General features: G+C 71.2%; 98 protein-coding genes and 1 pseudogene (2 of these 99 cut by a window edge). 39 read left to right on the top strand and 60 right to left on the bottom strand.

Annotated elements, in window-relative coordinates:
- On the bottom strand, window positions 1-267 hold the 5' end (the start) of the coding sequence (locus tag A3CE_RS0146430; protein WP_026469524.1) for an acetaldehyde dehydrogenase (acetylating). 633 nt of this gene lie to the left of the window's left edge; the window shows 267 of its 900 coding nt (coding positions 1-267); it begins with the start codon at window positions 265-267; the stop codon falls past the left edge of the window.
- Window positions 268-479: 212 nt separating this feature from the next.
- On the opposite strand from A3CE_RS0146430, the gene A3CE_RS0146425 reads away from it, so the two are divergent.
- Window positions 480-695 (top strand): hypothetical protein, encoded by a 216-nt coding sequence (locus tag A3CE_RS0146425; RefSeq protein WP_020646972.1) that lies wholly within the window; start codon window positions 480-482, stop codon window positions 693-695.
- 44 nt (window positions 696-739) lie between these two features.
- Here the strand turns inward: A3CE_RS0146425 and A3CE_RS0146420 are convergent, their stop codons facing one another.
- The 3 genes from A3CE_RS0146420 to A3CE_RS0146410 all read right to left on the bottom strand — a co-directional run bounded on the left by A3CE_RS0146420 (window position 740) and on the right by A3CE_RS0146410 (window position 4,423).
- On the bottom strand, window positions 740-2,233 hold the full coding sequence (locus A3CE_RS0146420) for a rhamnogalacturonidase (RefSeq protein WP_020646971.1): 1,494 nt from the start codon (window positions 2,231-2,233) through the stop codon (window positions 740-742).
- 209 nt (window positions 2,234-2,442) lie between these two features.
- The gene (tuf, locus tag A3CE_RS0146415) at window positions 2,443-3,630 is read right to left on the bottom strand and encodes an elongation factor Tu (protein ID WP_020646970.1); all 1,188 of its coding nucleotides are present in this window, start codon (window positions 3,628-3,630) and stop codon (window positions 2,443-2,445) included.
- Between the two features lie 202 nt (window positions 3,631-3,832).
- On the bottom strand, window positions 3,833-4,423 hold the full coding sequence (locus A3CE_RS0146410) for a helix-turn-helix domain-containing protein (RefSeq protein WP_020646969.1): 591 nt from the start codon (window positions 4,421-4,423) through the stop codon (window positions 3,833-3,835).
- A gap of 18 nt (window positions 4,424-4,441) precedes the next feature.
- Between A3CE_RS0146410 and A3CE_RS0146405 the strand changes: the two genes are divergently transcribed.
- Entirely contained in the window at window positions 4,442-4,930 is a 489-nt protein-coding gene (locus tag A3CE_RS0146405; protein WP_020646968.1) for a GNAT family N-acetyltransferase, read from the top strand.
- On the opposite strand, the gene A3CE_RS0146400 is transcribed toward A3CE_RS0146405, so the two are convergent.
- Window positions 4,927-5,514: a helix-turn-helix domain-containing protein gene (locus A3CE_RS0146400; RefSeq protein WP_020646967.1), complete on the bottom strand. Its 588-nt coding sequence runs from the start codon at window positions 5,512-5,514 to the stop codon at window positions 4,927-4,929. The genes A3CE_RS0146405 and A3CE_RS0146400 overlap by 4 nt on opposite strands.
- Window positions 5,515-5,592: 78 nt before the next feature.
- Here A3CE_RS0146400 and A3CE_RS0146395 point away from each other — a divergent pair, with 78 nt between their 5' ends.
- Window positions 5,593-6,531: an NAD(P)/FAD-dependent oxidoreductase gene (locus A3CE_RS0146395; RefSeq protein ID WP_020646966.1), complete on the top strand. Its 939-nt coding sequence runs from the start codon at window positions 5,593-5,595 to the stop codon at window positions 6,529-6,531.
- A gap of 39 nt (window positions 6,532-6,570) precedes the next feature.
- On the top strand, window positions 6,571-7,026 hold the full coding sequence (locus tag A3CE_RS0146390; RefSeq protein ID WP_020646965.1) for a group II truncated hemoglobin: 456 nt from the start codon (window positions 6,571-6,573) through the stop codon (window positions 7,024-7,026).
- A gap of 215 nt (window positions 7,027-7,241) precedes the next feature.
- Here A3CE_RS0146390 and A3CE_RS0146385 read toward each other — a convergent pair whose 3' ends face one another.
- From A3CE_RS0146385 to A3CE_RS57105, 3 genes are read right to left on the bottom strand one after another with little or no spacing between them, the layout of a single operon-like run.
- A complete protein-coding gene (locus A3CE_RS0146385) occupies window positions 7,242-8,147 on the bottom strand; it encodes an NAD-dependent protein deacetylase (RefSeq protein WP_020646964.1) in 906 nt (301 codons plus the stop codon).
- Window positions 8,147-9,049, bottom strand: a complete 903-nt coding sequence (locus A3CE_RS0146380; RefSeq protein WP_020646963.1) for a bifunctional helix-turn-helix transcriptional regulator/GNAT family N-acetyltransferase — start codon at window positions 9,047-9,049, stop codon at window positions 8,147-8,149. Before A3CE_RS0146380 ends, A3CE_RS0146385 begins: the two co-directional genes overlap by 1 nt.
- A gap of 13 nt (window positions 9,050-9,062) precedes the next feature.
- Window positions 9,063-9,989 carry a DUF3800 domain-containing protein gene (locus A3CE_RS57105; protein ID WP_125592416.1) on the bottom strand — a complete coding sequence of 309 codons (927 nt, stop codon included), beginning with the start codon at window positions 9,987-9,989 and terminating at the stop codon, window positions 9,063-9,065.
- Between the two features lie 103 nt (window positions 9,990-10,092).
- Between A3CE_RS57105 and A3CE_RS0146370 the strand changes: the two genes are divergently transcribed.
- Both A3CE_RS0146370 and A3CE_RS0146365 read left to right on the top strand, forming a co-directional pair.
- The gene (locus tag A3CE_RS0146370; RefSeq protein WP_020646961.1) at window positions 10,093-11,115 is read left to right on the top strand and encodes an alpha/beta hydrolase-fold protein; all 1,023 of its coding nucleotides are present in this window, start codon (window positions 10,093-10,095) and stop codon (window positions 11,113-11,115) included.
- Window positions 11,116-11,213: 98 nt separating this feature from the next.
- Entirely contained in the window at window positions 11,214-12,077 is an 864-nt protein-coding gene (locus tag A3CE_RS0146365) for an alpha/beta fold hydrolase (RefSeq protein WP_026469523.1), read from the top strand.
- Here the strand turns inward: A3CE_RS0146365 and A3CE_RS0146360 are convergent.
- The 4 genes from A3CE_RS0146360 to A3CE_RS0146340 form a co-directional block, all read right to left on the bottom strand.
- Entirely contained in the window at window positions 12,038-12,376 is a 339-nt protein-coding gene (locus tag A3CE_RS0146360; RefSeq protein ID WP_020646959.1) for a DoxX family protein, read from the bottom strand. The genes A3CE_RS0146365 and A3CE_RS0146360 overlap by 40 nt on opposite strands.
- Window positions 12,377-12,627: 251 nt before the next feature.
- On the bottom strand, window positions 12,628-13,047 hold the full coding sequence (locus A3CE_RS0146350) for a DUF6292 family protein (RefSeq protein WP_020646957.1): 420 nt from the start codon (window positions 13,045-13,047) through the stop codon (window positions 12,628-12,630).
- Window positions 13,048-13,323: 276 nt separating this feature from the next.
- Window positions 13,324-14,244 (bottom strand): non-homologous end-joining DNA ligase, encoded by a 921-nt coding sequence (ligD, locus tag A3CE_RS0146345; protein ID WP_020646956.1) that lies wholly within the window; start codon window positions 14,242-14,244, stop codon window positions 13,324-13,326.
- A gap of 9 nt (window positions 14,245-14,253) precedes the next feature.
- Entirely contained in the window at window positions 14,254-15,000 is a 747-nt protein-coding gene (locus tag A3CE_RS0146340; RefSeq protein ID WP_020646955.1) for a GAF and ANTAR domain-containing protein, read from the bottom strand.
- 105 nt (window positions 15,001-15,105) lie between these two features.
- Here A3CE_RS0146340 and A3CE_RS0146335 point away from each other — a divergent pair, with 105 nt between their 5' ends.
- Both A3CE_RS0146335 and A3CE_RS0146330 read left to right on the top strand, forming a co-directional pair.
- Entirely contained in the window at window positions 15,106-15,858 is a 753-nt protein-coding gene (locus tag A3CE_RS0146335; protein ID WP_020646954.1) for a GAF and ANTAR domain-containing protein, read from the top strand.
- Window positions 15,859-15,863: 5 nt separating this feature from the next.
- Window positions 15,864-17,270 (top strand): PP2C family protein-serine/threonine phosphatase, encoded by a 1,407-nt coding sequence (locus A3CE_RS0146330; RefSeq protein WP_020646953.1) that lies wholly within the window; start codon window positions 15,864-15,866, stop codon window positions 17,268-17,270.
- A 200-nt stretch (window positions 17,271-17,470) separates the two neighbouring features.
- Here the strand turns inward: A3CE_RS0146330 and A3CE_RS0146325 are convergent, their stop codons facing one another.
- The 7 genes and pseudogenes from A3CE_RS0146325 to A3CE_RS60035 all read right to left on the bottom strand — a co-directional run.
- Window positions 17,471-17,866 (bottom strand): STAS domain-containing protein, encoded by a 396-nt coding sequence (locus A3CE_RS0146325; RefSeq protein ID WP_020646952.1) that lies wholly within the window; start codon window positions 17,864-17,866, stop codon window positions 17,471-17,473.
- Between the two features lie 97 nt (window positions 17,867-17,963).
- Window positions 17,964-18,746 (bottom strand): ANTAR domain-containing protein, encoded by a 783-nt coding sequence (locus A3CE_RS0146320; RefSeq protein WP_020646951.1) that lies wholly within the window; start codon window positions 18,744-18,746, stop codon window positions 17,964-17,966.
- Entirely contained in the window at window positions 18,743-19,168 is a 426-nt protein-coding gene (locus A3CE_RS60040) for a DNA polymerase ligase N-terminal domain-containing protein (protein ID WP_245589727.1), read from the bottom strand. Before A3CE_RS60040 ends, A3CE_RS0146320 begins: the two co-directional genes overlap by 4 nt.
- Window positions 19,169-19,283: 115 nt before the next feature.
- Window positions 19,284-19,421 carry a hypothetical protein gene (locus A3CE_RS57605; protein ID WP_020646950.1) on the bottom strand — a complete coding sequence of 46 codons (138 nt, stop codon included), beginning with the start codon at window positions 19,419-19,421 and terminating at the stop codon, window positions 19,284-19,286.
- A 5-nt stretch (window positions 19,422-19,426) separates the two neighbouring features.
- Complete coding sequence (locus tag A3CE_RS0146310; protein WP_020646949.1) at window positions 19,427-19,981, bottom strand: hemerythrin domain-containing protein; 555 nt, start codon at window positions 19,979-19,981, stop codon at window positions 19,427-19,429.
- 151 nt (window positions 19,982-20,132) lie between these two features.
- Window positions 20,133-20,321, bottom strand: coding sequence for an ANTAR domain-containing protein (locus A3CE_RS0146300; RefSeq protein ID WP_020646947.1), 189 nt, complete (start codon window positions 20,319-20,321; stop codon window positions 20,133-20,135).
- Between the two features lie 99 nt (window positions 20,322-20,420).
- A pseudogene (locus tag A3CE_RS60035) lies at window positions 20,421-20,711 on the bottom strand (alpha-amylase family glycosyl hydrolase); the annotation flags it as partial.
- Window positions 20,712-20,751: 40 nt separating this feature from the next.
- On the opposite strand from A3CE_RS60035, the gene A3CE_RS0146295 reads away from it, so the two are divergent.
- Window positions 20,752-21,555 (top strand): class I SAM-dependent methyltransferase, encoded by an 804-nt coding sequence (locus A3CE_RS0146295; RefSeq protein WP_020646946.1) that lies wholly within the window; start codon window positions 20,752-20,754, stop codon window positions 21,553-21,555.
- Between the two features lie 18 nt (window positions 21,556-21,573).
- On the opposite strand, the gene A3CE_RS0146290 is transcribed toward A3CE_RS0146295, so the two are convergent.
- Genes A3CE_RS0146290 through A3CE_RS0146270 form a run of 5 tightly spaced genes read right to left on the bottom strand, consistent with a single transcriptional unit; the run spans window position 21,574 to window position 27,261 of the window.
- Window positions 21,574-21,951 (bottom strand): hypothetical protein, encoded by a 378-nt coding sequence (locus A3CE_RS0146290; protein WP_020646945.1) that lies wholly within the window; start codon window positions 21,949-21,951, stop codon window positions 21,574-21,576.
- 8 nt (window positions 21,952-21,959) lie between these two features.
- Window positions 21,960-25,049, bottom strand: a complete 3,090-nt coding sequence (locus A3CE_RS59485) for a WXG100 family type VII secretion target (RefSeq protein WP_020646944.1) — start codon at window positions 25,047-25,049, stop codon at window positions 21,960-21,962.
- Window positions 25,049-25,366 carry a hypothetical protein gene (locus A3CE_RS0146280; RefSeq protein WP_020646943.1) on the bottom strand — a complete coding sequence of 106 codons (318 nt, stop codon included), beginning with the start codon at window positions 25,364-25,366 and terminating at the stop codon, window positions 25,049-25,051. The genes A3CE_RS59485 and A3CE_RS0146280 overlap by 1 nt, the downstream gene beginning before the upstream one ends.
- A 1-nt stretch (window position 25,367) precedes the next feature.
- Window positions 25,368-25,625 (bottom strand): acyl carrier protein, encoded by a 258-nt coding sequence (locus A3CE_RS0146275; RefSeq protein ID WP_026469521.1) that lies wholly within the window; start codon window positions 25,623-25,625, stop codon window positions 25,368-25,370.
- Entirely contained in the window at window positions 25,618-27,261 is a 1,644-nt protein-coding gene (locus A3CE_RS0146270) for a fatty acyl-AMP ligase (RefSeq protein ID WP_043791476.1), read from the bottom strand. Before A3CE_RS0146270 ends, A3CE_RS0146275 begins: the two co-directional genes overlap by 8 nt.
- A gap of 91 nt (window positions 27,262-27,352) precedes the next feature.
- On the opposite strand from A3CE_RS0146270, the gene A3CE_RS52910 reads away from it, so the two are divergent.
- Window positions 27,353-27,832, top strand: coding sequence for a DUF2087 domain-containing protein (locus A3CE_RS52910; RefSeq protein ID WP_020646940.1), 480 nt, complete (start codon window positions 27,353-27,355; stop codon window positions 27,830-27,832).
- Here the strand turns inward: A3CE_RS52910 and A3CE_RS0146260 are convergent.
- Window positions 27,796-28,764, bottom strand: a complete 969-nt coding sequence (locus A3CE_RS0146260; RefSeq protein ID WP_020646939.1) for a sigma-70 family RNA polymerase sigma factor — start codon at window positions 28,762-28,764, stop codon at window positions 27,796-27,798. The two genes, A3CE_RS52910 and A3CE_RS0146260, sit on opposite strands and share 37 nt — an antisense overlap.
- Window positions 28,765-28,849: 85 nt before the next feature.
- On the bottom strand, window positions 28,850-29,368 hold the full coding sequence (locus A3CE_RS0146255) for a bifunctional nuclease family protein (RefSeq protein ID WP_020646938.1): 519 nt from the start codon (window positions 29,366-29,368) through the stop codon (window positions 28,850-28,852).
- A gap of 145 nt (window positions 29,369-29,513) precedes the next feature.
- Here A3CE_RS0146255 and A3CE_RS0146250 point away from each other — a divergent pair, with 145 nt between their 5' ends.
- The gene (locus A3CE_RS0146250; RefSeq protein ID WP_020646937.1) at window positions 29,514-29,987 is read left to right on the top strand and encodes an SRPBCC family protein; all 474 of its coding nucleotides are present in this window, start codon (window positions 29,514-29,516) and stop codon (window positions 29,985-29,987) included.
- Between the two features lie 48 nt (window positions 29,988-30,035).
- Here the strand turns inward: A3CE_RS0146250 and pdxR are convergent, their stop codons facing one another.
- Window positions 30,036-31,457 (bottom strand): MocR-like pyridoxine biosynthesis transcription factor PdxR, encoded by a 1,422-nt coding sequence (gene pdxR / locus A3CE_RS0146245; protein ID WP_020646936.1) that lies wholly within the window; start codon window positions 31,455-31,457, stop codon window positions 30,036-30,038.
- 81 nt (window positions 31,458-31,538) lie between these two features.
- Here pdxR and A3CE_RS0146240 point away from each other — a divergent pair, with 81 nt between their 5' ends.
- The gene (locus tag A3CE_RS0146240; RefSeq protein ID WP_020646935.1) at window positions 31,539-32,747 is read left to right on the top strand and encodes an MFS transporter; all 1,209 of its coding nucleotides are present in this window, start codon (window positions 31,539-31,541) and stop codon (window positions 32,745-32,747) included.
- Window positions 32,748-32,866: 119 nt separating this feature from the next.
- Here the strand turns inward: A3CE_RS0146240 and A3CE_RS0146235 are convergent, their stop codons facing one another.
- From A3CE_RS0146235 to A3CE_RS0146225, 3 genes are all read right to left on the bottom strand, one after another.
- Window positions 32,867-33,682 (bottom strand): hypothetical protein, encoded by an 816-nt coding sequence (locus tag A3CE_RS0146235; protein WP_245589726.1) that lies wholly within the window; start codon window positions 33,680-33,682, stop codon window positions 32,867-32,869.
- 66 nt (window positions 33,683-33,748) lie between these two features.
- A complete protein-coding gene (locus tag A3CE_RS0146230) occupies window positions 33,749-35,257 on the bottom strand; it encodes a CehA/McbA family metallohydrolase (RefSeq protein ID WP_020646933.1) in 1,509 nt (502 codons plus the stop codon).
- Window positions 35,258-35,346: 89 nt separating this feature from the next.
- Entirely contained in the window at window positions 35,347-35,664 is a 318-nt protein-coding gene (locus tag A3CE_RS0146225) for a hypothetical protein (protein WP_020646932.1), read from the bottom strand.
- Window positions 35,665-35,988: 324 nt separating this feature from the next.
- Here A3CE_RS0146225 and A3CE_RS0146220 point away from each other — a divergent pair, with 324 nt between their 5' ends.
- The 5 genes from A3CE_RS0146220 to A3CE_RS0146200 all read left to right on the top strand — a co-directional run bounded on the left by A3CE_RS0146220 (window position 35,989) and on the right by A3CE_RS0146200 (window position 47,690).
- Window positions 35,989-37,623 (top strand): DUF6345 domain-containing protein, encoded by a 1,635-nt coding sequence (locus A3CE_RS0146220; RefSeq protein ID WP_020646931.1) that lies wholly within the window; start codon window positions 35,989-35,991, stop codon window positions 37,621-37,623.
- Window positions 37,624-37,812: 189 nt separating this feature from the next.
- Entirely contained in the window at window positions 37,813-40,047 is a 2,235-nt protein-coding gene (locus A3CE_RS53850; protein ID WP_020646930.1) for a right-handed parallel beta-helix repeat-containing protein, read from the top strand.
- 98 nt (window positions 40,048-40,145) lie between these two features.
- Entirely contained in the window at window positions 40,146-40,385 is a 240-nt protein-coding gene (locus tag A3CE_RS0146210) for a hypothetical protein (protein WP_020646929.1), read from the top strand.
- Between the two features lie 257 nt (window positions 40,386-40,642).
- Complete coding sequence (locus A3CE_RS0146205) at window positions 40,643-46,159, top strand: ATP-binding protein (protein ID WP_020646928.1); 5,517 nt, start codon at window positions 40,643-40,645, stop codon at window positions 46,157-46,159.
- A gap of 211 nt (window positions 46,160-46,370) precedes the next feature.
- A complete protein-coding gene (locus A3CE_RS0146200) occupies window positions 46,371-47,690 on the top strand; it encodes a M14 family zinc carboxypeptidase (RefSeq protein WP_026469519.1) in 1,320 nt (439 codons plus the stop codon).
- A gap of 1 nt (window position 47,691) precedes the next feature.
- Here A3CE_RS0146200 and A3CE_RS0146195 read toward each other — a convergent pair whose 3' ends face one another.
- The gene (locus A3CE_RS0146195; RefSeq protein ID WP_020646926.1) at window positions 47,692-48,729 is read right to left on the bottom strand and encodes a class I SAM-dependent methyltransferase; all 1,038 of its coding nucleotides are present in this window, start codon (window positions 48,727-48,729) and stop codon (window positions 47,692-47,694) included.
- A gap of 111 nt (window positions 48,730-48,840) precedes the next feature.
- Window positions 48,841-49,656, bottom strand: coding sequence for a PadR family transcriptional regulator (locus A3CE_RS0146190; RefSeq protein ID WP_020646925.1), 816 nt, complete (start codon window positions 49,654-49,656; stop codon window positions 48,841-48,843).
- A gap of 163 nt (window positions 49,657-49,819) precedes the next feature.
- Between A3CE_RS0146190 and A3CE_RS0146185 the strand changes: the two genes are divergently transcribed.
- Entirely contained in the window at window positions 49,820-52,648 is a 2,829-nt protein-coding gene (locus A3CE_RS0146185) for a PQQ-dependent sugar dehydrogenase (RefSeq protein WP_020646924.1), read from the top strand.
- A 59-nt stretch (window positions 52,649-52,707) separates the two neighbouring features.
- On the opposite strand, the gene A3CE_RS0146180 is transcribed toward A3CE_RS0146185, so the two are convergent.
- A complete protein-coding gene (locus A3CE_RS0146180) occupies window positions 52,708-53,610 on the bottom strand; it encodes a LysR family transcriptional regulator (RefSeq protein WP_020646923.1) in 903 nt (300 codons plus the stop codon).
- A gap of 70 nt (window positions 53,611-53,680) precedes the next feature.
- Between A3CE_RS0146180 and A3CE_RS0146175 the strand changes: the two genes are divergently transcribed.
- From A3CE_RS0146175 to A3CE_RS52895, 4 genes are all read left to right on the top strand, one after another.
- On the top strand, window positions 53,681-54,691 hold the full coding sequence (locus A3CE_RS0146175) for a YeiH family protein (RefSeq protein ID WP_020646922.1): 1,011 nt from the start codon (window positions 53,681-53,683) through the stop codon (window positions 54,689-54,691).
- A 112-nt stretch (window positions 54,692-54,803) separates the two neighbouring features.
- Complete coding sequence (locus A3CE_RS0146170; RefSeq protein ID WP_026469518.1) at window positions 54,804-56,297, top strand: sialidase family protein; 1,494 nt, start codon at window positions 54,804-54,806, stop codon at window positions 56,295-56,297.
- 791 nt (window positions 56,298-57,088) lie between these two features.
- Window positions 57,089-57,349, top strand: coding sequence for a hypothetical protein (locus A3CE_RS55770; RefSeq protein ID WP_125591408.1), 261 nt, complete (start codon window positions 57,089-57,091; stop codon window positions 57,347-57,349).
- Between the two features lie 3 nt (window positions 57,350-57,352).
- A complete protein-coding gene (locus tag A3CE_RS52895; protein ID WP_020646920.1) occupies window positions 57,353-59,011 on the top strand; it encodes a M16 family metallopeptidase in 1,659 nt (552 codons plus the stop codon).
- 191 nt (window positions 59,012-59,202) lie between these two features.
- On the opposite strand, the gene A3CE_RS57095 is transcribed toward A3CE_RS52895, so the two are convergent.
- The 10 genes from A3CE_RS57095 to A3CE_RS0146130 form a co-directional block, all read right to left on the bottom strand.
- Entirely contained in the window at window positions 59,203-59,607 is a 405-nt protein-coding gene (locus A3CE_RS57095; protein WP_125591405.1) for a hypothetical protein, read from the bottom strand.
- Between the two features lie 149 nt (window positions 59,608-59,756).
- Complete coding sequence (locus tag A3CE_RS55765) at window positions 59,757-60,104, bottom strand: hypothetical protein (protein WP_245589725.1); 348 nt, start codon at window positions 60,102-60,104, stop codon at window positions 59,757-59,759.
- A 188-nt stretch (window positions 60,105-60,292) separates the two neighbouring features.
- Window positions 60,293-60,817: a hypothetical protein gene (locus tag A3CE_RS57090; RefSeq protein ID WP_125591403.1), complete on the bottom strand. Its 525-nt coding sequence runs from the start codon at window positions 60,815-60,817 to the stop codon at window positions 60,293-60,295.
- 10 nt (window positions 60,818-60,827) lie between these two features.
- Window positions 60,828-62,246 (bottom strand): polymorphic toxin-type HINT domain-containing protein, encoded by a 1,419-nt coding sequence (locus tag A3CE_RS0146155; protein ID WP_026469517.1) that lies wholly within the window; start codon window positions 62,244-62,246, stop codon window positions 60,828-60,830.
- A gap of 26 nt (window positions 62,247-62,272) precedes the next feature.
- On the bottom strand, window positions 62,273-62,824 hold the full coding sequence (locus A3CE_RS57085) for a hypothetical protein (protein WP_125591398.1): 552 nt from the start codon (window positions 62,822-62,824) through the stop codon (window positions 62,273-62,275).
- A gap of 23 nt (window positions 62,825-62,847) precedes the next feature.
- Window positions 62,848-73,638: a LamG-like jellyroll fold domain-containing protein gene (locus tag A3CE_RS52890; RefSeq protein WP_125591396.1), complete on the bottom strand. Its 10,791-nt coding sequence runs from the start codon at window positions 73,636-73,638 to the stop codon at window positions 62,848-62,850.
- A gap of 155 nt (window positions 73,639-73,793) precedes the next feature.
- On the bottom strand, window positions 73,794-74,300 hold the full coding sequence (locus A3CE_RS52885; RefSeq protein WP_157376801.1) for a type 1 periplasmic-binding domain-containing protein: 507 nt from the start codon (window positions 74,298-74,300) through the stop codon (window positions 73,794-73,796).
- 83 nt (window positions 74,301-74,383) lie between these two features.
- Window positions 74,384-75,679 carry an MFS transporter gene (locus tag A3CE_RS0146140; protein ID WP_020646917.1) on the bottom strand — a complete coding sequence of 432 codons (1,296 nt, stop codon included), beginning with the start codon at window positions 75,677-75,679 and terminating at the stop codon, window positions 74,384-74,386.
- A 79-nt stretch (window positions 75,680-75,758) separates the two neighbouring features.
- Window positions 75,759-76,265: a flavodoxin domain-containing protein gene (locus A3CE_RS0146135; RefSeq protein WP_020646916.1), complete on the bottom strand. Its 507-nt coding sequence runs from the start codon at window positions 76,263-76,265 to the stop codon at window positions 75,759-75,761.
- 100 nt (window positions 76,266-76,365) lie between these two features.
- Window positions 76,366-77,520, bottom strand: coding sequence for a nitric oxide synthase oxygenase (locus tag A3CE_RS0146130; protein ID WP_245589724.1), 1,155 nt, complete (start codon window positions 77,518-77,520; stop codon window positions 76,366-76,368).
- Between the two features lie 392 nt (window positions 77,521-77,912).
- Here A3CE_RS0146130 and A3CE_RS0146125 point away from each other — a divergent pair, with 392 nt between their 5' ends.
- Together A3CE_RS0146125 and A3CE_RS0146120 are read left to right on the top strand one after the other, a co-directional pair.
- Window positions 77,913-78,926 (top strand): CobW family GTP-binding protein, encoded by a 1,014-nt coding sequence (locus A3CE_RS0146125; RefSeq protein WP_026469516.1) that lies wholly within the window; start codon window positions 77,913-77,915, stop codon window positions 78,924-78,926.
- Window positions 78,927-78,995: 69 nt separating this feature from the next.
- Complete coding sequence (locus A3CE_RS0146120; protein ID WP_020646913.1) at window positions 78,996-79,250, top strand: hypothetical protein; 255 nt, start codon at window positions 78,996-78,998, stop codon at window positions 79,248-79,250.
- On the opposite strand, the gene A3CE_RS0146115 is transcribed toward A3CE_RS0146120, so the two are convergent.
- A complete protein-coding gene (locus A3CE_RS0146115; RefSeq protein WP_026469515.1) occupies window positions 79,247-79,819 on the bottom strand; it encodes a TetR/AcrR family transcriptional regulator in 573 nt (190 codons plus the stop codon). The genes A3CE_RS0146120 and A3CE_RS0146115 overlap by 4 nt on opposite strands.
- Before the next feature lie 91 nt (window positions 79,820-79,910).
- On the opposite strand from A3CE_RS0146115, the gene A3CE_RS0146110 reads away from it, so the two are divergent.
- Window positions 79,911-81,086 (top strand): MFS transporter, encoded by a 1,176-nt coding sequence (locus A3CE_RS0146110; protein ID WP_020646911.1) that lies wholly within the window; start codon window positions 79,911-79,913, stop codon window positions 81,084-81,086.
- Window positions 81,087-81,098: 12 nt separating this feature from the next.
- Here A3CE_RS0146110 and ligD (A3CE_RS0146105) read toward each other — a convergent pair whose 3' ends face one another.
- The gene (ligD, locus tag A3CE_RS0146105) at window positions 81,099-82,103 is read right to left on the bottom strand and encodes a non-homologous end-joining DNA ligase (protein WP_020646910.1); all 1,005 of its coding nucleotides are present in this window, start codon (window positions 82,101-82,103) and stop codon (window positions 81,099-81,101) included.
- Window positions 82,100-83,179 carry an ATP-dependent DNA ligase gene (locus A3CE_RS0146100; RefSeq protein ID WP_185839769.1) on the bottom strand — a complete coding sequence of 360 codons (1,080 nt, stop codon included), beginning with the start codon at window positions 83,177-83,179 and terminating at the stop codon, window positions 82,100-82,102. The genes ligD (A3CE_RS0146105) and A3CE_RS0146100 overlap by 4 nt, the downstream gene beginning before the upstream one ends.
- Window positions 83,180-83,250: 71 nt before the next feature.
- Here A3CE_RS0146100 and A3CE_RS0146095 point away from each other — a divergent pair, with 71 nt between their 5' ends.
- Both A3CE_RS0146095 and A3CE_RS0146090 read left to right on the top strand, forming a co-directional pair.
- The gene (locus A3CE_RS0146095) at window positions 83,251-83,757 is read left to right on the top strand and encodes a DinB family protein (RefSeq protein ID WP_020646908.1); all 507 of its coding nucleotides are present in this window, start codon (window positions 83,251-83,253) and stop codon (window positions 83,755-83,757) included.
- Entirely contained in the window at window positions 83,757-84,680 is a 924-nt protein-coding gene (locus tag A3CE_RS0146090; protein WP_020646907.1) for a prenyltransferase/squalene oxidase repeat-containing protein, read from the top strand. The genes A3CE_RS0146095 and A3CE_RS0146090 overlap by 1 nt, the downstream gene beginning before the upstream one ends.
- Here the strand turns inward: A3CE_RS0146090 and A3CE_RS0146085 are convergent.
- Complete coding sequence (locus A3CE_RS0146085) at window positions 84,677-85,837, bottom strand: DUF1015 family protein (protein ID WP_020646906.1); 1,161 nt, start codon at window positions 85,835-85,837, stop codon at window positions 84,677-84,679. The genes A3CE_RS0146090 and A3CE_RS0146085 overlap by 4 nt on opposite strands.
- Window positions 85,838-85,950: 113 nt before the next feature.
- On the opposite strand from A3CE_RS0146085, the gene A3CE_RS0146080 reads away from it, so the two are divergent.
- Window positions 85,951-87,462, top strand: a complete 1,512-nt coding sequence (locus A3CE_RS0146080; RefSeq protein WP_026469514.1) for an MDR family MFS transporter — start codon at window positions 85,951-85,953, stop codon at window positions 87,460-87,462.
- On the opposite strand, the gene A3CE_RS0146075 is transcribed toward A3CE_RS0146080, so the two are convergent.
- Together A3CE_RS0146075 and A3CE_RS0146070 are read right to left on the bottom strand one after the other, a co-directional pair.
- Window positions 87,459-88,340: a TIGR03854 family LLM class F420-dependent oxidoreductase gene (locus A3CE_RS0146075; protein WP_020646904.1), complete on the bottom strand. Its 882-nt coding sequence runs from the start codon at window positions 88,338-88,340 to the stop codon at window positions 87,459-87,461. The genes A3CE_RS0146080 and A3CE_RS0146075 overlap by 4 nt on opposite strands.
- 53 nt (window positions 88,341-88,393) lie before the next feature.
- On the bottom strand, window positions 88,394-88,831 hold the full coding sequence (locus tag A3CE_RS0146070; protein WP_020646903.1) for a MarR family winged helix-turn-helix transcriptional regulator: 438 nt from the start codon (window positions 88,829-88,831) through the stop codon (window positions 88,394-88,396).
- 86 nt (window positions 88,832-88,917) lie between these two features.
- Here A3CE_RS0146070 and A3CE_RS0146065 point away from each other — a divergent pair, with 86 nt between their 5' ends.
- A complete protein-coding gene (locus A3CE_RS0146065; RefSeq protein WP_020646902.1) occupies window positions 88,918-89,295 on the top strand; it encodes a DUF5313 domain-containing protein in 378 nt (125 codons plus the stop codon).
- Between the two features lie 31 nt (window positions 89,296-89,326).
- Window positions 89,327-90,262 (top strand): RluA family pseudouridine synthase, encoded by a 936-nt coding sequence (locus A3CE_RS0146060; protein ID WP_020646901.1) that lies wholly within the window; start codon window positions 89,327-89,329, stop codon window positions 90,260-90,262.
- 21 nt (window positions 90,263-90,283) lie between these two features.
- On the opposite strand, the gene A3CE_RS0146055 is transcribed toward A3CE_RS0146060, so the two are convergent.
- A complete protein-coding gene (locus tag A3CE_RS0146055; RefSeq protein ID WP_020646900.1) occupies window positions 90,284-90,862 on the bottom strand; it encodes a hypothetical protein in 579 nt (192 codons plus the stop codon).
- Between the two features lie 238 nt (window positions 90,863-91,100).
- Between A3CE_RS0146055 and A3CE_RS0146050 the strand changes: the two genes are divergently transcribed.
- The 3 genes from A3CE_RS0146050 to A3CE_RS0146040 all read left to right on the top strand — a co-directional run bounded on the left by A3CE_RS0146050 (window position 91,101) and on the right by A3CE_RS0146040 (window position 93,388).
- Window positions 91,101-91,676 (top strand): dihydrofolate reductase family protein, encoded by a 576-nt coding sequence (locus A3CE_RS0146050; RefSeq protein ID WP_020646899.1) that lies wholly within the window; start codon window positions 91,101-91,103, stop codon window positions 91,674-91,676.
- 85 nt (window positions 91,677-91,761) lie between these two features.
- Window positions 91,762-92,388 (top strand): alpha-ketoglutarate-dependent dioxygenase AlkB, encoded by a 627-nt coding sequence (locus A3CE_RS0146045; protein ID WP_020646898.1) that lies wholly within the window; start codon window positions 91,762-91,764, stop codon window positions 92,386-92,388.
- Window positions 92,389-92,431: 43 nt separating this feature from the next.
- A complete protein-coding gene (locus A3CE_RS0146040; protein ID WP_020646897.1) occupies window positions 92,432-93,388 on the top strand; it encodes a DUF1152 domain-containing protein in 957 nt (318 codons plus the stop codon).
- 5 nt (window positions 93,389-93,393) lie between these two features.
- Here the strand turns inward: A3CE_RS0146040 and A3CE_RS0146035 are convergent, their stop codons facing one another.
- From A3CE_RS0146035 to A3CE_RS0146025, 3 genes are read right to left on the bottom strand one after another with little or no spacing between them, the layout of a single operon-like run.
- A complete protein-coding gene (locus A3CE_RS0146035; RefSeq protein ID WP_026469512.1) occupies window positions 93,394-94,671 on the bottom strand; it encodes a cytochrome P450 in 1,278 nt (425 codons plus the stop codon).
- 53 nt (window positions 94,672-94,724) lie between these two features.
- The gene (locus A3CE_RS0146030) at window positions 94,725-95,372 is read right to left on the bottom strand and encodes a class I SAM-dependent DNA methyltransferase (protein ID WP_020646895.1); all 648 of its coding nucleotides are present in this window, start codon (window positions 95,370-95,372) and stop codon (window positions 94,725-94,727) included.
- Between the two features lie 10 nt (window positions 95,373-95,382).
- The gene (locus A3CE_RS0146025) at window positions 95,383-97,056 is read right to left on the bottom strand and encodes a peptide-N4-asparagine amidase (protein ID WP_020646894.1); all 1,674 of its coding nucleotides are present in this window, start codon (window positions 97,054-97,056) and stop codon (window positions 95,383-95,385) included.
- A 143-nt stretch (window positions 97,057-97,199) separates the two neighbouring features.
- On the opposite strand from A3CE_RS0146025, the gene A3CE_RS0146020 reads away from it, so the two are divergent.
- The gene (locus A3CE_RS0146020; RefSeq protein ID WP_020646893.1) at window positions 97,200-98,135 is read left to right on the top strand and encodes a LacI family DNA-binding transcriptional regulator; all 936 of its coding nucleotides are present in this window, start codon (window positions 97,200-97,202) and stop codon (window positions 98,133-98,135) included.
- Between the two features lie 828 nt (window positions 98,136-98,963).
- Window positions 98,964-100,910 (top strand): tetratricopeptide repeat protein, encoded by a 1,947-nt coding sequence (locus tag A3CE_RS52880; protein WP_211231880.1) that lies wholly within the window; start codon window positions 98,964-98,966, stop codon window positions 100,908-100,910.
- A gap of 4 nt (window positions 100,911-100,914) precedes the next feature.
- Here the strand turns inward: A3CE_RS52880 and A3CE_RS53840 are convergent, their stop codons facing one another.
- Complete coding sequence (locus tag A3CE_RS53840; protein WP_020646891.1) at window positions 100,915-102,588, bottom strand: CDP-glycerol glycerophosphotransferase family protein; 1,674 nt, start codon at window positions 102,586-102,588, stop codon at window positions 100,915-100,917.
- Window positions 102,589-102,783: 195 nt separating this feature from the next.
- Here A3CE_RS53840 and A3CE_RS52870 point away from each other — a divergent pair, with 195 nt between their 5' ends.
- The 3 genes from A3CE_RS52870 (at window position 102,784) to A3CE_RS0145995 (ending at window position 105,472) form a co-directional block, all read left to right on the top strand.
- The gene (locus tag A3CE_RS52870) at window positions 102,784-103,620 is read left to right on the top strand and encodes a helix-turn-helix domain-containing protein (protein ID WP_051183841.1); all 837 of its coding nucleotides are present in this window, start codon (window positions 102,784-102,786) and stop codon (window positions 103,618-103,620) included.
- A 148-nt stretch (window positions 103,621-103,768) separates the two neighbouring features.
- Window positions 103,769-104,023 (top strand): DUF397 domain-containing protein, encoded by a 255-nt coding sequence (locus A3CE_RS55760; protein WP_312024823.1) that lies wholly within the window; start codon window positions 103,769-103,771, stop codon window positions 104,021-104,023.
- A 240-nt stretch (window positions 104,024-104,263) separates the two neighbouring features.
- Window positions 104,264-105,472, top strand: a complete 1,209-nt coding sequence (locus A3CE_RS0145995; RefSeq protein ID WP_026469511.1) for an MFS transporter — start codon at window positions 104,264-104,266, stop codon at window positions 105,470-105,472.
- A gap of 51 nt (window positions 105,473-105,523) precedes the next feature.
- On the opposite strand, the gene A3CE_RS0145990 is transcribed toward A3CE_RS0145995, so the two are convergent.
- The 4 genes from A3CE_RS0145990 to A3CE_RS0145975 all read right to left on the bottom strand — a co-directional run bounded on the left by A3CE_RS0145990 (window position 105,524) and on the right by A3CE_RS0145975 (window position 111,155).
- The gene (locus A3CE_RS0145990; protein WP_020646887.1) at window positions 105,524-106,414 is read right to left on the bottom strand and encodes an ROK family protein; all 891 of its coding nucleotides are present in this window, start codon (window positions 106,412-106,414) and stop codon (window positions 105,524-105,526) included.
- A complete protein-coding gene (locus A3CE_RS0145985; protein WP_020646886.1) occupies window positions 106,411-109,242 on the bottom strand; it encodes a glycosyl hydrolase 2 galactose-binding domain-containing protein in 2,832 nt (943 codons plus the stop codon). Before A3CE_RS0145985 ends, A3CE_RS0145990 begins: the two co-directional genes overlap by 4 nt.
- Window positions 109,239-110,666, bottom strand: a complete 1,428-nt coding sequence (locus A3CE_RS0145980; protein WP_026469510.1) for an APC family permease — start codon at window positions 110,664-110,666, stop codon at window positions 109,239-109,241. Before A3CE_RS0145980 ends, A3CE_RS0145985 begins: the two co-directional genes overlap by 4 nt.
- Window positions 110,667-110,924: 258 nt before the next feature.
- A complete protein-coding gene (locus A3CE_RS0145975; protein ID WP_020646884.1) occupies window positions 110,925-111,155 on the bottom strand; it encodes a hypothetical protein in 231 nt (76 codons plus the stop codon).
- A gap of 260 nt (window positions 111,156-111,415) precedes the next feature.
- On the opposite strand from A3CE_RS0145975, the gene A3CE_RS0145970 reads away from it, so the two are divergent.
- Window positions 111,416-111,970 carry a snapalysin family zinc-dependent metalloprotease gene (locus A3CE_RS0145970; RefSeq protein WP_020646883.1) on the top strand — a complete coding sequence of 185 codons (555 nt, stop codon included), beginning with the start codon at window positions 111,416-111,418 and terminating at the stop codon, window positions 111,968-111,970.
- A gap of 74 nt (window positions 111,971-112,044) precedes the next feature.
- On the opposite strand, the gene A3CE_RS0145965 is transcribed toward A3CE_RS0145970, so the two are convergent.
- Window positions 112,045-114,264 carry a beta-L-arabinofuranosidase domain-containing protein gene (locus A3CE_RS0145965; RefSeq protein WP_245589722.1) on the bottom strand — a complete coding sequence of 740 codons (2,220 nt, stop codon included), beginning with the start codon at window positions 114,262-114,264 and terminating at the stop codon, window positions 112,045-112,047.
- A 56-nt stretch (window positions 114,265-114,320) separates the two neighbouring features.
- Window positions 114,321-115,343, bottom strand: the 3' portion of a protein-coding gene (locus A3CE_RS0145960) for an RICIN domain-containing protein (protein ID WP_043791472.1). The gene runs 1,659 nt beyond the window's last position; the window shows 1,023 of its 2,682 coding nt (coding positions 1,660-2,682); the start codon falls outside the window, past its right edge — the gene reads right to left on this strand; it ends in the stop codon at window positions 114,321-114,323.

Raw genomic sequence — 115,343 nt, 5'->3', positions numbered from 1 at the left:
CGCCTCCTCGTACCGCGGCGCGTTCGCGGCGTGCGCCTTCGCCGACGTCGCTTCGAACACCAGCTCCGGCAGGGGATCCTGGCGCAGCAGCCAGTCGACGCCTTCCGCGGAGGCCGGGATGCCCTGGGCGCGGGCGCGTTCGAGACCGTCGGACTCGACCACGCCGACCACGTAACCGACTTCGAGTACTTCACTGCGTCGCAGCTTCGCCAGCAAATCGGTGCCGATGTTGCCGGGGCCGACGATCGCCGCCATCACGGGAGCCATGTCCCGACCGTCGCACCACGGCCACGGCTCACGACAGTCAGGCGTTCCGTTCACCGGAACGCGCGGTCCGGCACCCGGCGACCGGCGCCGGAGGGCGCCGGCCGGCAGGGTCGCGACAGCTTGATCGCCGGGCGGGGTCATGGCGGATTCCGCCGGTTTGATCGACTTCCGATCGGGGAAATTCCGGAATACACCCGATCGAGGAGGTTGCGATGGCCGAACGGCGTTGGCACTTCATCCCGACGACGGCTTCGCTGTGCTGGCTCTACCTTGGCGTGGGGGCGATCCTGCTCGTCTCGAGCATCCTCACCCTGATCGGCACGGAAGGCCGGGCACCCGTCCTGACGGTGATCGCGGCGGTGGCGGCGGCCGGCCTGATCGCCGTCTCGGCGGTCGGTCTGGCCCGGCCGAAACTGCGCGGCCGCTGACCGGCCGGGCCCCACCGCGGCGCCGGGGCCCGACCGGAATTCCCTTACAGCTCCTGGTGGTCCGCGTGTTCCACCCGAGCCTCCGCCACCGGGCGGCCGTCGCTGACCCGGAAGTCGTCCACGCCGTCGAGCACGAAGGCCGGCGTCTCCGCCACCTTGTCCGCGCGGCAGTGGTGGACGTCCGCGTCGGCCACGTCCCGCAGGACGAACGCCGGGCGCGTGTCCGGCTTGCCGAACCGCACGGCCACGTTGTCCCAGCTGATCCCGCGCGCGTGGCGCACGAAGAAGCCGTACGCCGGGAGCGTGCCGAACATCGACGGCTCCGGGTACGCGGTTTCCAGCTCCGGCGGGTTCTGCACGGCGTCGCCCGGGGTGAGCCCGCCGGCCAGGTGGTGGCGGATGTTGCTGAGCTTCACGTCCTCGATCGGGTGGTCCGGGATCCCGGCGAGACACGACGGGTAGCGCGGGTCCGCGTCGATCGTCGTGACGTCGCTGATGCTCACCCGGCGCAGGAACCCGACCGGGATCCCCGCCGGCCCCCGCATCCGCGCGCCCAGCCGCAGGAACAGCGGCATCTGGACGTTGCGCATCGTCAGGTTGCTGATCGTGACGTCCTCGAGCCAGCCGCCGTCGACCGTCTCCAGCGCCAGGCCGCGGCAGTGCTCGAAGACCACGTTGGAGATCGCGATGTTGCGGAAACCGCCGTTGGATTCGGTGCCGAACTTGACGCGGCCGGTGCGGCCGTACGACGCCGCCGTCTTGAAGGTCCCGCCGACGAGCGTGCCGAGGTCGTAGCCGCTGACGAAACAGTTGTCGATGGTGACGTTTTCGGTGTCGCGCACCTGGTTCAGCGCGTACGTGCTCTTGAGCACGATGGCGTCGTCGTTGGGCGAGTTCACCGTCGTGTTGGCGATCCGGACGTTCTTGCAGCAGTCGATGTTGATGCCGTCGCGGTTGGTGTCGATCACGACGCCGTCGATGCGGAAGTTGTCGACGCCGGTGGGGAGGATGCCGAAGTGGCCGCCGTTGACGATGGTGATGTCGCGGATCGCGACGTTGCGGCACAGCTTGAGCGCGATCGCCTTGTTCCCGTTGAGCGGCGCGGATTCCGCGCTGCCGCCGGCGACCAGGCCCTTGCCGTCGATCTTGCCCGGTCCCTCGATGGTGACGTTTTCCAGGTTCTCGCCCCAGATCAGGCTGTTGTGCCAGTGGCTGTGCCCGAAGTCCTGGTACGGGTTGCCCGCGCCCGGTTCGGCGGGGTCGTAGCCCTGGCCACCGGCCGGGGCGGCGCCGAGAATCGTCGCGTTCGCCGCGAGGTACAGCGCGATGTTGCTCTTGAGGTGGATCGAATAGCTCGCGTACGTCCCGGCCGGGAAGTAAACGGTCCCGCCGCGGGTGGCGGCCGCGTCGATCGCGCGGTTGATCGCGGCGGTGTCGATGGTGTGCCCGTCGCCTTTCGCGCCGAACTTCGTGACGTCGAAGAAACGGCCCGGTGCGCTCGACAGTTCTTCAGCTTCGGCCGCCTGAGATCCGACCAATGGCAGTACCGAACCGGCAGCACCCGCTGCTCCCCAGGCCACGACACGGCGGCGGCTCAACGCTCTTCCCACTCCAGCTCCCTACCTCGCAACGGCAAAAGCACCTCGGGGTGCTTCCGACGGCGGATCGGGAATGCGTCTTCAGCTAAGAGCAAATGATCGGATGAGTCAAGCTCGTCCCCGCCCGCAGGCGGGGACGAGCCCGATCTTCAGTCCAGCACTTCCCGGACGGTGCCCGCGGCGACCGTCAGCCGGCCTTCGCGCATGGCGAACCCGAGGCCCGGGCTCATCGCGACCGGCTGCCCCAGCTCCACCGTCAGCGAAGCCGCCTCACCCGGCCGGACGACCGTGACGCCTTCGGCGAGGGCGACCACCCCGACGACGTCACTGGTGCGGAAGTGGAACTGCGGCCGGTAGTTCGCCGCGAACGGCGTCCGCCTGCCGCCCTCGGCGGCCGACAGCACGTGGACGTCCGCGCGGAACCGCGTGTGCGGCCGGACGCTGCCCGGCAGGCAGACGACCTGGCCGCGCCGGACCTCGCCGCGCTTCACCCCGCGCAGCAGCACCGCGGCGTTGTCGCCCGCCTCGGCGCGCTCCATCGGCTTGCCGAACGTCTCGAGCCCGGTGGCCACACTGGTCACCGCCGGGCCGAGCCCGATCACCTCGACCGCGTCGCCGACGGCGAGGGTGCCCTGCTCCACCGCGCCGGTCACGACGGTGCCGCGGCCGGTGATGGTGAGGACGTTCTCGATCGGCATCAGGAACGGCAGGTCGAGCCGCCGCGGCGGGATCGGCACGTGCTCGTCGACGGCCGCGAGCAGGTCCAGGACCCGTTGCGTCCACAGCGGGTCGCCCTCGAGGGCACGCAGGCCGGAGACCCGGACCACGGGCACGGCGTCACCGTCGAACCCGTAGCGCGTCAACAGCTCGCGGACCTCGAGCTCGACCAGGTCGAGCAGGTCCTCGTCGTCGGCGAGGTCGGCCTTGTTGAGCGCGACGACGAGGTGCTCGACGCCGATCCGGCGCGCCAGCACGACGTGCTCACGGGTCTGCGGCATCGCGCCGTCCTGTGCCGAAACCACGAGCACCGCGCCGTCCAGCTGGGCCGCGCCGGTGATCATGTTCTTGACGTAGTCGGCGTGCCCCGGCATGTCGACGTGCGCGTAGTGCCGGGTCGGCGTCTCGTACTCGACGTGCGCGATGTTGATGGTGATGCCGCGCTCGATCTCCTCCGGCGCGCGGTCGATGCGGTCGAAGGCGACGTAGCGGTTGGTCCCGCCCTGCTCGGCCAGGACCTTGGTGATCGCGGCGGTGAGGGTGGTCTTGCCGTGGTCGACGTGCCCCATCGTGCCGATGTTCAGGTGCGGCTTGGTCCGCACGTACTGCTGCTTGGTCATGAGTTTTCCCTGCGCTGGAGAACAGAATGCGCGAAACCGGGCGGAGCGCGTCGACCCTCCCCCGGCGGTTTCGCGCCCAGGGCGGGGGAAATCGGGGAAGGGTCAGCTTCGAGCGCCGGTCAGCCGTGCCGACAGGGCGCTCGGCAGGGACAGTCCTGCGAGCGTCGCGCTATCGGTCACGGGGAACATGACGGGAAGGATGTCACGGCTCCCGCGCCGGTGTCATCCGGTTTTCGCGCGGCCGCATGATCAACGCCGCGACGTGGTACGCGCACGGGTCTTCGGTGCGGTTCGCGTAGGAATGCTCGACGTCGGCGGGGAAGTAGAGGGAATCGCCCGCCGCCAGGACGTATTCCGTCTCTCCGACGCCCAGGCACAGCGTGCCCGACTCGACCGCGACGAACTCGTGGGAACCCGGGGCGTACGCGGGAAACGTGCCCGCGTCGCAGCCCGGCGGCAGGGTCGTGCGGATCCATTCGAAGTTGACGCCGGGGACCACCGGGGTCAGCACCGTGCGGTGCCAGCCGCCCGGTTCGGCGACGTGGTCCTGATCGGCGGCGCGGCGGACGATGACGCGGTCGGTCTCGAGGTCGGCCAGCAGCCGCGAGAGGGACAGCCCGAGGCCGTCGGCGATCCGGGACAGCACCACGACCGTGGGCGTTTTCTCGCCTCGCTCGATGGCCGACAGCATGCTGACGCTGACGCCGGCGTCCTTGGCCAGCGCGCTCAACGCGAGCCCGCGGCCGGTGCGCAGGTCGTGCAGGTGGCGGCCGAGCGACACCGGATCGATCATTCCTCTATAATAGCTGCCATGTCCACTATAGCGGAAGCGACGGAGGCCGACGGCGAAGGCATTGCCGCCGTCTTCGCGCCGTACGTGACCGATTCCGTCGTCACCTTCGAGACCACACCGCCGACCGCGGACCAGTGGCGCGCGAAGATCCGCGAGAGCGCGTGGCCGTTCCTCGTCCTCGCGGACGAAGGCGAGATCCTCGGCTACGCGCTCGCAGCACCGTGGCGGCCGAAGCCGGCGTACCGGTACTCGGTGGAGACGACGATCTACCTCGCGCCCACCGCCACCGGCCGCGGCCACGGGCGGCGCCTCCTCGACGAGCTGGTGAAGCGGTGCGGGGACGCCGGGGCGCGGCAGGCGATCGCGGTCATCGTCGACTCCGGCAGCCCGGCATCCCGAAACCTGCACCGAGCGGCCGGCTTCACCGACGCCGGTGTGCTGCGCCGCGTCGGCTTCAAGCACGACCGCCGGCTCGACACCCTGCTGATGCAACGCGAACTGGGCTAACGGGACTTCGCCCGCAGGTGCAGCCGCTCCCCCTGTTTGCCGAACAGGCTGAGGATCTCCGCGGGCCGGCCGTCGACCGCGCCGAACCAGTGCGGGAGGCGGGTGTCGAACTCCGCCGCCTCTCCCGGGCCCAGCGTCATGTCCCGGTCGGCCAGGACCAGGCGCAACCGGCCCGACAGGACGTACAGCCACTCGTAGCCCTCGTGGACCTGCGGGTCGGGTTCGCCCGTCTCCGGTTCCAGGATCATCTTGAACGCCTGGGGCGCGCCCGGCTGGCGGGTCAGCGGCAGCACCGTCATCGCCGCGCCGTTGTGGCGGGGGATGCGGCGGGCGGTCAGGCGGACCCGGGGGTCGCCGACCTCCGGGGCGCCGACCAGCTCGTCCAGGGGCACCTGGTGGGCCTGGGCGATCGGCAGCAGCAGCTCCAGGCTCGGCTTCCGCTGCCCGGACTCCAGCCGCGACAGCGTGCTCTTCGAAATGCCCGTCGCCTCGGACAGGTCGGCCAGTGTGACCCGCCGCTGCGTGCGGACCCGCTTGAGCCGGGGGCCGACCTCGGCCAGGGCCTGGGTGATCGCGTCCGTCATGTCCTCCAGGAAACCCGCTCGTCCCGGAAACGGCAACATTTGTTGTCGGAATCGCCAAGCCCGGTCCATCGTGGCGGCATGACCGAAAACAGCTATGACGTCCTGGTGGTGGGTGGCGGCGCGGCCGGGCTCAGCGCCGCCCTGATGCTGGGCCGGGCTCGGCGACGCGTCCTGGTCGTCGACGCCCGCGCGCCGCGCAACGCCCCCGCGCCGCACATGCACGGCTTCCTCTCCCGCGACGGCCTGCCGCCGTCCGAACTGCTCGAAATCGGCCGCGAAGAACTCCGCGGCTACGGCGTGGAGCTCGTCGAAGACCACGTGACCCGGCTCGAACCGGGGTTCGCCGCCCGCCTGGCGAGCGGCCGCGAGCTGACCGCCCGGCGTGTCCTGGTCGCCACCGGCGTCCACGACGACCTGCCGGACCTCCCCGGCCTGCGGGAGAGCTGGGGCACCGACGCGATGACCTGCCCCTACTGCCACGGCTACGAGGTCCGTGACCAGCCGCTCGGCGTGCTCGGCACCGAACCCGTGAGCGTCGAGCACGCGCTGCTGGTCCGCCAGTGGTCACCGGACATCGTCTACTTCGCGCACACCGAACCACTGTCCGAAGAGGACCGTGAACGGCTCGACGCGCGCGGAATCCGCGTCGTCGACGGCGTCGTCACCGCCGTGCGGCGCGAAGGCGGCCACCTCACCGGCGTCGAACTCGGGGCCCGGTTCGTGCCGCGGACGGCGCTGTTCCTGCGCACCCGGACCGTGCCTCACGACGAGCTGCTGCGCGGGCTCGGCTATGTCGAAGGCGACGTCGACCTGTCCGGGAAGACCGGTGTACCGGGCGTGTGGGCGGCCGGGAACGTCGTCGACGCGCGGGCGACCGTGATCATCGCCGCGGCCCAGGGCGCGGCCGCCGCGGGCGCACTCAACCACGACCTCGTCACCGAAGACGTCCAGCGGGCGGTCGACGGCTTCGCCGGCTTCTCCCCCACGGCGGAACGCGCGGCCGCCGGGGCACGCTGACCCCTGGCGTCCGGTGGCCCCGCGTGCGACGCTCGCCGGATGCGTCCGACGCTGTACGAATTCGCCGGCGGCGACCCCGCGTTCCGCGCGCTGGCCGCCGCCCACCACGAGCGCTGCCTGGCCGACCCGGAGCTGAACCACCCGTTCTCCCACCCGGACCAGCACCCGCAGCACGTCGACCGGCTCGGCTGGTACTGGGCGGAGGTCATGGGCGGGCCGCCGCGGTTCTCCCGCGAGTGCGGCGACCACTCTGCGATGCTCAGGATGCACGCCGGCAACGGCGACATCAGCGACCTCGGCCGCCGGTTCGTTGCCTGCTTCGTCCAGGCCGCGGACGACGCCGGCCTGCCCGCCGATCCCGAGTTCCGCGCCGCGCTGCGGGCCTACATGGAGTGGGCGGTGGCCGAGGTGCTCACCTACCCGGGTACGGCCGACGGCGTCCCCGCAGGGCTGGCCATGCCCCGCTGGTCGTGGGATGGGTTACAGGCGGTGTAACGCTCCGGGCGGCCGCCGCGTCTTGCAGGCGACGACCGGCTGTGGAGGTCCGTCGCCAGAGCCGGTCCGGACGGGTTCCCCCCACTCGCCCGGACCGGCTCGTCCATCAGAATTCTTTCGGGGGTCCGGGTGGCGGAGCCCCCGGCCCGGGGCCAAGCCCCGGTTGTCACAGCGGCCGAACCGCGTGAGCGCCGCGGCGGGCGGGGCCGCGGCGCTCACGCGGTTCGGCCGCGATCCTCGCTGAGCCCGCAGCCCAGCCGGGCGGCCAGCTCGGTCAGCGCTCGCCCCAGCGGCAGGTCGACCCGCAGCGACGCGTAGCGGTCGCCGCGGGTCTCGCCGTGGTTGACGATCGCCACCGGCTTGCCCGCGTTCGCGGCGTGCCGGACGAACCGCAGCCCGGACATCACCGTCAGGGACGAGCCCAGCACCAGCAATGCGGCCGCGTCGTCGACCAGCCGGTAGCACTGCTCGACGCGGGGCCGCGGCACGTTCTCGCCGAAGAACACGACGTCCGGCTTGAGCACGCCTTCGCACGCCTCGCACGGCACCGGCCGGAACCCGAGCACGACGTCCTCGGGCAGCTCGACGTCACCGTCCGGGTTGATCCGGCTCGCCGTGCCCTCGAAGCCGGGGTTCGCCGCCCGCAGCCGCCGTTCCAGGTCCGCGCGCGGGCTGGTGCGGCGGCAGTCCAGGCAGATCACGCGGTCGAGGCTGCCGTGCAGCTCGACCGCGTCCGCGGTGCCCGCCGCCCGGTGCAGGCCGTCGACGTTCTGCGTGATGACGCCGCCGACGAAACCCCCGTCGCGCAGGGCGGTCACCGCGTGGTGGCCGTCGTTGGGGCCGGCGCGGGCGATGGTGCGCCAGCCGAGGTGGCTGCGCGCCCAGTACCGCTGCCGTCCCGCGGCGCTGGTGACGAACTCGTCGTAGGTCATCGGCGTGTGCCGGCGCAGGCTGCCGGCTTCGCCGCGGTAGTCGGGGATCCCGGACTCGGTGGACAGCCCGGCGCCGCTGAGCACGGCGACCCGGCCGCGCGCGACGACACCGGTCAGCTCGTCGAGGCTGGACGTCCGCGGCAGCGGCGCGTCCGCCGACGTCCAGGAGAGAGTGGGCCGGGTGCGCACTAGGCCAGCGTACGGGGGCCGGGAAGGATCTTCTCGAACCAGTGATCGGCGTAGTGCTCGTCGTTGAACGGCGCGACCTCCCGGTACCCCGCCGCGCGGTACAGCCCGATCGCTTCGGCGAGCACGCGGTTCGTCTCCAGCCGCAGCGTCCGGACGCCTCGCCCGAGGGCGTACGCCTCCAGTTCGCCCAGCAGCCGCCGCCCGAGCCCCAGGCCGCGTGCCGCCGGCGCCACCCACATCCGTTTGACCTCGGCCGGCGCGGCGCCGCGGAACTTCAGCGCGCCGCAGCCCACCGGTTCGCCGTGCAGCTCGGCCACCAGCAGAACCCCGGCGGGCGGGGTCATCTCGGCGTCGGCCGCGGAAATGCTGAGCCGCGGGTCGAAGCCCTCGTCGAACCGCCCGGCCAGCTCGGCGAAGTAGGCCCGCAGGCAGAACCGGGCGTCCGGGTGGCCGGGCGGACGCGGGGTGACCTGGACCGCCGAAGCCGTCAGGAGCCGCTCGACCTCGGCCATCGCGGCGACGAGCCGGGTGCGCTGCCCGCCGGACAGCGGGGCGAGGATCGCGCCGGCCGCGTCGTCGGAGAGCCGGTCGAGGGTGGCGCGTTCGGCCAGCCCGGCTTCGGTCAGCCGCGCGGTCCGGACGCGGCCGTCGCCGTCGCTGGGCTCGACGCGCACCAGGCCGTCCTGCTCCAGCCCGCGCAGCAGCCGGCTCAGGTACCCGGAGTCGAGGCCGAGCCGGGCCCGCAGTTCGCGGACGTCCCGGCCCGCCTCGCCGATCTCCCACAGCACCCGGGCCTGCCCCAGCGGGCGGGCGCGGGCGAGGAAAGCGTCGTCGAGCGCGCCGATCCGCTGGGTGACGGTCCGGTTGAACCGCCGGAGGTCCTTCACCAGGCCCTGGTCCATTCTCTGACTATAGTCAGAGAATGGCCGGACGGGAGCCACCCCAGACCGACTCCGCGTCCACAAAGGACTCCAGCAGGGCGGTCAGGCGGGCGTCGCCGCGGCTGTTCAGCTCGTCGGAGGCGATCCGGCGGGCCACGCCGGCGAGGAAGTCGGCGAGCTGCACGCGGGCGTCGGACCGGGAGTCGACGAAACGCACGCCCGCCAGGCGGTGGCCGAGGGTCGCCTTGAGCTGGAGCACGCGCTCGGCCGTGAGGGCGAGCTGCTCGTCGTGCACCAGGGCGACCGGAGTGCCGTCCGCGCTCCAGTGCCGGACCGTGTGGATCACCGCCGGCACCAGCGGATCCAGCACGGGCACCAGGCCCGGATCGCTCGCCAGCCGGGCCCGGTAGGCGGCCACGCGCTCTTCGCCACCGCGGAACCGGCCGACGATCTCACCGGCTTCGCCGTGAACCCGGGCGAGTTCGCCGGCCAGCGCGAAGAACTCCCGCGGCGACGTCGTCACGCCGCGCCGGGGGTTCAGCCGCAGCACGCTGGTGAACGCGGTCAGGAAGAACTCCCAGCGGGCGGCGCCGAAGGCGGCCGGACCCGCTCGGTGGAGGGTGCGGGCCGACGCCTCCGTGCCGTCTTCGGCCAGCAGCGTGACGGCGGCCCGTACCGCGAAGAACGTCTTGTCGGTCAGGTGCACGTGGCCGCGGCCGGCGAGCGGGCCGCCGGGGTCGAGCAGCCATTCGAGGACCGCGCGGTGCTTGGCGCGGAGCAGGTGGTTGGCCTTGTACTCCTCCGCGGGCGACCCGATGCGCTCACGGATCTCGCGCACGCAGGCGGCCGCCGCGGGCAGCGGTATCCGCACGCCGGCGTGGGCGAAGACGTCCGTTTCGCCGCCGAGCAGGTTCTCGCCCTCCGAGCCCGACTCGTCGCAGGCGATCTCGACCGGGCGCACGCCCCGATCGTGCCAGACCGGGAAGGCGACGGCGAGCGGATTACGGGCCGGGACGCGGCCGTCGACGCGGCCCGCCCTCGGCGGGTCGTGGTTGACTGGCCGGATGCTGCCCTGGGACGGCGAACTCGCCGGCCGGCTCGACCGGCACACCGTGAACTCCGCGCTGCTGCGCGGCAATCCGCTCGGCGACCCGCACGAGCGGCCGCTCTGGGTGTACGTCCCACCCGGCTACGACGACGGCGACGAGCGGTACCCGGCGGTGTACGTCATCCAGGGCTACACCGGGCACCTGACGATGTGGGCCAACCGCATGCCGTTCCGGCAGCCGTTCGTGGAGACGGCCGACGCCGTCTTCGCCGGTGGCGCGCCGGGTTGTGTCGTGGTCTACGTCGACGCGTGGACCGCGTACGGCGGCTCGCAGTTCGTCGATTCGCCGGGCACCGGCCGCTACCACTCCTACCTGTGCGACGAGATCGTGCCGTGGGTCGACGAGCACTACCGGACGCTGCCGGACCGCGAATCCCGCGCGATCGCCGGGAAGTCGTCGGGCGGGTTCGGCGCGATGATCACGCCGATGCTGCGGCCGGACCTGTTCGGCGCGCTGGCGACGCACGCCGGAGACGCGCTGTACGAGCTGTGCTACGTCCCCGACTTCGGCAAGGCCACCCGCGCGCTGCGCGACTACGGCCAGGACATCCAGGCGTGGTGGGCGGACTTCCGGAGCCGTCCGGCCTTCACCCGGCCCGAGGACTCGACGCTGCTGATGCTCTTCGGCGTCTCGGCGTGCTTCTCGGCACGGGAGGACGGGACGCCGGAGCTGCCGTTCGACCCGCTGACCGGTGCGTTGCGGCCGGAACAATGGCAGCGCTGGCTGGACTGGGACCCGGTCCGGATGGTGGCGGGCCACGCCGAAGCCGTCCGGTCGCTGCGCGCGGTGTGGATCGACGCGGGCACCAGCGACGAATGGTTCCTCGACCTCGGCGCCGAGGCCTTCCGGGCGGAAGCGGTGCGGGCGGGCCTGCCGGAGGACCGGATCCAGTTCGAGCTGTTCGACGCCGGCCACGGCGGGATCGACTACCGCTACCCGCTTTCGCTGGCCTGGCTCGCGGAGCGGCTGGCCCGCTGAGCACGCCGGGTCCGACGTCATGAACGACTCGTTCCTGACGTCGGGCGAGGTGAACGAGTCGTTCACGGCGCCGGCGGCGCTTCGCTAGGCTCGGCCGGATGGTGACCGAGACCGATCTGGCCCTGCCCGGCGGGCGCACCCTGCACGTCTACGACACCGGTGGGCCGGCCCGGCTCACCGTCTTCTGGCACCACGGCTCGCCGAACACCGGCGAGCCGCCCGGGCCGTTGCTGCCACTCGCCCGGGAGCTCGGTGTGCGCTGGGTGTCCTACGACCGGCCGGGCTACCGGAACTCCACGCCGGTGCCGGGGCGGACCGTCGCGAACGCCGCCGAGTGCGTGCGCGCGGTCGCCGACGCGCTCGGCATCGGCGAGTTCGCCCTCATGGGGCACTCCGGCGGCTGTTCGCACGCCCTCGCCTGCGCCGCCCTGCTGCCGGAGCGGGCCGTCGCCGTCGCCTGCCTCGCGGCGGTCGCGCCGTTCGGCGCCGAGGGGCTCGACTGGTTCGGCGGCATGGCCGCCGCGACCGCCGCTTCGCTGCGCGCGGCCACCGAAGGCCGTGCGGCGAAAGAGAAGCACGAAGCAGCCGCGGAGTTCGATCCCGACGTCTTCACCGCCGCCGACCTCGCCACGTTGAAGGGGTCGTGGTCGTGGCTCGACGGAGTCGTCCGCGCGGCGCTCGCGGACGGGCTCGGCGGCCTGATCGACGACGACCTCGCCCACGTCGTGCCGTGGGGTGCCGACCCCGGGCGGATCACCGCGCCCGTCCTGCTGGTGCACGGCGAGCAGGACCGGATGATCCCCGCCACGCACAGCGCGTGGCTCGCCCGGCGGTGCCCGGACGCCGAGTACCGGCCGACCCCCGGCGACGGGCACCTGTCCGTGCTGAGCCACGCCGCCGGCGCCCTCACCTGGCTCGCCGGTCACAGCAGGACGAGCGAAGCGACCACCGGCGCCAGGTAGAGCACCGGGAACACCAGGTGCCCGTACGACCGCGCCCGGGCCACCGTGACGACGGCGCCGGTGAAGTACAGCACCAGCCCGATCGCCGCGGCGACCCCGATCGGCGGCACGAACAACCCGGCGACGAGGCCGGCGGCACCGGCGGCCTTGGCCGTGCCGAGCCACGGCCACCACGACCGCGGCACGCCGTACTCGGTGATCGGCTCGACGACCCACTTCGCGTGGGCGAACACCGAAACGGCCGAGAACCCGACGAAGGCCGCGGCGGCGAGAGTGACGATCAGGGAGGCGGTGGACATCGGAACTCCTCGTGGGGTTCGCGGACGCCCGGGGCCGGGGTCCGTCACCTCCACGACTCCGCGGTCCCGGCCGATGTGACAGCCCTGGAGGTGACGCCGGTCACGGGCCGGCGGCAGTGTTCCCGGCGGCAGTCCGTTCCATGACGGCGACGTCCGCCCGGTGGATGCGGCCGGGCGGAGCGTTCAGCACCGAAGGCGTCATGGCACGGCCCAAGCACGCCCCACCGGCAATTCCGGGTTCGCGAGCGCGGTCACCGGGCCGGCAGCAGCGGCAGCAGCTCCTGGTGGCGGCCGGCGCGGCGCAGCACGGGCGAACCCGGCCCGTCCGGCACCCGGGCACCGGCCCGCAGCGTGCCCAGGAACCGCACGATGACGCGCGGCTCCGGCAGGATGTCCTCCCCGCCGAGGTAGGCCAGCACGATCATCTCCTCGCCGCACGCCGCCTCGACCGCGACCGCCCAGCCGTGCACCTCGTCCCACAGCAACGCCACGTCGCGGTCGGGGAACCGGCGCAGCCGCCAGTCCACCGCCAGGTAGGCCGACACCGGGACGTCCACGTCCACGGTGCAGGACTCGAGGCCGAGGCCGAGCGCCCTGGCCACCTCGCCCAGATACGCGCGCAGGCCGCGCTGGAACCAGAACTCGAGATCGGTGTCGATCAGGCCGGACACCCGTTTCCTTTCGCCACGTTCGACAATATCGGTGACGGCCGCGATAGCATTGTCTTCCACCACGAGACGGCCGCCATGATTCGTGCGTAGACCGTACCGAGATCACCGGCGCGGGCCCACAACGAGGATCTACCCGCGCGGAGATCGTGCAGTGACCCACGGCGTCTGCACGTGCATCGATCTACTGTGGACGATCAAATCCGCTGGTGACACCGGTTTTCCGCAATTTCCGCGAAAACCGTCCGGGCGCACGGCGAAATGGCGGGTCCGGAAAGTTCAGCCGATTGCCGGAATCGCCACGCGGGACCGCTCCAACCCGGCGAAGAGATCTCCGAGCCGCTCGACGCGCTCCAGCACGTCCTCGGCGGTGAACCGCAGGTGCGTGACGTGCCGGCAGGCGCGGACCTCGTCCCACGTGACCGGAGCCGACACCGTCGGCTCGTCGCGCCCGCGAAGCGAGTACGGCGCCACCGTGGTCTTGAACGGGTTGTTCTGGCTCCAGTCGATGAACACCTTGCCCGGCCGCAGGTTCTTCGTCATCCGCGCCACGACGAGGTCCGGCGTCTCCGCGGCGAGCCGCTCGGCCAGGGCCTTCGCGTACCGCGACGGCTCACCGCCGTCGGCCGTCACCACGCCCGCGTACAGCTGCATGCCCTTCGAGCCGCTCGTCTTCGCCACCGGGGTGAGCCCATCGGCGACGAGGACGTCGTAAAGCCGTTCGGCGACCCGGCAGCAGTCGACCACCGTCGCGCCGGGGCCCGGGTCGAGGTCGAACACCAGCCGGTCCGGGGTGCTCCGCTCGTCGCCGGGGCCGACGGTCCACTGGTGGACGTGCAGTTCGAGGGCGGCGAGGTTGGCCGCCCACACGAGCTCGGGCAGGTCGTTGATCAACGGGTACGCGACGATCTCGGTGTCCTTGCCCCGGCCGCCGACGGCCAGGCGCGCGGTGCGGACCCAGTCCGGGGCGTGCCGGGAGACGTCCTTCTCGAAGAACGAGCCACCGGCGACGCCGTCGGGGAACCGCACGAACGTCATCGCCCGGTCGCGGATGTGCGGCAGCAGCACCGGCGCGATCCGCGTGTAGTAGTCGAGCACCTCGCCCTTGGTGAACCCGTGCCGCGGGTAGAGCACCTTCTCGAGGTTCGACAGCGTCAGCTGCCGCGCACCGACCCGCACCGTGATCCGGCTCCCCGCCACGAGCCCACGCTACCGCGGCACGACGTGGCCGGAGACCACCCGCTCGACGAACCGCTCCGCGACTTCGCGCAGCTTCGTGTTCTCGCGCTGCGACTGCTCGACGAGCAGGGCGAACGCGTCGTCGGCGTCGATCTGGCGGATCGCCATCAGCATGCCCTTGGCCTGGTCGATGACCGCGCGCGAGGTCAACGCCGTCCGGAGGTGCTCCGTGGTCTCCCGGGCCCGCAGGTACCGGTGGTACACGCGGAGGATGGCCTCCAACGCGGCGGTGTAGAGCTCGAGCAGCCGGCCCTCGATCTCCTCGAAGCCGTCGTCCTGCCGGCCGTAGCAGTTGACCGCACCGGAAAACTGCGCGTCGGCCACGAGCGGCGCGGCGAGGAAGCTCCCGAACCCCGCCTCCTTCGCGCCGCGGGCGAAGTCCGGCCAGTTCTCGACCGCGCCGGCTATCGACGTCCGGACGATCTTGCCGCTACGGACCGCCTCGAGACAAGGGCCGTCGCCGAGCCGGTACTGGTCACCGTCGAGGTCGCTCACCACGCCGCTCGTCGCCGACGCCGTGTGCGGCACCTCCCCGGTCACCAGCGTGACGGAAGCCTCGCCGACCCCTGGAACGGCGTGCCGGACCTGCAGGCACACGTGCCGCAGCAGGATCCGGAAGTCGTCCTCCTCCTCGAGGACGGCGGTCAAGGCCTCCAGCGCCCCGGTGACGTCGTCGAACAGCGGCGAAGCCGTAACGGTGGGTTCCGGCCGGTCCATGTCTGCTCCTCCCGCTCGCACCCGTGAAGCTGCCGGGTACCCCGTTCCCGCAGCGGCCATGTACGGACAGGTTTGCCGGTGGCCGCCGGTTGGTAACCCGCGGCCATGTCGTCCGAACAGGGGTCGTCGGAACAGGGGTCGCCGGGCGGATTGCCGCTGGACGGCGAGCTGGCCGCGGTCGCCGCGCGGATGTCCGGGCTGCTGCTGTCGCGCGAGAGCGTGGGTTCGGTGCTGGAGCTGATCGTCTCGCTCGCCGGGACGACGATCACCGCCGCGGCGGGCGTGGGGGTGACTCTCGTCGACCCCGGCGGCGAACTCACCACGACGAGTGCGTCGAGTCCTCTCGTGCGCGAGGCCGACACGCTGCAGTACCAGCTGGGTGAAGGCCCCTGCATAGCCGCGCTGGCCGAGTGCGCGCCGAAGCGGATCGACGACGTCGCTGCCGAGCGCCGCTGGCCCCGGTGGTGCGCCGCGGTCGCCGGCTCGGGGCTGCGGTCGGTGCTCACCGCGCCGATGGCCACCGAGGACGGCTGCCACGGCGCCATCAAGGTCTACGCGACGACGCCCGGCGCGTTCGGGCCCATCGACGAGCGGACGCTGGTGACGTTCGCCGGGCGCGCGGCGATCCTGGTCGCCAACACCCGCGCCTACGAACGGGCGAGCCGGTTCAGCGAGCAGTTCAAGCAGACCCTCCGCGAGCGCGACCTGATCGCGCTGGCCAAAGGGTTCCTCATGGGCCGGGACGGCGTCGACGAGGAGACCGCCTTCGACCGCCTGCTGTCGCTGGCGCGCGCCCACGGCCGCAGCCCCGCCGAGGCCGCCGCGGGCCTCCTCGCCCCGGCGCCGTCGGGCCGGTGAGCCGCATGCGTTTCCTGCCCGAGGAGGAACAGCGACGGCTGATCGTCGCCTGCTTCGCCCGGAGCGACCTGACGCTGGAACAGCTGTGGATGCGGTACTTCGCGCTCGGCGGCAGCCTGAGCCTGCTGGAGCTCGACGCCTACCTCAACGGGCTGACCGCGCTGCCCCGCGTCGACCGCGACATGCTCGCCCACGCCGTCAACGAGCGGCTCGACGAGGTGGCCGGCCCGGCCCGCGCCCCCTACAGCCACTCCGTCAGCGACGCGAAACCGTTGCACGGCCCGCTGAGGGCGCTCGTCGACCTGCTCGAAGGCGCGCACTGCGCCCCGCCGGAGCGGCTCCCCGCCGTCGTCGCCGAGGCCGGGCGCGCGCTCGACCTGACGATCGGCGTCTACCTCACCGACTACGACCAGCGCACGCTCGTGCCGCTGCGGCCGGGCGCGGCGGAGCTGGACATCGAGACGACCGTCGGCGGGGACGTGTACCGCCGCGCCGGGACCACCGTCACGCGGGAAGGCACGTTGTGGACGGTGCTGCTCGACGGCGTGGAACGGCTCGGGGTGCTGGAGATCGTCCCGGCCGACGACGCCGACCCGGACGACCCGGTGCTGCGGGAGCAGTGCCGCTGGCTGGCCGCGCTGCTCGGGCACCTCGTCACCGTCACGACCCAGTACGGCGACGGCCTGGACAGCCGGCGACGGCGACGGCACCGCGGCTCCCCCGCCGAGCTGCTGTGGCAGAGCCTGCCGCCGCTGACCGGCGCCACCGAGAGCGTCGTCGTCGGCGCGAGCATCCAGCCGGCGTACGACCTGTGCGGCACGGTGTTCGACTACGCCCTCTCGGAACAGCGGGCGCAGCTGGCGCTGCTGGACGCCGGGCCGTGCTCCGGCGGCGCGAACATCGCCGTGGTCAACGCCCTGTCCGCCTACCGCGCCGCGCGGCACGACGGCGCCCCGCTCGGCGACCAGTTCGCCGCGGCCGGCGCCGAGCCGGCCGCCCTGCCGGACGCCCCACCCGTCACCGGCGTGGTCGCCGAGCTGGACCTGGGCACCGGCGAGCTGCGCTGGCTGGGCGCCGGGCACCCCGGGCCACTGCTCGTTCGCGGCGGCGAGGTCTTCCCCGCGGCCGCCGCCGGTGGCACGCGGTCCGCGGCGACGGGCGGACCGGCCAGGGCCGCCGTGGTCCGGCTCGAACCGGGCGACCTGCTCGTCCTGCACTCCCGCGGCGCCGCCGAAAACCGGGACCGGACGGGCGAGCCGTTCGGCCGCGACCGGATCGCCCGGCACCTCGGCGACGACGCCGGCGAGCTGCCCCCGGAAATAGCCCGCAGGCTCACCCGCGCGATCCTCACCCACAGCGGCGGCGAGCTGCGGCAGGACACAGCCGTGCTGGTCGCCCGCTGGCGCTCCTGAGGTCGGCCGTCCCGGCTCCCGGCAAGTTCGTGATGGCCACCTTGAGGAACTTGAAGTTCCTCAAGGTGGCCATCACGAACTTGGGGATGCGTGCGGGCGGCACCAAGCGGAGGTCGCCTGCCAGGGGGACCCCCGAATTTCACGTTACCGCAGGGGTCCGACAGTTTCGGGCGAGCCGCCGGGCATCCCGGCCGGCCGCGTCAGCAGGCGGTGTCGTGCACCCCGGCCGACAGCAGCTCCCGCAGCGCGTCCGACAGCGACGCGAACATCGGCACCACCGCGGCCAGGCCGGTGATCCGGAACAGGCGCGCGAGGGTGCGGCTGTTCGCCACGACCCCGAACCGCCGTCCCTCGGTGCCCGCCCGTTCGGCCGCAGCGGCCAGGGCGCGGGCGCCCGCGAGGCCGATGAACTCCACCTGCGTGAGGTCCACGATCGTGGTCCCCGGTGGCGCCGCGCCCAGCTCGCGCTCGAGGATCGGCAGGGTCAGGGCGTCGATCTCGCCGGCGAAGGTCAGCACCAGGAGACCGGGGCGGTACGCCGTCCGGCGCGCCGTCAGCGGCGCGGACCGGGTGCGGACCGGGGAGGTGGGGGACACGGGTTCGGCAGGCCTTCCGCGCCGGACCGGGGCCGGCGACGCAGTGACGTGATCAAGGACGGGGTCTTGATACCCAACCATCCGATCGGGAAACGCTCTAGTGGGTGGTGAATGCCGACCAGAGCCGTTCAGCCGCGTGGCGTGCGGGCGCGCCGGGCCGGATCTCCCGGGTGCCCTCCGGCCGGTCCGCCGAGTGGCCGCCGAGGTGCTCGACGAGGGCGACGGCCAGCTCGCGGACCTTGACGTTGAACTCCTGGCTGGCCCGGCGCAGGGTCTGCCAGGCCTCTTCCGGCGAGCACCGCCGCACCGCCATGACCACGCCCTTCGCCTGCTCGATGGCGGCGCGGGACGCCAGCAGGTCCAGCATCTGGCCGGGGTCGCCCGCGGTGGCGGTCTCCGCGACCACCAGGGTCATTTCGGTGAGCTTCGCGTAGCGCCGCAGAACAGCCAGTGTTCCGTCGCCGGGCGGCCGGTCCAGCGTGACCGAAAGCACGAACGCCCCGCTGTCGTCCCAGAACCCGGGCAGCGCGACGGCGCCACGGATCGCCGCGAAGAGCCCGGCCGACTCCGGACCGGCGGCGATCACGGCGTCCAGGGTCAGCGCGGGCCAGCGCCGGTCGCCGAAGAGGTCGTCCGTCGTGACCGCCTCACCGGTCGCGTCCGCGACGGCGACCGGACCGCCGTGCGCCAGCTGGACGGGCACCAGGTACTCGGCGATCCCCGCGGTCGCCAGCACCCGCAGCGGCCGCCCACGGTGGCTGACGGTCAGGCCCGCGCCGAGGCACCCGGGCAGCTCACTGCCGATCCGCTCGAGCAGGGCCCGCAGCAATTCGGTCAGCGGTCTCCAGCGGTCCGCCGCGTTCATCAGTGTCTCGGTCACCGCACCTCCACCGGTCTTGGTGCTCTTGATTTACCGCAAGTCCCGGTGCTTCGCCTCCGTCGCCGGGCCGCTTTGTGTGACCGGCCACGCGGAAACGGCACCGGCACGGCCGTCCGGCGCAACGCGCTGACCCGACCGGGCGTCAGCCGCGGTCGAGCACGTCCTGCCGGGAGTCGAGCGCCGCGGCGTCCAGGCCGGCCAGCTTCTCGCCGATGATCTTCGACGTGCACGGCCGGCCGGCGGGCCTTCGGGTCCAGCGTGGGTCCCTTCGGCACGGCCCAGGTGACCAGCACGCCGCCGAGCTCCAGCCGGAAGTCGTAGTGCAGCCGGCGGGCCCGGTGCCGCTGCACCACGAACCGGTGCCCGTCCGGGCCGCCCACGGTCCCGCCCGCCGGCTCGGCCGTGCGGCCGAAGTCGCGCATCCTCTGGTAGCGCCCGGGCCGGGGGCTCCGCCACCCGAACCCCCGAAAGCCCTCAGTGCCCAACCGAGGCTCCGCCTCGGGCCGGGGGCTCCGCCACCCGGACCCCCCGAAGCCCTCAGGCCGGCGACGACCAGGGCGGGTTCTTCCTCGCCAGCTCTTCGTATTCGGCCACTTCCTGCGAGGTCGGGTCGAGGCCGGCCTCCTCCGCGAACTCTTCGGGGTCGACCGGCTCGCCGTCGTCCGGATCCGTCATCGCGGTCAGCTCCCCAGCGCGCCGCGGATGAGGTCGCGCGCCCGGTCCATGATCGCCGCCGGCGGGCCCAGCAGGAGGTTCGCCTTCGCGCTCTCCACGCCGGGGTGCGGCCGGGTCGGCGCCACCGCTTCGGCCAGCTTGACCGTCGCGGCCATGGCCCGCAGCCGCTCCGGCGGGCGGTGGGCCCGCAGCAGCGGGAACTCCTCGCGCTCTTCGTGCTCGGCGTGCGCGAGCACGTCGTCCCGCAGCTGCACGAGCAGGGTGTCGAACCCGTCCGCGTCGGGGCCCAGCTTCTGCAGGGTGGTCAGCAGTTCCTTGGCCCGGTGCTCCTCGCCCAGCCGGGCCTCGACGACGGGCTTCGCCGCCGGCTCCAGGTCGCGGATCTCCGGGTGCACGACCATTTCCTCCGCGGTCTCGTGCACCGCCAGCAGCCGCACGAGGTCGTGGAACAGCTCCCGCCGACGGTCGCCCTCGGCCGTGTCCAGCCCGGCGAACAGCTCGCGGATCTCCCGGTGCTGGCGCTGCAGCAGCTCGATGACGTCCTCGTGGTTCTCCGCCATGGAAAATCTCCTCCTCGATCGGTGTGGAGGAGGCTTTCCCCGTCGCGAGCGGGTTACGCGTCCCGGTTCGCCACGGTGAGCCACAGCACGCCGCCGCCCACCGAAGCGGTGTCCTCGTTCGCGGCCCGCGGGATTCCCCCGGTGACGGCCATCAGCCCGCCCTCCCGTCGACTGCGGCCACCACCTGCGCCGCGCAGCGCGCCACCGGGACGCCTCTGTCCTGCGCCATCGAAACCAGGGCCGCGTACGCGGCCGAGCGGCTCAGGCCTTGGGCCATCAGGACTTTCAGCGCCACCCCGACGACGTCGGTGGCAGCTGGCGGCGCGGTTCGCGCGGGCATCGGAAGACCTCCGGCTCGGTCGGCGGCGGAACGAACGCGACCGGATACCCCGTCGCGCCGGTTTCACACCCTCCACCGAACCCTTCTCGATGGCGCCCTTTAACTCCTCACGAGCCACACCGCGGTATCCGGCGGCACCCGGCCGCCGTCGAGCGGCCCGCCCGCCGGCAGCACCCGCGCACCGTCCGGCAGCTCGCACGGCTCGGCCGACAGGGTTCACGACGCATCCGAACCCCGGCTCGCGCATGAAGGACAAGACGTGTTCCGGCGCGGGCGGTGAGCCGGGCCCGGCGGCCGGCGCGGCCCGGAACCACGGGTGCCGGTCGGAGGTGTGGTTCGGCACGACGTCGATCAGCACCCGCAGCCCGAGCGGTGCGCTTCAGCGATCAGTTCGCGGAGTCCATGACACCCGAGTATCTACGCTGAGGGCATGGCCGACACGTGGGAATGGGACCCGTCCCTCTATTCGGGCAGCGCGGAGTTCTACCCGCGGGGCCGGGCCGCGTACCCGCCCGGGCTGGCGACGGCGTTCGCGACCGAACTCGGGCTGGACGGCTCGGGCCGCCTGCTCGACGTCGGCTGCGGACCCGGGTCGCTGACCCTGCTGCTGGCGGGGATGTTCGAGGAGGCGGTCGGGCTCGACGCGGACGCGGACATGCTCGGCGAAGCGAGCCGTCAGGCGGCGGGGATCCCGAACTGCCGGTGGGTGCACCGGCGCGCGGAGGAACTGCCCGCGGGGCTCGGCCGGTTCCGGCTGGTGACCTTCGCCCAGTCGTTCCACTGGTTCGACCGGCCCCGGGTCGCCGCGGCGGTGCGCGGGATGGTCGAATCCGGCGGGTGCTGCGCCCACGTGCACGCGAATACGCACGAAGGCGTCGAGGGATCCGTCCCGCACGACGCGATCACCGAGCTGGTGCGGGAGTACCTCGGCCCGGTGCGGCGCGCGGGACGGGGTGTCCTCCCCGCGGGCACGCCCGGCGGCGAACCGGCGATCTACCGCGGCGCGGGGTTCACCGGGCCGCGGCGGTTCGTGGTCCCGGGGTGGGTGGCCGACCGCACCGCCGACGAGGTCGTCGCCGCGGTCTTCTCGCTGTCCAGCTCGACGCCGTCCCTGTTCGGCGGCCGCCGCGCGGAGTTCGAGAGCGAGCTTCGGCAGCTGCTGCACCGGGCGAGCCCGGACGGGACCTTCACCGAGCGGCTGCCCGAAATCGCCGTCGACCTCTGGCGGCCGTGACGTCCACTGTGGACGGTTTCACCAGGGGTTGTTGTCGAACTCGTCGGTGTCCTCCGCCGCGCGGTGGCGCCGGGCGTGCCGGGGAGAGTCGTCCCTGGCCGGGCGCGCCGGTGCGAAGGGCGGAGCCTCGCCCGCGCCCGGGAACTCCACCCCGTCGTCGAAAGCCGACGGCGGTTCCGCCTGCGACCGGTCGGTGCTCCAGCCGGATTTGGTCTTGCGCTGCGCGAGCTCGCGGCGGTGCATCACGTACCGCTCGGCCGCCTGGACCTGTTTGGTCATGTACTCGTGCGACCGGGCCTTGAGCTCCTCGCCCCGTTGCTCGCGCAGCGCGCGCCGCTCGCCCTGTTCGCGGACGAGGCCGTCCAGCTCCGCCTTCATCCCGGTGATGTCGGTCATGCGTCCTCCTACCAGGTCCGGGCGGACGCCGGGTCTTCGTCGTCGTTCAGGGAGCCGATGATCCGGCGGCCCGGCTCGCCGAGGTTGTCGAACACCGCGCCGTCGATCCGGTAGGCCGAGGACCGCCGTTCGGTGTCGCCCCCGCCCCCGCCGCCGTGCGCGCCCCCGCCCATGGCGCCCATGCCCGGCATCCCGGACATCGACTGGCCACCGGGACCGGCGGTCGCGCCGGCGGGTGCGAACGCGGCCGCCGGCTGCGGCTGGGCGAGTCCGACACCGGTGTGGGCTCCGCCGGACGTCGGCGTGTCACCGAGCCCGGCGCCGGACGGGTCGAACCCCGCCGTCGACGGACCGCCGTGCCCACCACCGCCGAACCCGGCCGCGCCGGTTCCGCCGTGGTGCGACCCGGCACCGTCCGACCCGCCGTCGCCGCCGGGTGACCCGGCACCGTGGCCGCCGGGCGGGCCGTCCGTGCTGTGGTGCGCGCCGGAACCATCCGTGCCCGTGCCGAGGTCATCGAGGGTGCCGCGGTGGGTAGGTAGGTCGTCGTGCTTCGCGGGCGTGTCGCCGAGCGCGTCCGACGGCTTGTGATCCTCGCCGAGGGTGTAGGACGTCGGGGTGCCACTGCCGTCGTCGACGGTGACGACCGTCGGACCGGCCGCACCGTCCGGCCGTTCGGCGGTGATCTTCAGATCCCCGTCCTCGATGTGGATCTTGCCGTCGGGGCCGGGGTGGTGACAGCCGTCGTCATCCGTCCCTTGTGGACCGTCCGCCGACCAGTCGAGCTTGAAGTCCTTCGGGTCGCCGTGCCCCTCGCCGACCTTGATGTCCATCTTGCCGTCGTGGTCGGGCTCGGTCATCTCGAAGGTCTTGTCGCCCTGCTTGACCTTGAGGGTGTCGGGTTCGTCGCCGTCTTCGCCGAGCAGGCCGTCGGGCTTCCCGTCTTTGTCGCCGTCGAGGCCGTGGAGTGCCTCCTCGGCCTTCTTCTTGGCCTCTTCGGCCGCGCCTTCCGCGGCATGCTTGCCGTCGTCGGTGCCAGAGTCGCCGAGCCCCTCGCCCGATTCGGTCTTGATGGGATCGCCGTCGAGCGACTTCAACGCGTCCGCGGCCTTCTGCTTCGCCGCCTCCACCGCCGCCTCTTGGTCACCCGAGCCACCGGAACCCCCGCCGAGGCCGCCACCACCGGACGACGGCGTGTCACCGAGCCCCGCTCCGGCACCGGACTCGGTCTGGATCGGGGGACCGTCCAGCGACTTCAGCGCATCCGAGGCCTTCTGCTTCGCCGCTTCCGCCGCCGCGGCGGCCGAGTCCTGACCACCCGGGGAGCCGGCGCCGGAGGGCGTGTCGACGTCCGGGATCGGCGGCGGCGTACCAGCACCGGAACCCGAGCCGCCGCCGGAACCCGAGGAGCCGGACGCACCCGCGCCCGACTCGGTCTGGATCGGGGGACCGTCCAGCGACTTCAGCGCATCCGAGGCCTTCTGCTTCGCCGCTTCCGCCTCCGCTGCGGCCTTCTGCTTCGCGGCCTCCGCCGCCGCGGCATCCTGACCACCCGACGAATCGCCCGAAGAACCGGAACCGCCCGCGGAGCCCGCCCCGGACGGTGTGTCCACGTCCGGGATCGGCGGCGGAGTGCTCCCGGAACCCGAGCCGCCGCCCGAGCCACCACCAGAACCCGAGCCACCACCAGAACCCGAGCCACCACCAGAACCCGAACCTTCGGAACCCGAACCCGAGCCGGGAATCCCGGCGCCGGCACCGCCGCCCGAACCACCGGTGCCCGACCCGCTACCGGAGCCCGAACCGCCGCCGGCACCACCGCTGCCCGACCCGCCACCGGAGCCGGCACCGGAGCCGGCACCGGAACCACCAGCGCCCGAACCGCCACCGGAGCCACCGGTTCCCGCGCCGCCCGTTCCCGAGCCCCCCGGCAGCGTCACGCCCTCGAACTCGTTGCGCACCGAGCCCATGACCTTGTCGAGCGCGTCGTAAGCCTGGTCGACGAGATCCTTCGTGTCCTTGCAGGTCTTCGCGAACCCCTGGTACAGCCGGTCCCACATGTCGGGGTTGAACTGGTTCTGCACCCACTGCTTGGCCAGGTCCTGGCCGTGCTTCTTGATCTCGTCGCCGTCGCAGCAGCCCTGGTCGTTGAGCGTCTTGACGAGGTTCGTGCCGAAGTTGAGGTCCATCCAGCCCGCGATCTCGGCCAGATCCTCCTTGCTGCCGTGCTCGCCGTTGGCGACGGCGACGACCTTCTGCGCCAGCGTGTAGTCAGCCTTGCCGACCACGTCGGTGTACATGCCGATGACCGCGTCGGCCTTGCCCTTGCACAGCTGGAACACCGTGGTCGCGGTGTGCAGCGTCGCTTCGCTCGCGTTGCCGAGCGTCTGGGACAGCTTCGCCGACTTCGGCTGGATCTTCTCGTTGTAGGTGTCGGACGCCGCATTGGCGCCGGCGCCGGTCCAGGTCCGGAAGAGGGTGCCCAGCTGGGACCCGGTGTCCTGCATCGTCCGGTCCACGGTCTCCGAACCGCGCTTGAAGTGCGCGGCGTCGTCGGCGAAGTCCTTGAAGCTGATGCCCCGCTGCTCGTCGAACGGCTGACGGATGTCCTTGTCGAGATCGAGCGCGCGGGTGTTGCCCCGGCAGTCGGCCGGGATCTTCGCCAGCAGCGACCCGAACGTCTCGAACAGCTTCAGCGCGGGCGCGGCGGCGTCGAAGATCTCGTCGGACGTCTTGGTCCCGGTGCTGCCTTCCGCCGCGGGCGGCTGCGTGGCGTCGAGCTTGGTCTTGCCGTCGTCGACGGCCTTCTTTTCCTGGTCTTCGTTGTAGCTGTTCTGGTCCCCGCTCTTCTTGGCCTTGTCGTAGGCCTCGTCGACCGACTGGCCGGCGAACAGCGGGTTCGCGTTGAAGGCCCGCGCGTACTTTTCGGCTTCCTGCCGCTTCTGCTTGATGTCGTCCGGTTCCTGGTCGGCCAGGAACGGCGGCGGTGGCGGGTTCTCCCGCAGCCAGCTGCTGATCAGCGCGCTCTTCTGCCCGGCGGGGACGCTCGGGTCGTCCAGGACCGCCTTGACGTCGGACCACTTCTTCTTGTCCGCCATCAGAGCGAGCCCCCGGCGTTCGTGATCGTGCCGGCCTGGTTGTCTTCGTTGGCGCCGTAGCTCTGCCCGGCGGTGCCGATGTTGGTGCCGAGCGAGCCGAGTGTGGTGCTGTACGCGGAAACCGCGGCCCACAGCGCTTTCGCGCCCGTGGCGTACTTTTCCCCGTGCGCGGTGTGCGCCCGGCCGAACTTCTCCGCCGTCACCTGCGAGTTCTGCAGGTCCGGGTTGTCGTCCAGCAGGTGTTCCGCCAGGTCGCCGATGGTCTTGGACGCCGTCGACAACGCCTCGGTCGTCGCGGTGTACCCGCCGCCGCTCATCTCAGCGCCTCTCCTCGGATTCGCCAGTTCCCAGTGCTTCCGCGAGCACGTCGGCCACGGACGCCACGTCGGTGAACCGATCGAGCCGGTCCAGGTCGATCGTCACCCCGTAATGGATCTCCAGTGCCGCCAGCAGGCGGATCCGGCCCTTCGAGTCGATGCCCAGCTCCTCCAGGGTGGCGTCGGGCTCGACGAGAGCCGGGTCGAGCCGGAAGGTGTCGCTGACGACCTTCGTGACCTCGGCGCGGTGATCACCCACGGGCGCCACCATAACGTGCCTTGGCGGCCGACCGGGCCACCTTGCCGCTCGATGTGCGCGGAAGTCCGCCGGAAGGGACCAGATGTACCGCACGCAGCGTGAGGTCGTGTTCCCGCGACACCGCCCGCAGCACCGCCCGGGTGACCTCTTTGTCGTCGGCGTCGGCGTCGGCACCGCGCGCCCATTCGGCCACCACCACCGCGCCCTCGCCGCTTTCGTCCGCGACGCCGAACGCGGCCACGCGGTCGCGGCGGACCGCGGGGTGGGCCTCCCCGGCCGCGGCTTCGATGTCCTGCGGGTGGAAGTTGCGGCCGTCGATGACGATGAGGTCCTTGAGCCGTCCGGTGACGTAGAGGTCGCCGCGGTGCACGACGCCGAGGTCGCCGGTGCGCAGCCAGCCGCCGAGGCCGTCGAGCGTGGCGCCGAACGCGGCGGCGTCGCCGCGGCCCCAGTAGCCGGTCGCGACGTTCGGGCCGTGCACCCAGATCTCGCCGGCCGTGCCCTCGGGCTGTTCCCGCCCGTCGTGGACGATCCGGACGAGCTGCCCGACGGGACGGCCCACCGAAACGAGTTCCTGCCCGTCCGCGGCTTCGACCGCACGGCCCTGTGCGAGGGCTTCGCGGTCGAACACCGCGCCGCGCGGGCCTTCCGGCCCCGCGCTCGCGACGTACACGGTGGCTTCGGCGAGCCCGTAGGACGGCCGGTGGGCTTCGCGCCGGAACCCGTGCGGGCCGAAGACCTCCTGGAAACGCTCGACCGTCCGCGGCCGGACGGGCTCGCTGCCGTTGAGCGCGACCCGCACGTCCGAGAGGTCGAAGTCGTCGTCACCGGGACCGGCGTCGGCTGCCAGGTCGTAGGCGAAGTTCGGGGCGGCGGTGAACACCGCGGGGTGGTCTGCCAGCTGCCGCAGCCACCGCCGCGGCCGGTGGACGAACTCGGCCGGCGCCATGAACACCGACCGCCCGCCGGCGAAGACCGGCAGGCACAGCAGCTGGATCAGGCCCATGTCGTGGAAGAACGGGATCCAGCCCGCGCAGGTCGTGCCCTCGTCGACGGCGTAGGCCCGGCTCCCCTGCCAGCAGGCCGCGACGATCGCCCGGTGCGGGATGACCGCGCCGGCCGGTTCGCGGGTCGAGCCCGACGTGTACTGCAGGTACGCGGGGCTCTCGGGCGGCACCGGCACCGGATCCGCGCCCGGGCCGGTCAGCTCCTCGACCACCAGGGGGTCGCCGAACTCGCGGACCCGCGCCGCCGCGGCCGACGACGTCAGCCACACCCGCGCGCCGGAGTCGGCGAGGACGCCGGTGAGCCGCTCGGCCTGCGCGGCGTTCGCGGGTGCCATCAGCGGGACCGCGACGAGGCCGGCGGCCAGCGCGCCGAAGAACGCCAGCGGATAGGCCAGTTCCTGGCCCGCGAGGATCGCGATCCGCTCCCCCGGCTCGGCGACCCGGCGAAGGCCGCCCGCCACGTCCCGGACGCGGGCGGCGAACTCGGCCCACGTCAGCGTGTGCTCGACGCCGCGGCTGTGGTCCTGGTGGGTGAACAGCGGACGCCCGTCGTCCTCACGCGCGAACAGCCGGTCCACGATCGAGGCGCGCAGCACCTCGTCGGGCACGGTCACCGGCGGACGAGGCACGGTGGCAACCTACTGGACCGCCGGGGAACCGTGCGCCCGGTCCGCGAAACCGGGTTCACCCCGGGCAGGACGACCGGTACGGTCGGGCACCATGGCCGCACCGGAAGCGCTGGTCTCCGCCCTCGCGGACGCCGATCGCCTGCACCTGTTCGCCCGCATCTGCGCCGCGCCCGAAGGACTCCCGGCCGCCGGTGTCCCGGCCAAGCTCGCTAAGCGGCTGGCCGACGCCGGGCTGGTCACCGTGACCGAAGACCACTACCGGGCCGTGCCCGAGGTGTTCCGCGACGCGCTCGCCAAAGCGCCGGTGGACCCGCTCGACAGTTTGTTCAGCCGCGGCCGGCTCGTCACGATCCCGCACTCGGGCAAGCGACGGCAGCTGCTGCTCGCCCACCTCGCCGAGCGGTTCGAGCCCGGGCGGCTCTACACCGAGCAGGACGTCCGCGAAAAGCTGTCGATGGTCCACGACGACCACGCGACGCTGCGCCGCTACCTCATCGACGAAGGCCTGCTGCAGCGGAGCAACGACGGCGGCGCCTACGGCCGTCCGTCGGAAGCCCGCGCCGCCGGCTGAACCGCCGGGAGGTCGAACGCCGCCAGCACGGCGGGATCGGCGAACACGACGTTGTGCGCGACCCGCGACCCCGTCACGGTGAACACCTGGAGCGTGTGCAACCGGTGCACCCCGGCGTCGTCGCGGCAGTACGCCACCAGCGCGGGCTGGCCGTTGGCCGCCGTGCGCGTCATCCGCCAATCGGGTCCGCGCATGGCGAACAGGCGCTCCAGGAACCGGCCGTAGGCGTCCGGGCCGCGGAACCAGAGCGGCACCGGCGGCATCTCCATCACGACGTCGTCGGTCAGCAGCTCGACCAGGCCCGCGACGTCGGCGCGTTCGAACGCCCGCACGTACCGGTCCAGGACCGCGTCCACCGCGCTGTCGTCCGGTTCGGCCACCTCGTCGGCCGACAGGCCGACGAGCCCGGCGCGGGCGCGCTGCAGAGCGCTGTTGACGGCCGCGGGTGTCGTGTCCAGGAACCCGGCCACCTCCGCCGCACTGAACTCCAGAACGTCCCGCAGGATCAGCACCGCGCGCTGCTTCGGCGGCAGCGTCTGCATCGCCGCCAGCAAGGCCAGCCGCAGGGTGCCGCGGCGGGCCAGGCGCAGGCCGGGGTCGTCCAGCCGCGCGTCCGGGAACGGCTGCAGCCAGGGGATTTCGAACGACGGCGTCAGCGGCGCGGCCGGGTCGCCCGCCGCGCCGCCGAGCCCGGACGGCAGCGGCCGCCGAGCCCGGCTTTCCAGCGCCGTCAGGCACGCGTTGGTGGCGATCCGGTACAGCCAGGTGCGCACCGAGGCGCGGGCCGGGTCGTAGCCCGCCCACGCCTTCCAGGCGCGTACCAGGGTCTCCTGCACCAGGTCCTCGGCCTCGTGCACCGAGCCGAGCATGCGGTAGCAGTGCGCCAGCAGCTCACGCCGGTGCGGCTCGGTGCGCGCGGCGAAGTCCTGCATCGTTCTCCCTCCGGCCGTCTCGACAGGTGTACCGGCACCGCGGCCGGGATTCATCGAGGGCGGGAGAACATTTTCACCCGGTTTTCTATCCGGGGTCGCCGAAGTCCTCCGGCCGCAGGTCTTCGAGCTCGGCGCGGAACTGGGCGACCTCGGCCTCGGTGTCCAGCACGTCGGCGGCCGGCCCTTCGGTCTCCTGCTCGACTTCGAGCTGCACGGACGCGACGTCGAGCACCTCTTCGGCGACACTGATCGGCGCGCCCTGGCGTAGGCCCAGCGCGACGGCGTCGCTCGGGCGGGCCGACACGCGGGTGCCGGAGGCGAGGACGAGGTCCGCGTAGAAGATCCCGTCCCGCACCTCGGTCAGCTCGACCGCGGCGAGGCCCTGGCCGAACGCCGCGAGCACGTCGCCGAGCAGCTCGATCGTGCCCGGGCGCGGCTGCGCGATCTGCTCCCGGGCCCGGACGAGGGCCTCGGCCTCGCCGTACCCGATCATGATCGCGAGCCAGCGGCGAGCGCCCTCCGGCTCGCGAAGGAGCATCAGCGGTGCCTCACCCGGCACCGGAACGGCCATGCCCACGACCTCGATCGGGATCACGCTGACCACCGCACCCTCCGTGTCGACACTCCTCCGCGCGCGAGGTACCCAGAACGGCCCGGTCGCAACCGCGATTCCCGGGTGAGCTCTCCTCGGCTGCGGACAACCCGGGGATTCCTTGCCCCACCCGGCGCGCCACTGTCACCGTCGTGACGTGGAACCGACGATTTCCCGCAGCACCGACGTCCCGGCCGCCCCCGCCACGGTGTGGTCGTGGGTCACCGACCTGCCGCGGATGGGCGAGCTGAGCCCGGAGAACGTCGGCGGCCGCTGGCTGGACGAGACCGGCCCGGCGCTCGGGGCGCGCTTCCGCGGGCGCAACCGCAACGGCGAGCTGAGCTGGTGGACGCGGGTGCGGGTGGTCGCGTTCGAGCCGGACCGCCGGTTCGCCTTCGACGTGCGGACGCCGTTCGGCTCGCGGGTTTCCCGCTGGGAATACGTGCTGGCGCCGAGCGCGACCGGCTGCGTGGTCACCGAGAACTGGTACCGGATCGGCAGCTGGGTGGTGCGGAAGTTCATGGGCCCGCGCGTGACCGGACGAGCCGACCGGCCCGGCTACAACGTCCGGTCGATCGAACACACCCTCGCGGCGCTCAAGGCCCGCGCGGAGGCTCGCGCCGCCGCGTGAAGTCCGTGAATGGCACATCGAGGGACATAGAGTCCCTCGATGTGCCATTCACGGACTTGGGGAGGTCCAGGCGCGATCGAGCGTCGCGAGGCCGTCGTCGATGCGGTCCAGGGGGATCGAGCCGTAGCCGAGGACCAGGCCCGGCCGCGGGAAGCCGCCGCAGAGATCGGACAGCGTCTGGACCGCCGCGCCGCCGGCCGCCGCGCGGGCGGCGATCGGCTCCAGGTCGGTGCCCTCGTCCGCGAGGGCGCACAGGTGCAGGCCCGCCGCCGAGGGCACCAGCCGCAAGCGGCCGGCGAAGACGCTTTCCAGCGTCGCCGTGATCCGCTCGTGGCGCTCCGCGTACACCTTCGTCGCGCGGCGGAGGTGGCGGGCGAACAGACCCTCGTCGACGAACCGGGCCAATGCGGCCTGAGCGGGCAGATCACCGTGCCAGTCGGAGAGCTGCCGCGCGTGGCGCAGGGCGTCCCGCAGCGACGGCGGGGCGACCAGGAAACCCAGGCGCAGCGTGGGAAGCAGCGTCTTGGAGAACGACCCGACATAGGCGACCCGCCCGGCGCGGTCCAGGCTCTGCAACGGTTCCAGGGGACGGTCGGAGAACCGGAACTCGCTGTCGTAGTCGTCCTCGACGACGACGGCGTCCGCGCGTCCGGCCCACTCCAGCAGCGCCGTGCGCCGCGCCAGGGACATCGGCGTGCCGAGCGGGAACTGGTGTGACGGCGTGACGTACACCAGCTTCGTCCGCGGGGGCAGCGAGGCGACGTCGAGGCCTTCGCCGTCCACCGGAACTCCGACGACTTCGGCGCCGTGCGAAGCGAAGAGCAGCTTCGCCAGCCGGTACCCCGGCTCTTCGACGGCCACCCGGTCCCCGGGCTCGAGGAGCACGCGGCACAGCAGGTCCAGAGCCTGCTGCGCGCCCTGGGTGACGAGCACGTCGTCCGCGTCGGCGCGCACCGAACGGGAGACGCCGGCGTGGCGCGCGATCGCCGCGCGCAGGCCCGGATGCCCGCCCGGATCGGCGTAATGGGCGAACCCGGCGGCGTCCCGCAGCTCCCGCGCGAGCAGCCGCCGCCAGGTTTCCAGCGGGAATAGCGCGGCGTCGGGGATGCCGACGCGGAAGTCGTACACCGGCGCCCGCTCCGCGGCGGCGACCGGGGGCGGCAGCGACCGCCACACCGCCTTCGGCTGTGGCCCCGGCACCGAAGCGGCCTTGCGGGGCTTCGGCGCGGGAAGTTCGGCGCAGACGTACGTCCCGGCGCCGACGCGGCCGGTCAGGAAGCCGTCGGCGGTCAGGCGGTCGTAGGCGACCGCGACGGTGTTGCGCGAAACGGCCAGGCGCCGCGCCAGCTCCCGGGTCGGCGGCAGCCGCTCGCCTGCCCGCAGCCTGCCGTCCAGCACGGCGTCGCGCAGCTGCCGGTAGATCCGGACGCTGAGGTCGCCACGCCCGGCCAGGCTGACGTGGAAGTCCATCCCGCGACCCTACATTGGCCCAATGCGTTTGGTCGTAATTGGATCTGGGACAGGGCCAAGTTTCGCCCTAACGTGACCGGTATGACGGTGACTCTCGAACGCCCGGCGACCCGGCGCCCCGGCCGGCTGCTCGCCGCCGCCCAGCTGGCCGGCTCGCTCGGCGACGGCGCGTTCCTGACCTGCTCGGTGCTGTTCTTCACGCGGATCGCCGGCCTGACACCGGCGCAGGTCGGGCTCGGCCTGACGCTCGGCTGGGCGGTCGGCTCGGTCGCCGGGGTGCCGCTCGGCCACCTCGCCGACCGCCACGGCGCCCGCGGCTCGGCGGTGCTGCTGGCCTTGGCGACGGGCACGTCGGTCCTGGCCTTCGTGGCGGTCCGCTCGCCCCTGCCGTTCGTGCTGGCCGCGTGCCTCTACGGCAGCTGCCAGACCGGGCTGGCGGCTGCCCGCCAGGCCCTGCTGGCCGCGCTCGCCGATCCGGAGCGGCGGACGCGCGTCCGGGCGCACCTGCAGTCCGCGGGCAACGCCGGTCTCGCCGTCGGCGCCGGACTGGGCGGGCTGGCCCTGGCGGCCGACACGGCGTCGGCGTACCTGACGGTCTTCGCGCTCGACGCGGCGAGCTTCGTGGTGACGGCGGCACTGTTGTATGCGCTCCCGGCGGTCCCACGCGCCTCGGCACCGCGCGCCGGGGAGCCGAAACTGGCCGTGCTGCGCGACCGGCCGTACGCGCTGGTGACGGTGCTCAACGCGATCCTGTTGCTGCGCATGCCCTTGCTGAGCGTGGCGATTCCCCTGTGGATAGTCGAGCGGACGGCCGCGCCGGGCTGGACGGTGTCCGCGCTGTTCGTGCTCAACACGGTCGTGGTGGTGCTGCTGCAGGTCCGCGTCGCGGGCCGGTCGGCGAGCATCGGCTCGGCGGCGCGGATGGTCCGCCGGTCCGGCGTGCTCCTGCTCGCGTCCTGCGTCGCCTTCGCGCTTTCGGCTTTCGGCACCTCGCCGTGGACCGCTTTCGGGGTGCTGGTCGTGGGTGCGCTCGTGCAGGTACTGGGCGAAATGCTGCAGTCGGCGGGCTCCTGGGAGATCGGCTTCGCCCTCGCACCGGCGGACAAGCAGGGTCAGTACCAGGGCTTCTTCGGCACGGGGACGTCGGTGGCGCGCGCGATCGGGCCGGTGCTGCTGAGCACCGTCGTGGTCGGCTGGGGCCTGCCGGGCTGGCTGCTCATGGGCGCGGTCTTCGCGGTCGCCGGCTGGACGATGGGGCCCGCCGTCCGCTGGGCCGCCGCCACCCGCTGACCAGGCTGACCCGGCTCTCGAGCGCCCCCATGTGGCGTTCGGTGCGTCCAGCGCACCCAATGTGGCGTTCGGTGCGTCTGACGCACCCAACGCCACATCGGGGCGTTTGGGCCGGAGCGTTACTCGCTGACCTGGGCGGCGCTTGTCTGGTGCACCGAGAGGTCCGGGCCGGCCGCCGCGTCGGCTGCCCAGGCTCCGGACTCCGCCGTCCATGTCCGGCCGGCGAAGCTGACCTTGTCCACGCCCAGCGCCGCCGCCCGGCCGACCAGCCAGGTCGCATATGTCCAGCCCTGCGCCGCCGGGTGCGCGCCGCTCAGGCGAGCCGCGCCCAGTTCGCCCGTCGCCGCCGCGGCGAGGTCCGCCGGGGCGGCCAGGGTCAGGTTGCGGCAGGTCAGCGCGGCCGGGAACTGGCCGTTGAAGGCCGCGGCCATGGCGCGGGACTGCGGCTCCCACTGCGCGTAGGCGTCCGGGGCGCCGGAGCGCTGGACGGCCTGCGCCGCCTCGGTGATCGGCAGGGTCTCCCAGTCCGGGAGCTTCTCGAGCTTTTGGTAGAACTCCGTCGCCGCGTAGACGGGGTCGCGCAGCTGGGCGATCGTGCCCCAGCCCTGGCTGGGCCGCTGCTGGAACAACCCGACCGAGTCGCGGTCACCGCCCTCGAGGTTGCGCAGCTTCGACTCCTGCAACGCCGTGGCCAGCGCGATCGTGGCCGCGTGCGGGGGCAGGCCGAGCTTCGCCCCGACGGCCGAGATCGTCGCGGCGTTGTTCATCTGCTCCGGGGTGAACGTGTACGCGGACGCGTTCTGCCCGGGCAGCGCCACCGTGCACCCCGGCGTCCGCACGGACCCGCGCGACAGCACCACCGCCACGACGATCCCCGCGGTCAGCACGACGACCGCCCCCAGGAAGATGGCCACCTTCAGGCCACAACCACGCACCCTGTCTCCCGTCACCCGTTCGCCCCAGTCTGCCCAACCAGGGGACGCGGCGCACCGGGTGGGGGTTCAGTGGCCGGTGCCCAGGAAAATCGGGTTGGTCATCGCCACCATCGCGTTGGGCACCGTCGTGTTCGGACCGCCGGCCGGACGGCGGACCTCGGCCCGCACCCACCGGCTGTAGCGGGGGTAGGTCGTCCACGTGACCGTGGCCACCCCCGAGTCGCCGACGGTTTCGGTGTGCTCCGGGCCGAGCTGGTCCAGGAAGGTGACGGTGGTGCCCGGCACCCCGCTGACGGCCGCCTTCACGGTCACCGGCGTGCCGGTGCCGACGGCCAGCCGTTCGCCGATGCCCGCGCCGGCGTCGCCACCGGAGACCGTGAAGTCCAGCTGCACGGCGGCCGACTCGGCCAGCCACGAGCGGCCCGCCTTCAGCCCGGCCAGCAGCTCACGGCGGCGCAGCCGGTCGGCGAGGACGACGGTGTGCGGCAGCGCGACCCGCTGGTCGGGGTGGTGCGCGTCGGAGTCGCCGATCGCCGGGATGAACCGGCCGCCGCGCAGCAGCCCGTCCCAGTGGATGACGCTCGCCTCGTCGTCCTGGGTCCAGGGGCCATTCCAGACTTCGACCAGGTCGGCGAGCTCGTAGGCGAATTCGTAGGTGCAGCCGAAGCAGCCGGCGAACGGGTGCGCCGCGGTGACCAGGCCGCCCGCGCGGTGGACCTGGTCGGTGAAGCGCCGGAAGTCCCGTGGGTCGCCGGCCCGGTAGCGCCAGTCGATCCACGTGCCGGCGGGCAGCCCTATGGCGGGCCAGTGCCCGGAGCGGGTCGTCACCTCTTCGCCGTTGAGGATCAGCAGGTCGTCGGTGGCGTAGTCGCCCCACACGAGCTGTGAGCTGGACGTGTTGTGGTCGGTGGAGACGATGAAGTCGAGCCCGGCGGCGCGGGCGTCGGCGACGAGCTGCTCCGGTGTGCGGCGGCCGTCGGAGTGGACGGTGTGCAGGTGGCTGTCGCCGCGGTACCAGGCACGGCCGCGCTCGCGGGCCGGCGCGGTCTCGGGCGCCGGGTTCGGCTTGAACGGCGGGCCGCCGGGCCCGAAGGTGAGCGTGATGTCGACCCGGTAGTGCAGGCCCTGCGGCGCGACGGTGTACGGCCCGAGGATGACGTGCCACCGGCCGGCCTCGATCGGCCCGGCGAGGTAGCCGGGCGTCGCTTCGGACGCGCTGATCGAGAACCGGTCGCGGAAGCCGCCGGACCAGCCGCGGAAGCCGCGGGCGTTGCCCAGTTCGTGGCCCTCGGGGCCGAACATGCCGATGTCGCAGGCGTTCCCGCGGGTGCCGGCGGGCACCGCGGGCTTGTCGTAGGAGTAGACGACGTCGATCTGCCGCACGCCGCGCGGGACGTCGACGGGCAGGTAGTACCAGTCCGGCACGTCCGGTTGCAGGGTGCCGGTGACGGTCCGGGTCTGGCTGCCGGCCCCACCCGGCTGGTCGGCGAACGCGACGCCGGGCAGCATGCCCACGGCCGCCGCCACCCCGCCCGCGCGCAGCAGCGTCCGCCGGCTGAAGTCCCCAGTGCTCATGCGTACCTCCGCATCGGACGACATCCCGACGCTAGGCCGCCAACGCGAACGCGAACAAGAACCGCCGGTGAACTTTCGCCGGTTCCCGATCAGGACCGGGTACGTCTTGCCAGGATCTTCGCGAGAGCGACGACGCCGACCGCGGCGGCCAGCCCGAGCCGCGTGACGTCGACGGCGGGCACCCAGGTCACAGCGCCGTCCCGGACGACGAACGCGCCGACAGGCCGGGCGAACACCCCGAACCCGGCGCCCTCCCGCGCTGCCGCGCCGTCGCCGCCCCCACCCCCGCCACCGAAGACCGCCGCGGCCGCGATGACGACCGTGCCGTCACGCTCCACGGGTTCGCCGTAGACCACCTTGGCGGAGAACATCTCCCGCGCCACCGACGCCAACTGCCCGAGCTTCATCCGGCCATCATGGCCGCGCCCCCACGCCCGGCACGCCTCGTCCCTGGCGGAATCCGGTCGCCGTCCGCATTCTGCCGGTCCTCCCCGGTAACGTGGAAACCGGGGGCGGCGCCCATCGGCGCGCCACCCCGGCGTGACCGCGAAGTCCACTGTGGCCGGTTGCCCCTGACCGGGTCGCGCACATTTCCGGGAATGGCCCACAGAATCGGTTCAGCACTGAAAAAATTGAGCTGAAGGTGTGGCAAAAAGATGTATCAGCTCCGATTCCGCCGGTTTGACGGCTAACGTCGGATCGATTCATTCTGCTGTCGACGGGGAGGAACCATGGCTTTGCTCAAGAACGGCGCGGTCACCGCGCCACCGTCAGCGCCCGCTGCCGCGCGGGCGCTGACCTCGGGAGATCCGTTCGCCGCGACCGGGGTCGCGGCTGATCGCGGCGCCAACCGGTACGGTTTCTGCTCCATCGAGGACTTCCCGCCCGGGATCAGCGACCTCTCCTTCACCCACGAAGACGCGGGTGGTTTCTACAATTACGTCAATAAGTTCACCGCGCCGAACTTCTGGTATCGCGACGGCGGCGTGCTGTCGTGGATCTACGGCGAAGAGTACGACGACTGGCAGGGCACCTACGGCTTCGACGCCTGCGTCGCCGAGTACCACTCGGGACACGGGACGATGGACGGCAACGGCGTCTTCTCGATGCCGATGGGCGGCACCTGGGGCGGGTCGGCCTGGGTGAACTCGGCCGATATGCGACTGGGCAACGAGGTCGCGCGCTACCTGTTCTTCTCCACCTGCCTCTCGCTGCGCATCGGTGGCGGCAACAGCCCGATCCGCACGTGGGACGCGGCGAACCTGGGCCTGCGGATGATCTTCGGCTTCGAGACGACCAGCGTCGACAACCCGGACTACGGCGCGCTCTTCTTCACCAAGTGGAACGCCAACGGCCGCAAGTTCAGCAAGGCGTGGCTGGACGCGTCGTGGGAAATCGACCCCCACCAGGCGCCGTCGGTCGTCGCGTGCGGGGCGACGCAGGCCGAAGCGCAGGACCGGCTGTGGAACGAAGGGAACTTCTCCACCGCCGCCGCGTCGAAGAACTGGTGGTGGTGGACCTGGTACGACGCCGCCAAGAGCATCCGGGAGGACCGCCTGGAGCTGCCCGGCTCGCCGCAGACGGCCCGGTTCGCGCCGCAGCGGCTCTCGCCGTCCCGGCTGACCGAGCTGGCCGGACACTACGGCGTCCGGCTCGACGGCGGGCTGCCGGACGACGCGCTGGGCCCGCACGGCGTCGCACTGGGCGCCGGCCCGAGCGGCGATGGCGGCCCGCGGCTGACCATCGACCACCGCGGCGTCCGCGAGATCACGTTCGCCGAGGCCGACGGCACCGGCCGGGACGCGCCGAGCGCCGCCGAAGCGGTGCGGATCGCGCAGGACGCCGTGGAGACCTTCGGCCTGGCCGACCGCGTCGACCTGGTCGCGGACAAGGTGCGCCACCAGTACCACGCGGGCGGCACGGCCGACGAGATCGCCGACCCGCGGGTGCGCGAAACCCACGTCGTGTTCACACAGCTGGTCGACGGGCACCCGGTCGTCACGCCCGGCCTCGGCGAGGTGCGCGTCAGCATCGACGGCGGCGGCACCGTGACGACGATCGTCGACGCCACCCGCGAGGTCGAGCGGCTGGCCGGCAGCGCGCCCGCGGCGCCTTCGCCGGGACGGGAAGACACCCGCAACCCGTCCACTGTGGACGAGGCACTCGACGCGCCGGCGCAGCGCCTGCTGCGCCGGCTGTCGGCAGGCGGCCGGGTGCCCGCCGAGGTCCGCACGATCCCGGACTCGACAGCGGTCGGCTACGCGCTGCGCGGCGACGACGGCACGCACGTCGTCCGGCGAACCGTCGAAGTGGACTGCGGGGAGGGCCTCGCGAAGCGGTACGTCCTGGAGGCGCCCCTGCGCTGACGCCGAGGCGCAACGGGAGAAGGACGGGCCGGCACCCAGTCGGGGGGTGCCGGCCCGCTCGCCGATCCGCTCGCCGTCCCATCCACCGACACATTCATCCGATGTCTGAGGCGCATTTCCGCACGTAACACCACCGACTACGACAGAAGGTGCGTTGACATCTGATGTATGAGGTGTCAGCGTCGGGCCATGGACTTCGGACGGCTGAGCACGGCAGTGAGTGCGGCAGTGAGTGCGGCACTGGGCGCGGTTCTGCTGGCGGGCGTCACGCTGGCCGCTCCGGCGGGCGCGGCACCCGGCCGCACGCTGGTCGCGGCACCGGACGGCCACGGCACGGCCTGCTCGGTCCCGCACCCGTGTTCGCTGGAAAGCGCTTCCCGGCGGCTCGCCGGGGAACATGGCGACGTCACGGTGCTCCTGCGTGGCGGAACCTACCGCCTGAACCGGACTCTCGAACTGCCGCGGACGGCCGCGAAGGTCGCGTTCCGCGCCGCCCCGGGCGAGACGCCGGTGCTCACGGGCGCCCGGCGGGTCACCGGCTTCACCCGCACCGACCCCGCCCGCGGCATCTACACGGCGAGCGTTCCCAAGGGCACCGGCACACGGCAGCTGTTCGTCGACGGCGTCCGCGCCGAACGCGCCCGCACCGCGCTCGCTCCCGCGACCTTCACGGTCACCGCCACCGGCTTCAGCACCCCGGATCCATCCTTCGCCGCGCTGACGAACCAGCAGGACGTCGAAGTGGCGCAGGAGAACAAGTGGAAGCACATGCGCTGCCCGCTCGCTTCGATCACCCATGAGGGCACCGGATCGGCACTGACCGTCCAGCCCGATTGCTGGCGCAACAACAACACCGCGGTCATCAACCGGCAGTTCCCCTTCAACGGCAACGGGCTCCCCAAGCTCGACGGCGTCAGCTGGGTCGAAAACGCCTACGAGCTGCTGACCAAGCCCGGCCAGTGGTACCTCGACCGCGCGGCCGGCCGGCTCTCCTACATCCCCTTGCCGGGCCAGGACATGGCGAAGGCCGACGTCGAGCTCCCGCTGCTGGAGACGCTCGTCTCGGCGGAGGGCACGCCGGGCCACCTGACACCGGCCGACGACGACACCGCGACCTACCGGGGCGCGTGGACGACGTCGGCGGACCGGGCGCTGGGCGACTTCCAGGACGGCGTGCACGTCACAACCACCCCGGGCGCGTCGGTGAGCTACACCTTCACCGGCACCGGCCTCGACGTCCTCGCGGAGACGAACACCGACCAGGGCGCCTTCACCGCGACCGTGGACGGCCGCCCCGATCCCCGGCCGCACACCGAAGCCGGCGACGTCCGGCTCGCGCAGCAGGTCGTCTACGCGGTGAAGGACCTGCCGAAGGGCAGGCACACGGTGACGCTGACCAGCCGCACCGACCGGACCTTCCTGGTCGACGCCTTCGTCGTCACTCCGGACGTCGTGCGGCCCGCGCACGACTTGAGCTTCAGCGGCCTCACCTTCACCGGGACGACGTGGACCCTGCCGTCCCGCGACGGCTACGTCGACAACCAGGCCGGTGTCCAGTGGGCCGCGGCCGCGCCGCACGCGCCGATCCGGCCGCCCGCCGCGCTCGAGATCGACCGCGGGCGGGACATCACGATCGACCGAAGCACCTTCCGGCAGCTCGGCGGCGCCGGGATCGCCCTGGAAGACGGCACCCAGGACGCCCGCATCACCCGCACCACGATCACCGACACCTCCGCGGGCGGCATCGCGATCGGCGAGGTCGACGACTACTACCTCGCCGACCCCGCCCGCATGACGCTCGACATCACCGTCGCGGACAGCACGATCACGCGCGTCGGGCAGGACTACCACGACGCCGTCGGCATCTGGGCCGGGCACGGGCGCCGGCTCACCCTCGAGCACAACGAAATCGCCGAAACGCCGTATTCGGGCATCTCGCTCGGCTGGGGCTGGGGCTGGGCGTCACCGTGCGAGCTGCAGGCGAAGCAGGGCCTGAAGGCCTGCCGGCGCGGCACGATCTACTCCGGCGCCAACCGCATCCTCGGCAACGACATCCACGACGTGATGCGCACGCTGCTCGACGGCGGCCCGATCTACACCCTCGGCGGCCAGGACGCCGCGGCCGGATCGGTCACCGCGGGCAACTGGGTGCACACCGCGCCGCACAACAACAACATGCTCTACCACGACGAAGGCAGCTCGTGGTGGGACACCCACGACAACGTGGTGAGCAACGAGACCGGCCGCTGGGTGGGCATGTGGACGCCGACCATCCACGACATCACGATCCACCACAACTTCACCGACAACACGGTCGTGAAGAACCTCGGCACGAACGTCGTCATCAGCGACACGACCGTCGTGACCGGCGGAAACTGGCCCGACGCCGCGAAATCGGTGATGGCCGCGGCCGGGCCGCGGTGACCTTTTCACCACGACCGGGTGTGAACACGAGGTATCCGGGGCATCTCGGAAGCACACCTGTGCTCCAAGAGGGGTACTCGTTCCGAGGGGAGACCGCGATGACCTTCGACTTCGTCGGCCGTTGGCTGGGCAGGCACCGCGACCGCCCCGGGATCACGGTGGACCTCTCGTGCGGCGGCCGGGTCACGCTGCGGGAGATCGACGGGAAGTCCGTCCTGGCGATCACGACCGCACCCGGCCCCGACGGCCGCTGCAGCGTCGCGGCCGTCCCGTTGTCGGACGCCGAACGCCGCGAGCTGGGCCAGGTGCTGGACTCGGACGTCCTGCTGGCTTCTTGACGAGGCCCCCGTCACCGGATGTTCTCCCGGCCGTAGGCTGCGCGACGCCCTTTGTCGCAGACCTCGCGTGAAACGGGGCCCCGGCAGTGTGGCGCGGGTCGCTTTTTGTGGGGTTCCTACAACTCAGCCGCCCCGGCATGCGCCATGGCGGACATTGGTCTACCCCCGGGTAATCGAGCAAGGTGTAGACAGGTGCGGGCGACGTTCCAGGACAGGTACGTCGCCTTCTGCGCATGCGTACTTGGGAGGCTCAGCCGGTGTTCAGTCGTGTCGCCATCGTCAACCGCGGAGAGGCCGCGATGCGGCTGATCCACGCCGTCCGGGACCTGTCGGCGGAAACCGGGACGCGGATCGAGACGGTCGCCCTCTACACCGACGCCGACCGCACCGCCACGTTCGTCCGTGAGGCCGACCTGGCCTACGACCTCGGCCCCGCCTCGGCGCGCCCCTACCTCGACCTCGCCAAGCTCGAGCGAGCCCTCGTCGAGACGAAGGCCGACGCCGCGTGGGTCGGCTGGGGCTTCGTCGCCGAGGACCCGGCCTTCGCCGAACTGTGCGAGAAGGTCGGTGTCACCTTCGTCGGGCCGAGTGCCGACGCGATGCGCAAGCTCGGCGACAAGATCGGCGCGAAGCTGATCGCCGAAGAGGTCGGCGTGCCGGTCGCGCCGTGGAGCCGCGGTGAGGTCGCCACCCTCGAAGACGCCCTGCGCGCCGGGAGCGAGATCGGCTACCCGCTGATGCTCAAGGCGACCGCGGGCGGCGGCGGGCGCGGCATCCGCAAGGTGTCCTCGGCCGACGAGCTGGCCGACGCCTACGAGCGCACCAGCCAGGAAGCCCTGCGCGCCTTCGGCTCCGGAATCGTGTTCCTCGAGCGGCTGGTCACCGGTGCCCGGCACGTCGAGGTCCAGGTGATCTCCGACGGCGCGACGGCGTGGGCGCTCGGCGTCCGCGACTGCTCGGTGCAGCGGCGCAACCAGAAGATCATCGAAGAGTCGTCGTCGCCGGTCCTCTCGCCGGCGCAGACGGCCGAGCTCAAGACGTCGGCCGAGCGGCTCGCGGTGGCCGTCGGCTACCGCGGCGCGTGCACCGTCGAGTTCCTGTACCACCCGGGCGAGAAGCTGTTCGCCTTCCTCGAGGTCAACACCCGCCTGCAGGTCGAGCACCCGATCACCGAGATCACCACCGGTACCGACCTGGTCAAGCTGCAGCTGCACGTCGCCGGCGGTGGGAAGCTCGAAGGCGACCAGCCCGCCGAGAGCGGTCACGCCGTCGAAGCGCGGCTCAACGCCGAAGACCCCGACCGCGACTTCGCCCCCTCCCCCGGCCGCATCGCCCGGCTGGCGCTGCCCGCCGGCCCCGGCATCCGCGTCGACACCGGCGTCAGCGAGGGTGACACGATCCCGGCCGACTTCGACTCGATGATCGCCAAGATCATCGCCTACGGCCGTGACCGCGACGAGGCCCTCGGCCGGCTGCGCCGCGCGATGGCCGAGACCACCGTGATCATCGAAGGTGGCGCGACCAACAAGAGCTTCGTGCTCGACCTGCTCGACCAGCCCGAGGTGATCGACGCCAGCGCCGACACCGGCTGGATCGACCGCGTCCGCGCCGAGGGCCGCCTGGTCACCCACCGGCACTCCGCGATCGCCCTGGCCGCGGCCGCCATCGAGGCCTACCAGGACGAGGAAGAGGTCTCGGTCCAGCGGCTGCTGTCCACTGCCCACGGCGGGCGCCCGCAGGTCCAGCACGAGACCGGCCGCCCGCTCGACCTCAAGCTCCGCGGCACCGGCTACCGCGTCAGCGTGGCCCGCGCCGGCCTGACGCGGTTCCGCGTCGGCGTCTCGGCGGGCAGCTCGGACGTGCAGCACGCCGACGTCCGCATCGACCGGTTCGACGCCCACAGCGGCCAGATCCTCGTCAACGGGGAGCGCTTCCGCCTGGTGTCGGCCACGCACGGCCCGATCCACCTCGTCGAGGTCGACGGCGTCACCCACCGCATCAGCCGCGACGAGGGCGGCGTCGTCCGCTCCCCCGCGCCCGCGCTGGTCGTCGCGACCCCCCTGGCCGTCGGCGACGAGGTCGAGGCCAACGCGCCGATCCTCGTGCTGGAGAGCATGAAGATGGAGACGGTGCTGCGCGCGCCGTTCCGCGCCCGGGTCCGCGAATGCCCGGTGTCCGTCGGCAGCCAGGTCGAGACCGGCGCGCCGCTGATGCGCCTGGAACCCCTGGCCGACGACGCCGGGGAAGCGGCCGCCGAGGAAATCGAAGCCGTCGAGATCGACCTGCCCGGCGTGCCGGACGGCGTGTCCGCGGCCGAGCGCGTCGAACGCGGCCTCCAGGACCTGGGGAGCCTGCTGCTCGGCTTCGACGTCGACCCGGCCGAGCGCAAGCGGCTCGTCGCGGCCTACCTCGAGGCACGCGCCGAGCTGGGCAACCGCCCGGTCGAAGGCGAGCTCGACCTGCTCACCGTCTTCGCCGACCTGTCCGAGCTGAGCCGCAACACCCCCGGCGGCGAGTTCACCGAGCCGGGCAGCCCGGTGCACAGCCCGCGCGAGTTCTTCCACAGCTACCTGCAGAGCCTCGACGTCGAGCGCGCCGGCGTCAGCGAAGGCTTCCAGGCGAAGCTGAAGCGGGTCCTCGCGCACTACGGCGTCCCCGACCTGGAGCGGACGCCCGAGCTGGAGGCCGCGGTCTTCCGGATCTTCCTGGCGCAGCAGCGGATGGCGGCCGACGTCGCGGTCGTCTCGGAGCTGCTGCGGCAGTGGCTGGCCGGGGCGGCGCCGGCGGAGTCGCTGAGCGAGCGCGCCGGGCTCGTCCTGGAGCACCTGGTCGCGGCCACGCAGGTGCGCTTCCCCGCGGTCTCCGACCTGGCCCGGGGCGTGGTGTTCCGCTGGTTCGCCCAGCCGCTGCTGCGCCGTCACCGGGCCGAGGTCTACGCCTCGGTCCGCACCGAGCTGCGGTACCTCGACCAGCACCCGGACGCGCCGGACCGCGCCGAGCGGATCCAGGCCATGATCACCGGCTCGCAGCCCCTGGTGCGGCTGGTCGGGCAGCGGATCGGGCGGCCGGGGCGCGACCACGCGCCGCTGCTGGAAGTGCTGACCCGCCGTTACTACGGCAACCGCCGGCTGTCCGGGGTCGCCGTGCGCGACGCCGGCGGCTCCCGGTGGCTGACCGCCGAGCTGAACACCGGCGACGGCGCGCTGCCGCTGGTCACGACCGCCGTCGACATCACCACCCTGCCCGACGCGCTGCGCGCGCTCGGCGAGGTGGCCACCGAGGGCGTCGTCGCCGACCTGTACCTGCGCTGGGAGGACCAGCCGGAGGCCGGCGCGACCGCGGACCGGCTCGGCGCGCTCCTGGCCGAGCACCCGGTGCCGTCGAGCGTGCGCCGCGTCGTGTTCACCGTGGCCGGCACTGGCGGCGCCGTGATGCACCACCACTTCACGTTCGAGCGCGACGACAGTGGCTCCACCGGCTTCACGGAAGACCGGCTGATCCGCGGCCTGCACCCGCAGATCGCCCAGCGCCTGCAGCTGCAGCGGCTGCGCGAGTTCGACCTCACCCGGCTGCCCTCGGCCGACGAGGAGATCTACCTGTTCAAGGCGGTCGCGAAGACCAACCCGGCCGACGAGCGGCTGATCGCGATGGGCCAGGTCCGCGACCTGACCCCGCTGCGCGAGGCCGACGGCAGGCTGGTCGCCCTGCCCGCCCTCGAGGACGCGGTCACCGCCTGCCTCGACGCGATCCGGAACATCCAGGCGCAGCGGCCGCAGAACAAGCGGTTCGACACCAACCGGATCATGATGTACGTCTGGCCGCCGACCGAGCTGACCACCGAGGAGCTGAACGCGCTGGTCCAGCGCATCCTGCCGACGTCGGTGGGTGCCGGGCTGGAGGAGGTCCAGTTCCTGGCCCGCCGCCGCACCGACGCGGGGAAGCTGGCCGAGCTCGCCGTCCGGATCGCCTTCGACCCCGGGCACGGCGCGAAGCTGCACGTCGAGCCGCCGTCGACCGAGCCGGTCAAGCCGCTGGACGAGTACCGCCTGAAGGTGCTGCGCGCGGCCCGGCGCGGCAACGTCTACCCGTACGAGCTGACCGGCCTGCTCGCCGGGCCGGCGGGCACGTTCGCCGAGTACGACCTGGACACCGGGTCCGATGCGCCCTCGGCGGGGAAGAGTGCCTCGGGCGGCGGTGCCCTGGTCCCGGTGGACCGGCCCAAGGGCAAGAACACCGCGGCGATCGTGGCGGGCGTCGTCACGACGCCGACCGAGCTGCACCCCGAAGGCGTCACCCGGGTCGTCCTGCTCGGCGACCCGACGAAGTCGCTGGGCGCGCTGTCGGAGCCGGAGTGCTCGCGGGTCATCGCGGCGCTCGACCTGGCCGAGCGGATGCAGGTGCCGCTGGAGTGGTTCGCGCTGTCGTCGGGGGCGCGGATCTCGATGTCCTCGGGCACCGAGAACATGGACTGGGTCGCCGCCGCGCTCAAGCGGATCGTCACGTTCACCCAGGACGGCGGCGAGATCAACATCGTGGTCAACGGGATCAACGTCGGCGCCCAGCCGTACTGGAACGCCGAAGCCACGATGCTCATGCACACCAAGGGAATCCTGGTGATGACGCCGGACTCGGCGATGGTGCTCACCGGCAAGCAGGCCCTCGATTTCTCGGGTGGCGTGTCGGCCGAGGACAACTACGGCATCGGCGGCTACGACCGCGTCATGGGCCCGAACGGCCAGGCGCAGTACTGGGCGCCGAACCTGACGGCCGCGCGTGCGGTGCTGATGTCGTACTACGACCACACCTACGTCGTGCCGGGCGAGTCCGGGCCGCGCAAGGTGGGCACGAACGACCCGGTCGACCGCGACGTTTCGCCGTACCCGCACGCGATCGTCGGCAGTGACTTCACGACCGTGGGCCAGATCTTCTCGGCCGAGCACAACCCGGACCGCAAGAAGCCGTTCGACATCCGCACGGTGATGCGCGCGCTGTCGGACCAGGACCACCCGGTGCTGGAGCGCTGGGCGGGCATGGCCGACGCGGACACGGCGGCGGTGCAGGACGTGCACATCGGCGGCCACTCGGTCTGCCTGGTCGGCATCGAGTCGCGTTCGGTGCCCCGCCGCGGTTTCCCGCCCACCGACGGCCCGGACACCTACACCGCGGGCACGCTGTTCCCGCGCTCGTCGAAGAAGACGGCACGGGCGATCAACGCGGCGTCGGGCAACCGGCCGCTGGTCGTGCTGGCGAACCTGTCCGGCTTCGACGGCTCGCCGGAGTCGCTGCGGAAGCTCCAGCTGGAGTACGGCGCGGAGATCGGCCGGGCGATCGTCAACTTCGAGGGCCCGATCGTGTTCTGCGTGATTTCGCGCTACCACGGCGGCGCGTTCGTGGTGTTCTCCAAGGCACTCAACCCGAACATGACGGTGCTGGCCCTGGAGGGCTCGTTCGCCTCGGTGCTGGGCGGCGCCCCGGCGGCGGCGGTGGTGTTCTCGGGCGAGGTGAACAACCGCACGGCGAACGACCCGCGAGTGACGGAACTGCAGGCCCGGATCGCGGCGGCGGGCGGCGCGTCCCGTGCGACGTTGAACGCCCAGCTGGCGGAGGTCCAGTCGGCGGTCCGCGCGGAGAAGGTGAGCGAGGTGGCGGCGGAGTTCGACCGGGTGCACAGCATCCAGCGCGCGGTCGAGGTCGGGTCCGTCGACGCGATCATCAGCGCCGCCGAGCTGCGGCCGCGGATCATCGAAGCCATCGAACACGGCCTGAAGCACTAGCCCGATCCGGCACTTCCCGTGAAAGTGCCGGACTCAGCGGCCCGAGGCGGCACTTTCACGGGAAAGTGCCGCCGTGCGCGTCGGCGGTTTCGCGACTTTCGGGGGTATGGCGGGTTTGTCCCGGGCCGACACACTGTGCGTGCCGGTACGGTGACCGTGGGCTCGTGGTCCCCGCCGGGCGTCCATCCGCGCGGCGTGAGGAGATCCCCCGATGGCGTCAAGGTCCTTGTCCCGGCTTGCCCTTGCGGCGACCGGTGTCCTGCTCACCACCCTGCTCGGCGGTACCGCCACCGCGCAGGCGGCGGACTCGCCGGTGTTCTGGCGCGTCCCGGCCACCGCCGCCCAGGCGCAGGCGCTGACCGCGGCCGGCTTCGACGTCGAAGAGGGTGACGCCGGCACCGTCAACGTCGTCGGCGGGCAAGCCGTCGCCGCGAAACTGCGGGCGCTCGGCTATCGGCCGTCGTACTTCGACACCGTCTACAAGGAACTCCCCGCCCGGACGAACAGCCTGGCGGCCGACACCTTCTACGGCGGGTACCGGACGGTCACCGCGCAGGAGAACCACCTCGCGCAGGTCGCTTCGGCACACCCCGACCTGGCCACGAAGTACACGATCGGCCAGTCGTGGAAGAAGACGAAGGGCCAGGGCGGGCACGACATCCAGGCCATCTGCCTGACGAAGAAGCAGGCCGGCGACTGCACGCTGTCGACGACGTCGCCGAAGCCGAAGTTCTTCCTGATGTCCCAGATCCACGCGCGCGAGCTGTCGACCGGTGAGCTCGCCTGGCGCTGGATCGACTACCTCGCCGACGGCTACGCCACCGACGCCACCGCGAAGTCCATTTTGGACACTATCGAGGTGTGGGTGGTGCCGATCGCCAATCCCGACGGCGTCGACATCGTCGCCTCCGGCGGGAACTCGCCGAAGCTGCAGCGCAAGAACGCCAACAACTCGCGCGGTGGCTGCTCCGGCACGAACATCGGCGTCGACCTCAACCGCAACTCCACGTTCAAGTGGGGCGGCGACTCCAACGCCGCCTGTTCCGAGACCTACCAGGGCGTGAGCGCCGGCTCCGAGCCCGAGGTCCAGGCGCTGGAGAAGCTGGCTCGCGCGATCTTCCCGGACCAGCGCGGCACGGGGAACAACGACCCGGCGCCGTCGACCGCCAAGGGCACGATGATCACGCTGCACAGCTACGGAAACGACATCATCATCCCGTGGGGCTTCACGCAGTCGACCTCGCCGAACGACGCGCAGTACCGCAAGCTCGGCGCGAAGTACTCCGCGTCGAACGGCTACCTCGTCGGCACCAACGAAGAGACCGTCGGCTACGACACGAGCGGCACCACCGACGACTTCACCTACGGTGAGCTCGGCGTCGCGAGCGTGACGTTCGAGGTCGGTGGCTCGAGCGGCACCTGTGGCGGCTTCCTGCCGAAGTACACCTGCGTCGACAGCACGTTCTGGCCGAAGAACAAGGGCGCGCTGGTCACCGCCGCGAAGGCCGCGGCGGCGCCGTACCAGCAGTGATTCACGGGCGGCAGGCGTAGATGCAGTTCTGCGGACGCGGGGACCCGAGCACGTCGACGTGCCGGAACCCCGCGTCCGCGAGCATTTCCGACGCCTTTTCGGTGCCCCACACGGCTCCCAGCGCGGCACCGCCCTCGGCCAGCGACGTCGTCGTGCAGTACATCAGGCTGATCGAATAGGTCAGCGCCGCCAGCGGGTTCCCGATGTTCTTCTCCACGTGGCTGGAGAAGTTCGTGTCGACCATGAAGAACAGGCCGTCGGGAGCCAGCGCGCCGCGGACCCGGCGCAGCACGACGTCCGGGCGGTCCTGATCGTGGATGGCGTCGAACGCGGTGATGACGTCGTACGGCGGATCGGCGGTCAGCCCGGCGGCGTCCCCGACGGCGAAGCCGGCGTTCGGCAGCCCGTTCGCCGTCTCCTTCGCTTGTTCGACGACGCCCGGGTTGATGTCGAGGCCGGTGAATCGTGACGCGGGGAACGCGCGGGCGGCGACCGCGATCGCGTTCCCGGTGCCGCAGCCGAGGTCGAGCACCCGGGCCCCGGCGGTCAGCCGCTCCTTCAGGCCGGGGACCGCGCCGAAGAAGCCGTCCACCAGGTGCTCGCGGTAGACGTGCTTCCAGCTGTCGCCGGTCTTCGCGCCGAGGGTCTCCAGGTAGGGCCCGTACGCCGACCTCGGGACGCCGCCGCCTTCGGCGAACGCGCGTTCCAGGCCGGGCAGGATGCCGGTGAACGCGGACAGCGTCAGCAGCGACGGCATCAGGTTCGACGCCGTCTCGCCGAGCAGGAACTTCGCGTGCTCGGGCGGGAAGGTGTACTCACGGCCGTCGTAGGTGAAGATCCCGCCGGTGACCATGGCGCCGAGCCATTCGCGGACGTAACGCTCCTGGAGCCCGGCACGCTCGGCGAGCCCGGCGCCGGTGGCGGGGCCCCGTGCGGCGGCCGCGAAGAGCCCGGTGCGGTGGCCGACCCCGATCAGCATGGTGAGCGCGCTGCCGGTCATGGTCGCGGTCAGGTGCGCGGCGAAGTCCTTCTCCTCCATGCGGTCCGACCTTACCGGCCGGGGTCGCTACGTCCCGGGCCCAAGTTCGTGAAGGCCACCTTGAGGAACTTGAAGTTCCTCAAGGTGGCCTTCACGAACCACCCCGGCTCGTCAGGCGTCCTCGTCCTCGAGGGCGGCGTCGGCCAGGACCGCGTAGACGCGGCGGCGCGCGTCGGCGAGGATCTTCTTCACCTCCGCCACCTGCGCCTCGGTGCCGGTGTAGCCGACCTGCGCCGCCGCGCCGGACAGCTCCCCGAGCGCGTGCCACAGCGCGGCGAACCGGTCGGCGCCCGGCTCCTCCTCGGGCTCCTCCCACAGCGCGGCGAACTCGGCCTCACGCCCGGCGACGTGCTCCCGGCCGGCCTCGGTCAGCTCGGCGACCCGGCGGCCGGCCGCCTCGACCGTGTGGACCAGGCCCTCGTCCTCCAGCTGCTGCAGGATCGGGTAGACCGAGCCGGGACTGGGCCGCCACCGGTCGCGGGTCCGCCGCCGGATCTCCTGCATCAGCTGGTAGCCGTGCCTCGGCTCCTCGGCCAGCAGTGCCAGCACGGCCGGGCGCACCGGCCGGGCCGGCGGGCGGCCGCCACCGCCGCGGAACTCCCGCACCCGCTGCCACGCGCCGCCGCCACCCCAGCCGCCGGGCCCGCCGAACGAGCCCGGCCCACCCGGGAACCCGGGGAAACCCGGCGGTTGCGGCGGGTGGGGCTGATGCGGTGGGAAGCCGCCCGGCGGGCCCCCGCGCGCCAGCTCGGGGCCGCCGTCCCACTCCTCGTGGCCCGGGATCCCGTGCTCGTGAGGTCCGTGGCCGTGCGGCCCGTGGGGGTGGTCGCCGGGACCGTGGTCCGGGCGGCCGAAACCGCCGTGTCCGCCGAACAGGCCGCCCCCGAAACCGCCGAACGCCCGTCCCGCTCCCGCGCTCATCACCATGTCTGCCTCCCAGACTTGTCGTATCGCCGACATTCGCACGATATATCGGCGGTCGATCGAGTGCAAGGCGCGCCCCTCGGTCACGAAACAGACAATTTCTGCGCTCAGGTGCAACTGAGTGCCCCGTTCGGGCGACAGCTGACTCACCTGGAAGGGGACCGATATGACCTTCGGAAAGCTTCGAGCCGTCCGCCACGCCTTCGTGGTGACCGTGCTGGCAGGGGCCCTGCTGCCCGCCGTGCCCACCGGCGTGAGCGCGGCGGCGACACTTCCGCCGGGGTTCGTGCTGCGGGAGACGGACGCGGGTCTCGGCCAGTACCAGCTGACCGACTTCGCCTACTTGCCCGGTGGTTCCCTCCTCGCCACCGCCAAGGACGGCCGGGTCCGCTGGCTCCCGGAGACCGGGGCGGGCAAGACGATCGCGACGCCGCCGACCCGCTCCGCCGGCGACCTCGGCCTGGTCGGGGTCGCCATCGCCCCCGACTACGCAACGTCGCACACCATCTACCTGACGCGGTCGATCGACATCTCCGGCGGATTCGTCATGCGGTTGTCGCGGTTCACGGTGACCGTGGACGCGGCGGGCGCGCCGGTCGGCCTGACCGGCGAGCAGTCGCTGTTCGAGGTGCCGGGCTTGCACGACGTGCACGGCATCGACACCGTCATCGCCGCCGCGGACGGGACGCTGTGGCTGTCCATCGGTGACAACGGCGACTTCACCAAGGTGGACCCGGGTTCGCTGCGCTCGCAGGACGTCAACCAGCCCTACGGCAAGATCTTCCACCTGACCGCCGACGGCAAGGGCGTGCCGTCCAACCCGTACTACGACGCGGCCAACCCCGGCTCGACCGCGAGCAAGGTGTTCGCGCGCGGGTTCCGCAACCCGTTCCGGTTCAGCATCGACCCGAACCTCGGCCTGCCGGTCGCCGGTGACGTCGGCTGGACCGCCTGGGAAGAGGTCGACGTCGTCCAGCGCGGGAGCAACCAGGGCTGGCCGTGCTGGGAAGGCACCCACCCGACATCGGGCTACAGCGGGCTCGCCGGCTGCGCCGGGGTGGCGAACCAGCCGCCGATCTTCGAGTACCCGCACGGCAGCGGCGCCATGCAGGGCAACAGCGTCACGGGTGGCATCGTCTACAACGGATCCAGCTACCCGGCCGCGTACCGCGGAACCTACTTCTTCGGCGACTACGTGGCGCACAAGATCTGGACGGTGAAGTACGACGACCAGGGCAAGCTCACCCAGGCTCCGCAGAACCCGCCGCCGTTCACCGACATCGGCGGCCCGGTGAAGTTCGCGGCCGCGGCCAACGGCGACATCGTCTACGCCGACATCCTCTCCGGGAAGCTGCGCCGGCTGAGCTATTCGGCCGGCAACACGGCCCCGGTGGCGAACGCCTCGTCCACCACCGACCCGGCCACCCGCACGGTTTCCTTCGACGGCTCCACGTCCGTCGACTACGACAACGACGTGCTGACCTACGACTGGGACTTCGGGGACGGGCAGGTCACCACCAACGCCGGTCCCCAGGTGAACCACACCTACGCGGCGGGCACCGAGACGTTCACGGCGACGCTGACCGTCCGGGACCCGCTGGGCGCCACCGGCACGACCACCATCGCGGTCGCCCCCGGCAACCACACCCCGCAGATGACCCTGACCACCCCGGTCAACCCGGCGACGTTCGCGGTGAACCAGCAGGTCACCCTCGGCGCCACCACGACGGACGCCGAGGACGGCTCCCTGCCGGTCACGTGGACGTCCGCGGTCCGGCACTGCCCGAGTGAGGCGACGTGCCACTCGCACCCGGGCATCGGCGGCACGGGGACGAGCTTCTCGCTGCCGTTCACGGAGCACCCGGACTCCCGGATGGACTTCACCGCGACGGTGACCGACAGCGCGGGCGTCACGACGGCCAAGACGTTCACGGCCTGGCCGCGCCAGCACCGGATCACCCTCCTCGGCACGCAGCCCGCCGCGCTGAGCATCCCGGTCGAGGGCGGCGTCAGCACGGCACTGGTGACCGAGGGCGCCAGCTTCGACGTCGAGGCGGCGCCGCTCGGCACCGACGGCGTCTCGAAGTTCACCGGCTGGCAGGGCGGACCGGCGGCGACGACGTGGATCGTCACCGTCGGCACGAGCGACCTGACGCTGACGGCGAACTACGCGACCCCGATCGACCAGCGTTACGACGCCGACGCGGCGTTGCGGACGAAGCTCGGGACGCCGACGGCGGCCGAGGTCACCGACGGCCCGGTCCACTACCGCACCTACACCAACGGACGGCTCTACTGGAGCGCCGTCGGCGGCACCAGGTACGTCACCGGTCCGGTGCTGACGAAGTACGTCGCCTTCGGCGGGCACAGTGTCCTCGGGCCGCCGACGAACGACACCACGACGACCCCGGACGGCGTGGCGCAGTACAACCACTTCGTCAACAACGGCAACGTCGGTTCGATCTACTACACGGCCGCGACGGGCGCGCACGCGATCTACGGTGAGATCCGCAAGAAGTGGGCCGCCCTCGGCTACGAGCGCGGTCTCGGCTACCCGACGTCCGACGAGGCGGGCACGCCGGACGGCGTCGGCCGCTACAACCACTTCCTCAAGGGCACCAACGTCGGCTCGATCTACTACACGAACGCCACCGGCGCGCACGCGATCTACGGTGAGATCCGCAAGAAGTGGGCCGCCCTCGACTACGAGCGGGGGTTGGGCTACCCGACGACCGACGAATCGGGCACGCCCGACGGCGCCGGCCGCTACAACCACTTCAGCCTCGGCCACTCGATCTACTACACGGTGGCCACGGGCGCGCACGCGGTGAAGGGCGAGATCCGCAAGCGGTGGGCGGCCCTCGGGTGGGAGCGCTCGTACCTGCGCTACCCGAGGACGGACGAGTACGTGGTGAACGGGGTGTATCGCAGCGACTTCCAGGGCGGCTACATCACGTACACCCTCGCGAGCGGGGCGGTCGACCGCCCCTGGTGAGCGCGGCCGAAAGGACGCGGCCCGTCGCCGGGCTCCGGTGGCGGGCCGCATCCGCGCGACTACCCCTGCCCGGACTTCACCGCCAAGGTCAGCAATTCGGCGGCCGGGCCGGCCAGCCGCCGCCCGGCCGGCCACACCGCCCGCAGCACCCGTCCGAGGTCCACACCGTCCACCGCCACCGGGACCAGGCGGCGGCCCGCCACCTCGCGCACCACGTCGAGGTCGCTGATCACCGCGGGCCCGGCACCCGCGATCACCGCGTTGCGCACCGACGAGGCGGAACCCAGCTCCAGCAACGGTTTCACCGGTCCCGCCCCGGCCCGGCGCAGGGCCGCTTCGACCGTCTCACGGGTCCCCGAGCCCGGCTCCCGCACCACCAGCGGCGTCGCGGCCAGCTCCGCCGCGGTGAGCGGGCGACGGCGCCGCGCCCACGCGTGCCCGGCCGGGACCACGACCACGAGCCGGTCCACCGCGACGCGGCGGGTGGCCAGGCCCGGCCACGGTCCCGGCGACTCGACGAAACCGAGGTCCACGCAGCCGCCCGAGACCAGGGCCGCGACCTGCTCGGAGTTCACCACCTCCAGGCCGACGTCGGTGTCCGGCCCGGTCCGCTTGACCTCGCCGATCCAGGCGGGCACGAAGTGCTCGGCGAGCGTCATGCTCGCCGCGACCCGCAGCCGGGCGCCACGCTGGGTGCGCAGGGCCTCGGCGCCGGTGCGCAGTCCGTCCACTTCGGCCAGTACCCGGTGCGCCCAGCCGGCGATCACCCGGCCGTCCGGGGTCAGCGCCGAGCCGCGCCGGGTCCGGTCCACCAGGGACAGTCCCAGCTGACGCTCCAAAGTGGACAGCCGTTTGCTCGCCGACGGCTGGGCGATGCCGAGCACCCCGGCGGCCTGGCCGATGCTGCCGAGGTCGTCGACGAGCACCAGCAGGCGCAGCGAATCCAGGTCGGGTCCGGTCATAGCTTCAGTCTATGACCTCCCTCGCAACCGGCGGCTACCGCAAGCGCCCGCCGGCGGCGACGCTGGAGGCGTGGCACTGACGACGGCGAAACCCCTCCTCCCCGGCCTCGCGATCACCGGGCTCGGCGTCGCCGCGGCGTACGGGCTGAGCTCGGCGTGGCCGGTGGCGGGCGCGCTCACCGTCGCGGTCGTGCTCGGCGTCGTCGCCGGCAGCACGCCGCTGCTCGGTGACGAACAGCGGCGAGCGGTCGCCCGCGTCACGAAACGCCTGCTGCGCGCGGGCGTCGTCCTGCTCGGGCTCCAGCTCGCGCTCCCGGCGGTGCTCGCGCTGGGTCCCGGCACGCTCGCCGCCGTCGTGCTGACGGTCGCGGTCACCTTCCTCGGCACGCTCGGCCTCGCCCGGCTGGTCCGGGTGCCGCGCGGGCTCGCCCTGCTGGTCGCCACCGGGTTCTCGATCTGCGGCGCGTCGGCCATCGCCGCGATGGAGGGCGTGATCGACCGCGAGGACGAAGACGTCGCGACCGCCGTCGCCCTCGTCACCTGTTACGGCAGCTTCGCCCTGGCCACGCTCCCCCTGCTCGCCCACGCCCTCGGCCTGGACGCCACCAAGACCGGCAGCTGGGCGGGGATCTCGGTGCACGAGGTCGCCCAGGTCGTCGCGGCGGCCGGGCCGGCGGGCGCCGCCGCGGTCGGGATCGCCATCGTGGTGAAACTGAGCCGAGTCGTCCTGCTCGCGCCGGTGGTCGCGCTGGTCGGCGCCGCCGAACGCACGCGCCGCAACCGCCGCGACCGCCGCGACCGCCGCGACCGCCGCAACGAACAGGCGCCGCTCGTGCCGCTGTTCGTCCTCGGCTTCCTCGCGATGGTCGCCGTCCGCGCCACCGGGCTCGTCCCTGCGTTCGTGCTCGACGTCGCGAAGACCGCGTCGACGCTCCTGCTCGCCGGCGCGCTGTTCGGCCTCGGCTGCGCCGTCCGGCTCGGCACACTGGTGCGCGGTGGTGGTCGCGCACTGCTCCTGGGGTTCCTCTCCACGCTGCTGGTGCTGGCGACCGGGTACGGCACCCTGGCCGCGTTCACCTGAATTTTCCCTGCCGGTCAGGTGTAGTTCGTTATACGCGAGGTTGTACGGGTCTTGTACGGGTTGAGTCGACGCTGCTGCCGAGACGTTGACAAATCCGTAGGGAGTTCCCACCGTGAAGATCACCCGACTCGCCCAAGGCCTGCTGGCCGGGCTGCTGGGGTGCGCCGCCGTCGCCGTCCCGGCGGCCATCGGCGCCGCGGCGGCACACGCCGACGTATCCAGCACGCTGGTGTTCAACAAGAACACCGAAGGACATGACTGTTACCGCATCCCCACCATCGTCAAGGCGAACAACGGCGACCTGCTCGCCTTCGCCGAAGGCCGCAACAGCGGCGCCCACGCCTGCGCCGACCTGGGCAAGATCGATCTCGTGATGAAGCGTTCCACCGACGATGGCAAGACGTGGGGCGCGCTGAACACCGTCATCACCGCGTTCGGCGACACAAAGGGCAACCCCGCGCCGATCGTCATCCCGGGCAGCAACCGGATCGTGCTGCTGTCGACCATGCAGTGCTACACCAATCCCGACTGCGGCCGGATCCCGCGCGTGTCCATCAGCGAGGACAACGGGAAGACGTGGGGCGCGCCGAAGACGCTGACCACCGAACTCGGCTTCCCGACCGCGCCGGGCTGGCTGGCCACCGGGCCGTCCCACGGGATCGTGCTGACGCGCGGCGCGCACAAGGGCCGGCTCGTCGCCGGGATGAGCTACTCGAACATCGGCGCGCTGGTCTACAGCGACGACCAGGGCAGCACCTGGCACCTCGGCGCGACCGACAAGCCGACGACCAGTGCGATCAACCCGCAGGAGATCAGCGTCACCGAACTCCGGGACGGCCGGATCTACGCCGCCGCGCGCAACCAGGCGAACGACGGCAACAAGTGCCTCGAAGACGGCACCCACAACCGCGCGTTCGCGATCAGCTCGGACGGCGGCGCCACGTTCAGCTCGAAGTTCGACTTCGCCACCGACCTCGTCGCGCCGACGGTCGAGGGTTCGACGGCCCGGATGAGCGCCACCGACACCGGCGGCAAGTACAACCGGATCCTGTTCGCCGCACCGTCCGTTTGCGGCGAGCGCGAGGAGTTGCGCGTGCACTCGTCGTTCGACGAAGGCGCCAACTGGACCGGCAACGCCGGCAGCCTGCTCGTGTGGGGGTCGGGCGCGGCGTACTCGGACATGGTGCAGCTGTCGCAGTCGTCGGCCGGGGTGCTGTTCGAGGTGGGCCCCACCGAGCACCCCTACGACGCGATCCGCTTCGCCACGGTCACCGAAGCCGCGCTCGGCGCCCCGGCGTGCGGTGGCGGCTACAGCGTCATCGACTCGGCGCCGCTGGGCACCGGCGGCGCGGCGGGCACGGTGTACCTGTCGTACAACGCGTCCAACGGCCAGAACTGCGTCAGCACCATGAAGAACTCGTCGGCCGGGACGGCCACGGCGACCTCGGCCTACCTGGAGGTCAAGGGGTCGGCGCGGCAGACCGACTCGGGTTCGTTCTCCTACTTCGCCGGCCCGGTCAAGGCAGCGGCGGCGGACAAGTGCGTCAAGTGGGGCGGCGCGGCCGGTGGCGCGGCTTACGACAGCGAGTTCGAACACTGCAGCTGAGTTTCCGCTCCGCGGTGGCCGGGTCCTGGGGGTCCCGGCCACCGCGAACCTTGATCGACAACGCGAAGTAGAGTCCGGGGTCTGTTTTCCCTCCGGACCGAGGAACTTCATGGCTTCCGCGCCTCCGGCGCCGGTTTTCGACCCGGCTGTCGCATTTCCCGAAGCGCGTGTGCTGCGCGACGCCACCCAAGCGGGCGACTGGCCGACCGTTTCGGCCTTTTTCGCCCGGTTCACCGCCCCGGACGAGCGCAGCTTCGGGATGAAGGTCACGATGGACGTGCCGTCGGCCGAGCCGATGCTCCGGGACGCGATCCAGCGGGACCGCCGGTCGAGCCTGGCCCGGGTGCTGCTCGCCGCCCACCTCGTCCAACGGGGATGGACGATCCGGACCTCGGCGCGCGCGGCCCACGTCAGCCGTGCGCAGTTCGCCGGGATGCACGAGCAGCTGCGGCACGCCGAGCGGCTCCTGATCGACGTCACCGCGCGTGAGCCCGCCAACGAGCTGGCCTGGTGGCTGCGGATCATCACTTCGCGGGGCCTGGAGCTCGGCCAGAGCGAAACGCGGCGCCGCTACGATCGGCTGACCGTCCACCACCCCCGGCTTCCTTTCCGCGCAGAGCAACCTGCTCGGGCAGCTGTGCCCGAAATGGGGCGGTTCCTGGGAAGCGGCGGAGGCGTTCGTCCGCGAGTGCACGGCCGCGGCGCGGCCCGGAGACCCCCAGGGCGTCCTGATCGCCGACCTGCACCTCGAACGTTGGCTGGACCTGGGCGCCCAGGACGGGGTGAAGCACTTGCGGCAGCCTTCGGTCCACGAGGAACTCGCCGCCGCGGCGACGTCTTCGGTGCTGCACCCGGCGTACCGGTCGCGCTTCGGCTGGGTCAGCGGGCACAGCGTGTTCGCCATGGCGTTCAGCCTGATCGGCGACGAGCCACGCGCGGCCGCGCACTTCCGCGCGCTCGACGGGCGCGCCAGTGAAATCCCGTGGACCTACCTGCCCGATCCGGTCGCCGAACTCGAGCGGCGCCGCGCCCGTGCCCTCGCGAAAGGCTGAACCGTGCCCTCCACTTTCGACGTCGACGGAATCCCCGCCGTGGCGGCCAAGAGAGCGGGCCCGCTGACCGCCGGCCTGATCTTCCGCGTCGGCCGCGCGGACGAGACGCTGGCCACCGCGGGCATCACGCACCTGGTCGAACACCTGGCCCTGCACCGGTTCGGCCTCGGCGACTACCACTTCAACGGCGCGACGGCGCCGGACCACACGTACTTCGAGATGCAGGGTTCGGAGTCCGAAGTGGTCTCGTTCCTCGAAGCCGTGTGCGCGTCGCTCGGCAACCTCCCGATGGACCGGCTGGAGACGGAGAAGTCGATCCTGCGCACCGAGGAGGCGGGCCGCGGCGGGGCCGGGTCGCTGTACCGCCACCGGTACGGCGCCCAGGGTTACGGCCTGGTCGACTACCTGGAGCTGGGGGTACCGCGTCTGCGGCCGGCGGAGGTAGCGCACTGGGCGCGCACGTGGTTCACGCGCGAGAACGCGGCGTTGTGGGTGGCCGGTGAGACGGTACCGTCGGGCTTGCGGCTGTCCCTGCCACCGGGTGCCCGGCATCCGATCCCGGCCCGCCCGGCGGTGCTGCCCCGGACCCCGACGTACTTCGCGCAAGGCAGCGGCGAGGTCCGGTTCAGCGCCGTGGTGCGTCAGGGAGCTGCCGCTCAGATCTTCGCCAAGGTGCTCGAGCGGGAGCTGTTCCGCGCCCTGCGTCAGGAAGGCGGCTACTCGTACCAGGCCACGACGTCGTACCAGCGGCGCGGCGAGGGTTTCGCCGAGATCCTGGGCCTGGCGGACGCCCTGCCGGACAAGCAGGACGCCGTGGTCGGCGGCATCGTCGACGTGCTGGCCAAGGTCAAGGCAGGCCGCATCGACCCCCGCGACATCGAGGCGGTGCGCGGCCAGGCCGAATCGGCGTTGTACGGCGCCGACGCGGACGTGGCGCTGCTCCCGCACCACGCGGCCCGGCTCCTGTCCGGACGGCCCCTTCGCACGCCGGAGGAGCGGATCGCCGAGCTGCGGTCGGTCAGCGCCGCCGACGTCCACGCGGTCGCCGTCGAGGCCTGCGGTTCGGTGCTGCTCCGGGTGCCGGCCGGGCGTTCGGCGGACTGGGCGGGCTACACGGAGGTGCCGCGCTACTCGGCGGCCGTCGTCGAGGGGACCCGCTTTCCCGCCTCCAAGGAGGTGAACACCCACCTGATCGCCGGGACCGACGGCTGCAGCGTGCAGACACCGGACGGCGCGTCGACGGTCCGTTTCGCGGACTGCGCGGCCATGCTGGCCTGGCCCGACGGCGGACGGCGCCTGATCGGCACCGACGGCCGGACGGTCGCTGTCGAGCCGACGCTGTTCGCGGGTCTCGCACCGGAGGTGGTGGCGTCGATCGACGCGGCGGTGGGTCCACATCGGACGTTGCCGCAGCCCGCCCGCCGCCCGGAGGAGATCCCGCGCCCGGCCACCGCCGCGAGCACCCGGCCACCGGCTGCGGCTGGTCGGAAGGGCGGGTCGATCGCCTTCACTGTGGTGGCGTCGATCGTCGGCGTGTTCGCCCTGCTGGCCACCGCGGGTATGGCGATGGACCCTGCCACCGACGCGGCGGGGTGGATCGGGGCGGGGGTCATCTGGCTGGTCGCCGGGTTGTTCGCGTTCCTGGCGGTGCGGCGACGGTGACCGCGCTGGACATTCCGGAGTCGCGGTCGCAGACTAGGGCCGCTCGAAGGTCTCCACGGCTATCTTCGGTTGCCCGGCCCGCCCAAAGTTCGAAATCATCTTCCATGGACCGGAAAGCTTCCGCCTGCGCGTGCCCGCAAGCACACGCCATCAGCCCGGCGGCACTTTGCCAGGCTGGGCATCGACATCCGTCAATGATCCGACGTGGTCGGACCTTCGGCCATCGACTGAATTGACGAGAAGGTTTGACGATCAACAGTCAGAGGCGCAGCAAGTGTCTCGATCCAGGAAATACGGCCGACCTCGTCGAGTTCGCGCCAACGCGGATGAGAAGCCGCGCGACTTGCCACGACAGCCCACAGATGACGATGCTGGGATAGCCGGTACCAATCAGCCTGCCGCTGAGCGTTACCCGCTGATCCAATGGTGCGCAACTCCTCGATGAGACTTTCCCGCACAGTCCCCACCGCCGAGGCGAAGACCGGACTTCCCGTCAGCAACTCCGACTCGCCTGACTGTTCGAACTTCACCACCATCGCAGCACGGAGCAGTGCCTCCAGCTCATTTGCCGATCCAAACTCGGTGAGCACTGACATCAGAAGGGATTCCTTCCGTGATAGATGACGTTCTCGGCAGGAATCTTCAGCAAACTGTCGAAGATCATCTCATTCAAGCCTTCGCGAACGTCGCCACATGCGACGCAGCCGACGCCGTAGCGCGTCACAACAGTCGTGCGACCTAGCGACTACTCCGTTTCACCAAGCTGACCCAAGCGTGCTCGCAACCTCCTCACCTCAGCCACCAACATAGGCACCACGTGACGAGACTCGGCGATAAACCGGGCGTTTTCTTCCCATTTTCCGTCTGAAATATCCACATATCTTGGATGCTGAACAAGTGTAGCGGCAACAACTCCGGAGGAGTCAAACTCCGGAAACCTCTGAACCGCGTCTCCCGCTCTCGTACCTACCGCGATCAGATTCATGGCCACCTGGTCATCGAAGTAGCGTACGTACCACGGGCCCGGCGTGGCCGATAACGCAATCTCCTCAATCTCGGCCAGTTGCACCTCATCGACACCTTCATCGCTCACGATTCCCCCATACATTGCGGAGTCAAGAACTACTGCATCGGCGAGCCACATGCGACACCCGACACCGCCGACGCCGCCGCATGGCCCACCGCCATCGCCGTCGCTCGCTACCGCGAAACTGTCGTTGCAATAGACCGGTGACGTGGCTTACCAGGCTTCCAACCTGTCAATGCCCTAGACCGTGCAGATCAGAGCGTATACCTAGTCCACTCGGTTCCCCCCACAAGCAAAAGACCTGAGTCGGCGAGCCTTTTGACTTCATGGGTACAGTAATGACCCGTTACTTCAACAGAGGCGCCCGTGACGGTGTTCTCAACCCTCGAAATCTTGATCATCGAACGCCTGACACGGTCGCGGATACTTTTCCATTTGCGCACAATAGCCGGGTCGTCCGACATACCTGATACGACGGTTTCCTTGAGGCGCAAATCGTCTTGCTTGCCAAGAAGAATAAAGAGCGAACCGGGGTTCTTTTTAGCAAAGTTCAAAGCCGATGCGACATTCAATTCAACCTCGTCTGGAACCAGCGAAATTCGGTTTACCGTAGCATCTTCGCGGATAACCCGACCCGCCTCATTCGCATCCAACAGGCAGGCTTCGTAACCAGGGAAGAACCTCTCCGCCACCAACGACGCACCCAACTCGGTCGACCACTCTCCGGCCAACGCGGCGATTTCCTCACGACTGGCATGGAAATAGAAAGTAAATTTCACAGGCTTCTCGCTAGTTGTAAGACACGAAGTGCATCTCCATGCCGATTCCTTCAAGATCCGAGATGGCTTCGGCTTCACGTCTGATGGGGGCACCGGTTCGCATTGACTGTTTCCCGACGTTGATCCCGTACTGTGTGCCGTCCTCCCGCTCAACGAGAATGTCGGGACGACGCGAACCTTTGAATCCACCGGGCGTCGAGAACCCTTGTTCCGGCAGCGTACCACCACCCGCGATCACATCACCGTCCGTCACTTGCTCGGCGACTTCGGCAATCTTGAGATTGTGTGGCCCGGTGCCGGCCGGCTTGGGGCCTCGGATCATCGCAGGCTTGGCACCGTTCGCACATTCACACACTGCCCGATGCCCTGGAAGCTCACCGCCGCAGTTGTGGACGAGGACTGGGACGTCACCGGCATACACATAGTACGTGTGCAGCTCGTCGATCGTCAGGTCGTACGTGACCTCCGTCGAGTGGTACGGAGTCACCTCCTCCACCGACGCCTCGCTGCCGTCCGCGGTCTGCAGGCGGTCGCCCACCTGCAGGTTCACCGCCTCGACGAACGCACCACGTGTCACGTCGTAGAACGGATGGTGATACGTCGTCGTCAAGGTCGACGCCGACGCCGGCACCGCGTCGCCGGCCACGACACCGGCCGCCAACGCCAGGCCCGCCGCCACACGACCCACCGCCTGGCGAACCCGGCTCGGCTTCACCTTCACGTCCACGAAGTCGTGATCCGTCTGCGTCACGATCACCCGATCCACCGGGTGAACCTCCGAACCGGCGCGGCCAGGCTGCGAGTTCGCGACCCAGTCACCCACCCGAACGGCGGAAATCGGCTTCGACGAACCATCCGCCAACAGCACCTTGGTCCCCGCCAAGAAGCTGTGCGGCAGCGGACAGGACGCCGGCTCCTCCGCCGAACTCCGGCCCCGCGCCCGCAAACCACCCAACGCCCCGAACGCCGCACCACCGACACCACCGGCCAGCGCCCCGGAACCCGCCGCCGACAGCGCACCACTCACCGAACAGCTCCGGCCGCAGTTCATCCCATACCCGGCCAGCGCCGTCACACCGCCGCTGATCGCCCCCGAGCCCGCACCCACCAGACCCTGGGTCGCCACCTCCGGCAGAACGCCGTTCAACGCATCCGACACCAGCTTGCCGCCCAGCGGACCAGCCAAACCGGCACCCAAAGCACCACCAAGCGCACCCAGACCGACAGCCTCGACCGCGCCAACCGCCGAGCAGTTGTGCGCCTTCGAACAATCCATCCCGTACGAAACCGCACCACCGACCGCGCCACCGATCGCCGCGCAGCCCACCGCGCCGATACCCAACGTCGCCGCCGTACACGCCGCACCGACCACCACACCCGCCGCGATACCCGCGATCGTCGACGCGTGGTCCTTCACGAACGTCGCCACATGAGACGCCGCCGACGCCGGAGAAACTAATTCCTCACAAAGGTCTCCACCTTTGTCCGAAAATTGCCCGCTGACGACACTTCCGGCCGGACAAGCACAAGGAAGTCTGGCAATGCGGACGGGAGCGGCCGACCATCCGAGCCAATCGAATTCGGATCAGCCTTCCAATCGATCAGGTTGACCACAACCGAGTATCGACCTTCGGCCAGCGGAAACCTGTTTTCCGCGACACGATCAACGTCACAGATATCCTCAATCCCGCCCACCGCAAAGGAACCCAATGAGGTGAACAGATAAGGTTCCGATTCGACGAGGCGATACCTGCGCTCGGATTCGGTGAGGTCGAGTTCAGGCGAGCCGACTCTGACCGTCACCTGAAACACTCCATCGCCGCCAACATTGAGCGGCACGAAGATGCCCCGACTGATCGACTTCTCTATTTCATGATTTTCGGTAGCCCAATCCTCCCAAAGTTCGAAATCGTCCTCCATAGACTTGAAGGCTTCCGGCTGCCAAACCGCGCACAAGCCCGCGCTTGTGCGCACCACCCTGGAAATCTCTTGGGGCACACTCTCCACCCCACCACCTCCACATATGGCCACTAACAACGATCACGGATTATAACACTGCATACGGTATCTCCAAGCTTCAACCCCAATTTCTTGATCTGGCGGTCAATTTGCGGACCAAGACTTCGGTTTACCGATAGGTCCAGCGGGCTCATATTCGAAATATCGTCTGCGCCGCCGAGTTGCAAGTCGACGACATGGTCGATGTCAGATCCTGCGGGAATTTCCCGGCCCGCCGCTCTCCAAACGTCGGCAGCGCTGGTCGTGCCGCGAGCTTCAGCAGCATTCGTCACGACCAGCCTGTCCGCAGCATTCAATGCCGCGACTTTTTGGTCGGCCACTGCGCGTTGCTCCGCATTCCAGCTCGACTTGTATTTGAGCTCGATGACCGGCCCGCCGCAGTTGTGGACCAGTACCGGCATGTCGCCCGCGAACACATAATACGTGTGCAACTGGTCGATCGTCAGGTCGTAGGTGGCCTCCGTCGAGTGATACGGGGTGACCTCCTCGACTGTCGCCTCGCCGCCGTCCGCGGTCTGCAGATGGTCGCCCGCCTGCAGGTTCACCGCTTCCACGAACGCACCGCGTGTCACGTCATAGAACGGGTGGTGATACGTCGTCGTCAACGTCGCCGGCGCAGCCGAAGCCGTCGCCGCGCCGCCCGTAACGACCGCCGCGGCAACAGCCAGGCCCGCCACCACACGACCCACCGCGCTTCGGCCCCGGCTCGGCTTCACCTTCAAGTCCACGAAGTCGTGGTCCGTCTGGGTCACGATCACCCGATCGACCGAATGCGCTTCCACACCGGCCTTACCCGGCTGCGAGTTCGCGACCCGGTCGCCGACCTTCACTGACGAAATCGGCTTCGAAGTGCCGTCCGCCAGCAGCACCTTCGTGCCTGCGAGGAAACTGTGCGCCTCGGCTGTCTCACACTTCGAAGAAGGAGCTTCCTCCTCCGCCGAACTCCGGCCCCGCGCCCGCAAACCACCCAACGCCCCGAACGCCGCACCACCGACACCACCGGCCAGCGCCCCGGAACCCGCCGCCGACAGCGCACCACTCACCGAACAGCTCCGGCCGCAGTTCATCCCATACCCGGCCAGCGCCGTCACACCGCCGCTGATCGCCCCCGAGCCCGCACCCACCAGACCCTGGGTCGCCACCTCCGGCAGAACGCCGTTCAACGCATCCGACACCAGCTTGCCGCCCAGCGGACCAGCCAAACCGGCACCCAAAGCACCACCAAGCGCACCCAGACCGACAGCCTCGACCGCGCCAACCGCCGAGCAGTTGTGCGCCTTCGAACAATCCATCCCGTACGAAACCGCACCACCGACCGCGCCACCGATCGCCGCGCAGCCCACCGCGCCGATACCCAACGTCGCCGCCGTACACGCCGCACCGACCACCACACCCGCCGCGATACCCGCGATCGTCGACGCGTGGTCCTTCACGAACGTCGCCACGTGCGACGCCGCCGACGCCGCCGCGTGACCGACCGCTACCGCCGCCGTCGCCACCGCGTGGCCCACTGTCTTTGCCGCCGACACGGCCGCGTGGGCCACCGCCTTCGCCGCGTGCGCCACCGCATGAGCCGCCGTCTTCACGACTTTCGCCACCGCGTGATACGCGGTTTTCACCACATGCACGGCCGCGTGATAGACCTTCTTCGCCACCCTGACCACGGCGTGATAGGTGTTGCGGACCACTCGCGCCGCCGCGTGGTAGACGTCGCGGACCACGTGGTAACTCGCCACCGCCACGTGCACGATCGGCTGGACCACGTACGTGTTCACGAAGTGCGCCGCCGGCTGGATCACCTGGTGGTAGACGAACGACGCCGCCGGCTTCACGAAGGTGTCGCCGATCCAGTCGAACAGGCCGTGGCCGGACGGGTCCGTTCCCGTCATCGGGTTGTCGTCGACGTAGGCGAACTTGTTCGCCTCCATCGGGTTCGGCACCGGGCTGTTCGACACCGTGTCCCGGTTCATGAACTGCCCGACCGCCGGGTTGTACCAGCGCGCCGCCATGTTCACGTTGCCCGTCGACTGGTCCGTCCAGCCCGACTGGTAACCCAGCCGGCCCTTCCCGTTCGCCGACGCCAGCACGTTCCCGAACGGGTCGTAGGCCGTCGACCCGGCCAGCGCGGCCCCGGTCGCCGTGAACGTCCCCACCACGTCGGTGTGCTGGTCCACGAAGGCGAACGCACCGCTCCCGCCCGACGCGATCCCGACCAGGCCGCCGCCCGGGTCACGGCTGTAGGTCGACGAGCCGTCCGACGCGATCGTGTTGCCCATTCCCGAGAACGAGAACGTCGTCGTCGCGCCCGACGCGATCGTCGTGTCGGTCAGGTTGCGACCCAGGGCGTCGTAGCCGAAGTTCTGCGTGCCCTGCACGGCCATCTGGCCGAACGCGTCCGAAGAGGACACCAGGGTGCCGGTCGACGACGCGCGCTGGCGCAGCGTTCCCCGCGCGCTGTAGCTGTAGGTGTTCGACCCGTCCGACGTCAGTTCGTTGCGCGCGTCGTAGGTGTACGTCGACGAGCCCACCTGGGTCCGGTTGCCCGAAGCGTCATAGCCGTAGGCCACCGTGCTGACGCCGTTGTTCCACGACGCCAGCCGGTCGGCCAGGTCGTAGGTGTAGGTGTTCGCCGCCGTACCCGCGAACCCGGCGGTCGTCTTCGACGTCAGGTTGCTGTTCGCGTCGTAGCCGTAGGTCACCGACGCGATCGCCGCTCCCCCGGCCGTCTTGAGCGCGTCGCCGGTCAGGCGGTGCAGGCCGTCGTAGGAGAACGTCCGCGCGTTGCCGGTGCCGTACTTCACCCCGCTGACCTGGTTGAGCGTGTTGTAGCTCAGGGTCTGCGTGCCGCCGGTGGCCGCGTCGGTGATGGCCGAGAGCCGGTCGGCGTTGTCGTAGCCGTACGACGTGGTGCCCGCCGCGTCGGTGCGCGAGGTCATCAGGCCCTCGGTGTTGTAGGCGAACGACGACGATCCCGCCGATCCGCTCGCCGTCAGCAGCCCGCCGCGGTCGTTGTAGGTGAAGGTCTCGCTGGAAGCCGCCTGGTGGTCCGAGTGGCCGGTGACGCCCGCTTCCGCGGTGGCGGCCGAGGTCATCCGGCCGCCGGGGTCGTAGCCGAACGTCCGGGTCGCGGTCGCCGCGTCGGCGCCGCTGCCGGACTGGCTGACCAGGTTCCCGTCGTCGTCATAGCCCGCCGACACGGTCACCCCGCCCGGCTGAGTCTGCGTGACCGGGCGCCCCGCCGCGTCGTAGACCGAGGTGAAGGTCCGGTCTGCGTCGGCGGTGTAAGCGGCCGTGGCCGGTTCGACCAGGGCCTCCGGCAGGTTCCAGGAGTTGAAGCGGGTGATCGTCGGGTTGCCGCGGCCGTCGGTGAACCGGGTCCGGTTGCCCGCCGCGTCGTAACCGAACGACGTCGTGATCGACGCCGTCGCCGAGACCGGCTGGATCTCGCTCGCCAGGCGGTTCCCCGCGTCGTAGGTGAACGTCCGCGCGGTGCCGCGTCCGTCCACACTGGACGTCAGGCGCCCGCCCGCGTCGTAGGTCGCCGACGTCTGCTGGAGCGCCGCGCCGGTCGCGTCCTTGCGGGTCATCTGCACCGGACGGCTCGACTGGTCGTAGGCCGTCACCGTCGAGGTGCTGTCGGCGGCGGTGACCGACGTCCGCTCCCCGAGGTAGCTGTACCCGTACCGGGTGGTGTTCCCGGCCGGGTCGGTGACCGACGTGGTCTCCCCGAGGGCGTTGTAGCCGTAGGACGTCACCGCGCCGGCCGGCGTCGTGGTCGACGCCAGGTGCGCGCCGCCCGGGTTGCTCGCGGAGGCGGCGTAGGAGTTCGTCGTCGTCGCGGTCAGCGTCGAGGGGTAGCGTTCGAACGCCGTCGACGTCAGCGGCCGGGACAGGAAGTCGTAGGTCGCCTCGGTCCGGGCGCCGTTCGCGTCGACGACCGAGAGCCGGTCGCCGTTGGTGTCGAACGTCGACACGGCCTTCGCGCCGGACGGCTTGGTCACCTGGGCCAGGTCGCCGAGCTGGTCGTAGGCCAGGGTCGTGACGTGGCCGAGCGGGTCCTTCTCGGCGACGACCTGCCCGAGCTTGTCGTACGTGCGCACGGTCGTCGCCGTGACCGGCGAGCCGCCGCCGGGCGGGGTGTAGTTCGGGTTGGTGACCGAAACCGGCTGCCCCTCCGCGTCGTAGACGGTCGTCACCTGGTTGCCGTCCGGGTCGAGCGCCTCGACCGGCTCGCCGAAGGTGTTGTACCCGGTGGTGGTGACCGGGTGCACCGCGGTGGCCGGGCCGCCGTTCGTCTCGGTGTTCACAGTCGGCGCGGTGGTCACCACGGGCTTTCCGGCCTCGTCGTAGGCGTACGACGTCGTGTTGCCGTTCGCGTCGGTCATCGACGTCGGCAGCCCGCGCTGGTCGACGGCCCAGGTCGTCGTCTCCACCGTCGACGAGGCGACGGTGCCGCCGTTACGGCCTCCATTGTAGACAGTCGTGACGTCGGCGGCCGTCAACGCCCGCGAGTAGGCCTGCACGCTGCCGACCTGGCCGGTGGCGTAGTTGCCGTTGGCACCGAGGTACCAGCCGTGGCCGATCACCAGCGGGCCGCCCGACGCCATCGGCGACGGATCGGTGGTGCTCCCGGCCGCCGCGCCGTTGACGTACAGCGTCATGGTGCCGGTGCCCGAGTCGTAAACCCCCGCGAGGTGCGTCCACACCCCGGCTTGCGCGTCGGCCGACGACTCCGCGCGGTAGGCGGTGGCGTTGGACGCGTCGGTGCCGAACCGGGAGAACGACCACTTGTGGCTGCTGCCGTCGTACTCGAGGTAGAGGCCGCTCATCACGGCGCCCTTCTGGACCACGTACGTCTGGAACGCCGAGCCGAGCGTGGCCGGCTTGACCCAGGCGGACACGGTGTAGCTCGCCGCGGTGTTGAGCACCGGCCCGTTGGTGGCGATCTGCGAGCTCGTGCCGTCGAGGGTCGCGGCACCGCCGGACCACGTGACGGCCGAAGCCGCGGCGGTGTTGCCGGTCCCCGAGGAGTCGGTGACCGTGGTGCCGGAGGTCTGGTTCAGCTTCCACCAGCCGACCGGGTGCCCGGTCCCGTCCGCGGCCACCGACCGGGAGGTGAGCACGCCCATCGGGTCGTAGGAGGTGCTGACCGTGCGGCTGCGGCCGGACGGGTCGGTCTGCGTGCTCGTCGCGACCTTGTCGTCCGGGGTGTAGGACACCGACGTCGTGCGCGCCGCGCCGGCCGGGTCGTCGACGGCCTGGGACACCCGGCCCGCGGCGTCCACAGTGGACGTCGAGGTGTTCGCGCCGTTCCCGGTGACCTTGCCGACGAGGTTGCCGGCCGCGTCGTAGGTGTTCGACTCGGCGACGAACGACTGCGTGCCGGCAGGATCCTTCTTCGTGACCGTCGCGGTCAGCCCGTTGTCGGTGTAGGTGTAGGCGGTGACGTTGCCCATCGAGTCGGTTTCGGACGCCAGCCGCCCGGCCGGGTCGTAGGCGTTGGACTTCTGGGTCACAAACGTCGCGGGCTTCGGGTCGGCGGGGTTGCCGGTCGACCAGAAGCCCTGGGTGAGCAGCCGGCCTTCGCCGTCGTAGGTGAAGTCGGTTTCGGTGCCGTTGGCGTCGGTCTCGCTCTTCTTGTTGCCGTAGACGTCGTAGGCGTAGGTGGTGACGTTGCCGTTCGCGTCCGTGGTGGACGCGACCTGGTCCTTGTCGTTGTAGGTCGAGCTCGTGGTCCGGGCGGCGTCGCCGCCGGTGCTGTCGGAGACGGTCTGGGAAGTGATGCTCCCGTCCGCGTTGTAGACGCTGGTGGCGACGGCGGTGTGCACCGCCCCGGTCACCCGGTCGGTCACGGCGGGGTCGGTCTGCGAGACGACCTGGTCGTTGCTGTCGTAGGTGTAGGACGTGACCAGGCCCGCCGGGAAGCTGTCGGAGACCGCCGTCTTCGTCAGCACCCGGCCGAGCGCGTCGTAGGTCAAGCGGGTGACCAGGCCGTCGGCGTTGGTCGTGCTCGCGACGTCACCGTTGTGCAGGTACGCGATGCGGTTGACCGCGCCGCCGGGCGAGGTCGTCTTCACCGGCAGCCCGGCGGGGACGTTCCCGGAGTCGGCCGCGGGGAACGCCGACGTGCCGTCGCTGTAGGTGATCGTCGTGGTGCGCCCGTTCGGGAAGCCCGGCACCGGCGGCGTGGTGACCGTGGTGCGGTTGCCCGCGGTGTCGTAGCCGAACGTCGTCAGGTAGGCCGGATCGGTCGCGCTCGACGACCGCGGGTCCCGCGAGGTCAGCATCAGGTCGTTGCGCGCGTCGGCCGTCGTCAGCTGCGCGGTGGTGTCGTCCGGGAAGTACGTCGAGTACGACGTCGAGCACCTCTCGGCCGCCTGGTCCTGGCAGGTCGTCTGCGAGACCACGTTGCCGCGGACGTCGTGGCCGACGGTGACCACGTTGCCGTTCGGGTCGGTGGTGGTGTGCAGGAAGCCCGAAGTGTCGTAGCCGTAGGTGGTGCGCTTCCCGTTCGTGTCCGTTTCGGACACCTTGTGGTTGCCCGCACCCGGTTCGTACTGCTGCACCGACGTCTTGCCCGCCGGGTCGGTGATGGTCGACGTCGTGAGCGGCGCGAGGCCCTGGGAGTTGCCCGCGGCCAGGAAGTGCTGGGTGGCCTGGGCGGCGGTCAGCGCCGAGCGGTAGTAGGCGACCTCGCCGATCGAGCCGCTGAAGTAGTTCCAGGTGTTCCCGGACGGCGCGGCCGGCCACCCGTTGCTGTTGTAGACGCCGGCGCCGGCGAAGTTCAGCGGGTCGGAGTTGAAGATCTGCGCGGACAGCGTGCCGATCTGCAGGCCGTCGAGGTAGAGCACCTGGCTGGTGTTCGCGCCGCTGAGCACGACGTGGTGCCACTTGCCGTCGTTCACCTTGCCCGGCGAGGCCATGCCCGCGACGGAGTTGTCCCAGAAGTGCCCGTGCAGCTTGCCGTCCGTGCCGACGTACAGCACCGGCATCGCGCCGCCGGACGGGTTCGCGGCACCCAGTGCCGAGTTCCCGGTCGAGAACAGCGTGCCCGCCGCGGTCGACGTCGTCGAGAACCACAGCTCGACCGACGCGGTGGTCGACGCGTTCACCAGGTGGTCGGGCAGCGTGACGCCGCCGACCGTGCCGGGGAACTTCGCCGCGGTCGAGTCGGTGAACGGGCCGGTCACGCCGAGCGTCGCGTTCGTGTAGGCCGACGGCCGGTAGTTGACCTCACCCGCGGGCGAGGCGGTGCCGGGCGCGTCGGCGAGGCGCTGGTAGAGCTCGGGCTGCGAGCCGAGGACGGCACCGCGGTAGACCTGGCTCGACCCGCTGACGGCGAGCGGCGCGTACTTCCACGTGCCGCCGTTCTCGTCGCCGATCTGCGTGACCGCCTGGGAAACCGGGTCATAGGACACGGTCGTGTGCACCGCGCCGGACGGGCGGGTGATCGAGGTGAGCAGGCTCGCCTGCTGCTTGCCGGCCTGGTAGAGCGGCATCTCCTGGACGCCGGGCACGGACCGGTCCCAGATGCCGACGTCGGCGATCTGGCCGTTGAAGAAGGTCGCGGTGCCGGGCTGGCCGCCGTGGGACTGGTCGGGCCAGGCGTTGCCGAGGAAACCCGCGCCGATGAAGCGGTTCTGCGGGCCCATCGGCACGATCGCGCCGACCGATTGCCCGACGAACTGGCCGTCGAGGTACATGCCCTGGCTGGTCGAGGAGTGCGTGAACACCACGTGGTGCCAGGCGTTGTCGTTGACCGGGTTGGCCGTGGTGATCGTCTTGTCCGTGCCGCCGGTCCAGTACTCGCCGACCAGCTTGCCGTCGTTGCCGACGTACAGCGCCGGCGTGTACTGAGATGCGGGGCTGGTCGCCTCGCTCAGCGGCATGGTGCTGTAGGAGAACAGGACGCCGTTGGTGGCCGCGGTCTTGAACCACATCGACACCGACATCGTGTTCGGCGCCGAAGCGTCCGCCCGCGGCAGCTGCAGGTACGACGACGTGCCGTTGAACCCGGCCGCGGTCGCCGCGGACCCGGCCAGCGGACCGCCCTGGCCGAGCGTGACGTTGTGGTAGGTGGCCGCGTCGGTGCCTTCGTTGGCGAGCACGGCGCTGGCCGCGGTCGTGCCGGTTGTCTCGGCCAGCGGCCAGAACGAGTGCGGGCCGAGGTCGAGGATGCTGGTGCGGTACGGCGAGCCGGACGTGTAGCCGTACTTGGTGCAGGCGGTCGTCGTGCCGGGCGGGCAGACGGCGGTGAGCTGGTCCCCGGCGTAGCTGTAGGTCCAGGTCAGCGGCGCGCCCGCGGTGACGTCGTCGGTCGAGACCGACGCGACGTGCGGGCTCGTCGCACCCGCCGGCGTGGTCCAGGCCAGGTGCAGGGCGCGCCCGGACACCGCGGACGTCAGCGCGGCGGGACGGCCGCCGGACACGGTCAGGTTCACCGTCCGCCCACTGGCGTCCGCGATGGACGACAGCTGGTAGACGCCGGAGCCGAGCGCCTGGGTGAACGTGTAGACGGTGTCGTTCTTGTCGGTCAGGCTGTATCCGCCGGTGACCGCCTTGAAGGTGGCGAACCGCCCGGCCGGCGGGGAGAAGGTGCCGTCGGCGTTCTTGCCGTACCCGACCTCGGACCCGTCCGGATAGGTCACCAGCACGCTCACGACCGTGCCGGAGCCGTCGAAGTCGTACTGCTCAGCGGCACGCGCGTCGAACACGCTCGACCAGCCCGCGCCGAACGCGCCGGTGGACCGCGGGTCACGCGAGTTGTAGTTGCGCACCACCGAAAGCGCCGGCCCGACGGTGCGCACCTCGGCGTCGGTCGCCGACGTCGTGTAGTTGCCGATGCTCGGCTCGACACCGTGCACACCGGTGTTCTGGGACAGCGACGAGGTCACCAGCGGCTGGTCGACCGAGACGGTGAGCGGGTTCCACGGCGGGTCGGCCGAGTAGGACGAGCCGTCGTAGGCCTGGACCGCCCAGTAGTAGGTCTGGTTGTACTTCAGCTTCCCGGCCGGCACCCGCCAGGTGCCCTCGTTGACCAGGCCCGAGTCGGCGATGGTCGTGCCCGCCGAGTCGGCGACCTGGTAGCGGTACTTCAGCGCGCTGGGGCCGGCGTCGATGTCGTGGGCGGTCGCGAACAGGAACGGCACCAGGCTCGTCGTCGTCCCGCCCGCACCGGGGAAGGCCGAGTCGATGACCGGCGGCACGTTCCCGCTCGTGGTCAGCGACAGCACCGGCTGGTAGCCGGCGTTCATCAGCCAGGAGTCGAACTGCTTCCAGTGCAGGGAATCGTTGGTCGCCGCGTACACGGCGAGGCCGTAGTCCGACGCGGACCCGTTGGCCCAGTTGGTGAACGTCGCCGTCGACAGCGGGACGTTCACCCAGTCGCCCACCGTCCGGTCGGCCGCGCGGTTGGCGCACGCGTTCGGCACCGACGGGGTGACGTTGCCGATGCTGGCGCCGAAGGACGGCCCCGGGTACGCGCTCACCCCGGCCGGGGTCCACGCCTGCGTCACCGGGGCGACGTCGAGGCGGGCCGCGGTGCAGGTCGACGCCCAGGTGTCGAACAGCTTCAGCGTCGCGGAACTGACCGTGACCTGGGAACCGTCGAGGTCCTTCGGGAACTGGAGGAACGTGTTCGCCGAGTCGGGGCCGGAGTTGTACGACCCGATCTTGACCGTCTTCTCCATCGAATGGTCGCCCGGCGCGCCGATCTCCGCGTACGTCGAAGACGGCGTGTCGGTGAAGGTCGGGTCGACGGTCACCGGGAACACCCGGGCCGGGTCGGCCAGCCACTTCGGGTCCAGCGTGATCTTCAGCGCCGGCTTCCCGGCGGCCGTGGTCAGCTCGTACCCGACCGCATAGGTGGTGGCCGGGACGCCGGAGACCGGATCGACCTTCGCGTCGAAGGCGTAGCCGCGCGGGATCCGCTGCCGGATCGCGCCGGCCCCGTCGAGCAGGCTCACCGAGCCGTCGGCCTCGAGCCGCGGGGTGAGCCCATCCAGGGCCAGCGGGAACACCCACGAGTTCGCCGCGGCCGCCGAATGCAGGACGAGGGATTCCTTCAAGCCGGTGGTCGTGGGCTCGAGCGTGACGTCGGTGCCCGGGAGCGCGCCGGGGTAGGTCGCGGCGTGGCCGTCGACCCGGGGCTTCACGGCGTGGGCGTCCTGGAGCCCGTACGAGATCGTGTGGCCGTTGTCGACGGCCAGCTTGGCGAGCGCCGGATCGGCCGCGTCGGCGGCGAAGTCCACGCTCAGGGAGTTGGCGGTTTCGTGCCAGCGGCCGTCCTGGCCGCCGCGCACGGTCGTGTCGATCGGCCGCCAGCCCCACGGGCCGTCGGCGAAGTTGACCGGGCCGCGCGTGTAGTCGCGGGTGACCGAGCCGTCGGCGTTGGTGAAGTAGTTCATCGTCGCGGTCGACTTCGCCGCGTCGCGCCGGCTCGTCGCGGGATCGAAGCCCCGGGAGGCCACGCCGCTCGGGCCCGGGTTCACCTTCGTGCGGTGGCCGTTGTCGGCGGGCAGCTCACCGCGTCCGGTGCCGGGCGTCTTCCCCGCGCCGCCGGTGGCCCGGGTCGACGCGGCGCTCGCGTCGTGCCCCTTGCCGTCGGCCGTGCCGGCCGCCTGCCGCGGCGTCGCGCCCCAGTGCGGGGAACCGGAGAACAGCGACCCGAGCCACGAGCCCAGCTCCGCGACCGGCAGGTGGCCCGGCGCCAGCTGAGCCGCGTCGGCCTGCCCGCTGCCCAGCGACAACCCCAGTCCCAGCAGAATGGAGGCAGCACAAAATCTCGCGGCGCGACGACGCACGGGTCCCCCTCGATGTCCATCCCCGACGAACGGCGGATGAGTTCACCACATCGGCGGCCGTCCGGAAAAGACTGCGAAAGCACGGAATCCTGAGAGGACGGACACGTCCGACTCGGGTGAAAGCCTGTCAAAAAGGACGAACGAGGACCAAATTTTCAGTGCCCGGCGGCGTGCGCGGCCTCCCGGACCGCCCCGGCGACGTCTTCGCGGACGTGCCCGCTCACCCCCACGGGGGAGACGTTGGCCGCCGGGTGCCCCGAGGCGCCGACGATCACGAACCGGATTCCGGGGTGCGCGGCCGCCTGCGCGAGCGCCACGGCGGTGCCCGGCTGCCCCACCGTCACGATCACGTCACAGCGGCGCTGCACCAAGGAGTTCAGGTAGGGGAGGTAGTTCGCGTCGGTCGCCGGTCCCGCCGCGGCGAGGTAGGAAACCTTGATCGCGGTGTCGGCGGACGCGTCCTGCAGCCCGGCCCACACCGGTGCGGCGCCGGGGCTCGCCAGGCCCTGTTCCCCGGTGAGCAGGCACGCCGAGAAGTCGGCGTAGACCCGCGCCCGCGCGGGCGGCAGACCGTCGTCCCCGCCCGAGGGCCACCACACCACCAGGGCCACCACGCCCACGACGACGGCACCGGCTGCCGCGACCACCCACCCACGCCGCACGAGACCCCTCGCTCCCGCGCCCGGTCCCGGGCGCACCCCGGTAGTGTGCCGGGCACCGGGCGCCCGCGGCCAGGGCGGGTCGGCTACTTCGTGCCGGACGGCGCCGTGGTCACGACCCCCTCGCCGAACCGGATTCCCTTGGCCTCCTTGCCGATCGCGGTCAGGACGGCGACGGCGATCAGCCCGGGCACGACTGTCCACACGAGAGCCGAGGGGTACCCGTGGGACTCGGCGATCGCCTGCTGGATCGGCAGGTTCAGCGCCGCCAGCAGGTTGCCGAGCTGGTAGGTCACGCCCGGGTAGAACCCGCGGATCGCGTCCGGGGACATCTCGGTCAGGTGCGCCGGGATCACGCCCCACGCGCCCTGGACCATGATCTGCATCAGGAACGAGCCGAGCGCGAGCATTCCCGCGCCGTGGTCGATCGCGAAGATCGGGACGACCGGGAGACCGAGCACCGCGGCCGTCACGATCGTGCGGCGGCGGCCCAGCCGTTCGGACAGCGTGCCGAAGGTCAGCCCGCCGATGATGGCGCCGACGTTGTACAGCACCGCGATCCACGTGCTCGTCGACGCGCTGAGCCCGGCGCCGCCGTTCTCGTGGGCCTTGAGGAAGCTCGGGTAGACGTCCTGGGTGCCGTGGCTCATCCAGTTGAACGCCGTCATCAGCAGGATCAGGTAGCCGAAGCGGCGGATCACCTTCGGGTTCAGCAAGATGTCCTTGACCGACGTCCGCGTCAGCTTCAGCTTCTCCCGCGCGGCCTCCCAGACCTCGGACTCCCGGACCCGCGCCCGGATCAGCAGGCTGATCAGCGCCGGGAAGATGCTGAGCACGAAGATCCAGCGCCACTGCAGGCCGAGTGCCGAGTGGAACAGCAGGTACGCGAGCGCCGCCAGCAGGTACCCGATCGAATAGCCGACCTGCAGCAGGCCCGAGAAGAACCCGCGGCGCGCCACCGGGATCTTCTCCATCGCCAGCGCCGCGCCCAGGCCCCACTCGCCGCCCATGCCGACGCCGTAGACGAACCGCAGGACGAGCAGCACCGTGAAGTTCGGGGCGAACGCGCACAGCAGACCGGCCACCGAGTACAGCAGGACGTCGGCCATCAGCGGGATGCGCCGGCCCACGCGGTCAGCCCACAGGCCGAACAGGAGGGCGCCGACCGGGCGCATCACCAGCGTCGCCGTCGTGATGAACGCCAGCTGCGTCGCGGTCGCCCCGAACGACTTGTCCTTGGCGATGTCCGCGAGGACGAAGACGACGAGGAAGTAGTCGAAGGAGTCCATGCTCCAGCCGAGCAGCGCCGCGAGGAAGGAGTTGCGCTGGTCGGACGTAAGCGCTTTCTTCGCCGGTGCGGGTTCCGCCTGCCGATCCGTCACGTTCGCCCCGTTCCGTCGGTTTCCCACCGGAATGCCTCAGGCACGGTTTAGCACCCACCGCCCGGGGCGGGCAAGAGCGTCAGAGCGTGACGCGGGTGCGGACGCGGCGGCCGACGTCCCGGGCCCAGGCCTTGATCCGGTCCCAGTCGCGGAAGTCGCCGGCGCGCTGCCCCGACGCCATCAGCCGCGGGATCAGGCCGCGTACGGTCGCCGGGTCCAGCCGGCCGCCGAACGTGGCGGTGCGCTCCGCGTCGATGCGCGCGGCCAGCAGCGCCACGTTCGCCGGCAGGCTGACCTGGTGGGTCGCCGCGCCCGGGCCGCACGGCCCGCTGTGGAACAGCCAGACCGGGCGCTCGGCGAGCGCCCGGGCGTTGCGCTCCAGCAGCCGGACGGCTTCCGGCCGCCACCGGTGGTAGTAGAGGGCGCTGCCGATGACGACCGCGGCGTATTCGCCGACCCCGGCCACGTCGGTGGCATCGCGCACGTCCACGGTCAGGCCGGATTCGCCGAGCTCGGCGGCGATGACCTCGGCGATCTGCCGGGTTCCGCCGTGCCGCCCGGCGTAGGCGACGAGGACTGCGGTCATGGCTCCATTGTCGGCCCTTCCGCGCCGGACTGCGCCATGGGGCGGTCACGATCCGCCGAATGGGCGCTTTCACGTTGCTCTTCGACAACAGGCCTGGCGCTCAGCCCGGCGGCAGGAACGCCGGCCGCTGCGCGGGGTCGGGCTCGTCGTAGTAGCGGTGGAACACCGCGGTCTGGCCGCTCGACAGGGGCGGGACGATCCAGCTCCAGTCGGCCGGGCACCGGCGGCCGGCCCGCTCCTCGCGCTCCACGTGGGACAGGAACCGGTGCGACTCGGTGTGGTGGTCGGCGAGGGTGACCCCGGCCGCGTCGAACGAGTGCTGGACCGCCAGCGTCAGCTCGACCACTGCCCGGTCGCGCCACAGCGTGCGGTCGGACGCGGTGTCCAGGCCCATCAGCTCGGCGATGGCCGGCAGCAGGTCGTAGCGCTGCTCGTCGGCCAGGTTGCGGGCCCCGATCTCGCTGCCGAGGTACCAGCCGTTGAAGGGCGCGGCGGGGTAGGTGACGCCGCCGATCTCCAGTGGCATGTCGCTGATCACCGGCACGGCGTGCCAGCGCAGGCCCAGCCCGGCGAACCAGCGGTGGTCGGGGTGGGTCAGCGGGACCTCCAGGACGGCGTCCGGGGGCAGCGTGAACAGCCGCGGCTCGCCGGCGGCCGCCTCGACCAGCAGCGGGAGGACGTCGAACGACCCTCTTCGCTCGGGAGGCCGCCAGCCGAGGCTTCGCACCCGCTCGGTGAACTCGGCGTACCGTGGGTCGCCCAGGACCGAACCGTCTTCGAGGCGGTACCCGGCGTAGCGGATGAGCTGCTCGTTGTGGATCCGCGGCCCCGGCGCGTCCGGGGTACCGGGGGCGAAGACGGTGACCGTCGGGCGGATCCGCCCGCCGCGGGTGGCCTGGCGGAGGTGGGCGACGCACTCGCCGGCGATCGCGGCGGGCTCGGTGACCCGGCGCCGGTCCCGGATCCGGAGGCCGCGCCAGTACAGCCTGCCGATGCAGCGCGCCGAGTTGCGCCACGCGACGCGCGCGCCGTAGGCCAGTTCGGCCGCGGTGTGCCGGTAGGTGCCCGTTTCCGCGATTTCCGCGCGCACCTGCGCCAGCCGGGTCTCGAACCGGTCGCCTTCTTCGGCGGCGCCTTCGGCGAACATCCGGTCCAGGAATTCCTCCGCTTCCGCGGAATTGACACTCTGCTCCCCCGAGACGCGCTGAGGGCAAAGCGAGATCGGGGCCGTCACCCGCTCGGGTGTAACCGTCATCGCGTTACCCCACTCTCCGAAATCGTGATCTGCAGCCCGACGAAAAGGTTCACCGTTCCTCCGATGGTCGCCACGACGCCATGACCGGAAGTTCCCACTGCCCTGGGACTTCCGGCCAGGCGGGCGAGGATACCTCACGTCCCGCAATTCTCCGCCACCCCGGCGAGGTCTGGAAAATGACCACTACCAAGCGTTATTCGGACATGGCACAACGCATTTTCCGTCAATCGATCACTATGGACACTGAAATTCGCGTGATCCTTTCTCACATCAGACGCCTGCGTCTTTTCGAGGGCATTCGCCGAACGGCCTTTTCCGGCGCCGGTCACCCGTGTATGCGCGCGGCGGCCCCCGGCGTTAGAGTCGGGTGATCGGCACAGGAAGGACGTTTCGTGAGCGCCAGGCGCATCCCCGTGGTCCTCGTCGCCGGGTTCCTCGGCGCGGGCAAGACGACACTGCTCAACCACCTGCTCGCCAACCGCGAAGGCGCCCGGATCGGTGTGGTCGTGAACGACTTCGGCCAGGTCAACGTCGACGCGCTCGCCGTCGCCGGCCAGGTCGACACGATGGTCTCGCTGGGTAATGGGTGCCTGTGCTGTGCCGTCGACGCGAGCGGGCTGGACGCGATGCTCGGCCGGTTGTCGAGCGCCGAGGCGGGGATCGACGTCATCGTCGTCGAGGCCAGCGGCATCGCCGAACCCCGCGACCTGATCCGGTTGATGATCGCCAGCGAAAACCGCGACATCCGCTACGGCGGGCTGGCCGAGGTGGTGGACGCCGCCGAGTTCGAGGCCGCCCGCGAGCGCCACCCGGAGCTGGCCGACCACCTGCGGCTGGCCGACCTCGTGGTGTTGAACAAGGCCGACCGGGTCCCCGCGGAGACGCTGGCCAAGCTCACCGCGACCGTCGAAGAGCTGGCCCCGGGCCGGCCCCTGCTGGTCACCACGCACGGACGCGTCGACCCGCGGCTGTTCTTCGACCCCGAACCCCGCGGCGAGCGGGCCGGCCAGCTGTCGTTCGACGACCTGCGCGAGGACGACGACCACGCAGAGCACCTGCACGCTAGGTACGACACGGTCACCTTCACGGCTGAGACGCCGTTGGCACCCCGGGCGTTCGTCGGGTTCCTGGAGCGCCGTCCGGCCGGGCTGTACCGGATGAAGGGCCAGGCGGACTTCGGCGCCGGGTCGCGCTTCCACCTGCACACGGTCGGCGGGTTCGTGCAGCTGGAGCGCTCGGCCTGGCCGCCCGGCGCGCCGCGCCGGACGGAACTGGTCCTGATCGGCGCCGGGATCGACACCGGCGCCGTCCTCGCCGAGCTGGCGGGGTGCGTGGCGCCCGATCCGCCGGTGGTCGACGAACGCGGCCTGCTGCACATCCTCCGTTACCTGCCCGACGAGGCCTGAGGCGTCCCGCCACGCCGAAGATCGGCAAATGCGCCGGGGTCCCGCCGGCCGCGACGGACACTGACGGCCATGACGACCACCGCGGTGAGCGCACCACGCTGGTACCTGGTCGGCGTGCTGCCCGAAGACGTCCCCCTGGCCCACCTGATGACCCGCTCCGGAGACCTCCGCTACCGGCGTTCGGCGTGCGGCGCACGGGAGTCCCGCAGCTGGAAACCCCTGGATTTGGCCACGTCCGAGGTGACGCCGTGCCCGGCGTGCGTCGCGACGCTCTCCGGCATCGGCGAAGACCGGGGCCAGCTCGCCCTGGACCTGGAGGTCTAGCCGGTCAGGGTCACAGCGAGCCGCTTCGCGGTGACGAACGGCCGCGCGCTCCGGTCGACCACCGACCTGACCGCGGCCCCCTCGAGCAGCAGCATCAGTTCGTCGGCCAGCTCGTCGGCCGGCGTGTCGGCGCGGCCGGGTGCGGCGCGTTCGAGCTGCGCGTGGAGGTAGCCGCGCAGGGCGGTCTTGTGGTGGCGGACGACCTCGCGGACCGGGTCGGCGGGGTCGGGGAACTCCGACGTCGCGTTGAGGAACGCGCAGCCGCGGTAGCCGTCGCGGGACAGCCATGCCTCGTACGCGTCGAACACCGCCAGCACCCGCTCACGCGGGTCGGCGTGGCCGGCCGTGATCCGGTCGATCTCCGCCTGCCACCGCCGGTCGCGCTCCCGCAGGTACGCGACGACCAGCCCGCTCTTGGAGCCGAAGTTGCCGTAGAGGGCGGCTTTGGTGACGCCCGCCTCGGCCGCCACGGTGTCGACGCCCACCGCGTGGATGCCATCGCGGTAGAAGAGGGTCGACGCGGCCTTGAGCACCTTCGCTCCCGCATCACCCGGACGCGTGCGGCCCACGAACTCCTCCGGACAAGTTGGTCTGGTCTGCTACCTGCGGTGATCCTAGCATTCCTTGACACCATACAGACCTGTCTGTTTAGTGGATGGCATGGTGACCGGAACGGAGGAGAAGAAGACGGGGTGGTGGTCCATCGCCGCGGCGGGCGCGGGCGTGATCGCCCTGTGCTACGGCTTCGCGCGCTACGCGTACGGGCTGTTCGTGCCCCGGTTCAGCGAGACGTTCGGGCTCACGACCACCGCCGTCGGCGTCCTCGGCGGCCTGTCCACGGCGGGCTACGGCCTCGGGTTGCTGGTGTCCCCGGCAACATCCCGCCGATCCGCCCGCGGCACGGTCATCCTGGCCGGAGCCTCGGCCACGATCGGCCTCGCACTGATGGCGGCGGCCCCGGGTGTCGTGGTGTTCGGCGCCGGGATCGTCCTCGCGGGCACCGGCGCGGGTCTCGTCTCGCCCGGGGTCGCCCAGCTGATCGGCGAGACGGTCGGCTCGCCCGTCCGGGCCCGGGCGCAGACCTGGGCCAACACCGGAACCGGGCTCGGGCTGGCCGCGTCGGCGTTCACGCCCCTGCTGGCGTTCGGCTGGCCTGCGGTCTGGTGGGCTTTCGCTGTGATCGGCGCCGGGATGACCGTGCTCGCCTGGCGGACGCTGCCCCGGACACCCTGGTCGCCGGAGATTCCGGAGCTTGCGGAGCCCACCGCCCCCGAAATCACCGCAGCCACCGGCCGCCGGGCGGCTCCGCTCGTCGTCAACTCCGTCCTCATCGGGGCGACGAGCGCGCCGTACTGGACGTTCTCGAACTCCCGGCTCGCCGAAGCCGGGCTGAGCCCGGTGGCCGCGACCTGGTGCTGGGCCACGATCGGCGTGGCCGGGCTGCTCGGTGGCCTGGCCGGACGGGCCGCGGGCCACACCGGGCTGCGGAACGCCAACCTCGCCGCCTGGACCCTGGCGGCCGCCGGCATCGCCCTGCTGGCCCTGCCTCGGCCGGGGCTGGCCGGAGCGCTACTCTCCAGCGCGCTGTTCGGTACCTCCTACATGGCGCTGACCGGGCTGTGCATCCTCTGGGCCACCCGCGTTTTCCCGGCCCGGCCCGCGCGCGGCGTCACCTGGTCGTTCGCCGGGCTCGGTGCCGGGCAGACCGCGGCCTCGCCACTGGCCGGTGCCGCCGGCTCCGCCATCGGGCTGGCCGCGGTGTTCGGGCTGACCGGCCTCGCCGCCTTGCTCGCCTGGAGCCAGCTCACCCCCAGGCTGGCCCCGCCATCGTCCTGAGTGGACTGAAGATCACCCCTTCTTCGCCCGGCTCGGCGCGACGCGCGGCGGCTCGTTCGGCATCTTCGGGTAGACCGGTGGCCACGGCGCGTCCATCAGCCCGTTCGCCATGTCCGCTTCGGACATCTCGAGCAGCGGCTCGATCGACTGCGGCCGATCCCCCGCCCCGGCCCACGGATCGCCCCGCTCGGCGACCCGGGCGGGCACCGTGCTCACCGTGAGCGTGTCGGGTTCGACCGTGTCCAGCTCGGCCCAGGCGATCGGAGTGGACACCTGACCGCCGACGCGCGGCCGCACGCACCAGGTGCCGAACACGGTCTTGTGCGGCGCGTTCTGGTTGAAGTCGACGAACACGCGCGAGCCGCGCTCCTCCTTCCACCACTGGGCGGTGATCTTCGCCGGGTGACGGCGTTCCAGCGCCCGGGCCAGCGCGACCGCGGCGGCCCGCACCTGGAAGCTGTCCCACCGCGGTTCGAGCATCACGTACAGGTGCAGGCCCCGCGAACCGGACGTCTTCAGGTGGCCCTCGATCCCGTGCTCGGCCAGGAACTCCCGGGTCAGCACCGCGGCCTCGCGCAGCTCGTCGAAGCCGATCCCGGGCGACGGGTCGAGGTCGACGCGCAGCTCGTCGGTCACCTCGGGCGCGTCGGCGAGGTAGGGCCAGACGTGGAAGCCGAGGCAGCCCAGGTTGACCGCCCAGAGGATGTGGGCGAGGTCCTTCGCGACCAGCGCGTCGCTCGTCGTGCCGTTCGGTGTCGAGACGACCGTGGTGGTCAGCCACTCCGGCGCGCCCTTCGGGACGCGCTTCTGGAACCAGTTCTTGCCGCCGGCGCCGTCCGGATAGCGCTCCAGCAGCAGCGGGCGCCCGCCGAGCCGCGCCAGCAGCGGCCCGCTGATCGCCCGGTAGTACTCGACGAGGTCGAGCTTGGTCTCGCCGCGTTCCGGGAAGTAGACCTTGTCCGGGCTGCTGATCTTGACCTCGACGCCGTCGACGTCGAGCAGCACCGCCGCGCTCATCGCGCCTCCCCGAACAGCTTCGCGAGCTCGGCGGGCGGCGCCTCGTCGAGCTGGGCGTACGTGCAGGACCCCGGCGTGCGGTCGGGCCGGAACCGGACCAGCCGCCCGCCGTGCCGGAAGCGCCCGCCCTCCAGGTGCTCGTAGCGGACCTCCGCCACCCACTCCGGCCGGAGTGGCTCCCACGACAGGTCCTTCTGCGGCGCCCAGCGGCTCATCGCGCCGGGCTTCCGAGCCGGGTCCGGTTCGTACTCGGCCCAAGTACGCCAAGGATGGCCTTCGAGCGCGTTTTCCCGCAGCGGCGCCAGCTCTTCGACCAGCTCGCCGCGCCGCGCCTTCGTGAAACTGCTCGCGACGCCGACGTGGTGGAGCACGCCGTCGTCGTCGAACAGGCCCAGCAGCAGCGAACCGACGCCGGCGCCGTCCTTGTGCCAGCGGAAGCCGGCGACGACGCAGTCCGCGGTGCGCTCGTGCTTGACCTTCCACATCACGCGCTTGTCCTGCTCGTACGGCTCGTCGGCGGGCTTGGCCATCACGCCGTCGAAGCCCGCGCCCTCGAACCGGGTGAACCAGTCCTCGGCCTGCGCCGGGTCGTCGCTCAGCGGGGTCAGGTGGACGCGCTGCAGCCCGTGCGCCGCGGTGCTCAGGATGCCTTCGAGCCGCTTGCGCCGCTCGCGGAACGGCTCGCCGGTGAGGTCGGTGTCGCCGAGGGCGAGCAGGTCGAAGGCGACGAAGCTGGCCGGCGTCTCCTCCGCCAGCTTGCGCACGCGCGACGCCGCCGGGTGCAGCCGCAGCTGCAGCGCCCCGAAGTCGAGCCCGGCGGGGGTGACCAGCACGATCTCGCCGTCCACGACGCAGCGGGGCGGCAGCGCGGCGGCCAGCAGCTCCACCAGCTCCGGGAAGTAGCGGGTCAGCGGGCGGTCGTTGCGGGAGCCGAGCTCGATCTCGTCGCCGTCGCGGAACACCACGCAGCGGAAGCCGTCCCACTTCGGCTCGTACAGCAGCCCCGGTGCACGAGGTACGTCGTGCACCGCTTTCGCGAGCATCGGCCGCACGGGCGGCATGACGGGCAAGTCCACCGCGCGAGCTTAAAACACGGGTACGACATTCTTTGGCGAAAGACACAGCCGGGCGTGATACACACTCCCTTGTGACCACCGAACGTCCTGAACCGCCCCTGACCGGCGGCGAGCGCGAAATGCTGCGCACCTTCCTCGACTTCCACCGCGCCACCCTCGCCATGAAGTGCGACGGGCTGTCCGACGAGGACCTCCGCCGAGCTTCGAGCCCGCCGTCGACGCTGTCCCTGCTCGGCCTGGTCCGGCACATGGCCGAGGTCGAGCGCACCTGGTTCCGGCGGGTGATCAACGCCGAAGACGTCCCGCTGGTGTGGTCGGACGAAGTCGACTACCAGGCCGCCTACGACGCGAGCTCGTCGACGCGTTCGGAAGCCTTCGCGGCGTGGGAGGCCGAGGTCGGGCAGTCCCGCAAGATCGAAGAGGCGGCCGAGTCCCTCGACGTCACCGGGCACCAGGCGCGCTGGGGCGAGGACGTCTCGCTGCGGCTGGTGATGCTGCACATGATCCACGAGTACGCCCGCCACAACGGCCACGCGGACTTCCTGCGCGAGGCCATCGACGGCGTCACGGGAGCCTGATGGACCTGCTCGCCTGGTTGCGCGACGCCGACCCGGCCCTGCGCTGGCAGGTGGAGCGCGACCTGGCGGGCGAGCCGGCCGGGGTCTGGGAGGCGACGCGGGCCCGGGTTGCCACCGAAGGGTTCGGCGCGCGGCTGCTCGCGCGCCAGGATCCCGACGGCCGGTGGGCCGGCGGGGCGTTCTTCCCGGCCGGCTTCCGTGGTGACGAGCCGCAGCCCTGGACGGCGACGACGTGGTCACTGAACGCCCTGCGCGAGTGGGGGCTCGACGCCGCCGTGCTCGACGGCACGGCCGGGCTGCTCGCCCGGAGCTGCCGCTGGGAGTACGACGACCTGCCCTACTGGGACGGCGAAGCCGACTGCTGCATCAACGCCTGGACCCTGGCCAACGGGGTGTGGCTCGGCGCGGACGTCACCGGCATCGCCGAGTGGTTCGTCGCGCACCAGCTGCCCGACGGCGGCTGGAACTGCGAGTGGGTCGACGGCTCGACGCGCTCGTCGGTCCACTCGACGCTCAACTCGCTCAAGGGCCTTCTCGCGCACGAGAAGGCGACGGGCGGGACTTCGGCTTCACGTGCGGCTCGCCAAGCAGGTGAGGAGTACCTGCTGGAGCGCCGGCTGTTCCGCCGCCGTTCCACCGGCGAGCCGATCGCGCCGTGGGTGCGCGAGTTCGGCTACCCGTTCCGCTGGCGCTACGACGTGCTCAACGCCGCTTCGTACTTCCGCGACGCCGACCGGCCGGACGAGCGGATGGCCGAGGCGATCGCCCTGATCCGCGAAGCCCGCCAGCCGGACGGGACGTGGCTCCAGCGGCGGACGGACGCCGGCCGGGTGTGGTTCGCGGTGGACGTCCCGGCCGGGCAGCCGTCGAAGTGGCTGACGTTGTTCGCCACCCGGGTCCTGGCCTGGTGGGACGCCCGTTAAAGCTCGGCCAGCAGGAGGCCACTGCGCGGCTTCGGCGTGAAGTAGGTGGCCTTCCGCGGCATCCGGCGCCCCGCCGCGTGCACCGCGAGGACGTCGGAATACCGCACCGGCGCCAGCATCACGACGGCGTCCGCGTCCGGCGGGAGCGGCCGCCCCGCCGGGAGCGGGCGGACGCACGGCCCGTCGGGGTCCAGGCCGAGCGCGTCGGCGAAGAGGACCCGTTCGACGACCTCGTGGTCGATCACCGGCCACGGCCCGCCGGATTCCGGCAGCGGTATCCGCAGCAGGGCCGCGCCGGCGCGCACGACGGCCTCGCCGGGGACCGGGACGGCGTGCTCGTCGTACCGGACGTCCAGCCCGGCCGCGCACCAGCGCGACACCAGGTCTTCCGGGCCGAGGCCGGTGCCGGTCAGGACCCGGTGGATGGCGCCGATCCGCAGCCGCGGACCCGCGGTGACCAGGGCCAGCAGTGCGCTGTGCCCGGCCGCCGCGGCCGCGGCCACCCGGTGGTTGCCGTCGGCGACCAGCAGGTCCGCGCCGGCGACCGCGGCCAGCAGCCGGCTCTGCAGCGGCCCGGCGGGCACCAGCCACAGGTCGTGGCGGCGGCCCGCCGCGTCCGAAGTGGACAGATCGGGCAGGCCGAGTGCGGCGCAGGCCTGCTCCACCTGCTCGGTCAGCGGCTCGCCGCCGGCCGCCGGGACGAGCATCGCCGCGCTGGTCGCGCAGCCGAGCCCGGCGAGCACCGCGGCCCGTTCGGCCACGACGTCGGGGTAGACGTCCTCGGTGTGGCGGACCCGCGCGGCGCCGTCGTCGGTCACCGCCGCCGGGTCGACCAGGCAGAGCAGGCCCAGCGCCACGCCGTCCGGCCCTTCGACCCGGTAGGGCGCGACGACTTCGCGCACCGGCCGGTAGAACCGCTTGCGGAGCCGTTCGAGCACGGCACGGGCGACCGGGACGGCGGCGGCCAGGTCGAGCCCGCGGGCCAGGGCCGCGGGCGTGCGGGCGGGGTGCTGCACCGCCAGCAGGCTGTCCGCGGCACCGGGCGCGGCCAGCGCGGCGATCACCCGGTCGGGCTCGGCGAACTCGTCGACGTCGGGGCCGGGGACCACGTCGCGGACCACCCAGCCCCGCCCGATCGGCCGGATCCAGTCGTTCATCCTCACCATCTTGCGCGATAGGCGACCGCGACGGGAATTCGCCGGGAGGCGGAATGCTTAGGGCGGCAAAGCAGTTGACTCCGGTCATGACCTCCCCGAGCAGCACGCCACCGATGCCGGCTCCCACCGCGACCAGGGGAGTCGGCTTCCGGTCCGACCGCGGCCCGGTCCTGATCGCGGTCATGCTCAGCACCGGGCTGGTGGCGCTCGACAGCACGATCATCGCGACCGCCGTCCCGTCGGTGGTGCGCGACCTCGGCGGGTTTTCGCAGTTCCCGTGGCTGTTCTCGATCTACCTGCTCACCCAGGCGGTCACCGTGCCGCTCTACGGCAAGTTCGCCGACGTGCTCGGCCGCCGCCCGGTGATGTTCTTCGGGATTGCGGCCTTCCTGGTCGGCTCGGTGCTGTGCGGTGCCGCGTGGAGCATGCCGGTGCTGATCGCCGCCCGCGCGGTCCAGGGCATCGGGGCCGGGGCGATCCAGCCGATGTCGATGACGGTGATCGGCGACCTCTACACGGTGGAGGAACGGGCCAAGGTGCAGGGTTACGTGGCCGGCGTCTGGGCCGCGGCTTCGGTGGTCGGCCCGACGCTCGGCGGGGTGTTCGCGGAGTACCTGGACTGGCGGTGGATCTTCTTCGTCAACCTGCCGCTCGGCGCGATCGCCGCGCTGATGCTGTTCCGCAACTTCGCCGAGCGGGTGGAGCGCAAGCGGCACCAGGTCGACTACCTGGGCGCGGCGCTGCTCACCCTCGGCTGCTCATTGGTGATCCTGGGGCTGCTCGAAGGCGGCGTCGCGTGGGGCTGGGGTTCGCTGCCGAGCGTGGCGATCTTCGTCGCGGGCGCGGCCATGCTGGTGGCGTTCGTGCTGGTGGAGAAGCGCGCGGCCGAGCCGGTGCTGCCGCTGTGGGTGTTCACCCGCCGGGTGCTGGTGGGCGGCAACCTGGTGGCGGTGGTGGTGGGCGCGATCCTGATGGGCCTGACGTCGTACCTGCCGACGTACGCCCAGGGCGTGCTCGGCTCGGGCGCGCTGGTGGCGGGGTTCGCCGTGGCCGCGCTGACGGTCGGCTGGCCGGTCTCGGCGTCCCTGTCGGGCAAGATCTACCTGCGCATCGGCTTCCGCGACACGGCACTGATCGGCAGCGTGTTCATCATCGCGGGCGGCGTCCTGGTGGCGCTGCTCAGCCCCGGTTCGTCGATCTGGGCGGCGGCGCTCGCGGCGTTCGTCCTCGGGCTGGGCCTGGGCCTGGCGGCGAGCCCGACCCTGGTGGCGATCCAGTCGGTGGTCGGCTGGGACCGCCGCGGCGTGGTGACGGCGACGAACCTCTTCAGCCGTTCCCTCGGCAGCGCGGTCGGCGCGGCGGTCTTCGGCGCGATTGCCAACGCGACGCTGGCGTCGCGGTTCGCGAACCCGCCGGCGGAGGTGGCGGGGCATTTGCCGCCGTCGGTGGACGCGACGAGCTTGGTGCTGGGCGGCCACACCGACAATTCCCCGGTGACGACGTTCGTGCGGGGCGCGTTGGCGGACGCGACGCACTACGTCTTCCTCGGGCTCCTGGCGGTCGCGGTGCTGTCGGTGGGTGCGCTGCTGCTGATGCCGAGGAAGACCGCGCGGCTGGAGTTCTAGTTCTGCAGCGGCACCAGTTCCGCCTGGAACTTCTCGAGAAACCCGTCGAAATCCCCGTGCCCGGGCCGGATCACGAACTTCGACAGCCCGGCTTCGATGTGCTGCTCCACCAGCCGCCGCGCCTCGGCCCAGCTCGTCGCCACGAGGTCTTCGACCGGCACTCCGGGACGCCGGCGGGCCGCCACGGCAGCCAGTTCGTCCGGGATCCCCTTGTCCGCCACCGCCAGGCTGAGCCCGAAGTGGTCCTCCTCGATCTCGCGGCCGGCCTCCGCCGCGGCGTCCTGGATGGCGATGCGGGCCTCACGTGCTTCGGACGGCGTGTGGAAGCTGCCCAGCCAGCCGTCCGCGAGACGGCCCGCGCGGCGCAGGGCCGCGGGGGCCGTTCCGCCCAGCCAGACGTCGAGGCGCTTAGCGGGACGCGGTCCCAGCGAAACTCCGGAAACCCGGAAGAACTCGCCGTCAAAGGACACCTCGTCCTCCTCCAGCAGCCGTCGCAGGAGGGTCAAGGATTCGTCGAAGACCGCCGCGCGGCGACCCGGCGGTACCGGGAACAGGTCCAGTTCCGCCGCGCGGGCCGGGCGGAGGCCGAACACCGGCAGCACCCGCTTCGGCGCGAGGCCGGCCTGCGTGCGCAGCTGCTTGGCCACCAGCACCGGGTGCCGCCCGGGCAGGATCGCGACGCCGGTGCCGACCTTCAGCGCGTGCGTCCGCGCCAGCGCGTGGGCCATGCCGATCATCGGGTCGACTTCGGGTGAGTGGACCAGCTCGGACAGCCACAGCGAGTCGACGCCCGCCTGCTCCAGCCGCTGTGCCAGCCCGGCGAACTCCGCCGGCCCGGTCCCCGGCGCCGGTGCGACGCCCAGCCTGATCTTCAGCACGGTTCCTCCCGGGACGCTTTCCCAGGGGAACGCGCCGGGCGGCCAGGAATTCCTCAGGCGGTCGCGTCGATGACCCGGGTCAGCACGGCGTGGAGCGCTTCCAGCTCGGAGACCTCCATGCCGAGCGTCTCGACCACCTTGTACGGGATCTTCTCCGCCTCCGCCCGCAGTGCCCGGCCGGCTTCGGTCAGCTCGACCGTCAGCTGCCGTTCGTCCGACCGGCTCCGGCTGCGCGTGACGTACCCGAGCGCTTCCAGCCGCTTCAGCAGCGGCGAGAGCGTCGCCGGATCGTGGCGCAGTGTCACGCCGAGATCCTTCACCGACCGGGGCGAACGCTCCCACAGCGCGAGCATCACCAGGTACTGCGGATGCGTCAGGCCGTACGGCTCGAGCAGCGGCCGGTAGATCGCGATCACGCTGCGCGAAGCCACCGACAGCGCGAAGCACACTTGCCGGTCCAGCTTCAGGGGGTCTTCACCCAGGTCGATCATGTGGCCGATCCTCCTGTGTCGTCGATCGCGCTAATGGTTAGTGTACTAAGTATTAATGTACTCTCGAAGTCATGGAACGACCTGGAGTGCTTCGCTGGATCGGCTACGCCGTCGGTGTGCGGCTTCCCGTGCGCTACAACGAGTGGGCCCGGTACGACGCGACGTCGAAGCACTGGCGCGCCCGGTACGTGCTCCAGCGGTCGGTCGGCATCGTGCCGCTGTGCGCCGTCTGGCTGCTGATGCCCGGCCCGATCTCACTGCGGCTTTTGGCGGTCCTCATGGCCGCGCTCGTCGCGTACTTCTACTCCTGCGCGTACATGGAGGAGAGCGTCGAGCACCGGCTCGGCCGGCAGGGCTTCCCCCACAACACCGGACGCCGTCTCCGCGCCGAGGCCGCCGAAGCCGCCAACGCCGAGGTGACCGCCCGCTACCTCGCGCGCTACCGGACCCCGTCGGAGGGTTAGCTGTCGGAGGGTTGGCTACAGTCGGGGGACGATGAGACGCAAGCTCCGGCCGCCGATCCCGCCGCGCCACGGGCTGGACCCCGCCCGGCTGAAACTGCCCGACGGCGAGTGGCCCACCCTGCTGGCGCACCTCGTCGACCGGCTGCCGCGCGTCGCACCGGATCGCATCGAGGAGATGCTGCGCGAGGAGCGCATCCACGGCGCCGACGGCCCGCTCGGCGTCGACACACCGTACGCGCCCGGCTCGTTCATCTGGTTCCACCGCGACCTGCCGGACGAGGTGCCGGTGCCGTTCGCGATCGACGTCGTGCACCGCGACGAGCACCTGCTGGTCGTCGACAAGCCGCACTTCCTGGCGACGATCCCGCGTGGGCAGCACGTCCTCGAGACGACGCTCGTGCGGCTGCGCCGCGACCTCGACCTGCCGCGCCTGTCCCCCGCGCACCGGCTCGACCGCGTCACCGCCGGGCTGGTGATGTTCGTGATCACGCCGGAGCTGCGCGGGAAGTACCAGACGCTGTTCCGCGACCGCAAGGTGCACAAGGAGTACGAAGCGATCGCCCCGTACGACCCGGCGCTCGCGCTCCCGCGGACCGTCCGGAGCCGGATCGTCAAGGACCGCGGAGTCCTGGCCGCCCGGGAAGTGCCCGGCGAACCGAACGCCGAGACCTACGTCGACCTGCTGGAGCACCGCGACGGGCTGGGGCGCTACCGGCTGGTGCCGTCGACCGGCCGGACGCACCAGCTGCGCGTGCACCTGAGCGGCCTCGGCATCCCGATCCTCGGCGACGACTTCTACCCGGTGCTGCGCGAGAAGCCCCTCGGCGACTTCACGAAACCGTTGCAGCTGCTTGCGAAGGTCCTCGACTTCGACGACCCGCTGACCGGGGCCCACCGCCGGTTCGCCAGCGGGCTGAAGCTGTCCGCCTGGGACGATCCGGAAGCCTGGGCGGTGCCCCCGGCGTGAACCGGGGGCACCGCCGCGGCGTCACTTGTGCCAGAACCTGATCCCGCTCCACTCCACCGTGATCGGCCCCTTGCCGCTCGCCGTGCGGTAGCTGCCGAACTTGTCGTAGTAGCTGCCGCCCGGACTGGACACCGAGTCCTTCTGCGAGCCGTTGATGTACACCTTGTGCGTGCTGCCCACCTGGTTGATCGTGTTGACCCGGACGCTCGTGCCCACGGTCGCGCCGGTGGCGATCGTCTCCCCGCCGTGCACGGCGTAGAGGCGGCCGCCCTTCTCCACCGCCAGCAGGAAGAACGGCCCGGCACTCGAGCCGTCCCGGAACGTCTGCTTCAGGCTGATCCGGGAGCCGCCCATGCTGGTGATCTTGAAGGAGCCCTCGAACTGGTGGGTGCCGCCGGTGTAGGTGGTGTAGCGGCGTTCCGCGCGCTGGTCACCGCTGCCGGTGGAGCAGGTGAGCTTGAAGGTCAGCCCCGAGATGTTGCCGCATCCCCGCTGCTGTTCCGAGTAGCCTGGCGAGTCCGAGATCCACGGACCCGTTCCGACCTGGGCGCCGGCGACCGGGGTGAAGACCGCCAGCCCCGTCACGACCGCCGCGAGCACGCCCGCACCGCGAAGTCTGCGCACCGTCAACCTCCTGTGTCACTCGAGGCGGCGGTAGCCGGAGGTCCAGACCTTTGTCCGACGTGAGAGTGACTGTACGAGCCCGGACGGCCACGGACAAGACCCACCTTCCACCGAGGCAGTGCGTCGGAAGTTTTCCGCGCGGCGGGTGTCGAATCCGGCGGCCCCCGTTCGACAGACTCTCGAAGGCAGATCACGATCCCCCGAGGAGCACCGCATGCGCACCCTGATCTCCACCTCGTTCGTCTCGCTCGACGGCGTCGTCGAAGCCCCCGGCGGCGAGCCGGGCTACCGGAACGCGGGCTGGACCTTCAAGGACGTCGAGTTCGAGCCGGCCGCCTACGAGATCAAGGGCACCGAGCAGGAGGAAGCCACGGCGCTGCTGCTGGGCCGGGTGAGCTACGAGGCGTTCGCGCCGGTCTGGCCGGGCATGACCGTGGAGTTCGCCGGCTACAACGCGATGCCGAAGTACGTCGTGTCGACCACCCTCGACGAGAAGGACCTGGTGGACAACTGGGGCGAGACCACCATCCTGCGCTCCCTGGACGACGTCGCCGCGCTCAAGGAGACCGAGGGCGGGCCGATCATCGTCAACGGCAGCGCCACCCTGAACCGCGCCCTGGCCGACGCCGGCCTGATCGACCGCTACCACCTGCTGGTCTTCCCCGTCCTGCTCGGCGCGGGCAAGCGGCTGTTCAGCGAGACCGACAAGGACAAGCAGCGCCTGAAGCTCGTCGAGAGCGAGTCCTACGGCAACGGGATCCAGAAGCTCGTCTACGACGTCGTGCGCTGACCGGTGCCGGGGCCGGGGCCGGGGCCGGCCGACTTGCAGAGTCTCGTGTAGAACATCTGTTCGAGCATCGTGTACGGTCGGACCCATGACGACCCCAGCGCTGCAGGCATCGCTGTTCGGCGAGTCCGGCCCCGTCACGCTGCACGCGCTGGCACCGCGCCGGACCGAGCTCGGCTCCGGCGCGTGGGTCGACGTGCAGCCCGGCTGGCTCGACGGCGCCGGCGAGGTGTTCACCGACCTCGTCACCGGCGTCCCGTGGCAGGCGGAGCGGCGCCGGATGTACGACCGGCTGGTCGACGTCCCCCGGCTGCTCTGCTTCTACGGCGAAGCGGAACCGCTCCCCCACCCCGTGCTGGCCGAGGCACGCGCCGCGCTGAGCGCGCACTACGCCGGAGAGCTCGGTGAGCCGTTCCGCACCGCGGGCCTGTGCTACTACCGCGACGGCCGCGACAGCGTCGCGTGGCACGGCGACACGATCGGCCGTGGCAGCACCGAAGACACGATGGTCGCGATCCTCTCGGTCGGCGCGGCACGCCAGCTGGCGCTGCGCCCGCGTGGCGGCGGCGAGTCCTGCCGCTACGCGCTCGGCCACGGCGACCTCATCGTGATGGGCGGCTCGTGCCAGCGCACGTGGGAACACGCCGTCCCCAAGACGAACCGGGCGGCCGGACCGCGGATCAGCATCCAGTTCCGGCCCCGCGGCGTCCGCTGAGCAGTCCACAATGGAGGGACGAGAACCCCCGTACGATGGCGGGGTGCACACTCTCGCCGAACCGCCGCTGTTCACCCGTCTGCGGCCCGCGCGCCGCGTGCTCGTCGCCGGCGCGGGCGGCGGGTTCGACGTCTACGCCGGGATCCCGCTGGCGGCGGCCCTGCGCGCGCAGGGCAAGGAGGTGCACCTGGCGAACCTGGCGTTCAGCGACCTGAACCGGCTCGACCTCGACGACTGGGCCGCCCCCGGCGTCGCCCGGGTGCGGCCCGGCAGCGCGGGCGACGACGCGTACTTCCCGGAGCGCACCCTCGCGCGGTGGCTGGAAGGCCAAGGGTGGCCGCCGGCCGTGCACGCCTTCCCCCGCACCGGCGTCCGGCCGCTGCGCGAAGCGTACGAGAACCTCGTCGCGCACCTCGCCGTCGACACCGTCGTGCTCGTCGACGGCGGCACCGACATCCTGCTGCGCGGGGACGAGTCCGGGCTCGGCACGCCCGAAGAGGACATGGCCAGCCTCGCCGCGGTGGCCGCGCTCGAGGGGGTGGACCGCTTGGTCGTCAGCCTCGGCTTCGGCATCGACGCCTTCCACGGCGTCTGCCACGCGCACGTGCTGGAGAACCTCGCCGCCCTCGACCGCGCGGGTGGGTACCTGGGCGCGCTGTCGATCCCGTCGGCCTCCCCGGAGGCGGCGGCCTACCTCGACGCCGTCGCGGACGCGCAGCGGGCGACCCCGGACCGGCCGAGCATCGTCCAGGGGCAGATCGCCGCCGCGCTGCGGGGCGAGTTCGGGGACGTGCACGGCACCACGCGCACCGCGGGCAGCGAACTGTTCGTGAACCCGCTGATGGGGGTCTACTTCGCCGCGGACCTGGCGATCCTGGCCGCCGGAGTCGGCTACCTCGGCGAGCTCGCCGACACGGAGTCGGCGATGGACGTCGCCCTGGTCATCGAGGCGCACCGGGACCGCGTCGGGCGCCGGCCGTGGCGGCACATCCCGCACTGACCTCCTCAGTCGACCAGGACCGGCAGCGCGTCGAGGCCGTACACGATGGACACCTTGCGGAAGGAGAGCTCGTCCTCCGGCACCGCGAGCCGCAGGTTCGGGAAGCGGCGGACGAGCGCCGGGTACGCCGTGCGCAGCTCCATCCGGGCCAGCTCGGCGCCGATGCAGCGGTGGATGCCGTAGCTGAACGCCAGGTGCGACGTCGGCTCGCGGGCGGCGTCGAACTTCTCCATGTCCGGCCCCAGTTTCGGGTCCCGGTCCGCGGCCGACAGCGAGACCAGCACGATGTCGCCCTCGGCGATGTGCACGCCGCCGATCTCCATGTCCTGCTTGGCGAACCGCGGGAACGCCATCTGCACCACGGTCAGGTAGCGCAGCAGCTCCTCGACGAAGCGGTGCACGGACTCGTCGTCGCCGCGGACGGCTTCGACCGCCTTCTCGTCGCGTAGCAGCACCAGCGCGCCGAGCGCGAGCATGCTCGCCGTGGTCTCCAGGCCGCCGGTGAGCACGCCGTCGGCCAGGCCGGCCAGCTCACGGTCGTCGATCTCGTCGCCGTGTTCCTTGATCAGCATGCCGAGCAGGCCGTCGCCGGGCGCTTCGCGCTGCTTCTTGACGATGTCGAGCAGGTAGGTCAGCGATTCCGACATCGCGCCCAGCGAAGCGCCCGCGCCCCCGAAGAGGTCGAAGCGCGCGGTGCTGAGGCGCTGGAAGTCCTCGCGGTCCTCATAGGACACGCCGAGCAGCTCGCAGATGGTCAGCGACGGGATCGGCAGCGCGAACGCCTGCCAGAGGTCGACCGGGCCGTCGGCCGCGACCATCGCGTCGAGCTGTCCGGCGACGATCTCGTCGATGCGCGGCGCCAGCCGGTTGAGCCGGCGCATGGTGAACTCGGGGGTGAGCAGCTTCCGCAGCCGCGTGTGCACCGGCGGGTCCGCGAAGCCGAGGCCACCCGGGTTCTGGTCGGCGGTCACGCCGGCGCTGCCCACGAGGTTGGTGAAGTCGCTCGAGAACTCCGTCACCTTGCCGAGCACGGCCTTCGCCTCGTCGTACCCGGTGACCAGCCAGGCGTTCATCCCGAACGGCAGGTCGAGCTTGCCGATGGGCTCGGCAGCCCGGCGCGCGCCGATCTCGGCGACCGGGTCGAGGCCGTCCCGCTTCAGCGGGACCAGCGCCGAGTCGGGCAGGAAGGACGACATCTTTTCGAGGTCGAAGCCCTTTTTCGTCTGCCGGGCGAGGTACCGCTTGCCCACCCAGCCCAGGACTCGTGAGCGGAGACTCCCCATGGATCCGACAGTACCGCACTAGCCCGATCGGGTGATCGGCGGCGAGACGGGGTTCACGCCGGCTTGCGGGCCAGCACGTAGGCCTGCGGCGTCTTCTCGTACACCGACTGTGCGGGTTCACGGACCAGCCGGGCCTCGACCACCAGGCCGGCGGCGGTGCACAGCCCGGCGACGAAGTCCGGTTGCAGCCGGTACGCGTCCAGGGCGACGTCGTGGCCGTAGCCGTTGGTGATGCGGCGGTGCTCGTCGCCGACCGGGAACGCCGTCAGCAGCCGCCCGCCGGGCGCAAGCACGCGCGCCAGCTCCGCCACTACCGCCGGCAGCCGCTCCGGCGGCGTGTGGATCAGCGAGTACCAAGCCAGCGCGCCCGCCAGGCTGCCGTCGGCCAGGTCGAGGGCGGCCAGCGAGCCGACCTCGAACCGCAGTCCGGGATGCGCCCGGCGGGCCGCGTCGACCATGCCGGGCGAGAGGTCCACGCCGAACACGTCCAGCCCGAGCGAGGCCAGGTGTCCCGTCAGCCGCCCCGGGCCGCACCCGAGGTCGGCGACCGGGCCGGTCCCGCCGACCAGCTCGGCGAAGGTGCCCAGCACCGCCCGGTCCCATGGGGTGTCGTCCAGCAGGTCCCGCAGCTCTTCGGCGTACGAATCGGCGACGGTGTCGTAGGCGGTCCGGGTCTCGGTCACGAAGGTGGGTTCGGTCACGGGCCGGACCCTATCCGCGGCCACCGACAATTCGGTTCTCGGTGATCAGCCCGTGCTCGCTGGCGGCGTAGTGGAAGTACGGCCGGCCAGTCTTGGGGTCACTGCCGTTCGGGCCGGTGTAAAGCGTCTTAGACCGGCCGTCGGCTTCGGTGTTGACGCCGTTGGTGCGGGCCAGGACACCGGAGGAGCTGAGCCACTCCCGCGACGCGCGGGACGGCCGCCAGTTCCGGCCGTCGCCGGTGAAGTCGCCGAGGATCTTGGTCATCTCGGCCGAGCCGGAGATCCGCAGGTTCTGGTCGTCGGTGATGTTCGCGGTGGCGTCCGTGGTCAGCGGGTAGGACCAGGTGTGCCGGTCCGCCGACCGCACCCGGCCGTCCACAGTGGACACCGAAGACTGCTGCCCGGCGTCCGCCTGCACGACGTGCTGGGTGAAGCCGCCGCCGGTGACGTCGTCGCTGTTGCGGTAGTCGCGGGTGCGCTCGACGCGCGTGAAGACGCGGCCGGCGGAGGTGTCGACGTAGCCGGCGGTGACGTCGTGGCGTTTCGCGGTGACCGTCACGTTCACGCCGCCGTCGATGTCCTTTGTGGTCGTCCGGCGCTCGGGTGCGGCGGCGACGTCGTCCTGGGTCAGCGCCCCGGACGTCCGCGCGGCGGTTTTGTCGGTGTAGAGCAGTAGGGTCGGGACGACGGTGAATTCGCCGCCGATGTCCGGGAAGGAGAAGGAGATGTCGTGAGTCCCGCCGTCGACGAGACGGCCCGCGAACGGCGTGACGTCGTAGGTTTCGGCGTGCAGGCTGAAGGTGTCGATGGCCACGATCGGCCGCCACAGCTGCGGCACGATCCCGCCGGAGTAGATGTGCGGGAACGTGAACGCGCTGCCGGCCGGAGCCCCGTCGATCGCGAAGTTCGCCTCGCGGTAGGGGCCCTTCCCGCAGAGCCCGGCAGCCGGGTACTTCGCGGCCACTTCGTCGGGGACGTCGTCGAACCACTGTTCGTCGCAGGCGTGCCCTTCGAGCGTGACCTCGAGGTAGGCGCGGGTGATGTTGCGCGGCAGGTCCTTCGCGGTGAAGTGCACGGTGGGCGCCGCGGGGGTCGCGTCGGCGTGCCCGAACCCGGCGACATGGTCCGGGCTGACGGCCGCCGGGTGCTTCCGGTCGGCCTGGTAGTAGGTGAGCGTCACGGTCTGGGCGTAGACGCCGGTGTAGACCGCGGAGTTGTAGTTCTCGATGCCGCCGTGAAAGGGCTGCGGCGCGCGCAGCAGCGCGGCGTACGGCGTGAGGTCCTTGTCGAAGTGGTACGTGATCGGGCGCTTGCCCTCGCCGCTGGGCTCTTCGGTGGTGCCCCACCAGACTTCGGTGCCGCCGATCCGCAGGTCGCCGATCCGGTCGTACTGACGCCCGCTGACGGTCACGCTCTGGTCCATGACGACCTTCGCCCACGGGCCGGGGCACGCCTTCGGCGGCGTGAGCGTGCCTTCGTAGTACTGCGGGCTGCCGTCGGCGGCGTTGGAGCGGAAGGCGTCGGCGAGCGTGACGGTGCAGTGCGGGGTGTCCGGCCGCGTCACCGCGGGCGCGGCGGTCACGGGGTCGTCGGTGTCCCCTTCCACGATCGGCGAAGCCGACGCGACCGCCCCGGAGAGCACCCACGTCAGCACCAGCGACAGGACGATCGTGAAGATCCGCACCCGGACTCCTCCCAGCGGCAGGCACACCCGCCTCGGAGCCTAGCGGCGTGATCGTCCGACTAACGGCGGTAATCCGGGTCCGATCCATTCCTGAAACGTTTCAGATCGTGATAGGCTCGCGCCTTCTCAGGTGAGGGGGCGCTTTGGTCGGCATCAAGGACGTCGCGAAGCGGGCCGGCGTCTCGATCGGCACGGTGTCCAATGTGGTCAACCGGCCGCACGTGGTCGCGGTGGCCACCCGGACCCGGGTGCTGTCGGTGATCGAGGAGCTGGGCTACGTCCGCGACGAGTCGGCCCGGCAGCTGCGCGCGGGCCGCAGCCGCGTCCTGGGGTTGCTGGTGCTCGATCTCGGCAACCCGTTCTTCGTCGACGTCGCCCGCGGTGCCGAGCAGGCCGCGCACGCCGAGGGGCTCAACGTCATCACCGGCAACAGCGGCCAGCGGTCCGACCTGGAGGCGTCGTACCTGGCGATGTTCGCCGAGCAGCGGGTCCGCGGGGTGCTGCTGAGCCCGGTCGCGACGTCCGGTGAAGCCCTGCGCGCGTTCCGCCGCAGCGGCACGCCGTACGTCTTCGTCGACCGCAAGGCGCCGGCGTCGGAGGCGAGCTCGGTGTCGGTGGACGACGTCGCGGGCGGTGCCCTCGCGGCCCGGCACCTGCGGGAAACCGGCCACGACCGGATCGCGTTCGTCAACGGCCCGGCCGTCCTCGCCCAGTGCCGCGACCGCGAGCAGGGCGTCCGCATGGCGCTCGCGGGATCGTCGGTGGAACTGACGGTCCTCGAGGCGACGAACCTGGACGTCGCCTCCGGCCGCGACGCGGGCGCCCGCCTGCTGGGCACGAGCCCCCGCCCGACGGCGGTGTTCTGCGCGAACGACCTGCTCGCGCTGGGGGTGCTGCAGGCGATGGTCGGCGCCGGCGTCCGGGTACCGGAGGAGATGGCGATCGTCGGCTACGACGACATCGAGTTCGCGGCCGCGGAGCTCCTCCTGGCGGAGACGGCGGACACGACGGTGGAGCACCAGGCCGTGGTGTTCACCCCGGAACTGGTCGTCCGCGAATCGACCCGCGTGCGCCGCTGACGCGGCGCCGTGGCCGCTGTAGCGATTCCCCTGTCCGCCACGACTGCTACGGCGTGACCACCCGGGACGCCCCGCAATCGCACGAGCAAGCGCGAGCACTCGTCCGCCTGCCCCGTATTGCACTCGAAGGAGCGACACGGCACAGGCCACGGGACACGCGGCGCTCCCTTATGGTGAGGCACCTGAGGCGGACCGGCGGACCTGTCCGCACGGGCCCCGCGACCACGCGGCGCCACCGTCAACCGCCTCCGCACCACGCCGACCGCGCTCGACCCACCGGAGCACCGCCACCCGATGCCGGAACACCCTCCACACCTCCCGAGCCAGGTGCTCGCGCTTTTGCACGTGCACCCGGACGGGTATCCGCGCCACCCAGACAACACATCTCCCGCCGGCCGTCCGCCCGGGCGTGTGAACGAAGTGAAGGCGGCCGAGTGAGCGCGACACTCGACGAGATGCGCAGCGTGATTGCGTCCACTCGGCCCAACAGTGCACGATTTGTGCCCGATATTGCCGTGTGCCGCGCAATGACGGTGTCACGAATGGCCGAACCGCGAATTTCCGGTGCGACAGCCATAAGATACGCTCAGCCATTAGCATTCTTGCCAAGAGTGCCCACAGCAGGGCAAGGTATGGTGGGATGCTGCAGGTCGTCGCACGGCGTAGAGTCACTCGGCGGGGAGCGAGCGGATGTGCGCTGAGACAGAGCCAACCGGACAGGTGGCACCAGCCAATCCCCGTGCTCCACGGAACAGGCCGAACCGAGCAATGCGACCGTACAGCCTCGGCGACACACCTCAGCAGCTTCCGCCCCCACCACCGGTTTTCGTGAATCGATCACGCGAGTTGACGACAATTTCGGACAAGGTGGGCGCCACTCGCGACGGCCGCGCGACCGTCATCGTGCTCAGCGGCCTCGGCGGCGTCGGAAAGACGGCCGCGGTTCTGCGGTGGGCACACCGGCATCTGGACCGCTTCACCGAAGGGCAGCTGTACGTCGACCTCAAGGAGTACCGCCGCTCAGGCGGTGTCGAGCTCACCGAGGTGCTGGGCGGGTTTCTGCGCGTCCTCGGTGTGCGGGAAGACTACATACCGGCACCGTTCCCCGAACGCGCGGCGATGTTCAGATCCCGCACCATGACCAAACGCCTGCTGGTCGTGGTGGAGAACGCCGACCAGGCTGCCCAGGTTCGCCCCCTGATCCCCGGTTCCGCCGACAGCGTGGTCCTGGTGACGAGCCGGCGCAAGCTGGGCGGCCTGATCACCGAGGGCGCCGAATTCATCGATGTCTCACCCCTGGACGTTTCCGACAGCGAGATCCTGCTCGGCCGGATGCTTCGCGGTCATTGCGAGCCGAACGAACGCGGCGTGACCGATCTGGCGGAACTGTGCGGCGGCCTGCCCCTGGCACTCTGCGTCGCCGGAGCCCAGCTGGCGCAGCGGAAGCAGTGGTCCATACCACATCTCGTGCGCTACCTGACCGACGACCGCCTGCGGCTGACCCGGCTTTCCCCCGACGGCGAGGACGGAGTCCGATTGATGTTCGACGCCGCGTACGGCGAATTGCCCGACGCCGCCAAGCGAACGTACCGGCTATTGGGACTGCATCCGGGTTCTCAGTTCGCCCTCGCCACCGCGGCCGCGATCGTCGCGGTCCCGGCCGCGGACGCGGACGAGCTCATCGGCGTTCTCCTCACGTCGAACCTCTTGGAGGAACTGGGCGACGACCGCTACCGGTTCCACGATCTCGTCCACCTTCACGCACGGGCCGTGGCCGGCCGGGACGAAACCGCCCCGGCACGTGAAGAAGCGGTGAAGCGATTGATCGCCTGGTACGCACGAGCGGCAGCGCTGGCGGATCGCGCCGTCATGGGTGCGGCGCGCTGGCGGGTGGCGGACTTCGCGGACAGCCCGGACGATCCGGATTTCGACAAGGCTTCGGCGATGACGTGGTTCTCGACCGAGCAATCGAACCTGCTCGCGGTCGTCCACGAATCGTGGCACCACGAGCTGTTCGCCACGGTTTGGCAGCTGTGCGAGTCCTTGTGGGCCTTCTACTACAACATGAAGGTCTACTCGGATTGGCTCGAAACACATCGGCTCGGCGTGGCCGCGGCGGTCAGATGCGGCAATGACATAGCCCAGGCCCGCATGAGAAATCAGTTCGCCAGAGCCTACATCGAACTACGGGATTTCGAATCCGCTGACGAACAGCTTTCCCGCGGTATCGAAGCGGCCTCCGACGACATGCGATCCGAGGCGGTGATCCTGGAATCACGCGGACTGCTGTACCGGGAACTCAAGCGTTATGACGAATCCGAGGAAAGCCTCAAGCGGGCCAGGGAGCTGAACCGGCGGCTGGGCAGTGAACGAGGCGTCGCGATCCAGAGCTACCAGCTCGGAGACGTGCTCGTCCGGGCAGGCCGGATCGACGAGGGGCTCCGCGTTCTCGCCGAAGCCATGGAAATCGCGGAAGGGATTCACGACGACCTTTCCGCCGCGAAGGCGCGGATCGCGCTCGGCAACGCCTATCACCACGTGCACCGGCTCGCGGACGCGAGGTCGGTCCTCGACTCCGCGGTGCGGACCACGCGGGACCACCAGCAACCGGTCAAGGAAGCGCAAGCACTCGAGGTTCTGGTCAAAGTGGCGCAACAGGGCAACGACCGGGTGTTGCTGCACGACTCCGCGGCGCGTCTCGTCCAGCTCTACGAAGCGGCGGGGAGCCCGCTGGTCGCCGTGGCCAAGGGACTGCTCGCCGACGAAAGCATTTGACAATTCAGGCCGGCGCCGGTCCGAACGGGAACGACGCCGGTTCCGCGGCACCGAAGTGATATTCGGCGGTGCCGGGTTTGTCGAGCGGCCAGCCATCCTGGCGCATTCGGTGCAAGACCACTGCCGCCGCGAAGGCATCCTGGGTCCCGGCTTCGATTCGAGGACCGTCCCGCCACGCCAGCACGCAGCCGCCGCTGTGGCGGTAAGCCAGGAGACCGGCGTTGTGCCCGTATTTCGGACTGGACGGCAACATCTCCACCAGCCACTGTTCCCCCGCCGCCCGGGAGAGCATTTCCGAACGCACGATGATTTCACTGTTCAGGCGGCACCGCTCGTCGGCCTCGCCGTAGTCCGAGACCTGCAGGTCGTCTTCGCCCTCGTCCGAACCGTCGCCGGCGAGCCGGGGGTAGCGGCGGATGCCGACCGTCGCGGACCCGGTCGTCCCGGCCGGCGACGAGGTCGTCGAGACAGTCCACGCGGTCACCTCGCGCCCGGTCGCCGGGCGCGGATCGTCCACGGGCGTCACCCGCGGCGGCACCGCCAGTTCAGGCAGGCCGACCACCTTCCGCACGACCGAGCGGAAGATGTGCCACGACCGTCCCCGTTCCTGGAACATCAGGTCGGCGATCTCCGTACCCGAGCGCCGGGGGACCGACCACAGATGGCCCTCGATCTGCTCCAGCAGATCACCGGCGGGGTCCAGCCGCGGCGCTTCGGCGCAGAGCCGCTCCAGCGGGGACCCCGGCACCAGCTCGGGACTACCGTCCGCGGCCAGCAAGAACCGGCGGCCGAGCGCCGCGGCGTAGATCGAGAGCGACGAGTGGTCGCCGATGACCAGGTCAGCCGCGATGAGCCCGGCCTCCCACGGTGACCTGGGCGGCACGATGACCAGGCCGCTGTCCAGCTCCTCGCGCAGGTACAGCTTGATCAACGCCGGCGAGTGACCGGACCAGATGTTCGGGTGCATGATCAGCAGCACCTTGTACTCGTCCGCCGGCAACTGCGCGAGCAGCCGCTTCGGGAGGCTGGCCTCGCAGCCGACCGTGCCGTAGGGACCCCACGTCGAAGTCACCACCACGAGCTTCTGGTCGGCGCCCACCCCGAACTGGCGCCGGTAGCGCTCCCGCCGCGCCTCCGAAGCGAAGATCCGGTCGAGAACCGGGTCCCCGAGGACGATCGCCCGCTCGGCGGCCTTGGGCGAACTCTTCCGCAGCCGCTCGCGCTGCTCCTCGTGGGAGACGAAAACCACCTCGGGGATGACCCGCCCGAAGCGCGTCGTCAGCTGGCTCTCGACCAAGCCGGTGGCGACGCGGTCGCATCCGCTCGACTTCCGGACCCGCCGGTTGTAGCCCGCCCCGTGCGGGCACACGATCACCGGCCCGTTGAGCTTGCCGAGCGCCGCCGTCGCGTGCGCCGCCAGGATGACGTCGAACTTCATGCGCCTGGCCCGCCTCATGTCGAGCACCTCGAATTCGAGCTCCCGGAGGTACTCGACCAGCCGGTCGGCGAACACGGACCCGCGCTCGACGGTGAACTTGACCTCGAACGCGTCGGGGAACAGGGTCTCCAAGATCGTCCGCAAGCGGTCCACGGTGGTGAAGGTCCGCACGACGACCAGCACGCTGTACGCCGCCCGCAGCGTCCGCCGCTCGAGGCCGCCGCCGCGCCGACCACTCACTCGCTATGCCCCGATCGTGTGGATCTTCACACATATTGCTACCGCGCGGTAGCAGATGGTACTACTTAAGCTCCAGGTCGAAACGCCAGCTGGCTACTTGCAGGTAGGCGTTCGACTTGTGAGCGATAAGCTAACAGGCGGGCCGACGCCAGACTAGCTGGAAGCGGGTGGATCATGGTCGGGGGACGGAATCCGGTGGCCGAGCAACGCCGGCTGCGAGCCGAGCTTCGCCGGCTGCGCAACTCGGCGGGACTCACGCAGAAGCAGGTCGCGACGGCGCTCGAGTGGTCGCTGTCGAAGGTGATCCGGATCGAGGGCGGCACCGTCGGACTGTCCATCACGGACCTCAAGGCCCTGCTCGACCTCTACGGCGTGACCAGCCAGGAGCAGATCGACGACCTCTCGGCGGCTGCGCGGGCTTCGCGGGAGAAGGCGTGGTGGGACGCGTTCCGCGGCCACGCCAGCCCGCAACTGATCGAGTACATCGCCGTGGAGGCGTCGGCCTCCACGCTGTCGGAGTACCAGACGTTCATCGTGCCGGGCATCCTGCAGACCACGGCGTACATCCGCGCGCTCGGCGAGGAGTTCGGATTCGACGACGACGGGACCGAGCGCGCGATCGCCATGCGCACGGAACGACGACGGCTGCTCACCGGGGAACATCCCCTGGAAGCCCGGTTCGTCCTCGACGAAATGGTGATCAGGCGAGCGATCGGGTCGCCCGGGACGATGCGGGAGCAGCTCGACTTCCTCAAGGAGCTGAACCGCCTCCCCACCGTCTCCATCCAGGTCGCGACGTCCGACCGGCGCGTGACCCGCTGGATGCAGTCGCCGTTCACGATCTTCGAGCTGCCCGACCAGGACCACCACGTCTACGTCGACCAGCCGGGGTGCACCCTGATCGCCCGCACCAACCCGGACGAGGTCGGCCGCTACCTGGACGCGTTCGAACAGCTCCAGGAGCCCGCCCACTCGTCCCCGGCCGCCGAGCTGGACGTCGTAATCGATCAAATCGCCAAACAGCAGGCGTAATACCGGCGATACCTCCCCATTCATCAGTTCGGCGCAATCGTCCTACGGAGAGTGGACCTGAAATCTCGTGCAGCCCATTTACGGCGCGGGAGTAGAATGGGACCCTCACCGAGTACGTCCACAGCCCGGGCGAACACCTCGGGCGATCATGGGTCGGGAGGGCCTGATGAACGGACGGTTTGCTGCACCCATCGCCGAAGTCGACCACCGGGGACTCAGCTGGCACCGGAGTGCACGTTGTCATCCCGATGACCACCCGGACTGCGTTGAAGCAGCTTACGACGGCTGTTCGGTGCACGTCCGCGACTCCAAAGCGCCGGCCCACGGCGAGTTGCGGCTGCCGCCGGACAGCTGGCGCGGCTTTCTCCGCCTCCTGGACGACACGGGAACGTCCGGCCACTGATCCTGTTTCCCGATATTGTCCATGAATTGACAACTCGACACGGCCGAACCGCTTTACCTGCCCGCGTGAACGTGCCGATGCACGGGCACGACCGCCGAGACGGCGGATTAACGGACCGCGGCCGAAATACGGCGAACGCTTTCGCCCGGCAGGCGCCCCGGCGCCTGCCGGGAGTTCGTCCGGCTTCCTGCGGCCCTAAACCGTTTGGGGTTCACCGGTTTCTTCGGCATGCTGGTGATCATGACCAGCAGATGGGTGCGGCTGCAGGCTGTGGCAGTGTCCGGTTCGTCCGCCGAAGGCCTGATGCTCGCGGCCCTCCCGCTGCTCGCCGTGTCCGTCACCACCGATCCGCGCGAGATCTCGCTGCTCAACATCGCCGGGCAGGCGCCGTGGCTGCTGCTCTCCCTGTTCGCCGGGGTGCTCATCGACCGCGTGCGGCGGACCGCCGTGCTGGCTTGGGCCTATGCCGTGCAGATCGGGGCGGCCGTGGCGCTCGCCGTCGCCGCGTCCGCCGGGGTGCTGAGCCTGCCGGTGCTGATCGTCGTCGCCTTCGTCGTCACCTCGGCGCAGGTGCTCGGGGACGGCGCCAGCGGCGCGCTCGTGCCCGAGCTGGTCGAACCGGGCCGCCTGGCGCACGCCAACGCGCGGCTCACGGTGATCGACCGGGGTGTCGTCCAGTTCGTCGTGCCACCACTGACCGGGTTCCTGCTCGCCGTCGGGGCCGGGGTGCCCGCCTGGCTGGCCGCCGCCTGCGCGCTGGGCGCGCTGCTCCTCGCGCGGCGCATCCCGTCCGAGTCGCGGACCGTCGCCACGACGACGCATCCGCTGCGCGATCTCTCCGCCGGGCTGCGGCACCTGGTGAAGACGCCGCTGCTGCGGTCGATCACGATCAACGTCGCCCTCGGCTCGTTCGCCGCGAGTGCCGGCAACGCGATGTTCGTGCTCTACGCGACGCAGATCCTGCACGTCGGCCCGGTCGGGTACGGCCTGCTGCTCGCCTGCCTCGCGGTCGGCTGGGTCGCGTCGTCGTTCGTGGTGCAGAAGGTGGTGGACCGGCTCGGCTACTCGTGGTCGATGCGGATCGCGCAGAGCTTCGGCATCGTGGCGGACCTGCTGATCGCCGTCGTCCCGCCGTGGCCGCCACTGGTCGGCCTCGTGCTGATGTCCCTGACGGCGTCGGTGCTGATCTGGAACGTCTGCTCGCAGTCCAGCCGCCAGCGCTTCACGCCCGCGCCGCTGCTGGGCCGGGTGCTCACCGGCCACCGCGCGCTGGCCTGGGGGCTGACGCCGCTGGGCGCGCTCACCGGCGGCCTGGTCGCGGCGCACTGGAGCCTGCGCGGCGTCTGGGTGGTGGCCGCGGTGATCCAGGCGGTCAGCGCCGTGCTCGTCTGGTTCACCCTCTCCCCCGCCGCCTTCCGCCGCACCGAGCTGGCGACGGCGCAGGCCTGAAGCCGGGTGGTGGGCCGGGTCGGGGCACCGGCACACCACCCGGACGCCTACCTAGCCACCCAGGGCCAGCGCCACCGCGCCCAGCAGCGCCGCATCCTGGTCGAAGCGGGCGGGCACCAGTTCCGGCGGGAACGGCACCGCGTGCGCGAGCCGGTCCGCCAGGGCCGGCAGCAGCACGTCCGCCGAGCGGACGAGCCCGCCGCCGACCGCGATGCGCTGCGGGTCCAGCGCGATCGCCAGGTTGGCCACGTGCATCGACAGCTCGTCGAGTGCCGCCGTGACCAGCTCCTTCGCCTCGACGTTCTCCTTGGCCAGCGCGAACAGCTCGGCCGCGGTGACCGGGCGGCCGAGCAGTTCGCTCGCCCGGCCGCCCAGCCCACGCCCACCGACGGCTTCTTCCAGCGGCGCCGCTCCGCTTGAGAAACCTTCGGTGTCCTGCGGCGAGAGCAGGTTGTACCCGATCTCGCCCGCAGCTCCGTTGGCGCCGGTCAGCACCCGGCCGCCGATCAGCACCGCCGCCGCGATGCCGGTGCCCAGCGACAGGAACACCGCCGGGTCGGCCCCCGCCAGTGCTCCCCACCGCCATTCCGCCAGCGCGGCGGCCTTCGCGTCCGTGCCCACCGAGATCGGCACGGCCGGGAACTCCGCGGCCACCAGCTCCGCCAGGCGCAGCTGCTCCCAGCCCGGCACGTTCGGGGCGAGCAGGATCTTGTCCGGCAGCACGATTCCCGGGCTGACGACGCCGATGCAGCCGGGGACCGCGCCCGAGTCGGCCAGGAGCGCCCTGGCCCCGGCGAGCGCCCGCACCACCACCTGCTCGGCTCCCGCCTGCGCGTCGGTGTCCAGCCGGCGCGTGGCCAGCAGGGTGCCGTCGCGGTCGGCGAGCCCCAGCGCCACCTTCGTGCCGCCGAAGTCGATCCCGAGAATCCGTTCCCCTGTCACTCCGAGAACCCTCCAGTCCCCTCGTTCCCCGGCACCACGAGCCGGCCGGTGTTGAGCCCGTCGACGCTGATCACCGGCACCGCGCCGCGCAGGTCGGCGGCCTGGTAGGTGACGGTCAGCGTCTGCGACTGGCCCGGCCACAGCGTGATGTCGTCGTCGTCCCAGGTCGCGTTCGCGAGCTGGTTGTCACCCGGCGCCTCACGCCCGTCCGGCGTCCCGCGGCGCACGTCGGCCCGCAGGAAGAACGCCGCGCCCGGGTTCTTCGCCGTGTTCGTGACGGTCACCGTGGTGACGAGCTCGCCGCCGTGGCCCGGCTTCGTCGAGGCAACGGCGCTGACCTGCGACTTCGGCAGGTTCCGCAGGGCCTGCAGGTTGCTGTACTGCGAGAGCGTCGCCTGCGGGTTGCCCAGCGTCTTCGCCCAGTCGACGACGTCCTTCTGCGTGGACAGCCAGTAGACGTTCCGGTCGACGACCTTTCCGCCCTGCTTCAGCTGCAGCTCGACGAAGTAGACCTGCGCGGGCGCCGGCGCCTTTGTTTCGGCGGGCACCTTCGGCTTGAGGACGCCGGTCTTGACACCTTGACTGCCGAGGGAGATACCGCCCGCCGTCTGGTCGTCCAGGACCTTGCCCGCGGTGTCGAGCACGCGGGCCTGCACCGAAAGCCCGGACTGCGTGGCCGCGCCGAGGTTGTCGAGCGTCACCTTGCCGTCGTCGTAGCCGTAGATGGCGTGCAGCGGCTTGTTGGCCTTCTCGGCGCCGAAGTACGCGCCCGGCTGGTCGCCGTCGTCGTTGTAGAGCGACCACAGCAGCGTCGGCCAGCCCTTGTTGAGCTGCCAGTAGACGACGCCGGTCGACGGGTTGTCCTTGTCCTTCGAGTGGTGCAGGAAGGCCTCGAACTGCGAGCGGGTGTTCTCGTAGTTGGCGATCTGCGCGAGGTCCACATAGGACTCCAGCGAGGTCCACTTCCCGTACCGCTGCAGGATCGACTGGTCCAGCGTGTACAGCGTGCCGAACGCGTAGCCGCCGTGGTCCGGCTCGAAGTTCGCGTGGTACTGGTTGTACGCCGGGTCCTGCCACAGCTTCGCCTGCTCGGTGGGCGAGAGGAACCGCTTGATCGAGTCGAGCGTCGGCACGGTGTGCCCGGCGCTCTGCTCGCTCGCGAAACCCCAGGCACCGCCCGCGTTCGTGCGGCTGTCGTCGGAGGCGTCGAAGTGCGAGCTGTCGTACCAGTACGACGGCGGGACCCAGTCGTACGGGCCCTCCTTCTCCCCCGAGTTGCCCAGCGTCGGGGTGCTCTTGTACTCCGCCGACGCGATCACCGGGACCTGGAAGTCCTCCTGCTTGAAGGCGCTGAGGACGGCCTGCTCCTGGTTCGGGAACGGCTCGTTGTCGCTCCAGCCGTAGTTGAACACGCTGGGGTGGTTGCGTTCGCGCTGCGCGATGCTCACCGACGAGTCGTGGATGATCCGCAGGTCCCGCGCGCCGAGCTGCTCGGCGGTGTCCGGCTGCCAGGCGTCACAGCACAGGAACCCGCCGATGACCAGCAGGCCGGCGCGGTCGGCCTGGTCGTAGAAGTCTTGCGGCATGTCGTGGCCTTCGAGCCGGACGCCGGACAGGCCCAGGTTCTTGATCAGCGCGATCTGGTGCGCGGTGTCGGCCCGGTCGTAGCGCAGGAACAGGTCCGGCGCGAAGCCGCCGCCGCGGAACACGAAGTCGTGGCCGTTGATCGTGAACTGCCGCGCGCCTTCCGGCAGCGGCGCGGACTTGCCGACCAGACGTGAGGTGACCGTGCGGATGCCGAAGGTGCTCTTCGACGACGTCGACAGCACGCCGCCCTGCGACACCGCGGTGGTCAGCGTGTACAGCGGCTGGCCGCCCATCGAGTACGGCCACCAGACCTGCGGTTTCGCGATCTTCACCGGCGCGAACGTCACGGTCTGCCTGGTGTTCGCCGGGATCGTCACGCGCCGGGTGACGACGATCGGCGCCCCCGACGGCGGCGTGACCGTCGCGGCGACGTCGCCGGTCTGCGCGGTGGCCGCGTCGTTGGTGACGTCCACCTTGACCGTCAGCTTCGAACTGGACAGGTCGGGAGCGTTGTCCTGGACGACGTGCGCGTTGTCGCCGGTGAGCGCGTCGGACACCTGCAGGGTCGGCGGGAACTGGATGCCGGTGTCGTTGTCCGGCGGGATCTGGCTCCAGTCGACCTGGTCGAGCGTGTACATCTTGAGCGGGTTGTTCGGGTAGACCTTGATCGCCAGGGTGTTCTTGCCCGGCTTCACCAGCTTCGTGACGTCGAAGGTGTGCCCGGCGAAGGCGCCGCTGACGACGTCCTTCGTGGCGACGAGCGTGCCGTTCACCCAGACGTCGCCCTCCCCGACGATGCCGGGGATCGTCAGCTTCGCGTGCTGGCCGGGCTTGATGTCCGGCGTGAAGTCGGTGCGGTACCACCACGGGTCGGAGAACGGCTTGGTGACCACCGGGCCGACCTTGTCGACGTACCCGAAGCACTTGCGCAGGTTGTCCGAGTAGAAGACGTTCGGGCACTTGCCGTTCTGCACCAGGGCGTTGATCTCGGTGCCGGGCGCGCCGGCGTCGTCCGGCTTGACCGGCAGCCAGCCCTTGGTCGCGTAGCCGGGCGTGGAGACCTTGTCCCCGCCGTCCTTGACGCTGGCCGTTGTCAGGACCTGCCAGCCCGGCAGGCCGATCGTGCTGAACCCGTGCGGCCGGGCGGCCACCTGCGCGTCCTGCGCGGCGGCGGGTCCGGCCACGCTGAGCACGCCGGGCACGAGGAGCAGCGCGGCGAGGGCCGCGAGCTTCTTCGTCATGCCTGAACCCCTTCGGTCTCGGTGGAGGCGAAGGCCTCCTTGATCTCCTTCGGTCCGAACGGCCACGTGTTCTCGGCCTTCGCGTAGATCAGGTACGCGATGGCGCCGAGGGCGATCCAGCCCACCGACAGCCCGATCGAAAGCCAGGTTGCGGAGACGTAGATGTAGACCCAGCCGACCAGCGCGAGCAGCGTCGGCACGGGATAGAGCCACTGCCGGTACGGGCGCTCGAGGTTCGGCTGCCGCCGGCGCAGCGTCCAGATCGCGGCGACCTGGGCCAGCGACTGGATGATGACCAGGGTGGCGACGGCCGCGTTGATGACGTCCGTCAGCGTGAACAGCGAGCCGACGATCGTGATCGCGCCCATGGTGAGCACGCCCGCGGTCGGCAGGTGCAGCTTCGGGTGCAGCTTGCCGAACACCGAGAGGAACACCTTGTCGCGCGCGGCTTCGTAGGGCACGCGCGAACCGCCGAGCAGGCCGGCGAAGACCGAGCCGATGGCCGCGACGACGATGAAGACCGTGATGACCTTGGCCACGCCGGTGCCCCAGGCCTGCTCGAGGACGGAGGAGGCCACCGAGGTGGCGGTCTTGATCTGGTCCAGCGGGAGCGAGCCGAGCACGCCGACCTGCAGCAGGAAGTAGAGGCTCATGATGCCGAGGATCGAGTAGATGATCGACCGCGGAATGGTCCGGCCCGGCGAGCTGACCTCGCCGCCGAGGTACGCGGTCGTGTTGTAGCCGAGGTAGTCGTAGATCGCGATGATCAGGCCGGCGCCGAGGCCGCCCCAGAACGTGCCGTCACCGGCCGAGCTGAACGCGCCGGGCGTGAAGGCGAACGCCTGCGCGCCGCTGAAGTGCGAGAAGGCCGCGATGATCGTGGCGAGCACCGCGACCAGCATGACCACGAACAGGCCGGTGGTCAGCTTGCCGATCTGGCCGATCTTGCGGAACAGGGCCAGCACGATGACGAGCGTGATGCCGACCCCGATGATCTTGCCCAGCGGCGTGGTGCCCGCCTCGTCGGTCACGCCGGGGATCAGGTAGCCGAGGTACTGGACGAGGCCGATGATGCCGGTCGACATGATCAGCGGGATGAACAGCACCGCGCTCCACACGAACAGGAACGGCATCAGCCGTCCGCTGCGGTACTGGAACGCTTCGCGCAGGTAGAGGTAGGTGCCGCCGGCGCCCGGCATCGCGGCGCCGAGTTCGGCCCAGATGAGCCCGTCGGCCAGCGCGACGATCGCCCCGATGATCCAGCCGAACATCGCCTGCGGGCCGCCCATGGTGGCGACCATGGCGGGGATCGTGACGAACGGGCCGATCCCGCACATCTGGGTCATGTTGATCGCGGTGGCCTGCACCGGGCCGATCCTGCGTTCAAGGGCGGGCGGTTCCCCGGACCGGGTGGGTGAACTCACGGCGTGCCTCCGGCTAGTAGTTAGTAAAGTTTCTTAACATAGAACGGCCGGGGTCGAAAGGGTTCCGCGGGTAAAGTTGCGGCAACACAGGACTCGGTGGGACCAAACGGGCCGCGGGCCGGAACTCCGGCGAGCGTGCGGGCGCTGGGCGCCGGGCATTGAAGCAGCCGCCACCGGACACAGCCTGAGGGGGCCGGGCCGCGCGGCGGCCGGTTACCAGGCCACGCCGGGAGAGCCTTCCCGTCCTGCGATCCGGGACTAGTCGGAAGGTCCGCGCAGGGTCAGGACGACCCGCAGCACGTACTCCACCGCCGCCGGGAAGGAAGCGCTGCGCAGTTCTCCGCGGTCGGCCAGGTTGCGGGACGCGAACTCCACCTCCCGCTCCTGCCCGCCCCGCCGGACGAGGAGCGCGGCGATCTCCTCGAAGTCGAGGTCCGGGTGGTCCAGGCGGGTCAGGGCGAACTCGACGATCAGCTCCTCGGCCGTCATACCCGCTCCTCCCGTCCCCTTCAGACTACCGGCGACCAGCGCCGCCCCGCCCTGTCTCGTCCGGCACAACCACCGCTTCGCCGCCGGCATTCCCCGCACCGGGCGCAGGGTCACCGCGTTGTCAACCCGTCGATAGTGTTGGTAAATCACCACTTTCCGGGCCCTACGTTAGTCGGCTCCGGCATTGCCACCCTTCCGGGTAAATTCTCGACAGCGCGCGCAATTCCGGCAAATCCCCCGTCCCCACGAGGAGTCTCCCGATGTCGAGGAAGTTCGCCCTGGCCGGCGCCGTCGCGCTCGCTCTGACCATGACCCCGCTCGCGGCGGGGACCGCGTCGGCCGCCACCGAGCAGGAAGCCGCCGTCACCACGGTGTACTACAGCACCGCCGGCGCGCCGACGTTCCGCTCGGTCATCAACGCCGGTGCCGCCAACTGGAACCGCAGCGTCACCAACGTCAAGCTCGTCGAGCGCAGCTCCGGCGCGAGCCTGCGCTACACCGAGGGCAACGACCCCCGCGGTTCCTACGCCTCGACCAACGGGCACGGCAGCGGCACCATTTTCATCGACTACACCCAGGCCCGCCAGTACAACACAACCCGCATCGCGGCTCACGAGACCGGGCACGCTCTCGGACTGCCCGACCACTACTCGGGCCCGTGCTCGGAACTGATGTCGGGTGGCGGCCCCGGCACGTCCTGCACCAACGCGGTCCCCAACGCCGCCGAGCGCAGCCGGGTGAACTCGCTGTGGGCCAACGGGCTCGTCGCGACCAACGCCGAGCAGCGGGTCTACGAAACCGTGTACGGCTACTGAGCCCGAGCATGCAGTAAATCCGTGAATGGCACATTGAGGGACTTGAAGTCCCTCAATGTGCCATTCACGGACCTTCAGCCGACGACGATCCGGTCGATGTCCGGGGCCCAGCCCGAGGGGTTGCCGAGGCGGAGCGTGTTCGTGCCTGCCGTCAGGTTCAGCGTCACCTGCACCGAGCCGACCGTGTCCCAGCCGCCGGTGCCGGGTGTGGTGACCGAGACCGCGGTCCCGCCGTTGACGCTCACCGTCAGCGAACGAGCCTCACCGGAGGCGTAGAAGATCGTCACAGGATGCGCGCCCGCGGTGGCGTTCACGCCGTTGAACTGCAGGTAGTTCGCGGTCCCGCTCCCGACGTAACCCACCAACGAGCCACCCGAAGCACCCGACGAACTCCGCACGGCCGCCTGCCCGCCCAGCGTGCCCGCCTCGGCTTCGTACGACGTCCCGGCGGGCGGCGGGCTCTCCATCCGCCAGTACACGGTGTACCGCTGGTGGTGCGTGGCGTAGAACGGCTGCAGGGTGACCGCGCCCGTGCTCGCCGTTCCCGTGAAGCGCAGCGGGTTCGCGGAATCCTGGACGAGCGAACCGGTCTGCAACGTCGGCAGCGCGCTCAGGTTCGTCGAGCCGTACTGACCCGCGAGCACGATCGCGCCGTACTTCACCGCGCCCACGCCCGCGTCGTCGTTGGCCCGCGGGAAGGTCAGCGACGCCGGGAGCGACACGTCGACCACGTCGCCGGACGCCCACGTCCGGTCGATCGTGAAGTAGCTCCCGGATGTGGCCGTGCCCTGGGCGACGCCGTTGACCTTCACCACCGCCGCCGACGTCCACTTCGGAATGCGGATCTTCAGCGCGATGTGCCCCGAGCCGCCGATCGTCAGCTTGGTGCCCGACGACGTCGGGAACGTCGTGTCCTGCCGGACCGTGATCCCCCGGCCCGGCCAGGTCAGCACCGACGCGACGAACAGGTTCACGTACAGCGTCTCGCCGGTGAAGAAGTAGACGCTGTCGGCGAACTTCGTCTGCGATTCCATGCCGGTGCCGTGGTCGCAGGTGAAGTCGTCGTAGTCGTTGGCGTAGGTCTTGATCCCGCCCGCGCGCAACGGCGTGTAGTACGTGACGAACCCGTGGCCGGAGTTCGGGTCCTGCTCGCCGAGGATCTGGTTGAACAGGGCCAGCTCGTAGTAGTCCATGTACTCGGGCACCGGGTTGGTGAAGAACAGCTGCCGGGTCAGCTTGAGCATGTTGTAGGTGTTGCAGACTTCGCACGTGGTGTCCGACAGCCGGCTCGCAATGGCGTCGGGCGTCTGGAAGTACTCTCCGTCGGAGTTGCCGCCGATCACGTACGTGTGGTGGTCCTGGACGATCCGCCAGAAGTTCACGGCGATGTCGCGGTAGCGAGTGGTCCCGGTGGCGTGGTACTCGCGGATCGCGCCGAGGATCTTCGGGATCTGCGTGTTGGCGTGGAATCCCGAGAGCCGGTCCTGGTTCGCCGCGAGGGGGTCCAGGATCTGGGCGTGGTCGAACCGCTGGGCCGTCGTGAGGTGGTTCGCGTCGCCGGTCACCTGGTACAGGTTCGTCAGTACCTCGGGCATCCCGCCGAACTCCGTGCGCAGCGCCGCCTGCATCTGCGTGGTGGACAGCGGATCGGTGCGGGTCTTCGTCCAGGCCGCCTTGCGCAGCAGGACGTCGAGGGCCTGCTGGTTGCCCGCGAGGAGGTACTGGTCGAGCAGGCCCGCCATGATCTTGTGCAGCGTGTAGTAGGGCGCCCAGACCGACTGACCGCTCTCCAGCCGGTCGAAGAAGTTCTCCGGGAACGCCGACAGGTAACCGGTGTGGAAGCCGCGTCCCGGCGCGGCCGCCTGGCACGCGGCCAGAGCGTTGACCAGGTAGTCGCCCTTGGTCTTGTACGTGGTGTCGCCGGTGTTGGCGTACGCCTGGGCCAGCCCGGACAGCAGGTGGCCAGTCGAATGGCCACGCAGTTCGGTGCTCGGGCTTTCCCAGCCGCCGCACGGCTGGGCCGAGCTGGCCAGCCCGGCGTTGGTCCGGAAGGTGTGCAGCAGGCGGTCGGCGTCGACGAACCGGAAGTACGCCAGCTGCCGGTTCATGTTGTCGAGGAACGGCCCGGCCTGCAGCCGCACCGCGCTCAGGGGGAACGGGAAGACCGACACGCCGATGTCGGGCCGGCCGGCGGCCGCGGCGGTGCCGGCGAACGCCGGGGCCAGGGCCGCGCTCGCGGAGAGGGCGCCCACGGCTTTGAACAGCAGGCGGCGGTCGAAGGTGGGTTCGCGCATCATCGCGCCTTTCGCTGGGGCCGGGGTGCGCCGCGCGCGGCGCACCCCGGGGAGGTTCAGCTCGCGAGGGTGATGGTCACCGTGTTCGCGCTCGCGGTGACCGTGTGCGTGGCGGCGTCGTAGCTGCCGCCGCTGACCGAGTTCACGCCGGTGGAGAGGAACACCGGCAGCTGGATGACGACCGCGCCGCCCGGCGGCGTGCCCGACGTCGTCACCGTGACGACGCGGGCGCCGCTCGAGCCGCTCACCGCGAGGGAGACCCCGTAGGTGGACCGGCTGCCCGAGGCCACGTCGTAGGTGGTGGTCAGGTTGCCCACCGACATCGTCTGGCCCGGCGTGACCCAGGCGTTCGGTACGCCGCGTCCGATGTAGAGCGGCCGGGTGAACGTGTACGGCCCGGAACCACTCGACGCCAACCCTTCCGCCACCAGCGACTCCAGCAGGCCCTGCTGCTGCCCGGCGATCGGCCACGCGTAGGGGCACGCGCCGAACTGCGGGCCCGCGTGGCTGCCGATCCACGGGTTCGCCGTGCTCGGCCCGCTGCCGTTGGCCTCCCACCAGGCATTCGGGCCACCCGTGGTGGTCTTGAGCTGCCAGGCGTAGCTGGTGATCGGCAGGTCGCGGTAGTTGTTCGAGAACAACCCGTCGGAGGAGTACGACGTGTTGTACGCCGTCGAGTACCCGTTGAACGCCCCGAACGTCGGGAACGGATAGCCGTTGGCCGACAGCCGGTTGAAGCCCCACTGGTACATCCGGTCGATCTGCCCGGGGTCACCCATGATGCCGGTCAGCGCGCCGCCCGACAGCATCGTCGACCACTGGTTCTGGCCGACCCACCCGGGCGAGGCCCAGTTGGCGTCGTTGAAGGTGCTGCAGCGGTTGGCGCTGTTCGGCTTGTCCACTTCGCACGGCAGGTAGTTGAAGCCGTTCGCGGACTGGTTGCGGCCCACGACCGTGTTCAACGCGTTCAGCAGCGAGGTGTACGCGGTGTTCGCCCACGTCGCTTCGGCGGTCTGCCCGATCTTCGTCGCGATGTACTTGTACGACGCCAGCATCTGCAACGCCGAGAAGTTGCTGAA

This window comes from Amycolatopsis balhimycina FH 1894, from assembly GCF_000384295.1.
Lineage (GTDB): Bacteria > Actinomycetota > Actinomycetes > Mycobacteriales > Pseudonocardiaceae > Amycolatopsis > Amycolatopsis balhimycina.
Note: the sequence above shows the minus strand (reverse complement) of the source record. Positions and strands in the feature narration are given on the sequence as shown.

Coding starts and splice junctions, on each gene's coding strand:
- A3CE_RS0146425 (WP_020646972.1), top strand. CDS start 480: ATGGCCGAACGGCGTTGGCACTTCATCCCGACGACGGCTTCGCTGTGC.
- tuf (WP_020646970.1), bottom strand. CDS start 3,630: ATGACCAAGCAGCAGTACGTGCGGACCAAGCCGCACCTGAACATCGGC.
- A3CE_RS0146410 (WP_020646969.1), bottom strand. CDS start 4,423: ATGATCGATCCGGTGTCGCTCGGCCGCCACCTGCACGACCTGCGCACC.
- A3CE_RS0146405 (WP_020646968.1), top strand. CDS start 4,442: ATGTCCACTATAGCGGAAGCGACGGAGGCCGACGGCGAAGGCATTGCC.
- A3CE_RS0146400 (WP_020646967.1), bottom strand. CDS start 5,514: ATGACGGACGCGATCACCCAGGCCCTGGCCGAGGTCGGCCCCCGGCTC.
- A3CE_RS0146395 (WP_020646966.1), top strand. CDS start 5,593: ATGACCGAAAACAGCTATGACGTCCTGGTGGTGGGTGGCGGCGCGGCC.
- A3CE_RS0146390 (WP_020646965.1), top strand. CDS start 6,571: ATGCGTCCGACGCTGTACGAATTCGCCGGCGGCGACCCCGCGTTCCGC.
- A3CE_RS0146380 (WP_020646963.1), bottom strand. CDS start 9,049: ATGGACCAGGGCCTGGTGAAGGACCTCCGGCGGTTCAACCGGACCGTC.
- A3CE_RS0146370 (WP_020646961.1), top strand. CDS start 10,093: ATGCTGCCCTGGGACGGCGAACTCGCCGGCCGGCTCGACCGGCACACC.
- A3CE_RS0146365 (WP_026469523.1), top strand. CDS start 11,214: ATGGTGACCGAGACCGATCTGGCCCTGCCCGGCGGGCGCACCCTGCAC.
- A3CE_RS0146360 (WP_020646959.1), bottom strand. CDS start 12,376: ATGTCCACCGCCTCCCTGATCGTCACTCTCGCCGCCGCGGCCTTCGTC.
- A3CE_RS0146340 (WP_020646955.1), bottom strand. CDS start 15,000: ATGGACCGGCCGGAACCCACCGTTACGGCTTCGCCGCTGTTCGACGAC.
- A3CE_RS0146335 (WP_020646954.1), top strand. CDS start 15,106: ATGTCGTCCGAACAGGGGTCGTCGGAACAGGGGTCGCCGGGCGGATTG.
- A3CE_RS0146330 (WP_020646953.1), top strand. CDS start 15,864: ATGCGTTTCCTGCCCGAGGAGGAACAGCGACGGCTGATCGTCGCCTGC.
- A3CE_RS60040 (WP_245589727.1), bottom strand. CDS start 19,168: ATGCGCGACTTCGGCCGCACGGCCGAGCCGGCGGGCGGGACCGTGGGC.
- A3CE_RS57605 (WP_020646950.1), bottom strand. CDS start 19,421: ATGACGGATCCGGACGACGGCGAGCCGGTCGACCCCGAAGAGTTCGCG.
- A3CE_RS0146310 (WP_020646949.1), bottom strand. CDS start 19,981: ATGGCGGAGAACCACGAGGACGTCATCGAGCTGCTGCAGCGCCAGCAC.
- A3CE_RS0146300 (WP_020646947.1), bottom strand. CDS start 20,321: ATGCCCGCGCGAACCGCGCCGCCAGCTGCCACCGACGTCGTCGGGGTG.
- A3CE_RS0146295 (WP_020646946.1), top strand. CDS start 20,752: ATGGCCGACACGTGGGAATGGGACCCGTCCCTCTATTCGGGCAGCGCG.
- A3CE_RS0146290 (WP_020646945.1), bottom strand. CDS start 21,951: ATGACCGACATCACCGGGATGAAGGCGGAGCTGGACGGCCTCGTCCGC.
- A3CE_RS59485 (WP_020646944.1), bottom strand. CDS start 25,049: ATGGCGGACAAGAAGAAGTGGTCCGACGTCAAGGCGGTCCTGGACGAC.
- A3CE_RS0146280 (WP_020646943.1), bottom strand. CDS start 25,366: ATGAGCGGCGGCGGGTACACCGCGACGACCGAGGCGTTGTCGACGGCG.
- A3CE_RS52910 (WP_020646940.1), top strand. CDS start 27,353: ATGGCCGCACCGGAAGCGCTGGTCTCCGCCCTCGCGGACGCCGATCGC.
- A3CE_RS0146260 (WP_020646939.1), bottom strand. CDS start 28,764: ATGCAGGACTTCGCCGCGCGCACCGAGCCGCACCGGCGTGAGCTGCTG.
- pdxR (WP_020646936.1), bottom strand. CDS start 31,457: ATGGACTTCCACGTCAGCCTGGCCGGGCGTGGCGACCTCAGCGTCCGG.
- A3CE_RS0146240 (WP_020646935.1), top strand. CDS start 31,539: ATGACGGTGACTCTCGAACGCCCGGCGACCCGGCGCCCCGGCCGGCTG.
- A3CE_RS0146230 (WP_020646933.1), bottom strand. CDS start 35,257: ATGAGCACTGGGGACTTCAGCCGGCGGACGCTGCTGCGCGCGGGCGGG.
- A3CE_RS0146225 (WP_020646932.1), bottom strand. CDS start 35,664: ATGAAGCTCGGGCAGTTGGCGTCGGTGGCGCGGGAGATGTTCTCCGCC.
- A3CE_RS0146220 (WP_020646931.1), top strand. CDS start 35,989: ATGGCTTTGCTCAAGAACGGCGCGGTCACCGCGCCACCGTCAGCGCCC.
- A3CE_RS53850 (WP_020646930.1), top strand. CDS start 37,813: ATGGACTTCGGACGGCTGAGCACGGCAGTGAGTGCGGCAGTGAGTGCG.
- A3CE_RS0146210 (WP_020646929.1), top strand. CDS start 40,146: ATGACCTTCGACTTCGTCGGCCGTTGGCTGGGCAGGCACCGCGACCGC.
- A3CE_RS0146200 (WP_026469519.1), top strand. CDS start 46,371: ATGGCGTCAAGGTCCTTGTCCCGGCTTGCCCTTGCGGCGACCGGTGTC.
- A3CE_RS0146195 (WP_020646926.1), bottom strand. CDS start 48,729: ATGGAGGAGAAGGACTTCGCCGCGCACCTGACCGCGACCATGACCGGC.
- A3CE_RS0146190 (WP_020646925.1), bottom strand. CDS start 49,656: ATGGTGATGAGCGCGGGAGCGGGACGGGCGTTCGGCGGTTTCGGGGGC.
- A3CE_RS0146185 (WP_020646924.1), top strand. CDS start 49,820: ATGACCTTCGGAAAGCTTCGAGCCGTCCGCCACGCCTTCGTGGTGACC.
- A3CE_RS0146180 (WP_020646923.1), bottom strand. CDS start 53,610: ATGACCGGACCCGACCTGGATTCGCTGCGCCTGCTGGTGCTCGTCGAC.
- A3CE_RS57095 (WP_125591405.1), bottom strand. CDS start 59,607: ATGTCAGTGCTCACCGAGTTTGGATCGGCAAATGAGCTGGAGGCACTG.
- A3CE_RS0146135 (WP_020646916.1), bottom strand. CDS start 76,265: ATGACCGCAGTCCTCGTCGCCTACGCCGGGCGGCACGGCGGAACCCGG.
- A3CE_RS0146130 (WP_245589724.1), bottom strand. CDS start 77,520: ATGACGGTTACACCCGAGCGGGTGACGGCCCCGATCTCGCTTTGCCCT.
- A3CE_RS0146120 (WP_020646913.1), top strand. CDS start 78,996: ATGACGACCACCGCGGTGAGCGCACCACGCTGGTACCTGGTCGGCGTG.
- A3CE_RS0146110 (WP_020646911.1), top strand. CDS start 79,911: ATGGTGACCGGAACGGAGGAGAAGAAGACGGGGTGGTGGTCCATCGCC.
- ligD (WP_020646910.1), bottom strand. CDS start 82,103: ATGAGCGCGGCGGTGCTGCTCGACGTCGACGGCGTCGAGGTCAAGATC.
- A3CE_RS0146090 (WP_020646907.1), top strand. CDS start 83,757: ATGGACCTGCTCGCCTGGTTGCGCGACGCCGACCCGGCCCTGCGCTGG.
- A3CE_RS0146085 (WP_020646906.1), bottom strand. CDS start 85,837: ATGAACGACTGGATCCGGCCGATCGGGCGGGGCTGGGTGGTCCGCGAC.
- A3CE_RS0146080 (WP_026469514.1), top strand. CDS start 85,951: ATGCCGGCTCCCACCGCGACCAGGGGAGTCGGCTTCCGGTCCGACCGC.
- A3CE_RS0146070 (WP_020646903.1), bottom strand. CDS start 88,831: ATGATCGACCTGGGTGAAGACCCCCTGAAGCTGGACCGGCAAGTGTGC.
- A3CE_RS0146060 (WP_020646901.1), top strand. CDS start 89,327: ATGAGACGCAAGCTCCGGCCGCCGATCCCGCCGCGCCACGGGCTGGAC.
- A3CE_RS0146050 (WP_020646899.1), top strand. CDS start 91,101: ATGCGCACCCTGATCTCCACCTCGTTCGTCTCGCTCGACGGCGTCGTC.
- A3CE_RS0146045 (WP_020646898.1), top strand. CDS start 91,762: ATGACGACCCCAGCGCTGCAGGCATCGCTGTTCGGCGAGTCCGGCCCC.
- A3CE_RS0146035 (WP_026469512.1), bottom strand. CDS start 94,671: ATGGGGAGTCTCCGCTCACGAGTCCTGGGCTGGGTGGGCAAGCGGTAC.
- A3CE_RS55760 (WP_312024823.1), top strand. CDS start 103,769: ATGGGTCGGGAGGGCCTGATGAACGGACGGTTTGCTGCACCCATCGCC.
- A3CE_RS0145995 (WP_026469511.1), top strand. CDS start 104,264: ATGACCAGCAGATGGGTGCGGCTGCAGGCTGTGGCAGTGTCCGGTTCG.
- A3CE_RS0145985 (WP_020646886.1), bottom strand. CDS start 109,242: ATGACGAAGAAGCTCGCGGCCCTCGCCGCGCTGCTCCTCGTGCCCGGC.
- A3CE_RS0145975 (WP_020646884.1), bottom strand. CDS start 111,155: ATGACGGCCGAGGAGCTGATCGTCGAGTTCGCCCTGACCCGCCTGGAC.
- A3CE_RS0145970 (WP_020646883.1), top strand. CDS start 111,416: ATGTCGAGGAAGTTCGCCCTGGCCGGCGCCGTCGCGCTCGCTCTGACC.
- A3CE_RS0145965 (WP_245589722.1), bottom strand. CDS start 114,264: ATGCGCGAACCCACCTTCGACCGCCGCCTGCTGTTCAAAGCCGTGGGC.